This is a genomic window from Pantoea sp. ACRSB, from assembly GCF_022346905.1.
Classification (GTDB): Bacteria; Pseudomonadota; Gammaproteobacteria; order Enterobacterales; family Enterobacteriaceae; genus Pantoea; species Pantoea piersonii.
Window position 1 is genome coordinate 226,138 of record NZ_JAKRNL010000005.1, and the last position, 115,343, is coordinate 341,480.

General features: G+C 58.9%; 100 protein-coding genes, 5 tRNA genes, 1 other RNA gene and 1 pseudogene (2 of these 107 only partly in view). 83 read left to right on the forward strand and 24 right to left on the reverse strand.

The features are described 5' to 3' along the window. Positions 1-624, forward strand: partial view of an agmatinase gene (speB, locus tag MHZ89_RS16240; RefSeq protein WP_311783878.1) — the 3' portion only. It extends 300 nt beyond the left edge of the window; 624 of the gene's 924 nt are visible here — the last part of the coding sequence; its start codon lies off the left edge, out of view; its stop codon occupies positions 622-624. Between the two features lie 16 nt (positions 625-640). Next, entirely contained in the window at positions 641-1,084 is a 444-nt protein-coding gene (locus tag MHZ89_RS16245; RefSeq protein WP_409373296.1) for a YidB family protein, read from the forward strand. A gap of 38 nt (positions 1,085-1,122) precedes the next feature. On the opposite strand, the gene MHZ89_RS16250 is transcribed toward MHZ89_RS16245, so the two are convergent. After that, a complete protein-coding gene (locus MHZ89_RS16250; protein ID WP_311783880.1) occupies positions 1,123-1,881 on the reverse strand; it encodes a M48 family metallopeptidase in 759 nt (252 codons plus the stop codon). Positions 1,882-2,153: 272 nt separating this feature from the next. On the opposite strand from MHZ89_RS16250, the gene tkt reads away from it, so the two are divergent. Further along, positions 2,154-4,145: a transketolase gene (tkt, locus tag MHZ89_RS16255; protein WP_311783881.1), complete on the forward strand. Its 1,992-nt coding sequence runs from the start codon at positions 2,154-2,156 to the stop codon at positions 4,143-4,145. A 41-nt stretch (positions 4,146-4,186) separates the two neighbouring features. Here the strand turns inward: tkt and MHZ89_RS16260 are convergent, their stop codons facing one another. Continuing rightward, a complete protein-coding gene (locus MHZ89_RS16260) occupies positions 4,187-4,909 on the reverse strand; it encodes a polymer-forming cytoskeletal protein (RefSeq protein WP_311783882.1) in 723 nt (240 codons plus the stop codon). 338 nt (positions 4,910-5,247) lie between these two features. Here MHZ89_RS16260 and epd point away from each other — a divergent pair, with 338 nt between their 5' ends. The 6 genes from epd to MHZ89_RS16290 all read left to right on the forward strand — a co-directional run bounded on the left by epd (position 5,248) and on the right by MHZ89_RS16290 (position 11,356). Further along, entirely contained in the window at positions 5,248-6,267 is a 1,020-nt protein-coding gene (gene epd / locus MHZ89_RS16265) for an erythrose-4-phosphate dehydrogenase (RefSeq protein ID WP_311783883.1), read from the forward strand. A 51-nt stretch (positions 6,268-6,318) separates the two neighbouring features. Beyond that, the gene (pgk, locus tag MHZ89_RS16270) at positions 6,319-7,482 is read left to right on the forward strand and encodes a phosphoglycerate kinase (protein WP_120454542.1); all 1,164 of its coding nucleotides are present in this window, start codon (positions 6,319-6,321) and stop codon (positions 7,480-7,482) included. 104 nt (positions 7,483-7,586) lie between these two features. After that, entirely contained in the window at positions 7,587-8,666 is a 1,080-nt protein-coding gene (gene fbaA, locus MHZ89_RS16275; protein WP_120454540.1) for a class II fructose-bisphosphate aldolase, read from the forward strand. 187 nt (positions 8,667-8,853) lie between these two features. Further along, entirely contained in the window at positions 8,854-9,726 is an 873-nt protein-coding gene (mscS, locus tag MHZ89_RS16280) for a small-conductance mechanosensitive channel MscS (RefSeq protein WP_311783884.1), read from the forward strand. A 126-nt stretch (positions 9,727-9,852) separates the two neighbouring features. After that, on the forward strand, positions 9,853-10,476 hold the full coding sequence (argO, locus tag MHZ89_RS16285; protein ID WP_311783885.1) for an arginine exporter ArgO: 624 nt from the start codon (positions 9,853-9,855) through the stop codon (positions 10,474-10,476). Between the two features lie 142 nt (positions 10,477-10,618). Next, positions 10,619-11,356 carry an oxidative stress defense protein gene (locus MHZ89_RS16290; protein WP_120454534.1) on the forward strand — a complete coding sequence of 246 codons (738 nt, stop codon included), beginning with the start codon at positions 10,619-10,621 and terminating at the stop codon, positions 11,354-11,356. A gap of 40 nt (positions 11,357-11,396) precedes the next feature. On the opposite strand, the gene MHZ89_RS16295 is transcribed toward MHZ89_RS16290, so the two are convergent. After that, on the reverse strand, positions 11,397-12,302 hold the full coding sequence (locus MHZ89_RS16295) for a LysR family transcriptional regulator ArgP (RefSeq protein ID WP_033752211.1): 906 nt from the start codon (positions 12,300-12,302) through the stop codon (positions 11,397-11,399). A 207-nt stretch (positions 12,303-12,509) separates the two neighbouring features. On the opposite strand from MHZ89_RS16295, the gene rpiA reads away from it, so the two are divergent. Together rpiA and serA are read left to right on the forward strand one after the other, a co-directional pair. Further along, positions 12,510-13,169 (forward strand): ribose-5-phosphate isomerase RpiA, encoded by a 660-nt coding sequence (gene rpiA / locus MHZ89_RS16300; RefSeq protein ID WP_120454532.1) that lies wholly within the window; start codon positions 12,510-12,512, stop codon positions 13,167-13,169. A 280-nt stretch (positions 13,170-13,449) separates the two neighbouring features. Continuing rightward, positions 13,450-14,688: a phosphoglycerate dehydrogenase gene (serA, locus tag MHZ89_RS16305; RefSeq protein WP_311783886.1), complete on the forward strand. Its 1,239-nt coding sequence runs from the start codon at positions 13,450-13,452 to the stop codon at positions 14,686-14,688. A 101-nt stretch (positions 14,689-14,789) separates the two neighbouring features. Here serA and MHZ89_RS16310 read toward each other — a convergent pair whose 3' ends face one another. The 3 genes from MHZ89_RS16310 to zapA all read right to left on the reverse strand — a co-directional run bounded on the left by MHZ89_RS16310 (position 14,790) and on the right by zapA (position 16,011). Further along, a complete protein-coding gene (locus MHZ89_RS16310) occupies positions 14,790-15,383 on the reverse strand; it encodes a 5-formyltetrahydrofolate cyclo-ligase (RefSeq protein WP_311783887.1) in 594 nt (197 codons plus the stop codon). A 75-nt stretch (positions 15,384-15,458) separates the two neighbouring features. Further along, positions 15,459-15,642: non-coding RNA, 6S RNA (gene ssrS / locus MHZ89_RS16315), on the reverse strand. Positions 15,643-15,681: 39 nt separating this feature from the next. Then, on the reverse strand, positions 15,682-16,011 hold the full coding sequence (gene zapA / locus MHZ89_RS16320) for a cell division protein ZapA (RefSeq protein ID WP_120454526.1): 330 nt from the start codon (positions 16,009-16,011) through the stop codon (positions 15,682-15,684). Positions 16,012-16,181: 170 nt separating this feature from the next. Between zapA and MHZ89_RS16325 the strand changes: the two genes are divergently transcribed. The 8 genes from MHZ89_RS16325 (at position 16,182) to MHZ89_RS16360 (ending at position 26,240) form a co-directional block, all read left to right on the forward strand. Then, positions 16,182-16,760, forward strand: coding sequence for a YecA family protein (locus MHZ89_RS16325; protein ID WP_120454524.1), 579 nt, complete (start codon positions 16,182-16,184; stop codon positions 16,758-16,760). A 50-nt stretch (positions 16,761-16,810) separates the two neighbouring features. Beyond that, positions 16,811-18,133, forward strand: coding sequence for a Xaa-Pro aminopeptidase (pepP, locus tag MHZ89_RS16330; protein WP_311783888.1), 1,323 nt, complete (start codon positions 16,811-16,813; stop codon positions 18,131-18,133). Then, a complete protein-coding gene (ubiH, locus tag MHZ89_RS16335) occupies positions 18,130-19,308 on the forward strand; it encodes a 2-octaprenyl-6-methoxyphenyl hydroxylase (RefSeq protein WP_311783889.1) in 1,179 nt (392 codons plus the stop codon). The genes pepP and ubiH overlap by 4 nt, the downstream gene beginning before the upstream one ends. A 13-nt stretch (positions 19,309-19,321) precedes the next feature. Continuing rightward, on the forward strand, positions 19,322-20,524 hold the full coding sequence (ubiI, locus tag MHZ89_RS16340; protein ID WP_269949885.1) for an FAD-dependent 2-octaprenylphenol hydroxylase: 1,203 nt from the start codon (positions 19,322-19,324) through the stop codon (positions 20,522-20,524). A 442-nt stretch (positions 20,525-20,966) separates the two neighbouring features. Continuing rightward, positions 20,967-22,061 (forward strand): glycine cleavage system aminomethyltransferase GcvT, encoded by a 1,095-nt coding sequence (gene gcvT / locus MHZ89_RS16345; RefSeq protein ID WP_311783890.1) that lies wholly within the window; start codon positions 20,967-20,969, stop codon positions 22,059-22,061. Positions 22,062-22,083: 22 nt separating this feature from the next. Then, positions 22,084-22,470 (forward strand): glycine cleavage system protein GcvH, encoded by a 387-nt coding sequence (gcvH, locus tag MHZ89_RS16350; protein WP_269949887.1) that lies wholly within the window; start codon positions 22,084-22,086, stop codon positions 22,468-22,470. 83 nt (positions 22,471-22,553) lie between these two features. Beyond that, entirely contained in the window at positions 22,554-25,427 is a 2,874-nt protein-coding gene (gene gcvP, locus MHZ89_RS16355; RefSeq protein WP_311783891.1) for an aminomethyl-transferring glycine dehydrogenase, read from the forward strand. 60 nt (positions 25,428-25,487) lie between these two features. Further along, on the forward strand, positions 25,488-26,240 hold the full coding sequence (locus tag MHZ89_RS16360; RefSeq protein ID WP_311783892.1) for an SDR family oxidoreductase: 753 nt from the start codon (positions 25,488-25,490) through the stop codon (positions 26,238-26,240). 40 nt (positions 26,241-26,280) lie between these two features. Here the strand turns inward: MHZ89_RS16360 and MHZ89_RS16365 are convergent, their stop codons facing one another. Both MHZ89_RS16365 and MHZ89_RS16370 read right to left on the reverse strand, forming a co-directional pair. Then, the gene (locus MHZ89_RS16365) at positions 26,281-27,720 is read right to left on the reverse strand and encodes a 6-phospho-beta-glucosidase (protein ID WP_311783893.1); all 1,440 of its coding nucleotides are present in this window, start codon (positions 27,718-27,720) and stop codon (positions 26,281-26,283) included. 113 nt (positions 27,721-27,833) lie between these two features. Then, complete coding sequence (locus MHZ89_RS16370; protein ID WP_311783894.1) at positions 27,834-28,553, reverse strand: MurR/RpiR family transcriptional regulator; 720 nt, start codon at positions 28,551-28,553, stop codon at positions 27,834-27,836. A gap of 177 nt (positions 28,554-28,730) precedes the next feature. Here MHZ89_RS16370 and trhA point away from each other — a divergent pair, with 177 nt between their 5' ends. Beyond that, positions 28,731-29,381 carry a PAQR family membrane homeostasis protein TrhA gene (gene trhA, locus MHZ89_RS16375; protein ID WP_409373297.1) on the forward strand — a complete coding sequence of 217 codons (651 nt, stop codon included), beginning with the start codon at positions 28,731-28,733 and terminating at the stop codon, positions 29,379-29,381. A gap of 45 nt (positions 29,382-29,426) precedes the next feature. On the opposite strand, the gene ygfZ is transcribed toward trhA, so the two are convergent. Continuing rightward, on the reverse strand, positions 29,427-30,410 hold the full coding sequence (gene ygfZ, locus MHZ89_RS16380; protein ID WP_311783895.1) for a tRNA-modifying protein YgfZ: 984 nt from the start codon (positions 30,408-30,410) through the stop codon (positions 29,427-29,429). 218 nt (positions 30,411-30,628) lie between these two features. On the opposite strand from ygfZ, the gene sdhE reads away from it, so the two are divergent. Then, positions 30,629-30,895, forward strand: a complete 267-nt coding sequence (gene sdhE / locus MHZ89_RS16385; RefSeq protein ID WP_120454504.1) for an FAD assembly factor SdhE — start codon at positions 30,629-30,631, stop codon at positions 30,893-30,895. After that, complete coding sequence (locus MHZ89_RS16390; protein WP_311783896.1) at positions 30,870-31,283, forward strand: protein YgfX; 414 nt, start codon at positions 30,870-30,872, stop codon at positions 31,281-31,283. The genes sdhE and MHZ89_RS16390 overlap by 26 nt, the downstream gene beginning before the upstream one ends. An 8-nt stretch (positions 31,284-31,291) precedes the next feature. On the opposite strand, the gene fldB is transcribed toward MHZ89_RS16390, so the two are convergent. Beyond that, the gene (gene fldB / locus MHZ89_RS16395) at positions 31,292-31,810 is read right to left on the reverse strand and encodes a flavodoxin FldB (RefSeq protein WP_311783897.1); all 519 of its coding nucleotides are present in this window, start codon (positions 31,808-31,810) and stop codon (positions 31,292-31,294) included. A 102-nt stretch (positions 31,811-31,912) separates the two neighbouring features. Here fldB and xerD point away from each other — a divergent pair, with 102 nt between their 5' ends. From xerD to recJ, 3 genes are read left to right on the forward strand one after another with little or no spacing between them, the layout of a single operon-like run. Then, on the forward strand, positions 31,913-32,806 hold the full coding sequence (xerD, locus tag MHZ89_RS16400; RefSeq protein WP_311783898.1) for a site-specific tyrosine recombinase XerD: 894 nt from the start codon (positions 31,913-31,915) through the stop codon (positions 32,804-32,806). A gap of 21 nt (positions 32,807-32,827) precedes the next feature. Next, on the forward strand, positions 32,828-33,538 hold the full coding sequence (dsbC, locus tag MHZ89_RS16405; protein ID WP_311783899.1) for a bifunctional protein-disulfide isomerase/oxidoreductase DsbC: 711 nt from the start codon (positions 32,828-32,830) through the stop codon (positions 33,536-33,538). A gap of 6 nt (positions 33,539-33,544) precedes the next feature. Beyond that, positions 33,545-35,278, forward strand: coding sequence for a single-stranded-DNA-specific exonuclease RecJ (gene recJ / locus MHZ89_RS16410; protein ID WP_311783965.1), 1,734 nt, complete (start codon positions 33,545-33,547; stop codon positions 35,276-35,278). Between the two features lie 7 nt (positions 35,279-35,285). On the opposite strand, the gene MHZ89_RS16415 is transcribed toward recJ, so the two are convergent. Continuing rightward, positions 35,286-35,708 carry an Rpn family recombination-promoting nuclease/putative transposase gene (locus tag MHZ89_RS16415; protein ID WP_311783966.1) on the reverse strand — a complete coding sequence of 141 codons (423 nt, stop codon included), beginning with the start codon at positions 35,706-35,708 and terminating at the stop codon, positions 35,286-35,288. Positions 35,709-35,774: 66 nt separating this feature from the next. On the opposite strand from MHZ89_RS16415, the gene prfB reads away from it, so the two are divergent. Both prfB and lysS read left to right on the forward strand, forming a co-directional pair. Next, positions 35,775-36,873, forward strand: a protein-coding gene (gene prfB, locus MHZ89_RS16420) for a peptide chain release factor 2 (protein WP_311783900.1) whose coding sequence is annotated in 2 segments (ribosomal slippage) — positions 35,775-35,849 and positions 35,851-36,873 — 1,098 coding nt in all. Because the reading frame shifts where the segments join, the coding sequence is not laid out codon by codon here. A 9-nt stretch (positions 36,874-36,882) separates the two neighbouring features. Next, positions 36,883-38,406: a lysine--tRNA ligase gene (gene lysS / locus MHZ89_RS16425; protein WP_311783901.1), complete on the forward strand. Its 1,524-nt coding sequence runs from the start codon at positions 36,883-36,885 to the stop codon at positions 38,404-38,406. A gap of 46 nt (positions 38,407-38,452) precedes the next feature. Here the strand turns inward: lysS and MHZ89_RS16430 are convergent, their stop codons facing one another. Further along, a complete protein-coding gene (locus MHZ89_RS16430; protein WP_120454488.1) occupies positions 38,453-39,079 on the reverse strand; it encodes a serine protease in 627 nt (208 codons plus the stop codon). A 353-nt stretch (positions 39,080-39,432) separates the two neighbouring features. Between MHZ89_RS16430 and MHZ89_RS16435 the strand changes: the two genes are divergently transcribed. Next, a complete protein-coding gene (locus MHZ89_RS16435; RefSeq protein WP_120454487.1) occupies positions 39,433-40,596 on the forward strand; it encodes an MFS transporter in 1,164 nt (387 codons plus the stop codon). Here the strand turns inward: MHZ89_RS16435 and MHZ89_RS16440 are convergent. Beyond that, on the reverse strand, positions 40,593-41,513 hold the full coding sequence (locus tag MHZ89_RS16440) for a LysR family transcriptional regulator (protein WP_311783902.1): 921 nt from the start codon (positions 41,511-41,513) through the stop codon (positions 40,593-40,595). The two genes, MHZ89_RS16435 and MHZ89_RS16440, sit on opposite strands and share 4 nt — an antisense overlap. Positions 41,514-41,610: 97 nt before the next feature. On the opposite strand from MHZ89_RS16440, the gene lysA reads away from it, so the two are divergent. Then, entirely contained in the window at positions 41,611-42,867 is a 1,257-nt protein-coding gene (gene lysA, locus MHZ89_RS16445) for a diaminopimelate decarboxylase (protein ID WP_311783903.1), read from the forward strand. Between the two features lie 12 nt (positions 42,868-42,879). Continuing rightward, positions 42,880-43,332 (forward strand): GNAT family N-acetyltransferase, encoded by a 453-nt coding sequence (locus tag MHZ89_RS16450; protein ID WP_311783904.1) that lies wholly within the window; start codon positions 42,880-42,882, stop codon positions 43,330-43,332. Here MHZ89_RS16450 and galR read toward each other — a convergent pair. Then, positions 43,329-44,330 (reverse strand): HTH-type transcriptional regulator GalR, encoded by a 1,002-nt coding sequence (galR, locus tag MHZ89_RS16455; protein WP_120454479.1) that lies wholly within the window; start codon positions 44,328-44,330, stop codon positions 43,329-43,331. The genes MHZ89_RS16450 and galR overlap by 4 nt on opposite strands. A gap of 178 nt (positions 44,331-44,508) precedes the next feature. Here galR and MHZ89_RS16460 point away from each other — a divergent pair, with 178 nt between their 5' ends. The 12 genes from MHZ89_RS16460 to lplT all read left to right on the forward strand — a co-directional run bounded on the left by MHZ89_RS16460 (position 44,509) and on the right by lplT (position 67,730). Continuing rightward, entirely contained in the window at positions 44,509-46,782 is a 2,274-nt protein-coding gene (locus tag MHZ89_RS16460) for a molybdopterin guanine dinucleotide-containing S/N-oxide reductase (RefSeq protein ID WP_311783905.1), read from the forward strand. Positions 46,783-47,055: 273 nt separating this feature from the next. Next, a complete protein-coding gene (locus tag MHZ89_RS16465) occupies positions 47,056-48,783 on the forward strand; it encodes a penicillin-binding transpeptidase domain-containing protein (protein WP_311783906.1) in 1,728 nt (575 codons plus the stop codon). A gap of 411 nt (positions 48,784-49,194) precedes the next feature. After that, the gene (locus MHZ89_RS16470; RefSeq protein WP_311783907.1) at positions 49,195-49,383 is read left to right on the forward strand and encodes a toxin-antitoxin system HicB family antitoxin; all 189 of its coding nucleotides are present in this window, start codon (positions 49,195-49,197) and stop codon (positions 49,381-49,383) included. 173 nt (positions 49,384-49,556) lie between these two features. Then, complete coding sequence (locus MHZ89_RS16475; RefSeq protein WP_311783908.1) at positions 49,557-50,693, forward strand: efflux RND transporter periplasmic adaptor subunit; 1,137 nt, start codon at positions 49,557-49,559, stop codon at positions 50,691-50,693. 10 nt (positions 50,694-50,703) lie between these two features. Beyond that, positions 50,704-53,841: an efflux RND transporter permease subunit gene (locus MHZ89_RS16480; protein ID WP_311783909.1), complete on the forward strand. Its 3,138-nt coding sequence runs from the start codon at positions 50,704-50,706 to the stop codon at positions 53,839-53,841. Continuing rightward, the gene (locus MHZ89_RS16485; protein WP_311783910.1) at positions 53,831-55,228 is read left to right on the forward strand and encodes an efflux transporter outer membrane subunit; all 1,398 of its coding nucleotides are present in this window, start codon (positions 53,831-53,833) and stop codon (positions 55,226-55,228) included. Before MHZ89_RS16480 ends, MHZ89_RS16485 begins: the two co-directional genes overlap by 11 nt. Before the next feature lie 143 nt (positions 55,229-55,371). After that, a complete protein-coding gene (locus MHZ89_RS16490) occupies positions 55,372-56,601 on the forward strand; it encodes an efflux RND transporter periplasmic adaptor subunit (RefSeq protein ID WP_311783911.1) in 1,230 nt (409 codons plus the stop codon). Then, positions 56,598-59,810, forward strand: a complete 3,213-nt coding sequence (locus tag MHZ89_RS16495) for an efflux RND transporter permease subunit (protein ID WP_311783912.1) — start codon at positions 56,598-56,600, stop codon at positions 59,808-59,810. Before MHZ89_RS16490 ends, MHZ89_RS16495 begins: the two co-directional genes overlap by 4 nt. Beyond that, positions 59,807-62,908: an efflux RND transporter permease subunit gene (locus MHZ89_RS16500; RefSeq protein ID WP_311783913.1), complete on the forward strand. Its 3,102-nt coding sequence runs from the start codon at positions 59,807-59,809 to the stop codon at positions 62,906-62,908. Before MHZ89_RS16495 ends, MHZ89_RS16500 begins: the two co-directional genes overlap by 4 nt. 3 nt (positions 62,909-62,911) lie before the next feature. Beyond that, a complete protein-coding gene (locus MHZ89_RS16505) occupies positions 62,912-64,300 on the forward strand; it encodes an efflux transporter outer membrane subunit (RefSeq protein ID WP_311783914.1) in 1,389 nt (462 codons plus the stop codon). Positions 64,301-64,377: 77 nt separating this feature from the next. Beyond that, the gene (aas, locus tag MHZ89_RS16510) at positions 64,378-66,528 is read left to right on the forward strand and encodes a bifunctional acyl-ACP--phospholipid O-acyltransferase/long-chain-fatty-acid--ACP ligase (RefSeq protein WP_311783915.1); all 2,151 of its coding nucleotides are present in this window, start codon (positions 64,378-64,380) and stop codon (positions 66,526-66,528) included. Next, positions 66,525-67,730, forward strand: a complete 1,206-nt coding sequence (lplT, locus tag MHZ89_RS16515) for a lysophospholipid transporter LplT (protein WP_311783916.1) — start codon at positions 66,525-66,527, stop codon at positions 67,728-67,730. Before aas ends, lplT begins: the two co-directional genes overlap by 4 nt. A 57-nt stretch (positions 67,731-67,787) precedes the next feature. Here the strand turns inward: lplT and MHZ89_RS16520 are convergent, their stop codons facing one another. The 3 genes from MHZ89_RS16520 to barA form a co-directional block, all read right to left on the reverse strand. Then, positions 67,788-68,096: a CcdB family protein gene (locus MHZ89_RS16520; RefSeq protein WP_311783917.1), complete on the reverse strand. Its 309-nt coding sequence runs from the start codon at positions 68,094-68,096 to the stop codon at positions 67,788-67,790. 2 nt (positions 68,097-68,098) lie between these two features. After that, positions 68,099-68,338, reverse strand: coding sequence for a type II toxin-antitoxin system CcdA family antitoxin (locus tag MHZ89_RS16525; protein ID WP_311783918.1), 240 nt, complete (start codon positions 68,336-68,338; stop codon positions 68,099-68,101). A 72-nt stretch (positions 68,339-68,410) separates the two neighbouring features. Continuing rightward, positions 68,411-71,158: a two-component sensor histidine kinase BarA gene (gene barA / locus MHZ89_RS16530; RefSeq protein ID WP_311783919.1), complete on the reverse strand. Its 2,748-nt coding sequence runs from the start codon at positions 71,156-71,158 to the stop codon at positions 68,411-68,413. Positions 71,159-71,245: 87 nt separating this feature from the next. On the opposite strand from barA, the gene rlmD reads away from it, so the two are divergent. The 9 genes and pseudogenes from rlmD (at position 71,246) to queE (ending at position 81,449) form a co-directional block, all read left to right on the forward strand. Next, a complete protein-coding gene (gene rlmD / locus MHZ89_RS16535) occupies positions 71,246-72,562 on the forward strand; it encodes a 23S rRNA (uracil(1939)-C(5))-methyltransferase RlmD (RefSeq protein ID WP_311783920.1) in 1,317 nt (438 codons plus the stop codon). 33 nt (positions 72,563-72,595) lie between these two features. Continuing rightward, the gene (gene relA, locus MHZ89_RS16540; protein WP_311783921.1) at positions 72,596-74,827 is read left to right on the forward strand and encodes a GTP diphosphokinase; all 2,232 of its coding nucleotides are present in this window, start codon (positions 72,596-72,598) and stop codon (positions 74,825-74,827) included. A gap of 62 nt (positions 74,828-74,889) precedes the next feature. Further along, positions 74,890-75,678, forward strand: a complete 789-nt coding sequence (mazG, locus tag MHZ89_RS16545; protein ID WP_311783922.1) for a nucleoside triphosphate pyrophosphohydrolase — start codon at positions 74,890-74,892, stop codon at positions 75,676-75,678. Between the two features lie 229 nt (positions 75,679-75,907). Continuing rightward, complete coding sequence (pyrG, locus tag MHZ89_RS16550; RefSeq protein ID WP_311783923.1) at positions 75,908-77,545, forward strand: glutamine hydrolyzing CTP synthase; 1,638 nt, start codon at positions 75,908-75,910, stop codon at positions 77,543-77,545. 76 nt (positions 77,546-77,621) lie between these two features. Beyond that, a complete protein-coding gene (eno, locus tag MHZ89_RS16555) occupies positions 77,622-78,920 on the forward strand; it encodes a phosphopyruvate hydratase (protein ID WP_120454447.1) in 1,299 nt (432 codons plus the stop codon). Between the two features lie 369 nt (positions 78,921-79,289). After that, a pseudogene (gene tssD / locus MHZ89_RS16560) lies at positions 79,290-79,781 on the forward strand (type VI secretion system tube protein TssD). A gap of 11 nt (positions 79,782-79,792) precedes the next feature. Beyond that, positions 79,793-80,161 (forward strand): tlde1 domain-containing protein, encoded by a 369-nt coding sequence (locus tag MHZ89_RS16565; RefSeq protein WP_311783924.1) that lies wholly within the window; start codon positions 79,793-79,795, stop codon positions 80,159-80,161. After that, complete coding sequence (locus tag MHZ89_RS16570; protein WP_311783925.1) at positions 80,158-80,610, forward strand: hypothetical protein; 453 nt, start codon at positions 80,158-80,160, stop codon at positions 80,608-80,610. Before MHZ89_RS16565 ends, MHZ89_RS16570 begins: the two co-directional genes overlap by 4 nt. A 167-nt stretch (positions 80,611-80,777) precedes the next feature. Continuing rightward, positions 80,778-81,449, forward strand: coding sequence for a 7-carboxy-7-deazaguanine synthase QueE (gene queE / locus MHZ89_RS16575; protein ID WP_311783926.1), 672 nt, complete (start codon positions 80,778-80,780; stop codon positions 81,447-81,449). A 40-nt stretch (positions 81,450-81,489) separates the two neighbouring features. On the opposite strand, the gene MHZ89_RS16580 is transcribed toward queE, so the two are convergent. Together MHZ89_RS16580 and queD are read right to left on the reverse strand one after the other, a co-directional pair. Beyond that, entirely contained in the window at positions 81,490-82,086 is a 597-nt protein-coding gene (locus MHZ89_RS16580) for an inorganic diphosphatase (RefSeq protein WP_120454445.1), read from the reverse strand. A 128-nt stretch (positions 82,087-82,214) separates the two neighbouring features. Next, complete coding sequence (gene queD / locus MHZ89_RS16585; protein ID WP_120454443.1) at positions 82,215-82,574, reverse strand: 6-carboxytetrahydropterin synthase QueD; 360 nt, start codon at positions 82,572-82,574, stop codon at positions 82,215-82,217. A 296-nt stretch (positions 82,575-82,870) separates the two neighbouring features. Here queD and cysJ point away from each other — a divergent pair, with 296 nt between their 5' ends. From cysJ to MHZ89_RS16600, 3 genes are read left to right on the forward strand one after another with little or no spacing between them, the layout of a single operon-like run. Next, positions 82,871-84,676 carry an NADPH-dependent assimilatory sulfite reductase flavoprotein subunit gene (gene cysJ, locus MHZ89_RS16590; protein ID WP_311783927.1) on the forward strand — a complete coding sequence of 602 codons (1,806 nt, stop codon included), beginning with the start codon at positions 82,871-82,873 and terminating at the stop codon, positions 84,674-84,676. Further along, the gene (gene cysI / locus MHZ89_RS16595; protein ID WP_269949907.1) at positions 84,676-86,400 is read left to right on the forward strand and encodes an assimilatory sulfite reductase (NADPH) hemoprotein subunit; all 1,725 of its coding nucleotides are present in this window, start codon (positions 84,676-84,678) and stop codon (positions 86,398-86,400) included. Before cysJ ends, cysI begins: the two co-directional genes overlap by 1 nt. Beyond that, positions 86,397-87,131, forward strand: a complete 735-nt coding sequence (locus MHZ89_RS16600; protein WP_311783928.1) for a phosphoadenylyl-sulfate reductase — start codon at positions 86,397-86,399, stop codon at positions 87,129-87,131. The genes cysI and MHZ89_RS16600 overlap by 4 nt, the downstream gene beginning before the upstream one ends. Positions 87,132-87,204: 73 nt before the next feature. On the opposite strand, the gene MHZ89_RS16605 is transcribed toward MHZ89_RS16600, so the two are convergent. Continuing rightward, on the reverse strand, positions 87,205-88,224 hold the full coding sequence (locus MHZ89_RS16605) for an aminopeptidase (protein ID WP_120454437.1): 1,020 nt from the start codon (positions 88,222-88,224) through the stop codon (positions 87,205-87,207). A 253-nt stretch (positions 88,225-88,477) separates the two neighbouring features. Between MHZ89_RS16605 and cysG the strand changes: the two genes are divergently transcribed. From cysG to rpoS, 13 genes are all read left to right on the forward strand, one after another. After that, the gene (cysG, locus tag MHZ89_RS16610) at positions 88,478-89,893 is read left to right on the forward strand and encodes a siroheme synthase CysG (protein WP_311783929.1); all 1,416 of its coding nucleotides are present in this window, start codon (positions 88,478-88,480) and stop codon (positions 89,891-89,893) included. Positions 89,894-89,902: 9 nt separating this feature from the next. Next, the gene (gene cysD, locus MHZ89_RS16615; RefSeq protein WP_311783930.1) at positions 89,903-90,811 is read left to right on the forward strand and encodes a sulfate adenylyltransferase subunit CysD; all 909 of its coding nucleotides are present in this window, start codon (positions 89,903-89,905) and stop codon (positions 90,809-90,811) included. Between the two features lie 10 nt (positions 90,812-90,821). After that, on the forward strand, positions 90,822-92,249 hold the full coding sequence (gene cysN, locus MHZ89_RS16620; RefSeq protein ID WP_311783931.1) for a sulfate adenylyltransferase subunit CysN: 1,428 nt from the start codon (positions 90,822-90,824) through the stop codon (positions 92,247-92,249). Then, a complete protein-coding gene (gene cysC, locus MHZ89_RS16625; RefSeq protein WP_311783932.1) occupies positions 92,249-92,854 on the forward strand; it encodes an adenylyl-sulfate kinase in 606 nt (201 codons plus the stop codon). The genes cysN and cysC overlap by 1 nt, the downstream gene beginning before the upstream one ends. A 55-nt stretch (positions 92,855-92,909) precedes the next feature. Continuing rightward, the gene (locus tag MHZ89_RS16630) at positions 92,910-93,230 is read left to right on the forward strand and encodes a DUF3561 family protein (RefSeq protein ID WP_120454428.1); all 321 of its coding nucleotides are present in this window, start codon (positions 92,910-92,912) and stop codon (positions 93,228-93,230) included. Positions 93,231-93,401: 171 nt separating this feature from the next. Beyond that, the gene (ftsB, locus tag MHZ89_RS16635; protein WP_033752087.1) at positions 93,402-93,716 is read left to right on the forward strand and encodes a cell division protein FtsB; all 315 of its coding nucleotides are present in this window, start codon (positions 93,402-93,404) and stop codon (positions 93,714-93,716) included. A 3-nt stretch (positions 93,717-93,719) separates the two neighbouring features. Continuing rightward, entirely contained in the window at positions 93,720-94,436 is a 717-nt protein-coding gene (ispD, locus tag MHZ89_RS16640) for a 2-C-methyl-D-erythritol 4-phosphate cytidylyltransferase (RefSeq protein WP_120454426.1), read from the forward strand. Continuing rightward, complete coding sequence (gene ispF / locus MHZ89_RS16645) at positions 94,436-94,918, forward strand: 2-C-methyl-D-erythritol 2,4-cyclodiphosphate synthase (protein ID WP_120455109.1); 483 nt, start codon at positions 94,436-94,438, stop codon at positions 94,916-94,918. The genes ispD and ispF overlap by 1 nt, the downstream gene beginning before the upstream one ends. Further along, positions 94,915-95,964 carry a tRNA pseudouridine(13) synthase TruD gene (gene truD / locus MHZ89_RS16650; protein WP_311783933.1) on the forward strand — a complete coding sequence of 350 codons (1,050 nt, stop codon included), beginning with the start codon at positions 94,915-94,917 and terminating at the stop codon, positions 95,962-95,964. Before ispF ends, truD begins: the two co-directional genes overlap by 4 nt. Continuing rightward, a complete protein-coding gene (surE, locus tag MHZ89_RS16655; protein ID WP_126690099.1) occupies positions 95,945-96,706 on the forward strand; it encodes a 5'/3'-nucleotidase SurE in 762 nt (253 codons plus the stop codon). The genes truD and surE overlap by 20 nt, the downstream gene beginning before the upstream one ends. Further along, complete coding sequence (locus MHZ89_RS16660; protein WP_311783934.1) at positions 96,700-97,326, forward strand: protein-L-isoaspartate(D-aspartate) O-methyltransferase; 627 nt, start codon at positions 96,700-96,702, stop codon at positions 97,324-97,326. The genes surE and MHZ89_RS16660 overlap by 7 nt, the downstream gene beginning before the upstream one ends. Before the next feature lie 165 nt (positions 97,327-97,491). Then, positions 97,492-98,586 (forward strand): murein hydrolase activator NlpD, encoded by a 1,095-nt coding sequence (nlpD, locus tag MHZ89_RS16665; RefSeq protein ID WP_311783935.1) that lies wholly within the window; start codon positions 97,492-97,494, stop codon positions 98,584-98,586. A 50-nt stretch (positions 98,587-98,636) separates the two neighbouring features. Further along, a complete protein-coding gene (rpoS, locus tag MHZ89_RS16670; RefSeq protein ID WP_048783701.1) occupies positions 98,637-99,629 on the forward strand; it encodes an RNA polymerase sigma factor RpoS in 993 nt (330 codons plus the stop codon). A 99-nt stretch (positions 99,630-99,728) separates the two neighbouring features. Here rpoS and mutS read toward each other — a convergent pair whose 3' ends face one another. The 3 genes from mutS to MHZ89_RS16685 all read right to left on the reverse strand — a co-directional run bounded on the left by mutS (position 99,729) and on the right by MHZ89_RS16685 (position 103,705). After that, positions 99,729-102,290 (reverse strand): DNA mismatch repair protein MutS, encoded by a 2,562-nt coding sequence (gene mutS / locus MHZ89_RS16675; protein ID WP_311783936.1) that lies wholly within the window; start codon positions 102,288-102,290, stop codon positions 99,729-99,731. A 370-nt stretch (positions 102,291-102,660) separates the two neighbouring features. Then, positions 102,661-103,434 carry an A24 family peptidase gene (locus tag MHZ89_RS16680; protein WP_311783937.1) on the reverse strand — a complete coding sequence of 258 codons (774 nt, stop codon included), beginning with the start codon at positions 103,432-103,434 and terminating at the stop codon, positions 102,661-102,663. Between the two features lie 46 nt (positions 103,435-103,480). Then, positions 103,481-103,705 carry a hypothetical protein gene (locus MHZ89_RS16685; protein WP_311783938.1) on the reverse strand — a complete coding sequence of 75 codons (225 nt, stop codon included), beginning with the start codon at positions 103,703-103,705 and terminating at the stop codon, positions 103,481-103,483. A 20-nt stretch (positions 103,706-103,725) separates the two neighbouring features. On the opposite strand from MHZ89_RS16685, the gene mltB reads away from it, so the two are divergent. Both mltB and MHZ89_RS16695 read left to right on the forward strand, forming a co-directional pair. Continuing rightward, positions 103,726-104,808 (forward strand): lytic murein transglycosylase B, encoded by a 1,083-nt coding sequence (gene mltB / locus MHZ89_RS16690; protein WP_120454289.1) that lies wholly within the window; start codon positions 103,726-103,728, stop codon positions 104,806-104,808. A gap of 76 nt (positions 104,809-104,884) precedes the next feature. Next, complete coding sequence (locus MHZ89_RS16695) at positions 104,885-105,223, forward strand: zinc ribbon domain-containing protein YjdM (protein WP_271152742.1); 339 nt, start codon at positions 104,885-104,887, stop codon at positions 105,221-105,223. Between the two features lie 33 nt (positions 105,224-105,256). Here MHZ89_RS16695 and MHZ89_RS16700 read toward each other — a convergent pair whose 3' ends face one another. Beyond that, the gene (locus tag MHZ89_RS16700) at positions 105,257-106,144 is read right to left on the reverse strand and encodes a dihydrodipicolinate synthase family protein (protein ID WP_311783939.1); all 888 of its coding nucleotides are present in this window, start codon (positions 106,142-106,144) and stop codon (positions 105,257-105,259) included. A gap of 142 nt (positions 106,145-106,286) precedes the next feature. On the opposite strand from MHZ89_RS16700, the gene tam reads away from it, so the two are divergent. From tam to gshA, 14 genes are all read left to right on the forward strand, one after another. After that, on the forward strand, positions 106,287-107,060 hold the full coding sequence (gene tam, locus MHZ89_RS16705) for a trans-aconitate 2-methyltransferase (RefSeq protein WP_311783940.1): 774 nt from the start codon (positions 106,287-106,289) through the stop codon (positions 107,058-107,060). 105 nt (positions 107,061-107,165) lie between these two features. Continuing rightward, on the forward strand, positions 107,166-107,660 hold the full coding sequence (gene pncC, locus MHZ89_RS16710; RefSeq protein WP_311783941.1) for a nicotinamide-nucleotide amidase: 495 nt from the start codon (positions 107,166-107,168) through the stop codon (positions 107,658-107,660). 95 nt (positions 107,661-107,755) lie between these two features. Beyond that, complete coding sequence (gene recA, locus MHZ89_RS16715; RefSeq protein ID WP_311783942.1) at positions 107,756-108,829, forward strand: recombinase RecA; 1,074 nt, start codon at positions 107,756-107,758, stop codon at positions 108,827-108,829. A 110-nt stretch (positions 108,830-108,939) separates the two neighbouring features. After that, positions 108,940-109,452, forward strand: a complete 513-nt coding sequence (locus tag MHZ89_RS16720) for a regulatory protein RecX (RefSeq protein ID WP_271152745.1) — start codon at positions 108,940-108,942, stop codon at positions 109,450-109,452. A 136-nt stretch (positions 109,453-109,588) separates the two neighbouring features. Further along, on the forward strand, positions 109,589-112,216 hold the full coding sequence (alaS, locus tag MHZ89_RS16725) for an alanine--tRNA ligase (RefSeq protein WP_311783943.1): 2,628 nt from the start codon (positions 109,589-109,591) through the stop codon (positions 112,214-112,216). A 250-nt stretch (positions 112,217-112,466) separates the two neighbouring features. Continuing rightward, a complete protein-coding gene (gene csrA, locus MHZ89_RS16730) occupies positions 112,467-112,652 on the forward strand; it encodes a carbon storage regulator CsrA (RefSeq protein ID WP_004155916.1) in 186 nt (61 codons plus the stop codon). A 284-nt stretch (positions 112,653-112,936) separates the two neighbouring features. Then, positions 112,937-113,029 (forward strand) — tRNA-Ser (locus tag MHZ89_RS16735). 9 nt (positions 113,030-113,038) lie between these two features. After that, a tRNA-Arg gene (locus MHZ89_RS16740) sits at positions 113,039-113,115 on the forward strand. Between the two features lie 83 nt (positions 113,116-113,198). After that, positions 113,199-113,275: transfer RNA gene (locus MHZ89_RS16745), tRNA-Arg, on the forward strand. A gap of 98 nt (positions 113,276-113,373) precedes the next feature. Beyond that, positions 113,374-113,450 (forward strand) — tRNA-Arg (locus tag MHZ89_RS16750). A 131-nt stretch (positions 113,451-113,581) separates the two neighbouring features. Further along, a tRNA-Arg gene (locus MHZ89_RS16755) sits at positions 113,582-113,658 on the forward strand. 313 nt (positions 113,659-113,971) lie between these two features. After that, positions 113,972-114,538 carry a fructose-1-phosphate/6-phosphogluconate phosphatase gene (gene yqaB, locus MHZ89_RS16760; RefSeq protein WP_311783944.1) on the forward strand — a complete coding sequence of 189 codons (567 nt, stop codon included), beginning with the start codon at positions 113,972-113,974 and terminating at the stop codon, positions 114,536-114,538. Then, entirely contained in the window at positions 114,535-114,963 is a 429-nt protein-coding gene (locus tag MHZ89_RS16765; protein ID WP_120454272.1) for a YqaA family protein, read from the forward strand. Before yqaB ends, MHZ89_RS16765 begins: the two co-directional genes overlap by 4 nt. A 31-nt stretch (positions 114,964-114,994) precedes the next feature. Then, a protein-coding gene (gene gshA / locus MHZ89_RS16770) for a glutamate--cysteine ligase (RefSeq protein ID WP_311783945.1) crosses the window boundary here: on the forward strand, positions 114,995-115,343 show its beginning. 1,256 nt of this gene lie beyond the right edge of the window; the window shows 349 of its 1,605 coding nt (coding positions 1-349); its start codon is at positions 114,995-114,997; its stop codon lies beyond the right edge, outside the window.

Sequence of the window (115,343 nt, forward strand, 5' to 3'; positions counted from 1 at the left end):
GATCTTTCCGACAAGCTGCAGGCGCACGCGGAAAAACTGCTGGCGAACGGCAAGCGCATGATGACCTTTGGCGGCGACCACTACGTTACGCTGCCGCTGCTGCGCGCCCATGCGAAGCATTTCGGCAAGCTGGCGCTGGTGCATTTTGACGCCCATACCGATACTTACTCCAACGGCCCGACGTTCGATCACGGCACCATGTTCTTTACCGCGCCGAAAGAGGGGCTGATCGATCCGCAGCATTCAGTGCAGATCGGCATCCGCACCGAGTTCGACAAGAACCTGGGCTTTAACGTGCTGGATGCGGCGCAGGTCAACGATCGCAGCGTTGATGATATCCTGGCGGAAGTGAAGCGCACCGTCGGCGATCTGCCGGTCTATCTGACCTTCGATATCGACTGCCTGGACCCGGCGCACGCGCCCGGCACCGGCACGCCGGTTATCGGCGGCCTGACTACCGACAAGGCCACCAAACTGGTGCGCGGCCTGCAGGGGCTGAACATTGTTGGTATGGATCTGGTAGAGGTGGCGCCAGGTTACGATCACGCCGATCTCACCTCGCTGGCCGCGGCGACGCTGGCGCTTGATATGCTGCACGTTCAGGCGGCGAACAAAGGCGAGTAACTTTTCAAGCCGGGCGTTGCCGCGCCCGGTTTTAACCTTAACGGAGAGCAATATGGGCCTGCTTGATGAATTAGTCGGTGCTTTAGGCAACGGCAACGGACGCAACACCTTAGGCGAGCTGGAAGCGGTGTGGAACTGGGTGCAGGAGCAGGGCGGTATTGAAGTGCTGCTGCATAAGTTCCAGCAGGGCGGACTGGGCGAGATTTTAAGCTCCTGGATCGGCACCGGCAGCAACCAGTCGGTGAGCGGCGGCGAACTGCGCTCGGCCTTTGGTGAAGAGGCGCTGCAGTCGCTGGCGCAGAAGCTGGGGACCGATGTGAACGGCGCCTCCGGCAAACTGGCGGAGCTTTTGCCGCACCTGATTGACCGCATGTCGCCGCAGGGACAGATGGACGATCAATCCCTGCACGACAAGCAGCTCGATCTGGGATCGATGGTAGATCAGCTTTTCAGGCGATAACAGATTGCGTGCGCCGCCGCAGGGCGACGCACGTCCGCTTATTTTCCAGCGTCTGCCGCGATGCGATCGCGAATATGCTGCGCACGCGCCGCAGAGTCGGGATGTGAATCAAACAGGGAGCTTTGCTGGCCCTGCTGCATTTTCGCCAGCTTTTCAAAGCTGGTCGCCAGCCCCAGCGGATTAATGCCGCGTTTCTTCAGTAGCTCGTAAGAGTAGTCATCCGCCTGCGACTCCTGGGTTTGCGAGAACTGCGCGTTGACCAATTGCACGCCCAGATCGCCCAGCTGCGACTGCGACAGCGAGCCGATAACGCCGCCCACCGAAGAGGCTGCGGTGCGCGCCGCCGTGGTGCCGAAGGCGACCTGCATCGCCTTGCGCGTATGGCCCAGCGCGACGTGTCCCATCTCATGTCCCAGCACGCCTTCGACTTCGTTGTCGTCCATCATATCCATCAGCCCGCTATAGACGCGGATGCAGCCGTTCGCCATCGCCCAGGCGTTAACGTCTTTGGTGATGTAGACGCGGTAGTTGGCTGGCGTACCGTTAATGTTGTCGCCCAGCGCGGCGGCGATCTTGTTCAGGCGCTGCTGATAGGTGCTGTCGGCCGGCGCGAGCTGGTTCTCTTTATCCATCTGCGCGCAGGATTGATCGCTGAGCTGTTTTACCTGCGCGTCGTTGAGGGTGTAGGCCTGAAAAGCCTGGGCGCCCGACTGCAGCAGCGCGTTATTGTCCATGCCCTGGCAGCCGCTGAGCAGCGCCGCGAGGCTGATTGCCATGATGCCTGTCTTAATCTTCATGCGTACATCCTGTCAGTAACAAGGTAGGAAAAGCCGGTATCTGAAAAGGGTCAGATACAGTAAAGAGTGGGTTATAGCCTGTAGTCAGCCACTTCGCTAGCAGACATTGCCGTAAAAGCCAGGCGAAGCGGCGAGATTTAACACGGTGCGGCATGTACTTTTGCCCCGATTTTCATGTACATTGATGAGCGACTTTTTCCTTGTTTTGCCCGATAAATCATTAATAACAATGAGTTAAATAGGCGAATCATTAATCCGACCTGGAGTAGAAAATGCCCTCTCGTAAAGAGCTTGCCAACGCCATTCGCGCGTTAAGTATGGACGCAGTACAGAAAGCCAAATCGGGACATCCGGGGGCCCCGATGGGTATGGCAGATATTGCCGAGGTGTTGTGGCGCAGCTACCTGAACCATAACCCGACCAACCCGCAGTGGGCCGACCGCGACCGCTTTGTGCTGTCGAACGGCCACGGCTCAATGCTGATTTACAGCCTGCTGCACCTCACCGGCTACGATCTGCCGATGAGCGAGCTGCAGAACTTCCGCCAGCTGCATTCAAAAACTCCAGGTCACCCGGAATATGGCTACACTCCGGGCGTTGAAACCACCACCGGCCCGCTGGGTCAGGGCATCGCCAACGCGGTCGGCTTCGCCATTGCCGAGCGCACCCTGGCGGCGCAGTTCAACCGTCCGGGCCATGAGATCGTTGACCACAACACCTGGGTGTTTATGGGCGACGGCTGCATGATGGAGGGGATCTCCCACGAGGTCTGCTCCCTGGCCGGCACCCTGAAGCTGGGCAAGCTGGTGGCGTTCTATGACGACAACGGCATCTCTATCGACGGCCATACCGACGGCTGGTTCACCGACGACACCGCGAAGCGCTTCGAGGCCTACGGCTGGCACGTGGTGCGCGGCGTGGACGGCCACGACGCGGAGGCTATCGCGCGGGCGATTGACGAGGCGAAAGCGGTCAGCGATAAGCCTTCGCTGCTGATGTGCAAAACCGTTATCGGCTTCGGCTCGCCGAACAAGGCGGGCACCCACGACTCTCACGGCGCGCCGCTGGGCGACGACGAGGTGGCGCTGACCCGCCAGCAGCTGGGCTGGACCCACGCTCCGTTCGTTATCCCGTCAGAAATCTACGCCGAGTGGGACGCGAAAGAGGCGGGCCAGGCGAAAGAGGCGAAGTGGAACGAGAAGTTCGCCGCCTACGCGCAGGCGTTCCCGGAGCTGGCCGCCGAGTTCAGGCGTCGCGTCAGCAACGAGCTGCCGGCGAGCTGGCAGGAAGAGTCGCAGAAGTTCATTGAGCAGCTGCAGGCCAACCCGGCGAAAATCGCCAGCCGCAAGGCCTCCCAGAACGCCATCGAGGCGTTCGGTAAGCTGCTGCCGGAATATCTGGGCGGCTCTGCCGACCTGGCGCCGAGCAACCTGACCATGTGGTCCGGCTCTAAGCCCATCAACGTCGACCCGGCGGGCAACTATATCCACTACGGGGTGCGCGAGTTCGGCATGACCGCCATCGCCAACGGCCTGGCGCTGCACGGCGGCTTCCTGCCTTACACCGCCACCTTCCTGATGTTCGTGGAGTATGCGCGCAATGCGGCGCGCATGGCGGCGCTGATGAAGATCCGCCAGATCATGGTCTACACCCACGACTCTATCGGCCTGGGCGAAGACGGCCCGACCCACCAGCCGGTGGAGCAGCTGGCCAGCCTGCGCACCACGCCGAACATGAGCACCTGGCGTCCGTGCGACCAGGTGGAGTCGGCGGTGGCGTGGAAATACGCCATCGAGCGTAAGGACGGCCCGACAGCGCTGATCTTCTCCCGCCAGAACCTGGCGCAGCAGGCGCGCAGCGCAGAGCAGCTGGCGAACATCGCGCGCGGCGGCTACATCCTGAAGGAGAGCGACGGCCAGCCGGAGCTGATCCTGATTGCGACCGGCTCAGAGGTAGAGCTGGCGGTGGCGGCGTATGACAGGCTGAGCAGCGAAGGGATCAAGGTGCGCGTGGTCTCCATGCCGTCAACCGACACCTTCGACAAGCAGGACGCGGCGTGGCGCGAAGCGGTGCTGCCGAAATCGGTCGGCGCGCGCGTTGCAATTGAGGCGGGCATTGCGGACTACTGGCAGAAGTACACCGGCCTGCACGGCGCGGTGGTGGGCATGACCTCCTTCGGCGAGTCCGCTCCGGCGGAGCAGCTGTTCGAGGAGTTCGGCTTCACCGTGGACAACGTGGTGGCGCAGGCGAAAGCGGTGCTGTAAGAGGTAAGGGTTCGCCGCTTATGCTGGCGAACCCTGTCGGGCTACTGCTGTAGCAGCGTCGCCTTATGCAGTTGAAATTCCTGAGCGGAGGATACGGATGCTTCGCTCAGGCCGCTCTCTCTTTTATCCTGCTGCCAGGGATTAGAGGTGCCATAGAAGCGGCCCTGGTGATGGATAGCCAGCGATTCGCATTCGACGGTGCCATCCATAAAACCTTCTGCATTGATGGCGATTTCACGGCTGCGACACAATCCTTTTAGCTCGCCGCTGATTTCCGTACGCTGCGCATAGATCTCTCCATCGACCCGCCCCTTTTTCTGCACAAAAACCGTTTTTTCCGCAATAATCTTGCCGGTGATATTGCCGTTGATATGCACGTCGCCCTGAGCGTTAACTTCGCCCGTAATCGTGCAGGTTTCCGGGATAGTCGTGGTGTTGACCGGTGCAGCCGGCGCAGCCTTGACGACAGTGGCGGCGGACACGCTCTCTTCAAAATCATCCTCAGGCGGCGTCACTGCTGCCGCAGCGCTGGCCGTTTCGGTGAAGCTGGCGTTGAAGCTATTTTCTTTGCGTTTAAACATAATTATTCCTTTGTTGAATCTTAATCTCCTGAAAGCCGCCCGGGCGATAAGCGTTACCGCTACTGCCAGCAGCAGCCCGCGATACTGACGCACCAGCGTCAGCGTAACGCTCCAGCTCAATACGTAGATCACCAGAGCGCAAGACCAGATAAACCAGAGATACCAAAGCAGGTTGTAGTTCATAGGTTGTCTGTCGTAATGACGCGCCTGTTGCCGCTATTGGGTTAAATGGCGCTAAGCCGGGCTATTTTACTAAAGCAGGTCGCGTCTGGCGGTCGTTTTATATCCATAATGCAGGGGCGAGTGTGATCCTCGTCAGATTTTTAAAGTCTGATTTGATCTGACGCATTCCAATTATTACTGCTTCTCTTTATTGTAGCTGAACCGTTTCAGTAGGCGCTGTGACGGCGTTTTGCCGAGCGGCATAACGCTGCAAAAGCGCAAGAATTTCCTGTACAAACGAGAACGTCTGGCTCAGGCTAACGTTCCGATTTGACACTGATTTTAATTGCAGGGGTGGTATGACGGTTCGCATTGCCATAAATGGATTTGGTCGCATCGGACGCAATGTGCTGCGCGCCCTCTATGAGACCGGCCGCCGGGCAGAAATCACGGTTGTGGCGATCAATGAACTGGCGGAAGCGGCCGGTATGGCGCATCTGCTGAAATATGACACCAGCCATGGCCGCTTCGCCTTTGACGTGCGTCAGGAGCGCGATCTGCTGTGGGTCGGCGAGGATACCATTCGCATCCTGCATCATGCCGATATCGCTTCGCTGCCGTGGCGCGAGCTTAACGTCGACGTGGTGCTGGACTGCACCGGCGTCTACGGCAGCCGGGCGGATGGCGAGGCGCATCTGCAGGCGGGCGCGAAAAAGGTGCTTTTTTCCCATCCGGGCGGCAACGATCTTGACGCGACCGTTGTGTTCGGCGTGAACGAACAGGCGCTTAAACAAACCGATCGTATCGTCTCTAACGCCTCCTGCACCACCAACTGCATTATTCCGGTGATTAAACTGCTGGACGACGCCTTCGGCATTGAGTCGGGCACTGTCACCACTATCCACTCGGCGATGCACGATCAACAGGTGATTGACGCCTATCACAGCGATCTGCGCCGCACGCGCGCCGCCAGCCAGTCGATCATTCCGGTCGATACTAAACTGGCCGCCGGGATTACCCGTATTTTTCCGAAATTCAATGACCGCTTTGAAGCGATCGCGGTACGTGTGCCGACCATCAACGTTACGGCCATCGATCTCAGCGTTTCCGTACGCGAGGCGGTCAGAGCCTGCGAGGTCAACGCGCTGCTGCAAAACGCGTCAGAGGGGGCATTTCGTGGTATAGTTGACTATACGGAATTACCGTTAGTCTCAGTAGATTTTAACCATGATCCGCACAGTGCCATTGTGGACGGCACGCAAACGCGGGTCAGCGGTCAGCGCCTGATCAAGACCCTGGTCTGGTGCGACAACGAATGGGGCTTTGCTAACCGAATGCTCGACACGACGTTAGCGATGGCCGCAAGCGGTTTCAGGTAAGGCGCGGTCTGCGTCTGACAAAACTTACGAGAATCAACGAGAGGGTTCACCATGTCTGTAATTAAGATGTCCGATTTGGATCTGGCTGGTAAGCGCGTTCTGATCCGCGCCGATCTCAACGTACCAGTAAAAGAAGGGAAAGTGACGTCAGACGCACGTATTCGTGCCTCTCTGCCTACCATCGAATCGGCGTTGAAACAGGGCGCAAAAGTGATGGTCACCTCTCACCTGGGTCGCCCGACCGAAGGTGAATATAACGAAGAATTCTCCCTCCTGCCCGTTGTTAACTATCTGAAAGAAAAACTGAACGGCACTAAAGTCACCCTGGCGAAAGATTACCTCGACGGCGTTGAAGTTGACGCGGGCGAGCTGGTCGTGCTGGAAAACGTGCGCTTTAACAAAGGCGAGAAGAAAGACGACGAAGCGCTGTCGAAAAAATATGCGGCGCTGTGCGACGTCTTCGTCATGGACGCCTTCGGCACCGCGCACCGCGCGCAAGCCTCGACTCACGGCGTTGGCAAATTCGCGCCGATCGCCTGCGCAGGCCCGCTGCTGTCAGCCGAGCTGGAAGCGCTGGGTAAAGTGATGAGCAACCCGGAGCGTCCGCTGGTGGCGGTGGTCGGCGGTTCAAAAGTCTCTACTAAATTCGACGTGCTGCAGTCGCTGGTGAAAATCGCTGACACCGTTATCGTCGGCGGCGGCATCGCCAACACCTTCGTCGCTATCGACAACAACGTCGGCAAATCGCTCTATGAGCCGGACTTCGTTGAAGCGGCGAAAGGCCTGCGCGACCAGTACGGCATTCCGGTTCCGACCGATTCACGCGTTGGCACGGAATTCTCTGAAACTGCCCCGGCAACCGTGAAAAAGGTTTCCGAAGTGGCGGATAACGAAGAGATTATGGACTTCGGCGACGAAACCGCACAGGCCATGGCGAAGCTGCTGAAAGAGGCGAAAACCATTCTGTGGAACGGCCCGGTCGGCGTGTTCGAGTTCCCGAACTTCCGTAAGGGCACCGAAATCGTCGCGAATGCTATCGCTGACAGCGACGCTTTCTCTGTGGCGGGCGGCGGCGATACCCTGGCGGCTATCGACCTGTTCGGCATCGAAAACAAAATCTCTTACATCTCTACCGGCGGCGGCGCGTTCCTGGAGTTCGTCGAAGGCAAAAAACTGCCTGCGGTTGCAATGCTGGAAGAGCGTGCTAAGCAGTAATCCTTTGGGGGCGACGCGCTGGCGCGTCGCCTGAAGACTTGCCCCGTTGGGCGTTTAAATCGCTGTCCCTTAAGGGATAATCGGTCACGAAACAGGACACAATCATGTCTAAAATTTTTGATTTCGTTAAACCCGGCGTTGTCACTGGCGACGACGTTCAGAAGATCTTCCAGGTAGCGAAAGAGAACAAATTCGCGCTGCCAGCGGTAAACTGCGTCGGCACTGACTCTATCAACGCCGTACTGGAAGCCGCTGCGAAAGTGAAAGCGCCGGTTATCGTCCAGTTCTCTAACGGCGGCGCCGCGTTTATCGCCGGTAAAGGTTTCAAAACCGACAAGCCGCAGGGCGCGGCGATTTTTGGCGCTATCGCAGGCGCGCATCACGTTCACCTGATGGCTGAACAGTATGGCGTGCCGGTTATCCTGCACACCGACCACTGCGCGAAAAAACTGCTGCCGTGGATCGACGGTCTGCTGGACGCAGGCGAAGAGCACTTCAAGAAAACCGGTAAACCGCTGTTCTCTTCTCATATGATCGACCTCTCTGAAGAGTCTCTGGAAGAGAACATCGAGATTTGCAGCAAATACCTGGCGCGCATGGACAAAATGGGCATGACGCTGGAGATTGAGCTGGGCGTGACCGGCGGTGAAGAAGATGGCGTGGATAACAGCCACGTTGACGCTTCTGCGCTTTACAGCCAGCCGGAAGACGTGGATTACGCCTATACCGAACTGAGCAAAATCAGCAAGCGCTTCACTATCGCTGCCTCTTTCGGCAACGTACACGGCGTTTACAAGCCGGGCAACGTTAAGCTGACCCCGACCATTCTGCGCGACTCGCAGAAATACGTTTGTGAAAAGCATGGCCTGCCGCACAACGCGCTGGACTTCGTTTTCCACGGCGGCTCCGGTTCTTCCGCAGCGGAAATCGAAGAGTCAATCAGCTACGGCGTGATCAAAATGAACATCGATACCGACACCCAGTGGGCAACATGGGACGGTATTCTGCAGTACTACAAAAAGAACGAAGAGTATCTGCAAGGCCAGCTCGGCAACCCGCAGGGTCCGGACAGCCCGAACAAAAAATACTACGATCCGCGCGTCTGGCTGCGCGCAGCGCAATCCTCAATGGTTGTGCGCCTGGAGCAGGCTTTTAAAGAGCTGAACGCCATCGATCGTCTGTAATTCGCTACAGAGTACAAAAAAGGCCCGTAAGGGCCTTTTTTTATGCGCTTTGCCGACAAAATGTAAGGGAATTCAAGGCTGATTTGGCAGTTCCCCCTTTTTTGTTTACCCTTCAGTAAGGAATTGTCGGAACGCCTCTGACAATGTTTTGTCATTTCCCCCGGGGAATATTCAACAGGGTGCATAAATGGAACATTTGAATGTGGTCGATGACCTCAACAATGCGGGCAGCTGGATTGTCCGCAATCAGGAGCTGCTGATTAGCTACGCGGTGAATATCGTGGCGGCGGTAGTGATCCTTGTCATTGGTATGACAATCGCACGTATTATCGCCAATGCCGCCAACCGCCTGTTGCAGGCTCGCCATATTGATCCCACCGTTGCTGATTTCCTGTCGGCGCTGGTTCGCTACGGGATTATCGCCTTTACCCTTATCGCTGCGCTGGGCCGCATCGGGGTGCAGACCACCTCGGTAATCGCAATTCTCGGCGCCGCCGGTCTGGCCGTGGGCCTGGCGTTGAAAGACTCCTTGTCCAACCTTGCCGCAGGCGTGCTGCTGGTGATTTTCCGCCACTTCCGCTCAGGCGAGTTCGTTGACCTTGGCGGCATTATGGGTACGGTTATGAACGTGCAGATTTTCTCCACCACGCTGAAAAGCGCTGACGGCAAGATGGTGGTGGTGCCGAACGGTAAAATCATCACCGGCAATATCGTGAACTTTTCACGCGAGCCGGTGCGCCGCAACGAGTTTATTATCGGTGTCTCTTACGATGCGGATGTCGATCAGGTGCTGACGCTGCTGCGTGAGGTGGTTGATGCCGATTCACGCGTGCTGCAGGATATGGGCGTACAGATTGGCCTTAACGAACTGGCCGCGTCTTCCATGAACTTCGTGGTGCGCTGCTGGAGCAACAGCGGCGATCTGCAGAACGTCTACTGGGATCTGCTGAAGAACTTCAAGCGCGCGCTGGATGCGAAAGGCATCGGCATTCCTTATCCGCAAATGGACGTGCATCTGCATCGCGTCAGCCCGCCGGAAGCAGAAGCGAAAACAGAATAAACCTCTCAGGGCGGCGCTCAGGCCGCCTTTATTAACCTGCCTAATGCCAGATTAAATCTTTCAATTTCCGCTAATAATCGCGCTTCTTTATACTCCTCTGCATCTCGTCGATGTAAGGAAAATTCCGTGTTATCAATGTATTTACAAGGACTTGCTCTTGGCGCCTCGCTGATATTGCCGCTGGGGCCGCAGAACGCATTCGTGATGAATCAGGGCGTCAAGCGCCAGTATCATTTGATGACGGCGACGCTCTGCACGCTCAGCGATATCGCGCTGATATGCGGCGGGATCTTCGGCGGCAGCGCCTTGCTGCATCAGTCTCCGCTGCTGCTGATGCTGATTACCTGGGCTGGCGTCGCCTTTCTGCTGTGGTACGGCTGGAATGCGCTGCGGGCCGCCTTTAGCGGCAATGTCGATCTGGCCAGCAACGCTGAGCTTAAGCAGAGCCGCTGGCGCATCATCGCCACCATGCTGGCGGTCACCTGGCTTAATCCTCACGTCTATATCGATACCTTCGTGGTGCTAGGTAGCCTCGGCGGTCAGCTGCCGACGCAGGAAGCGCGCCACTGGTTCGCGCTGGGCACGATCAGCGCGTCGGTAATCTGGTTCTTCGGACTGGCGCTGATGGCGGCCTGGCTTTCGCCTCGCTTGCGCACCGCCGGCGCGCAGCGCGCAATCAATCTGCTGGTCGGTGCCGTGATGTGGATTATCGCCAGCCAGCTGGCGCTACAGGGAATAGCGAATTTCTGATTTGAATAGTCCGAAAGCGACAGAACATGATAAGCAAAACGCGAACTTTTGCGGTATAACACGCTCTTAGCTGTGCATACTATTCCGCTCATGCTCTGGCCTTTGATGCCGCAGCAAAACAGAGATTTCAAGGAGGACTTTCGTGAAACTGAAAGCACTGGCGCTGGTCGCCATGACAGGCGCTTTAGCGCTGCCGTTAAGCGCATTAGCCGACGAACTGCCGAACGGCCCGCATGTGGTGACCTCCGGCCAGGCGACCGTGGATGCGCGTCCGGATATCGCCACGCTCTCTATCGTGGTCAACGTCTCCTCTAAAGATGCAGCGGACGCGAAAAAGCAGGCCGACGATCGCGTTGCGCAATATTTTGATTTCCTGCAAAAAAACGGCATTGAGAAGAAAGATATCGATGCCGCTAACCTCAGCACTCAGCCGGAATATGACTATACCAAAGAGGGCAAGTCGGTGCTGAAAGGCTACCGTGCGGTGCGTCAGGTGCAGGTTACGCTGCGCCAGCTCGATAAGCTGAATGAGCTGCTGGACGGCGCGCTGAAAAGCGGCCTGAACGAGATCCGCTCAGTAGAGCTGGGCGTCACCAACCCAGACAGCTATAAGGCGCAGGCGCGCAAGGCGGCGATTGATAACGCTACCCAGCAGGCTGCGGCGCTGGCGGAGGGCTTTAACGCGAAGCTCGGCTCGGTTTACAGCATTCGTTACCATGTGGCTAACTACCAGCCGATGCCGATGGCGCGCATGTACAAAGCCGCTGCGCCTTCTGCGGATACCTCCGCGCAGCAGACCTACGAGCAGCAGAGCATTCACTTTGACGATCAGGTGGATGTGGTATTCGACATCAAGCCGAATACAGCCGGTTCTCAGTAAAGGAAAAGGGGCGCTTAGCGCCCCTTTTTTTACGGGTTTTTCAGGCCGCCAGATCGTCCTGACGCAGCACGCGATGGCCGTGTGAAATCAGCGCGTCGGTGACGCGGCGCATCAGCCGGCTCTCCGGCGCAAAGCGGTGCCAGTAGAGCATACGGCGCTGGCAGAGGCCCGGCGTCAGGTCCAGCAGTTCGCCGCCCGCCAGCTCGCGCTCAATCTGCAGATGCGGGATCATACAGCAGGTCGAACCCTGTCGCGCCAGCTGCACGAAGGCTTCTGACGAGTTAACGATATGGCAGGGCACGCTGCCGGGCGACAGATCGAAGTTCTGCTGTAAAAAGGCCTGATGCATATCGTCGAGATGGTCAAAAGCGACCGCAGGCGCCTTAAGCAGCGCCGAGCGCGTGACGCCGTTAGGAAAGTAACGGGCGGCGAACTCCGGCGAGGCGACAAAGAGATAGTCGAGCGCGCCAAGCTGATCCACCAGGCAGCTCGGCAATGGCTGCGGCTGAATACTCACCGCGCCTACCACTTCGCCACGGCGCAGACGCTCCTGCGTGCGGGTCTCATCTTCGACCTGTAAATTGAGGCGTACCGGCGAGTCCGCCAGCACATCTTTTAGCGCAGGCAGCAGCCAGGTCGCCAGGCTGTCGGCGTTTACCGCCAGCGACAGCAGCAGCGGCGTAGTACCGCCATTCTCATCGCTCAGCCACTCCTCTTCCAGCAGCTCTACCTGATGCAGCAGTGCCAGCAGCTTCTGGCCTTGTTCGGTGGGGCGCGGCGGCACAGTGCGCACCAGCAGCGGCTGGCCGAAGAGGTTCTCCAGCTGCTTAATACGCTGCGATACGGCCGACTGCGTAATGCATAATTTTTGTGCGGCGCGCTCAAAGCCGCGTTCGCGTATCACTGCGTCCAGCGCCTGAAGCGTTCGATAATCGGGGCGTTTCATTGTTGTTCTCTCTCCTTCAGGGTGGACGATACTATGCCACAAAAAATTCATCTGACGCGCCTGAAAGGATCTTTCCGCACGCCGCGCACCGCCTTTTTTGCGGGCTGGCTTCCAAAGCGAATATTCCAGCCTAAACAGCCGCGCACATTCAGCGGGCGTTGATTTATACTACGCGCACTTCGTTGTCGCACAGGTTTTAAACATACCATGACCCAGGATGAACTGAAAAAAGCCGTAGGCTGGGCCGCACTGAAATATGTGCAGCCGGGCACCGTCGTCGGCGTCGGCACCGGCTCCACCGCGGCGCACTTTATTGACGCGCTGGCCACGATGAAACATCAGATTGAAGGCGCGGTCTCCAGCTCGGAAGCCTCAACCCTGAAGCTGAAAGCGCTCGGTATTCCGGTTTTCGATCTCAATGAGATTGACGATCTGTCGATCTACGTTGACGGTGCGGATGAGATCAATCCGCAGATGCAGATGATCAAAGGCGGCGGCGCGGCCCTGACGCGCGAGAAGATCGTGGCGGCCGTCGCGCACAAGTTCATCTGCATCGCCGACGCCTCGAAAGAGGTGGACGTGCTGGGACGGTTTCCGCTGCCGGTAGAGGTGATCCCGATGGCGCGCGCCTATGTCGGCCGTGAACTGGTTAAGCTCGGCGGCCTGCCTGAATATCGCCAGCATGTGGTCACCGACAACGGCAACATCATCCTCGATGTGCATAATCTGCGTATCCTCGACCCGATTGCGCTGGAAAGAACCATTAACGCGCTGCCTGGCGTGGTTACCGTGGGTCTCTTTGCTACGCGCGGCGCCGATATCGCGCTGATCGGCACGCCGGACGGCGTAAAAACCATCGAAAAATGATCTGTCCGGCGCGGAAAACGCGCCGGTTATTTCCTTGCGCAAAACATCTTTTCTTTCATCGCTTAAATTCGGTGACTTATGTCACATAACCGTCATCGACAGCAGGTTCGTTCTTTGTTCCTGGTTCAGCTCCCGATTTTCTGTGGCAATGTGCTGAGCTCAGGCTTCCCCGTGCTGGCAGTAAGGCAATCGGTTGTATTGCCGCAGGCGTAAATTTTGATATTTTGACAGAAGGCGCGCTTATGGCGGCCATTGTTGAAATCACAATAGGGTCGGGGAAATGGCAAAGGTATCACTGGAAAAAGACAAGATTAAGTTCCTGCTGGTGGAGGGCGTCCACCAGAGCGCGCTGGAGAATCTGCGCGCGGCGGGTTACACCAATATCGAATTCCATAAAGGCGCGCTGGATGACGAAGCGCTGAAATCCTCCATTCGGGATGCGCACTTTATCGGCATCCGCTCCCGTACCCAACTGACGGAAGAGATCTTCGCCGCGGCGGAGAAACTGGTCGCCGTAGGCTGCTTCTGTATCGGCACCAATCAGGTCGATCTCAACGCGGCGGCGACGCGCGGCATTCCGGTCTTTAACGCCCCGTTCTCTAATACCCGCTCGGTCGCTGAGCTGGTCATCGGCGAAATGTTGCTGATGCTGCGCGGCATTCCTGAGGCGAACGCCAAAGCGCACCGCGGCATCTGGAATAAAAACGCCGTTGGCTCTTTCGAAGCGCGCGGCAAAAAGCTCGGCATCATCGGCTATGGCCATATCGGTATGCAGCTTGGCGTGCTGGCTGAAAGCCTGGGGATGCACGTCTTCTTTTACGACATTGAAAACAAACTGCCGCTGGGCAACGCCACCCAGGTGCGCCATCTTTCCGACCTGCTGAATATGAGCGACGTGGTGAGCCTGCATGTGCCGGAAACCCCGTCAACCCAGGATATGATCGGCGCGCAGGAGCTGGCGCAGATGAAGAAGGGCGCACTGCTGATCAACGCTTCGCGCGGCACCGTGGTCGATATTCCAGCGCTGTGCGGCGCCTTGTCGAGCAAACACCTTGCGGGCGCTGCGATCGACGTCTTCCCGCTTGAGCCTGCCACCAACAGCGAGCCGTTCAATTCGCCGCTGTGCGAGTTCGACAACGTGATCCTGACGCCGCATATCGGCGGCTCCACGCAGGAAGCGCAGGAGAATATCGGTATCGAAGTCGCGGGCAAGCTGGCCAAATATTCCGATAACGGCTCAACGCTCTCGGCGGTCAATTTCCCGGAAGTGTCGCTGCCGATGCATGGCGCCAGCGCCAGCCGCCTGCTGCACATTCATGAAAACCGTCCGGGCGTGTTAACGGCCATTAACCAGATCTTTGCCGAGCAGGGCATCAATATCGCCGCGCAGTTCCTGCAAACCTCGCCGATGATGGGTTATGTCGTAATTGATATCGATGCGCCGCAGGATCAGGCGGATAAAGCGCTGCAGCTGATGAAGGCGATTCCAGGCACCATCCGCGCCCGTCTGCTCTACTGATTCCGCTTCAATAGAAAATGCGCCGTCTGCTTCTTCCTCCAGACGGCGCATCACTGTAAAACCCCGACGCCGGTCTCTGAGAAGTTGTCAGGCAACCGCCGCTATTCCCACTGCCACAGACGCGACGGCGTCAGCACCGCGGGCAGGGGGACATCCCACTCCTCCGCTGGCAGCCGCTCTACCTGCTGGCAGTCATGCGCCACGCCAACCGGCAGAAAACCATGCTGACGCCAGTTTTGCAGGGTGCGATCGTAAAAGCCGCCGCCCATGCCGAGACGCTGCCCGCTGTCGTCAAAAGCGACCAGCGGCACCATCATGACATCCAGCCGATCCAGCGTAATCATCTGGCGGATATCGAGCGGCGGTTCGGGAATACGCAGTTTATTCGGCGTCAGCACCGTTTCAGGCGTGTAGCGGAGAAACAGCAGATGGCCAGAGGCGAAAGGGTGCAGTACCGGCAGGTAAACCTGTTTTTTTTGCTGCCAGAGCTTAGCGATGAGTGGACGGGTATTAAGCTCGCCATCCACCGATAAAAAGAGCGCGATATGGCTGGCGTTGGCGAGGGGAGCAAAGTTAACGGCATGTTCCGCCAGGCTGTCGGCAGCCTGTTCCTGCTGTTCAGGCGTCAGGGCGCGGCGCAGATGGCGCACATGCTGGCGGATATGGTGTCGATCGAGCAGAGAGGGATGAGACACAGAAACCCCGTTGATAAGTCGCTGACTAAGCAACTATATCATTCACAACGGGGAAAAACAGATGCAAAACGTAAGGAGATCTCCGAGATGCCGCCGCAGGCTGTAACCCTTGAACCCTTGGTTCAAGGTGAATGTGCCGTCGCAACCATCAGGCTTCTCGGACGAACCGAGCATGCTCACAGGTTACAGAGCGCCACACTCTGTTGGTATGAAATATCGGCTCAGGGGACTGGCCCGCTTGCAAACATCTCAGAGAAACTGGACTTCACCGTTACCGTAACACAGCAACCATAAAGTATTATTCGAACTTCGCACCCTGGCGGTCGGTGATACGACCTTGCTCAACAAGAGCCTGTTCAATCGTCTGCTGCAGGATACGGATACGTTGTTCCATATTAGCAGCATAATCGCGCGTTTTCACTTTCTCTTGCGCCAGTTCATGGCAGATGTTTAACGCGGCAATGAACACCAGTTGCTCGGTATTTGTGACTCTAGTGCGAACTTTTAAATCTTGCAACCGTTGATTGAGGTCTTCTGCAGCCGCATTCAGCGCATCTTGCTGTTCAGGCGGACAATTCACTCTCAATGAACGACCAAAAATTTGTATATCTACTGGTTGTGCAGACATGCCACCTTCCTGACTGATTACTTCGCCCGCATCTCCCTGGACGCTCAATGCTTTGGGAGGCGGGCAACTATATAGACCCGCGAAATAAGTTACAACCCCTTTTCTGGAAACCTTGAGGCAGCTAGTGGTAGCATACCACGAACTTATTCTGCCAACGACGATGAATCCTTATGTCTTTACAGAACGCAACCCCCGATTACAACGCGCTGGCTTCGGCGCTCTCTCAACAAGGCGTGGGGATGACGCCAGCGGAAATGCATGGCCTGCTCAGCGGCATTCTGTGCGGTGGCAATCAGGATAACAGCTGGAGAACGCTGGTCCACGATCTTACCAACGAAGGCATGGCGTTTTCGCAGGGGCTGGCTTTGCCTCTACAGGCGCTGCATGACAGCACCGCTAACACGCTGGAAGATGAAGGCTTCCTGTTTCAGCTGATGCTGCCGGACGACGAAGATATCACCGTCTTCGACCGCGCCGATGCGCTGGCGGGCTGGGTTAATCATTTCCTGCTCGGGCTAGGCGTCACGCAGCCGAAGCTGGATAAGGTCACCGGCGAAACCGGCGAAGCGATTGACGATCTGCGCACCATCGCCCAGCTTGGCTACGAAGAAGACGAAGACCAGGATGAGCTGGAGCAGTCGCTGGAAGAGGTGATTGAATATGTACGCGTGGCGGCGCTGCTGTGCCACGATACCTTTAATCGTCCGCAACCTACCGCCCCCGAAGTGAAAAAACCGACGCTACACTAAGCCAGATATCTCAGGGCGTGAACGCGCCCGTTTCTACAGGGAGTGCAAAGATGATTTCTCTGGATACTTTTCAGCAGCGTCGACAGGCGCTACTGGCGAAAATGGCGCCGGGCAGCGCCGCCTTGATATTTGCCGCGCCGGAGGTGACTCGCAGCAACGACAGCGAATATCCGTTTCGACAGAACAGCGACTTCTGGTATTTCACCGGCTTCAACGAGCCGCAGGCGCTGCTGGTGCTGATAAAAAGCGATGCGACCCACAACCACAGCGTGCTGTTCAACCGCGTGCGGGATCTCACGGCGGAAATCTGGTTTGGCCGTCGGCTGGGTCAGGATGCCGCGCCGGAAAAATTAGGCGTCGATCGCGCGCTGCCCTGGGATGATATTGGCCAGCAGCTGCATCTGCTGCTGAACGGGCTGGACGTGGTTTATCACGCGCAGGGCGAGTACGCTGAGGCGGATAAGCTGGTGTTCGCCGCGCTGGAGAAACTGCGCCGCGGCTTCCGACAGAACTTCAGCGCTCCGGTGACGCTGACCGACTGGCGTCCCTGGGTGCATGAAATGCGCCTGTTTAAAGGGCCAGAGGAGATCGACCTGCTGCGCCGCGCCGGTAAAATCAGCGCGCTGGCGCATACCCGCGCCATGGAAGCCTGCCGTCCCGGCCAGTTTGAATATCAGCTTGAAGGCGAAATCCACTACGTCTTTAACCGTCACGGCGCGCGTTTTCCCGCTTATAACACCATTGTCGGATCGGGCGAAAACGGCTGCATCCTGCACTACACCGAAAATGAGAGCGAGCTGCGCGACGGCGACCTGGTGCTGATTGATGCGGGGTGCGAATTCCACGGCTACGCCGGCGATATTACCCGCACCTTCCCGGTGAACGGCACCTTCTCCGCGCCGCAGCGCGCCATTTATGACATCGTGCTCGCGTCGCTTTACAAAGCGCTGGCGCTCTTCCGTCCCGGCGTCAGCATCCGCGAGGTCAACGAAGAGGTGGTGCGCATTATGGTCAGCGGGCTGGTGGATCTGGGCATTCTGCAGGGCGACGTGGAGACGCTGATCGCTGAAGAGGCGCACCGCCAGTTCTTTATGCATGGGCTGAGCCACTGGCTGGGCCTGGACGTGCATGACGTCGGCCATTACGGCACCCCGTCGCGCGATCGCGTTCTGGAGCCGGGCATGGTGCTGACCGTTGAGCCAGGGCTCTATATCGCGCCGGATGCCGACGTGCCTGTAGAGTATCGCGGCATCGGCGTTCGTATCGAAGATGACATTCTGATCACTGAAACGGGCAACGAGAATCTTACCGACAGCGTGGTTAAAGACGCGGATGCGATTGAGGCGCTGATGGCAGCGGCGCGCCAGCCATGACGGTTATTATCGCCGGAGGCGGCATGACCGGCGCGACGCTTGCGCTGGCTATTTCCCATCTGACCCAGGGGCAGCTGCCGGTCACGCTGATTGAGAGCAGCGCGCCCGACAGCCGCTCGCATCCGGGGTATGACAGCCGCGCTATCGCGCTGGCAGCCGGTACGCGTCAGCAGCTGGTGGATATCGACCTCTGGCGCAGCATCGAGAAGCACGCCACCGCCATCACGGATATTCACGTCTCCGATCGCGGACATGCCGGTTTTGTCACGCTGGACGCTGAGGCGTATCAGATCCCCGCGCTCGGGTATGTGGTCGAGCTTTTTGAAGTAGGCCAGAAGCTGTTCGACCGTCTGAAAAGCGCGCCAGGCGTTACTCTGCACTGTCCGGCTCGCGTCAGCAGCGCTCAGCGTCAGCAGGATAACGTGCAGGTGACGCTGGAGAGCGGCGAACGGCTCGACGGCACGCTGCTGGTGGCCGCGGACGGCTCTCGCTCGCCGCTGGCCGCATCGTTCGGCATCCAGTGGCAGCGCGAGGATTATCATCAGCTGGCGGTCATTGCCAACGTCTCTACCCAGTTACCGCATCAGGGACGCGCCTTTGAGCGCTTTACCGAACACGGGCCGCTGGCGCTGCTGCCGATGTCGGACAATCGTCTGTCGCTGGTGTGGTGCCATCCGCTGGCGGCGCGCGAGAAAGTCGAGGGCTGGAGCGACAGCGAATTTCTGGCGCAGCTGCAGCGCGCATTCGGCTGGCGGCTGGGGCGTTTTACCCATACCGGCCAGCGCGAAAGCTATCCGCTGGCGCTGCAGAGCGCCGGGCAGCAGGTTTCGCATCGGCTGGCGCTGGTCGGCAATGCGGCGCAGACGCTGCATCCCATCGCCGGGCAGGGCTTCAACCTCGGGCTGCGCGACGTTATGTCGCTGGCGGAAACGCTGGCGGCCGCGCATCGTCAGCAGCAGGATGTGGGCAGCTATGACGTGCTGCAACGCTATCAACAGCGTCGCCAGCCCGATCGCGACGCGACTATTGGCATCACCGACGGGCTGGTGCGGCTGTTTGCCAATCGCTACGCGCCGCTGGTGGCGGGACGAAATCTGGGGCTGATGGCAATGGATCATCTGCCGTGGCTGCGTAATCAACTGGCCGAGCGCACGCTTGGCTGGGTTAAGCGTTAACTAAGGGGCACCGATGCAAAGTTTTGATGTGGTTATCGCCGGCGGCGGCATGGTAGGACTGGCAGTCGCCTGCGGTTTGCAGGGCAGCGGGCTGCGCGTCGCCGTGCTGGAAAAAACGGCGGAGCCGCAGTTCGACGCCAGCGCTGCGCCGTCGATTCGCGTATCGGCCATCAACGCCGCCAGCGAGCGGCTGCTGCAGAAGCTGGATGTCTGGTCCGATATTCTGGCGCGGCGCGCCAGCGCTTATCACGGCATGGAAGTGTGGGATCGCGACAGCTTCGGTGCCATCAGCTTTGATGACGAGCAGCAGGGTCTGACGCATCTGGGGCATATTATCGAAAACCCGGCGATTCACAGCGCCCTCTGGCAGCGCGCCAGCCGCTGCAGCGACGTTACGCTGATGGCGCCTTCGCAGCTGCAGCAGGTAGCGTTTGGCGAAAATGAAGCCTTTATTACGCTGCAGGACGGCACGATGCTGACCGCGCGCCTGCTGATTGCCGCAGACGGTGCCAACTCCTGGCTGCGTAACAAAGCGGATATTCCCTTAACCTTCTGGGATTACGATCACCACGCGCTGGTGGCGAATATTCGCACCGATCTGCCGCATGACGCGGTGGCGCGCCAGGTGTTTCACGGCGACGGCATTCTGGCGTTTCTGCCGATGCAGGATCCACACCTCAGCTCAATCGTCTGGTCGCTGTCGCCGCAGGAGGCGAGTCGGCTGGAGAGCATGCCGCAGGCGCTGTTTAACCAGCAGCTCGCGGTGGCGTTCGATATGCGCCTCGGCCTGTGTCACCTGCAGAGCGAACGCAAATCTTTCCCGCTGATGGCGCGCTACGCCCGCAATTTTGCGGCGCACCGTCTGGCGCTGGTCGGCGACGCCGCGCACACCATTCATCCGCTGGCGGGGCAGGGCGTGAATCTCGGCTTTATGGACGCGGCGGAGCTGATTGGCGAAATTCGCCGCCTGCATCAGCAGGGCAAAGATATCGGTCAGCATCTCTATCTGCGCCGCTATGAGCGCAGCCGCAAGCACAGCGCGGCGCTGATGCTGGCGGGCATGCAGGGATTCCGCGAGCTTTTCGCCGGTACCCATCCGGCGAAAAAGCTGCTGCGCGATCTGGGGCTGAAGCTGGCGGATACGCTGCCGGGCGTCAAGCCGGTTATGCTGCGTCAGGCGATGGGGCTGCACGATATGCCCGCCTGGCTGCGTTAACGCCGGTCATTTCTGTTAAAAGCCAGCCTTGCGCTGGCTTTTTTATGCCTGTTGTTCAGGGATGCACCAAAAAAGAGCGGAGCTGCACCCGCAGCGTGCCTCGTTTGATTTATTCTAATTTCACCCTCTTGTTCGCATTAGTTTTATTTATTCCTGTGCGCGGGCTTTAAAGCGCGTTGTTAACATTCTGCGCGGCACAGCTGATTATCTTGCTATCTCAAGCGGCGTTTCGCTTCTTTCCTGCGATGAAAATCACAAATCTACAGTTAATTATGCTACTGGCTTTGCGCGCTCCTTTAAAGACATGCTTCAATTCGCCCCTGTACAGCTTATGGTTAAATCGTCTTTTCAATGATAACGTCAGGGAAAAGAGAACGTTTGCGCCGGGCGATTTGCAGGCTGACGCCCGCCCGAAACTTACCCGCTTCGCGACAGGATGGTTATGACTCAGCAAACCCCTTTGTTTGAACAGCATCAGGCCTGCGGCGCCCGCATGGTCGACTTCCACGGCTGGATGATGCCGCTGCATTACGGCTCGCAGATGGACGAGCATCATGCCGTACGTCAGGACGCTGGTATGTTCGACGTTTCGCATATGACTATCGTCGATCTGCATGGCGCGCAGACGCGCGACTTCCTGCGCCATCTGCTGGCGAACGATGTCGCCAGACTGACGCAGCCCGGCAAAGCGCTTTATACCGGCATGCTGAACGCCTCCGGTGGCGTCATTGATGATTTGATTGTTTACTTTATGACCGAAGACTTTTTCCGTCTCGTCGTTAACTCGGCGACGCGAGAGAAAGATCTGGCGTGGATCGGCAAACATGCCGAGGCCTACGGCGTCGCGCTGACGGAGCGCGATGACCTGGCGCTCATCGCTGTGCAGGGTCCGCAGGCGCAGCAGAAAGCGCAGACCCTGTTCAGCGCGGAGCAGCGCGAAGCGGTGACCGGCATGAAACCTTTTTTCGGCGTGCAGTCGGGCGAGCTTTTTATCGCCACGACCGGCTATACCGGCGAAGCGGGCTATGAGATTGCGCTGCCCGCGACCATGGCAGCGGATTTCTGGCAGCGACTGCTTGCGGCAGGCGTTAAGCCCGCAGGGCTGGGCGCGCGCGACACGCTGCGTCTGGAAGCGGGCATGAACCTCTACGGGCAGGAGATGGACGAAGGCGTTTCGCCGCTGGCGGCCAATATGGGCTGGACGATTTGCTGGGAGCCTGCCGATCGTGACTTTATCGGCCGCGAGGCGCTGGAGATGCAGCGCGAAAAAGGCACAGAGAAACTGGTTGGCCTGATCATGACGGAAAAAGGGGTGCTGCGTAGCGGTCAGCCGGTACGCTTCACTGACGCGCAGGGGCAATCGCAGCAGGGCGTTATCACCAGCGGCTCCTTCTCGCCAACGCTCGGCTACAGCATCGCGCTGGCGCGCGTGCCGGCAGGTATCGGCGAGCACGCCATCGTTGAGATCCGTCAGCGCGAGATGCCGGTAAAAGTAACCAAACCTGTTTTTGTACGCGGCGGCAAGCCGGTTCAGTAATCTATTTTCAGGAGAAAGGGCGATGAGCAATGTGCCAAATGAGTTGAAGTACCGCGACAGTCATGAGTGGGTGCGTAAGGAAGCGGACGGCACCTTTACCGTCGGCATTACCGAGCACGCTCAGGAGCTGTTAGGCGATATGGTCTTTGTCGATCTGCCAGAGGTCGGCAACACCTATTCCGCTGGCGATGAGTGCGCCGTCGCGGAGTCAGTCAAAGCCGCGTCCGATATTTATGCGCCCGTCAGCGGTGAAATCGTAGCCGTAAACGACGAGCTGGGCGATGCGCCGGAGCTGGTCAACAGCGAGCCTTATGCAGCCGGTTGGCTGTTCAAAATCAAACCCAGCGATGAATCAGAACTCGATTCGCTGCTGGATGCGGACGCCTATAAAGCCTCCATCGACGAATAAGCAACACGGCGGCCAGCGCGCTCTGGCCGCTTTTAACGACCTTGCTTTCTCTGTATTCCAGCCCGATTCAGGATTGACTGCTAATGACCCAGACTTTGAGCCAGCTCGAACACAACGGCGCCTTCATTGAACGCCATATCGGTCCCTCGCCGGAACAACAGGCTTTGATGCTGGAGGCGATCGGCGCCAGCTCGCTGGACGCGCTGATCGGCGCGATTGTGCCTGCCGACATCCAGCTGCCTGGCCCGCCCGCCGTCGGCGACGCGGCGACCGAGCAGCAGGCGCTGGCCGAGCTTAAGGCGATCGCCAGTCAGAATCAGCGCTACAAATCCTGGATCGGCATGGGTTACAGCGCGGTCGTAACGCCGCCGGTCATCCTGCGCAATATGCTGGAAAATCCGGGCTGGTACACCGCCTATACCCCTTACCAGCCGGAAGTGTCGCAGGGCCGACTTGAAGCGCTGCTTAACTTTCAACAGGTAACGCTCGATCTTACCGGTCTGGACGTCGCCTCCGCTTCGCTGCTTGATGAAGCCACGGCGGCGGCAGAAGCGATGGCGATGGCGAAGCGCGTCAGCAAACTTAAAAACGCCGGTAAATTCTTTATCGCGGAAGATATCCATCCGCAGACGCTCGACGTGGTGCGCACCCGCGCGGAGACCTTCGGCTTTGAGCTGATTATCGACCGCGCCGAGAAAGCGCTGGAGCATGACCAGCTGTTCGGCGTGCTGCTGCAACAGGTCGGCACCACCGGCGAAGCGCACGACTACAGCGCGCTGATCGCCGAGCTTAAAAGCCGCAAAATTATCGTCAGCGTCGCGTCGGACTTTATGGCGCTGGTGATGCTGGAAGCGCCCGGCAAGCAGGGCGCGGACATTGTCTTCGGATCGGCGCAGCGTTTCGGCGTGCCGATGGGCTATGGCGGCCCGCACGCCGCCTTCTTCGCCAGCCGCGACGAGCACAAGCGCTCGATGCCGGGACGCATTATCGGCGTCTCGCGTGACGCCGCAGGCAACACCGCGCTGCGCATGGCGATGCAGACGCGCGAACAGCATATCCGTCGTGAAAAAGCGAACTCGAATATCTGTACCTCTCAGGTGCTGCTCGCCAATATCGCCGGTCTGTATGCGGTTTATCACGGTCCGAAAGGGCTGAAGCGCATCGCTTCCCGCATCCATCGCCTGACGACTATTCTGGCAACCGGCCTGCAAAACGGCGGGCTGAAGCTGCGCCACAACAGCTGGTTCGATACCCTGACGGTTGAGGTGGAAGACAAAGGCGCGGTGCTGAACCGCGCGCAGAGCTTCGGCGTCAACCTGCGCAGCGATATTCATCACGCGGTCGGCATTACGCTGGACGAAACCACGCGCCGTGAAGATGTGCTGGCGCTGTTCGCTATCCTGCTGGGCGACGATCACGGCCAGGATATCGACAAGCTGGACGCCGCCGTTGCGGCCGACAGCCAGGCGATCCCCGCCGCGCAGCTGCGCCAGAGCGAAATCCTGACCCATCCGGTCTTCAACCGCTATCACAGCGAAACCGAGATGATGCGCTACATGCACAGCCTGGAGAAAAAGGATCTGGCGCTGAATCAGGCGATGATCCCGCTCGGCTCCTGCACCATGAAGCTTAACGCCGCCGCCGAGATGATCCCCATCACCTGGCCGGAGTTCGCCGAACTGCACCCGTTCTGTCCGGCGGAACAGGCCTCTGGCTATCTGCAGATGATTGGCCAGCTGTCGCAGTGGCTGGTTCAGCTTACCGGCTATGACGCGCTCTGCATGCAGCCGAACTCCGGCGCGCAGGGCGAATATGCCGGGCTGCTGGCTATTCGTCGCTATCACGAAAGCCGTAATGAAGGCGCGCGTAATCTCTGCCTGATCCCAGGTTCTGCACACGGCACCAACCCTGCCTCGGCGCAGATGGCGGGAATGGAAGTGGTAGTGGTGGCCTGTGATAAGCAGGGCAATATCGACCTCGGCGACCTGCGTGAAAAAGCGGCGCAGGCAGGCGAGCATCTCTCCTGCATTATGGTGACCTATCCTTCAACTCACGGCGTCTATGAAGAGACCATCCGTGAGGTGTGCCAGATCGTGCATCAGCACGGCGGGCAGGTTTATCTCGATGGCGCCAATATGAATGCACAGGTGGGCATTACCACGCCAGGCTTTATCGGCGCGGACGTGTCGCACCTGAACCTGCATAAAACCTTCTGTATTCCACACGGCGGTGGCGGCCCCGGCATGGGGCCGATCGGCGTGAAAGCGCATCTGGCACCGTTCGTGCCGGGCCACAGCGTGGTGCAGATCGACGGCGTACTGACGCAGCAGGGCGCGGTATCAGCGGCGCCGTTCGGCAGCGCCTCTATTCTGCCGATTAGCTGGATGTATATCCGCATGATGGGCGCGGAGGGACTGAAGCGCGCCAGCCAAGTCGCTATTCTTAACGCCAACTATATCGCCAGCCGCCTGCAGTCGGCCTACCCGATCCTGTACGCCGGACGCGACGGCCGCGTGGCGCACGAATGTATTCTCGACATTCGCCCGCTGAAAGAGCAGACCGGCATCAGCGAGCTGGATATCGCCAAGCGATTAATCGACTACGGCTTCCACGCGCCGACAATGTCGTTCCCGGTCGCCGGCACCCTGATGGTGGAGCCAACCGAGTCCGAGAGCAAAACGGAACTGGATCGCTTTATCGATGCGATGCTCTCTATCCGGATGGAGATCGATCGCGTAGCGGACGGCGAATGGCCTGCGGAGGATAATCCGCTGGTTAACGCACCGCACACGCAGGTCGAACTGGCAGGCGAGTGGAATCATCCCTACAGCCGTGAGCTGGCGGTCTTCCCGGCAGGCAGCGACAATAAATACTGGCCGACGGTGAAGCGTCTCGACGACGTGTTCGGCGATCGCAACCTGTTCTGTTCCTGCGTGCCGATGAGCGACTATCAGTAAGCGTCACGCGAAACATAGACAACAAGGGCCGCTTATCCGGCCCTTTTTTCTGGAGAAAATATGACACTGGCTCTGGTTACCGGCGCAAGCCGGGGCATTGGCCGCGCGACGGCGCTGAAGCTGGCGCAGCAGGGCTATCGCGTGGCGGTTAACTATCGTCAGCGCGCAGAAGAGGCGCAGCAGGTGGTGGCAGAGATCCGCGAGCAGGGCGGCGAAGCCTTTGCCGCTCAGGCGGATATTGCCGATGAGGCGCAGATCGTGGCGCTGTTTCAGCGGCTGGACGAAGAAGCGATACCGCTCGGCGTGCTGGTCAACAATGCGGGCATCCTCTTTACGCAGTGCCGCGTTGAGGATCTCAGCGCCGAACGGCTGCAGCGCGTTTTCGCCACCAATGTCACTGGCGCCTTTCTCTGCTGCCGTGAGGCGGTAAAGCGTATGGGCACGCATCTCGGCGGTCAGGGCGGAGCGATTATTAATGTCTCCTCTGCCGCGTCGCGTCTTGGCGCGCCGGGAGAATATGTCGATTACGCGGCGTCGAAAGGGGCGATGGATACGCTGACGCGTGGATTGTCGCTGGAAGTAGCGGCGCAGGGTATTCGCGTTAACGGCGTGCGGCCGGGTTTTATCTATACCGAGATGCATGCGGACGGCGGCGAGCCGGGACGCGTCGATCGCGTGGCGGGTATGGCAGGGGTGATCCCGATGGGGCGCGGCGGTGAGGCGGAAGAGATTGCCGAAGCGATTGCCTGGCTGGCGAGCGAGGCGGCCTCCTATATTACCGGCACCTTTATCGACGCCGCGGGCGGCCGCTAAAAAGTTGGGCCGCGCCTGTTGCGGCGCAGCCCTGTGAAACTCAGATCGTTTCGCCGTTGCTGGCGATAACCTGCTGATACCAGCCGAAGCTCTTCTTACGCGAGCGGGCAAAGTCGCCGCTGCCGTCGTCGTTTTTGTTGACGTGGATAAAGCCGTAGCGCTTGTTGTACTGGCCGGTGGTGAAAGAGACGCAGTCGATGCAGCCCCAGGGCGTATAGCCCATCAGCGCGACGCCGTCATGCACCACTGCTTTTTTCATCTCGGCGATATGCGCGCGCAGGTAGTCGATGCGGTAGTCATCTTCAATCACGCCGTTTTCATTTGGCTGGTCGATCGCGCCAAAGCCGTTCTCCACGATAAACAGCGGCTTCTGGTAACGCTCGTAAAGCACGTTCAGCGCATAGCGCAGCCCGGCCGGATCGATCTGCCAGCCCCAGTCGGAGGCGCCAACGTGTGGGTTTTTCACTACGCCGTCAAAGCCGGTAATGGGATCTTCCACGCCGCTGGCGTCATGTTTTACCGCATTGCTCATGTAGTAGCTGAAGCCAACATAGTCGGCGCAGCCGTTGCGTAGCGTCTCGGCGTCATCCGCCTCCATCTGAATCTGGTAGCCTTTGCGCGCCCACTCTTTTAGCGTATAGGCCGGATAAGCGCCGCGCATCTGCACGTCGCTGAAGACATAGCGCTGATGCATCGCTTCCTGCGCCAGCATCACGTCGTCTGGATGGCAGGAGTAAGGGTAGATCGGCACCATGGCGATCATGCAGCCGATCTGAAAATCGGGATTGATGGCGTGACCCAGGCTGACCACTTTTGCGCTGGCGACAAACTGATGATGCATTACCTGATACATCACCTCTTCCGGCTTCTCGTGCTCGGTGAAGACCACGCCGGAACAGCAGTAGCCAAACAGCGGATACTGCCAGTTGCGCTGATTGTTGATCTCGTTGAAGGTCATCCAGTACTTCACCTTGTGCTGATAGCGACGCATAACCACTTCGCTAAAGCGCACAAAGAAATCCACCACCTGACGGCTGCGCCAGCCGCCATACTGTTTCACCAGGTGATAGGGCATTTCAAAGTGGGAGAGGGTGATAACCGGCTCGATGCCATATTTCAGCAGTTCGTCGAACAGGTCGTCGTAAAACTGCAGGCCCGCTTCGTTTGGCTCCTGCTCGTCGCCGTCAGGGAAGATGCGCGTCCAGGCGATGGAGGTACGGAAACACTTAAAGCCCATCTCGGCAAACAGCGCCACATCCTCTTTATAGCGGGAGTAAAATTCCACGCCCTGATGATTGGGGTAAAAGTTGCCTGGCTGCACGCCGTCGGTAATAACGCGGCTGACGCCATGCGCGCCGCCGGTCAGCACGTCGGCGATGCTGACGCCTTTGCCACCTTGATCCCAGCCGCCTTCGACCTGATGCGCCGCCACCGCGCCGCCCCATAAGAAGTGTTGCGGAAAGCCTGATTCGTTATGCATACGTCCCTCTCAGCGAAATAAATCTTGCCGCGAGTGTAGCAAAGCAAAAAGGGAAGTCACGATATAACACCGGCGCGTCAGGGTAATATGTTACGCCCGTAAAACAGCCTGTTTTATTTAATCAGCAGGCGACCGATAGCTTCAAGAATATACATAACCGGCACCTGGGTAGTGATGTCGTAATTATCGCTCAGGCGGATAACCGGCACATGATAAGCCAGGGCGAAATCGCTCATTTTCGCCAGCGAGCTGCTTTCGGAATGGGTAATGGCAAGGGTCTGACAGCGGCGTAGACTGAACTGGCTGGCGAGGCGCAATATTTCCGGCGTTTCGCCAGAGACGGAAAGCAATATCGCCAGCGTATTTTCATCCACGCTGCCGCTGACCGGATAATAGGGATCGTCGATATAGTGGCTGAATTTCCCTACGTTAGAGAAAAAGCGCGCGCCATATTTAGCCAGGCTACCTGAGGTGCCCGCGCCAATAAAGAAAAGCTGCTCAGCCTGATTAATCATCCTGGCGGCGCGGGATATCAGCTCGCTGAATTCGTCGTTATTAATGCTTTTGAAAAAGCTCAGCATTTCGCTGACGCCGACGTTTGGCTGTACCGGTTGCGTCTGCTGCTGCGCCAGGCGAAAACGGATGCGGAATTCCGACCAGCCGTCGCACCCCATTTTGCGGCAGAAACGCAGCACCGTGGTGGTAGAGACGCCCGCCCGCTCCGCCAGCTCGCGGATGGTCATATAACTGACGCTTTCCGGGTGTTTAATGATGTCGTGATAAACCTGCATCTCCAGGTCATTCAGGCTGGCAAGATCGTGATGAGAGAACATCTGCGGGCGCGCTCATTAAAAATGGATCTGCGCGCAGTGTACCAGATTTGCGCAGCGCGCAGGCTGTAACACGCATTCACAGATTAATTTTAGCGTACAAGTGTACTCTCAAAATGTTCCCGGTTATGCTGGTGCTTATAAAATCCTCACTCACCCGACGTTCAGGATCGCTCCATTATGAAAAATCGGTTAGTCGCTCAGGGCTATTCGCTCGCTGAGGAGATCGCCAACAGCATCAGCCATGGTTTCGGCTGCCTTTTCGGCATTGTCGGACTGGTGCTGCTGCTGGTGCAGGCGGTTGAAATGGGCGCCAGCGCCACTGCTATCACCAGCTATAGCCTGTACGGCGGCAGCATGATTCTGCTGTTCCTGGCCTCTACGCTTTATCACGCTATTCCTCATCACGGCGCCAAGCGCTGGCTGAAAAAGCTCGACCACTGCGCCATCTATCTGCTGATCGCTGGCACCTATACGCCTTTCTTGCTGGTAGGGCTGAAGTCGCCGCTGGCGCATGGGATGATGGTGGTGATCTGGGGTCTGGCGCTGGCGGGGATTATTTTTAAGCTCACCATTGCGCACCGCTTCAAGGCGCTGTCGCTGGTGACCTATCTCTGTATGGGATGGCTGTCGCTGGTGGTGATTTATCAGCTGACGCTGAAGCTATCTCCAGGGGGCGTCTGGCTGCTGGCGGCGGGCGGCATTATCTATTCGCTCGGCGTTATCTTCTACGTGGCGCGACGCATACCCTATAACCATGCCATCTGGCACGCCTTTGTGCTGGGCGGCAGCGCCTGTCATTTCTGCGCTATCTACTTTTATGTTATGTAAACCGCAACCTCCCTCCCATAAGGGGAGGGAGGTTGCAGCCAGATGTTACTCTTCCAGCGAATAGGGCAGCGGCTGAATCAGCAAACGACCACCCTCATCGCCTTCCACGCGCAGTACGCTTTCCGGCTCCAGATCGTTATTCATCACCACCTGAACCCACACGTCGCCATCCTCAAGCTGAACGGCGGCAAGTACAGTGCCGGTACGACGCCAGCGCTCGCCCATCTGTAGCTCCAGCGAATCATTCGCTGCGGGAACCCGGCTCGCCTGGCCCGCCAGCCAGTAAAGCGCGCGTTTGTTGGCGCCGCGGAATTTGGCGCGCGCCACCATCTCCTGGCCGGTATAGCAGCCTTTTTTAAAGCTGATGGCGTCGAGTGCCTGCATATTGGCGGCCTGCGGGATCAGCTGCGCCGAGGTCGCAGGCTCGATCACCGGTATGCCCGCCTCGATATCAAGCGCCAGCCACTGCGTGCTGTCGTTCAGCTGCGCGTCGTCGGCTAGCTTCTGCTGCAGCGCCTGCGCCTGCTCGTCAGTGGTCACAATCAGAAAGCGCTCTGCGGGCGCGGCGAACCACAGCAGCGTGGTGTCCGCCTGCTGCACCACCGGCGTCTCGCTATCCGGCAGGGTATCGAACAGGCTGGCCAGCGCCGCGCGCGCCTGGAAGCCCGCTACGCCAAGCAGCACCGCTTCATCGTCAGGCAACAGCGTCACTTTAGAGAACACCGCATATTTTTTCAGTTCCGCTAGCTGCGTGTCGCGCAGCTCGCGGCGCACCAGGTAGGCGTAGCCTTCACCGCGATGGAACAGACGCAGATTGCTCCACATCTTGCCTTTCGCGTCGCAGTGCGCTGCCGGACGATGCTGATCCGCCCCCATCGCGGCGACATCCAGCGTAAGCTGGCCTTGCAGATAAGAGGTGCTGTCGGCACCCTGTACCGATACCAGCGCCCAGGCCTCCAGCGACATCAGGGTTAACGGCAGACGAGAGGCGGCCACGGGCTGGCGCGGCGGTAAGCTGAAAATAGGCATAGGCTGTCCTGATTAAAAAGGTTAATCCTGAACTCAATGTTAAAAGAGCGTACTGGCTTTGCAACAGGTTTACGGAATCGGGCGCACAAATCGCGAGTCGGCGCGGTAACAACAGGCATGCGCGCGCGGGGCATCGCACAGCATCGCAACCGGCGCCTGCAGGCGCAATAAAACCAGGTTACACTAGCCGCACTGTCTGAACTGCGGAAATAACTCACATGGACATTCATGACAAATCGCGCATTCACTGGGCCTGCCGTCGCGGCATGCTGGAGCTGGATGTGGCTATTATGCCTTTCTTCAAATATGAATATGACACCCTCAGCGACACCGACAAAAAGGCTTTTGTCGCGCTGCTGAAGAGCGACGATCCCGATCTCTTTAACTGGATGATGGATCATGGCGAACCGGCCGATCCTGAGCTGAAGCGCATTATCCGGCTGATCCAACAGCGCAACCGTGAACGCGGCCCCGTGGCAATGTAAGCTGCGGCCGTCGCGGCAGGCACGCCTGCTACACGGCGTGTTTGCAGCAGGCGCGCTGCTTACTGTGGCGAGCGCGCCGCTGCCCGCGCTTTTCTGGCTGATAAAAATTCCGATCTTGCTGCTGATGATGCGCGAAAGCCTGCGGCAGCAGCGACGGCTGGCGCAGCGGCAGGGGCTGTTACAGCACAAAAGCGACGACAGCTGGCGCTGGCAGGGCGCGCGCTGGCGCATCGTCGGGCCGATCCGCTGGCTGCCTGGCGCGGCGCTGCTGGTGTTGCGCAGTGAAAAAGGACGCCTGTACAGGCTGTGGCTGATGCAGGATATGATGCCGCCTGCCCGGTGGCGTCAGTTCCGCGCCCGCTTGCTCTGCGGCGCGGAAAAGAGATAGGCCGAGCGCTACAGCAGCGCGGCGGTTTCGGTGAGGATCTGCTCGCACCACTGTTCGATGCGTTCATCGGTCAGGTCGAACTGATTAACATCGTCCAGCGCCAGGCCGACGAACTGTTTTCCATCGGCGCTAAGCGGCTTCGGGCTGGTAAACTCATAGCCTTCCAGCGGCCAGTAACCAACGAACGTCACCCCCATCGGCTGCAGCAGCTCATGCAGCATGCCCAGCGCGTCCAGGAACCATTCGCCATAGCCAATCTGATCGCCCATGCCGTAGAGCGCGACGATTTTACCCCGCAGGTTGAGCGTCGGCAGCTGCGGCCAGATCGCTTCCCAGTCCTCCTGCAGCTCGCCGAAATCCCAGGTCGGGATGCCTAAAATCAGCAAATCGTACTGCTCCATCAGCAGCGGATCGTCATCTTTCACGTTGTGCAGCGTGACCAGCTCAGCGCCGATAAAGTCGCGGATTTTCTCTGCGGCCATTTCGGTATAGCAGGTACTTGAGCCGTAAAAAAGACCAATTTTCATGCAGATAATGCTCTGAGTAAGTCTGACTTTGGCGCAATTGTATCAGAAGCAGGGCGGATTCAGGCATAATGAGCATGATTTTACCTCAAGGGCGGGGATACCGTGCAAGACAGCGACCTGACAGAACAGTTTCTGGATGCGCTCTGGATTGAACGCAATCTGGCGCAAAATACCTTGTCCTCTTACCGCCAGGACTTAAAGACGCTGACCGACTGGCTGACGCATCACGGCCTGACGCTGTTGACGCTGCAGACGGCGGATTTACAGCAGTTTCTTGCTGAGCGGCTGGAAGGCGGTTATAAAGCCAGCAGTTCGGCGCGCCTGCTCAGTGCCATGCGCCGCATCTTTCAGTATCTCTACCGCGAAAAGCTACGCAGTGACGATCCCAGCACGCTGCTCTCTGCGCCGAAGCTGCCGCAGCGGCTGCCGAAAGATCTCAGCGAAGCGCAGGTCGAGCGACTGCTGCAGGCGCCCAGCACCGAGATTCCGCTGGAGCTGCGCGACAAGGCGATGCTGGAGCTGCTCTACGCGACGGGACTGCGCGTCTCTGAACTGGTCGGGTTGACCCTGAGCGACGTCAGTCTGCGCCAGGGCGTAGTGCGCGTGATCGGTAAAGGCAATAAAGAGCGTCTTGTGCCGCTGGGTGAAGAGGCCGTTTACTGGCTGGAGCACTATCTTGAACATGGCCGCCCCTGGCTGCTTAACGGGCAGACGCTGGACGTCATGTTTCCCAGCAGCCGCGCGCAGCAGATGACGCGACAGACGTTCTGGCACCGCATCAAGCACTACGCTGTGCTGGCGGGCATCGACGGCGAAAAGCTCTCGCCGCACGTGCTGCGCCACGCCTTCGCTACCCATTTGTTGAACCACGGCGCCGACCTGCGTGTCGTACAGATGTTGCTGGGACACAGCGACCTCTCTACCACGCAAATTTATACGCATGTCGCTACCGAGCGGCTGCGTCAGTTGCATCAACAGCATCATCCGCGCGCCTGACGCGGACATTAAGGAAAGAAGATGAAGAAATTTCTCCTGCTGGCTCTGTTGGCTGGTGCCTTCAGCAGCGTAGCTCAGGCCGATGACGGCGCGATCCTGCAGTCCCTGAAAAAGCTGGGCCTGAAGCAGACGGAAATTACGCCGTCGCCGCTGCCGGGATTTAAAACCGTGTTGACGGAAAGCGGCGTGATTTACGTTACCGAAGATGGCAAACATATGATTCAGGGCCCGCTCTACGACGTCAGCGGCGCGCAGCCGGTCAACGTCACCAATCAGCTGCTCGACAAAAAGGTCGAGGCGCTGGCGCCGCAGATGATCGTCTATAAAGCGGCGAAAGAGCAGCACGTCATTACCGTTTTTACCGATATCACCTGCGGCTACTGCCGCAAGCTGCATGAGCAAATGGCCGACTACAATGCGCTGGGCATCACGGTGCGCTATCTCGCCTTCCCGCGCGAAGGTCTGCACGGCCAGATAGAAAACGCCATGAAGGCGATCTGGTGCGCGGCCGATCGCAACAAAGCCTTTGATGAAGCGATGAAGGGCAACGCGCCGCAGATGAGCGCGCCGGACAGCTGTAAGATCGATCTCGATCAGCACTACAAGCTGGGCATTCTTTACGGCATCCAGGGCACGCCGGCGATCCTGACCGACTCCGGCATGATGATCCCGGGTTATCAGGGGCCGCAGGAGCTGAAGCAGGTGTTGGATCAGCAGAAGCGCGGTGGCTAATTGGCAGTGATTAAATCAGTAGAACTGCGGCGGCGTGAAGTGAGCGTTGAGGATCAACTCCCGACAGATCTTCCGCCGCTGCTTAAACGGCTTTATCTGCAGCGCGGCGTGCGCAGCCCGGCTGAGCTGGAGCGCGGTGCGAAGCATCTGCTGCCTTTCACCACCCTGAACGGGCTGGATGAGGCGGTTGAGCTGCTGCACCAGGCGCTGCTCGACGGGCGGCGCATTATGGTCGTGGGCGATTTCGACGCCGACGGCGCGACCAGCACTGCGCTGACGGTGCTGGCGCTGCGCAGCATGGGCGGCCATAACGTGCAGTATCTGGTGCCTAACCGCTTCGACGACGGCTACGGCCTGAGCCCGGAAGTGGTGGAGCAGGCACGCGCGCGCGGCGCGCAGCTGATCCTGACGGTGGATAACGGCATCTCTTCCCACAGCGGCGTCGCCTGCGCGCATCAGTACGGTATTCCGGTGCTGATCACCGATCACCATCTGCCGGGCGAAACCCTGCCTGAGGCGGAGGCGATTGTTAACCCCAACCTGCACGACTGCGCCTTTCCGTCGCGCGCGCTGGCGGGGGTCGGCGTTGCGTTTTACCTGATGATGGCGCTGCGCGCGCATCTGCGTAAGCTGGGCTGGTTTGGCGCAACGCGCGCCGAGCCGAACCTGGCGGAGCTGCTGGATCTGGTCGCGCTCGGCACCGTGGCCGACGTGGTGCCGCTCGACGTTAATAACCGTATTCTGGTATGGCAGGGGCTGAGCCGCATTCGCGCCGGAAAGTGCCGTCCGGGCATTCGCGCGCTGCTGGAGATCGCCAATCGCGACGCGCGCCAGCTGGTGGCAAGCGACCTCGGCTTCGCCCTCGGCCCACGCCTGAATGCAGCGGGACGGCTCGATGATATGTCGGTCGGCGTGGCGCTGCTGCTTACCGACGACATTACCCAGGCGCGCATGCTGGCCAGCGAGCTGGACGCGCTGAACCAGACGCGCAAAGAGATAGAGCAGGGGATGCAGAGCGAGGCGCTGGCGCTGTGTCAGGCGCTGGAGCGTCAGCAGACCGATCTGCCGCTGGGACTGGCTTTTTACCATCCCGAATGGCATCAGGGCGTGGTCGGCATTCTTGCCTCGCGGCTGAAAGAGCGTTTTTATCGTCCGGTTATCGCTTTTGCCCCGGCGGGCGACGGCACGCTAAAAGGCTCTGGACGGTCGATTCCCGGCCTGCACCTGCGCGACGCGCTGGAGCGGCTCGATACGCTCTATCCCGGCATGATGCTGAAGTTTGGCGGTCACGCCATGGCGGCGGGGCTGTCGCTGGAGGAGACGCAGTTCGAGGCGTTCCGTCAGCGTTTCGCCGAGCTGCTGGGGGAATGGCTGAGCGAAGAGACGCTACAGAGCGTTATCTGGTCAGATGGCGCGCTGCAGCCGGGCGAGTTCAGCATACAGACCGCCGAGCTGCTGCGTGAAGCGGGGCCATGGGGACAGGCGTTTCCTGAACCCGCCTTCGACGGCAAATTCAAACTGCTGCAGCAGCGACTGGTAGGCGAACGCCATCTTAAAGTGATGCTGGAGCCGCTCGGCGGCGGCCCGTTGATTGACGGCATCGCTTTTAACGTCGACACCACGCTGTGGCCCGACAGCAGCGTGCGTCAGGTGGAGCTGGCCTTTAAGCTCGATATCAATGAATACCGCGGCAATCGCTCGGTACAGCTGATTATCGATCATCTCTGGCCGCTGAATTAATCCGGCCTCAGTGGCGGATCTGCTGAAGATCCGCCGCCGACAGCCCGGTCACTTCTTGCACTAGCGTAAAATCGAGTCCTCTGGCCAGCATATTGCGCGCAATCGCCAGCGTCGCCTCGCGCTGGCCTTCATTGCGCCCTTTGTAACGGCCTTCGCTAAGGCCTTCTTCGCGTCCCATTTGCTTAAGCTGTTCCGCAATCGTCATCAGTTCCTCCTTTTGCTGCGGTACACGACGCGCAAGCGCCTCGATAAAACTTTTCGCCTGCGGTACGTCGCCCGCCTGAATCATATAGTTAATCAGCGCCAGTCGTTGTTTGTGGGTCACTGAATTTTGCAGCATAAACGTGACGAGCGGCTCAAACAACCTGGTGAGATCACGCTGACGAAGAGGTTTACAGCCAGCGGCGGCGCGCCACTGAAACCCTACAATCTCACGGCTATTTCAGTTAGACTGCGGGGTTTCCATCCCGACATTCAGCGAAAAGACCCGAAAGCCATGTTTGAAATCAATCCGGTTAAAAACCGCATCCAGGACCTCACCGAGCGCAGCGACGTTCTTAGGGGGTATCTTTGACTACGATGCCAAGAAAGAACGCCTCGAAGAAGTAAACGCCGAGCTGGAGCAGCCAGACGTCTGGAACGAACCTGAACGCGCGCAGGCGCTGGGTAAAGAACGCTCTTCGCTGGAAGCCATCGTCGACACTCTCGATCAAATGCAGCAGGGCCTGGAAGATGTTGAAGGGCTGCTGGAGCTGGCGGTAGAAGCGGACGACGAAGAGACTTTCAACGAAGCCGTTGCCGAACTCGACACGCTGGAAACCAAACTGGGCGAGCTGGAATTCCGCCGTATGTTCTCCGGGGAATATGACAGCGCCGACTGCTATATCGATCTGCAGGCCGGTTCCGGCGGCACCGAAGCGCAGGACTGGGCCAGCATGCTGCTGCGTATGTATTTGCGCTGGGCCGAAGCCAAAGGCTTTAAAACCGAAATTATCGAAGAATCAGAAGGCGAAGTGGCCGGTCTGAAATCCGCTACCGTACGCATTTCCGGCGACTACGCGTTTGGCTGGCTGCGTACCGAAACCGGCGTGCATCGCCTGGTGCGTAAGAGTCCTTTTGACTCCGGCGGCCGTCGTCACACCTCATTCAGCTCTGCGTTTGTTTATCCGGAAGTGGATGACGATATCGATATCGACATCAACCCGGCGGATCTGCGCATTGACGTCTACCGCGCGTCGGGCGCGGGCGGTCAGCACGTTAACCGTACCGAATCAGCGGTGCGTATTACCCATATTCCAACCGGCACGGTTACGCAGTGTCAGAACGACCGCTCTCAGCACAAAAACAAAGATCAGGCAATGAAGCAGATGAAGGCGAAGCTGTACGAGCTTGAGATGCAAAAGAAAAATGCTGAGAAGCAGGCGCTGGAAGACAACAAGTCTGACATCGGCTGGGGTAGCCAGATTCGCTCCTATGTGCTGGATGATTCCCGCATCAAAGATTTGCGCACCGGCGTTGAAACCCGCAATACTCAGGCGGTGCTGGATGGCGATCTCGATCGTTTTATTGAAGCAAGTTTAAAAGCAGGGCTATAAGGAACCGACATGTCAGAACAACAACCGCAGAGCGCTGATGCCGCCCTTGAGTTAAATAACGAACTGAAAACGCGTCGCGAAAAACTCAGCGCGCTGCGTGAAAACGGCGTGGCGTTTCCTAACGATTTCCGCCGTGATACCACCTCGGACGTGCTGCACGCGCAGTATGACGAGAAGAGCAACGAAGAGCTGGAAGATTTAGGCGTTGAGGTCAGCGTCGCCGGACGTATGATGACCCGCCGCATTATGGGCAAGGCCTCTTTTGTGACGCTGCAGGACGTGGGCGGCCGCATTCAGCTCTACGTATCGCGCGACGATCTGGCGGAAGGCATCTATAACGAACAGTTCAAGAAATGGGATCTGGGCGATATCCTCGGTGCGCGCGGTAAGCTGTTCAAAACCAAAACCGGTGAGCTGTCGATTCACTGCCACGAGCTGCGTCTGCTGACCAAAGCGCTGCGCCCGCTGCCGGACAAATTCCACGGCCTCGCCGATCAGGAAACCCGCTATCGCCAGCGCTATCTCGATCTGATCGCCAACGACGATTCGCGCCACACCTTTAAAGTGCGTTCAAAAATCATGGCCGGCATCCGCCAGTTCATGGTAAGCCGCGACTTTATGGAAGTGGAAACCCCGATGATGCAGGTGATCCCGGGCGGCGCCTCGGCGCGTCCGTTTATCACCCATCACAATGCGCTCGATATCGACATGTATCTGCGTATCGCGCCGGAGCTCTACCTGAAGCGTCTGGTGGTGGGCGGTTTCGATCGCGTATTCGAGATCAACCGTAACTTCCGTAACGAAGGCATCTCGCCGCGCCATAACCCTGAGTTCACCATGATGGAACTCTATATGGCCTACGCGGATTACAAAGATCTGATCGAGCTGACTGAAAGCCTGTTCCGCACCCTGGCGCAGGATGTTCTCGGCACCACTAAAGTGCCTTACGGCGATCAGGAGTTCGATTTCGGCAAGCCGTTTGAGCAGCTGACCATGCGCGAAGCGATCAAAAAGTACCGCCCGGAAACCGATCTGGCGGATCTGGATGATTTCGACAAGGCCGTGGCGATTGCACAGGCTATTGGCATTAAAGTCGAGAAGAGCTGGGGCCTGGGCCGCGTAGTGACGGAGATTTTCGAAGAGACGGCGGAAGCGCATTTGATCCAGCCGACCTTTATCACCGAATACCCGGCGGAAGTGTCGCCGCTGGCACGCCGCAACGACGAGAACCCGGAAATTACCGATCGCTTTGAATTCTTTATCGGCGGCCGCGAAATCGGCAACGGCTTCTCGGAGCTGAACGATGCGGAAGATCAGGCGGAGCGTTTCCAGCAGCAGGTGAACGCGAAAGACGCGGGCGACGACGAAGCGATGTTCTACGACGAAGACTACGTTACGGCGCTTGAACATGGTCTGCCGCCGACGGCGGGTCTGGGCATCGGTATCGACCGCATGGTTATGCTGTTCACCAACAGCCATACCATTCGCGACGTGATCCTGTTCCCGGCGCTGCGTCCGGGCGGCGCGAAGTAAATAAACAAATAAGGCCAGCGATGCTGGCCTTATTTTTTTCTGGCCGTCAGGATTTCACTACGCCGTTCAGCCAGGCCTCGAAGCGCGCATAGGGCACATAGAGCGCAACGTCGCGATAGAGGGTTTTCCCGCTCTGGTTATCATCAATGCGGCTGCTGTAGCCGACAATCACGCCCGCCAGGGTGTCGTCCGAGGCGTTATAGACCGCGCCACCCGACATGCCTTTCACCACGCCGGCATTGGCCGCGACCACCACGCACTGCGCCTTGTTCCAGCTGTTCGCTAATGACGTATTAATCAGGTTCTCGCCGCTGGAGCTGACCGGCATTGCGCTGATAAAGCTGTAGCCGTAGAGATTCACTTTGTCGCCGATATGGCTGTTGCGAAAGCGCGGCGGCAGATTAGCTTCGCTATTTTTATGGTAAACCACGGCGAGATCGCACTCAGGATGCCAGGCCTTAACGCGATAGAGCGAGAATTTAGCAACGTGCGCGGCGGTCAGGCTGTACTCCGCCGTCAGCGGAATAGTGGTGCCCAGGGTTCCCAGTCCGAGCGCGGTGGGAATGCCGGTATAGGTCATATCAACGCGCTTTTGCGCTTCGCTGCTGTACTCGTAGTGGCCGACGGAGCAGCCGCTGAGACAGAGCGCCATCAGAGCAATTAGCCGTTGCATTTTCTCTCCCCGCTTAAGAATGGCTTCACATTATCGGACAGTGCATCTGGGGTATCGGCAACGCGCTCTATTCCTTTATCTGATAAATCAACACGCAAAGCGCCCCTTTTAATAACGCGGCTCTCCCTCAACATCAAGCGTAGCGCGTAAAAGAGAAGGCTATTGTTAAGATTCTGGCAAGCATCTGACGCGCATTATTGCCTCTGCGGCAAAAGATCCTTGCCGGACGCGGGGTGTATGCCGAAAGACGGCTATGATTTAATACCCACCGTGACGAAGTTCAAATTTTTATAACCGTCCACGCCCGGCGTCCGCTGCGGCGTTCACCTGCTTATTAATTGGGAGAGTGTGTTATGCCTGTTGCTTTACTGGCGCTGGCGCTAAGTGCGTTTGCGATTGGAACCACCGAGTTCGTCATTATGGGCCTGCTGCCCGAGGTGGCGGGCGATCTGCGGGTCTCGATTCCGTCGGCAGGCTGGCTCATCAGCGGCTATGCGCTGGGCGTCGCCATCGGCGCGCCGATTATGGCGCTGTTAACCGCCAGGCTGCCGCGTAAAAAAACACTTATCCTGCTGATGATCATCTTTATTATCGGCAACGTGCTCTGTGCGCTGGCCTACACCTATAACCTGCTGATGATGGCCCGCGTCATTACCGCGCTCTGTCACGGCGCCTTCTTCGGCATCGGCGCGGTCGTGGCGGCAAGCCTGGTGGCGCCGGGCCGTCAGGCATCGGCCGTGGCGCTGATGTTTACCGGCCTGACGCTGGCGAACGTGCTCGGCGTGCCGCTCGGCACCTGGTTTGGTCAGCTGTTCGGCTGGCGCGCCACCTTCTGGGGCGTCGCCATTATCGGCGTGCTGGCCTTTATCGCGCTGATCGTCAGCCTGCCGGTCAATAAAGAAGAGAAGCCGGTGCATCTGGCGAGCGAAATCAGCGCGCTGGCTAACGGCAAGCTGTGGCTTTCGCTGCTGATGACGGTGTTCTTCGCCGCGGCGATGTTCGCGCTGTTCAGCTATATCGCGCCGCTGCTGCTGCAGGTTACCGGCATCAGCGCGCGCGGCGTCAGCTGGACGCTGTTCCTGATTGGCGCAGGCCTGACCGTTGGCAATATCCTCGGCGGCAAGCTGGCGGACTGGAAGGTCTCCTTCAGCCTGATTTTAAGCTTCTCGCTGATCGCCATCTTCTCGCTGCTGTTTAGCTGGACCAGCCATGCGCTGTGGCTGGCGGAAGTCACCCTGTTCCTGTGGGCGATGGCGACTTTCGCCACCGTACCGGGTTTGCAGATCAACGTGGTGCGCCACGGCAAGGAGGCGCCGAACCTGGTCTCGACGCTGAATATTTCTGCCTTTAACGTCGGCAATGCGCTGGGCGCATGGGTCGGCGGCGCGGTAATCGGCCGAGGCTACGGCCTGACCGCGGTGCCGGTCGCCGCCGCCGCGCTGGCCGCTGTAGGCCTGCTTATCTGTCTGATCACCTTCCGTAAAGCGGGCGGCAGCGCCGCGACAGTGCGCGCCTAAGCCAGCCGCTCGGCGATACGTCGGGGAAAGTCGGCCACCTGCGTCTGCAGGTGGTCGATAAAGGCGGCGACCAGCGCCGAGGCGGGGCGGTGCAGCGGGCGCACCAGACTGACGGTAAAAGGCACCGCGACGCTGAATTTACGCATAACCACACCGCTGTCGGCATAATCGAGCGCCGTCAGCGGATTTACCACCGAAATCCCCACGCCCGCACGCACCATCGCACAAACCGACGCCGCGCTGTGCGTCTCCAGCACCAGCCTGCGCTCCACGCCATTTTCATGAAACAGCGTATCCAGCAGCTGGCGATAGCTGTCGGCGCGCGACAGGCTGACATAGTTCTCTCCGGCGAAGTCCTGCGGCGTCAGCACCGCGCGCGCGCAGAGCGGATGCTGCTGCGGCAGAACGCACACCTCGTCGCAGGTCAGCAGCGCCAGGCGTTCCGTACCGGCGGGGGCGTGCTGGGTTTCGGTCAGGCCGAGATCGTAGCGCTGCGCCGACAGCCACTCCTCCAGCAGCGGCGACTCCTGCGGGATAATATTCAGGCTGACGTCGGGATAACGCTGCATAAAGGGCTGCACCAGCGGCGGCAGCAGCGACTGCGAAAAGACCGGCAGGCAGGCGATCGACAGCTCCCCCTGACGAAACTGACGCAGCCCGTCCGCCGCCTCCATAATGCGATCCAGCCCGTACCACGAGCGCTGCACCTCTTCGAACAGGCGCAACCCCTGCACCGTGGGCTGCAGCCGACCGCGCACGCGCGAGAAGAGCCGTAGCCCAAGCTGCGTTTCCAGTCGCGCCAGCTCGCGGCTGACGGTGGGCTGCGAGGTGTTGAGCAGCGTAGCGGCCTGCGTCAGATTGCCGCTGGTCATCACCGCGTGAAAGATCTCAATGTGTCGCCAGTTAATTTTCGCCATGGGCCACCATATCCATTTTGCATAGAAGCTATTAAAACAGATATTTTTCAGCATGGCACTGTTCTGGCTTAATAGGCGTAACCACAGGAGAATCCTTATGCCACGCGCCTTAACCGACCATACCACCGCGCTCAACGCCCAACAGCTACTGCCGCTGGCGCAGCAGTACAATGGCCCGTTCTGGGCCTATGACGCACAGATTATTCAGCAGCGTATCGAACAGCTGCGCGCCTTCGACGTAGTGCGCTTCGCGCAGAAAGCCTGTTCCAACATTCATATTCTGCGCCTGATGCGCGCGGCGGGCGTTAAGGTCGATTCGGTATCGCTCGGCGAAATCGAACGCGCGCTGGCGGCGGGTTTTCAGCCTGGCGGCGAAGAGATCGTATTTACCGCCGACGTTTTCGATCGGCCGACGCTGGCGCGCATCGCGGAGCTGAAGGTGCCGGTTAACGCCGGTTCGGTGGATATGCTGCATCAGCTGGGCGACGTTTCCCCTGGCCACGCGGTGTGGCTGCGCATTAATCCCGGCTTCGGCCACGGCCACAGCCAGAAAACCAATACCGGCGGCGAGAACAGCAAACACGGCATCTGGCACAGCGAGCTGCCGCAGGCGCTGAAGGCGATTGAACAGCATGGCCTGCGGCTGGTCGGCTTGCATATGCATATCGGCTCCGGCGTCGATTACGGCCATCTCCAGCAGGTATGCGACGCGATGGTGGAGCAGGTGATCGCGCTCGGCCACGATCTTGAGGCGATTTCAGCGGGCGGCGGCCTCTCCATTCCTTACCGCTTCGGCGAAGAGGCGATCGACACCGCGCACTATTTCGGGCTGTGGGATGCGGCGCGCCAGCGTATCGCCGCCCATCTCGGCCATCCGGTCAAGCTGGAGATCGAGCCGGGCCGTTTTCTGGTTGCTGAATCAGGCGTGCTGGTGTCGCAGGTGCGCGCGGTGAAAGTGATGGGCAGCCGCCACTTCGTGCTGGTGGATGCGGGCTTCAGCGATCTGATGCGCCCCTCTATGTACGGCAGCTATCACCATATTTCGCTGCTGGCGGGCGACGGACGCGCTGTCGATGAGCAGACGCTGGTTGACAGCGTGGTCGCCGGGCCGCTGTGCGAGTCGGGCGACGTCTTTACCCAGCTGGAAGGCGGCAAGGTCGAAACGCGCGCGCTGCCTGCGGCGCGTGTAGGCGACTATCTGGTGTTTCACGACACCGGCGCCTACGGCGCGTCGATGTCCTCTAACTACAACAGCCGTCCGCTGATCCCGGAAGTGCTGTTCGAACAGGGCAGACCGCGTGAAATCCGCCGGGCGCAGACCATTCAAGAACTGCTGGCGCTTGAGCTGAGCTAAGGCGCGCGTCAGGTGAAGATCCTCTCTTTGCGCGACGCGCCGCAGTTTGCCGGACAGGTCTCTGACTGGCTGTGGCGCGCTTTTGATGCGGACAACAGCCGCGACTTTATGGCCAGCGTGGTAGAGAGTTCGCTACAGGAGGCGGAGTTCCCCGTCACCTTCGTCGCCGTTGACGACGCGGGCAGGGCGGTGGGTACGGTGGGCTTCTGGCGCTGCGACCTGATCAGCCGTCAGGATCTCTTTCCCTGGCTCGCTGCGCTCTACGTCGAAGAAAGCGCGCGCGGCAGCGGCCTGAGCGCGGCGCTACAGCAGCATGTGATCGACTACGCGCGGCAGCGCGGCTATGGCCGCCTGTGGCTCTGGTCCACCTTTGGCGACTACTACGAACGTCACGGCTGGACGCCAGCGGGCGAGGCGCTGGACTACCCGCATAAAAGGGTCAGGCTTTACCGGCGCGAGATTTAACCCGGCCCGCTCACTGAATGCCGCCGCACCAGCGTCGGGCTGAACATATTAGTCACCTCCGGCAGCGGCTGCCCGTGGGCCAGCGCCAGCGCCAGCTCTGCCGCCTGCTGCGCCATAGTGACGATGGGATAGCGCACCGTTGTCAGGCGTGGGCGCACGTAGCGCGACACCAGCACGTCATCGAAGCCGATCAGCGACATCTCCTCCGGCACGCGCACGCCGTTATCGCTCAGTACCGCCAGCGCCCCGGCGGCCATCGAGTCGTTATAGCAGGCCACGGCGGAAAAGCTGCGGCCCCGCCCCAGTAGCTCGGTCATCGCCTGTTCGCCGCCGACTTCATCCGGTTCGCCCAGCGTTACCAGCCGATCGTTGCAGGGCAGGCCGTGTTCTTTCAGCGCGTCGTAATAGCCCTGCAGGCGGTCTTCGGAGTCAGAAATCGGATGGGTGGAGCAGATAAAGGCGATGTTCTGATGCCCCTGCTGAATCAGATGGCGCGTCGCCAGCCAGGCGCCGTAGCGGTCGTCGAGCGCGATACAGCGCTGTTCAAACCCTTTCAGCAGCCGGTTTAACAGCACCATGCCCGGCACCTGCTTCATCAGCAGTTCCAGCTCGGCGTCGGGGATTTTCTTGGCATGCACCACCAGCGCGGCGCAGCGATGGCGCATCAGCTGCTCAATTGCCTGACGCTCTTTTTCCTCGTTATGGTAACCGTTACCAATCAGCAAAAAGTTGCCGGTCTGTCCGGCTATTTCATCAACTGCCTTAACCATTGCGCCGAAAAAAGGGTCGGACACATCGCCCACCACCAGCCCTAAGGTCTCTGTCGACTGCTGCGCCAGGGCGCGCGCGTTGGCGTTAGGATGGTACTGCAGCTCCTCCATCGCCTGGCTGACGGCCTGACGCGAACTCTCGCTGGCTTTAGGCGAATTATTAATCACACGGGAAACCGTCGCGACGGAAACACCCGCCAGTCTGGCAACATCCTTAATCGTAGCCATGCCTCGACCTGCTTTAGGGAAAACGTTTACACATGGCAGCAGTGTTACGGAAAAGGCGGCCTACATCAAGCCGGTAGAATGTCTGCGCCGTCGCAAAAAGGGGCAAAATTCCAGGCTTAACCCGGCGCAGGGTCGCGTGGTATCCTGCGTTTTTCCCTTACCTGCCGTAAAAGAAACCATGAAAAAGCGAGTGCCGCATCTGGCGCACTGGGGCGCATTCTCCGCCGTAACTGAAAACGATCGTCTGATCGGCTGCGAGCCGTTCTTCGCCGACGCCGATCCGTCGCCGATGCTGAACACCATTCCCGAGCTGGTCTACTCCGACAAACGTATTCGCCAGCCGATGGTGCGCCGCTCCTGGCTGAAAGCGCGCGAAAAAAGCGACCGCACGCTGCGCGGACGGGAAGACTTCGTCGCCGTTGACTGGGAGACCGCGCTGGATCTGGTGGCGGAGGAAAATCGCCGCATCCGCGAACGCTACGGCGCCTCAGGCATTTTCAACGGCTCTTACGGCTGGTCGTCGGCGGGCCGCGTCAACCATGCGCGCTCCCTGATCCGTCGCTTCTATTTTCAGGGCGGCGGCGGCGTCGATCAGCAGGGCAATTACAGCTGGGGAGCGGCGCAGTTTTTCCTGCCCTATGTGATTGGCACCTATATGCCGCTGACCGGGCGCGTTACTGACTGGCCACAGGTGGTAGAGCACGCGGAAATCTTCGTCGCCTTCGGCGGGCTGGCGCTGAAAAACGCCCAGGTGGCGTCGGGCGGCGCGGGCCAGCACAGCCTGAAACCGGCGCTGGAGCAGCTGGCGGCCAAAGGCACGCCGGTTATTAATATCAGCCCGATGCGCGACGACTGCCCGGCGTTTGTCAACGCCGACTGGATCCCGATTCGCCCCAATACCGACGTGGCGCTGATGCTGGCGCTGGGTTATGAGATCGCCCAGCGCAACGCGGTGGATGAGGCGTTTCTCGCCAGCCACTGCACCGGCTGGCCGCAGCTGCGCGCCTATCTGCTGGGCGAAAGCGACGGCGTCGCCAAAACCGCCGGCTGGGCGAGCCGCATCACCGGCATTCCGCCGGAGCGCATTGTCCGACTGGCCGAACAGCTGATCGGCAAGCGCAGCTTTATTACCTGCTCTTACTCGGTTCAGCGCGCCCATCGCGGCGAGCAGCCTTACTGGATGATGATTGCGCTGTCGTCCATGCTCGGCCAGCCTGGCCTGCCGGGCGCCGGTTTCTCCTTCGGCCACGGTTCGATGAACAGCGTCGGCAATCCGCGTCAGGACGGCCCCGCGCCGCTGATGGCCACCGGCCCCAATCCTTCGGGCCTGTCGATTCCCGTGGCGCGCATCAGCGATATGCTGCTCAATCCCGGTCAGCCCTATACCTTTCAGGGGGAAACGCTGACCTATCCCGACATTCATCTGGTGCACTGGGCGGGCGGCAATCCCTTCCATCATCATCAGCAGCTTAACCGGCTGGTCGAGGGCTGGCAGAAGCCCGATACCGTGGTGGTGCAGGATATCGTCTGGACGCCAGCGGCGCAGATGGCGGATATCGTGCTGCCCGCCACTACCACGCTGGAGCGCAACGATATCGGCGGCTCGTCGCGCGACCGCTTTGTGCTGGCGATGCACCAGGCGATCAGGCCGCAGCATCAGGCGCGTAACGACTTTGATATTTTCGCCGATCTGGCCGAGCGTCTCGGCTACCGCGAGGCGTTTACCGAGGGGCGCGATGAACGCCAGTGGATTGAGTATCTCTACCAGCAGTGCGCGGTGGCGCATGCGCGCAAAGGGATCGATTTCCCGGAGTTTGCGGAGTTCTGGTCGCGCGGTTTCGTCGAGATCCCGGAAGGGGGCAAGCCCTATATCTTTATGGAGGATTTCCGCGCCGATCCTGAGCGTCATCCGATCAAGACCGCCAGCGGCAAGATTGAGCTGTTCAGCCAGACCATCGCCGACTATAAGCTGGCGGATTTCGCTGGTCATCCCGAATGGCGCGAGCCGCAGGAGTGGCTGGGCGCGGCGCTGAGCGAACAGTTCCCGCTGCATATGATCTCTATCCAGCCGTCGGATCGGCTGCACAGCCAGCTTGACGCCACGCCGACGGTGCAGGGCAATAAAACCGCGGGACATGAAACCCTTTATATGCATCCGCAGGACGCGGCGGCGCGCGACATTGCGGACGGCGAGGTGATTGAAGTGCGCAACGCGCGCGGCGCGATGCTGGCGGGCGTGCGCCTGACCGACGGGCTGACGGCGGGCGTGGTCATCGTCGCCACCGGCGCCTGGTTCGATCCCGGTTTCGGCGCGGAGTGGCAGCCGTTCGACCGCGCGGGCAACCCCAATGTGCTGACGCTCGATATCGGCACCTCGTCGCTGACGCAGGGGCCGAACGCCATGAGTTGCCTGGTGGACATCAAAAAACATGCAGTTTGCAAAATTGCTTAACAAACACATGGCTGGTTACATTTTGCCGGACACTGTTGCGTTTGAGTGATGGCAGCCCGTCTCGCGGCCTTGCTACAGTCAGGGTCCCAGAGGTATTGATGGGTGAACATCAATAGATTTTCTTGATTACACCGACCTGCGCAGATGCGCAGGTTTTTTTTTGCCTGGCGCGCCGATTACGAACTGATACACAGTTTTCCTGTTAACAACGTAACGCTTTCTTTATAACTGCTCGCGTAGATATTTTTTACTTTTTCTTTGCAGCGGATTGCCATGCCCCGGATAAAAAAACTACTGGGAAAAGACCAGATCAAAGCCCCTTTTAACCCGTTTCGCTTTCGCCTGATCTGCCTTGGCGTGCTGACCTGCATGGTGGTACTGCTGGCGCGCATCGCCGATCTGCAGTTTCTTAACCAGCCGATGCTGGAGCACGAGGCGGACCAGCGCTCCTTGCGCACCGTCACGCTGCCGACCAACCGCGGCACTCTGCTGGATCGCAACGGCGAAGCGCTGGCGCTTTCGGTGCCGTCGCGCGACGTTATCGCCGATCCAATGCGCGTGCTGGAGGCGAACCCCGACTTCCTTAGCGCCAAATGGGCCTATCTGGCCTCGGCGCTGAATATGCGGCCAGAGCAGATCGCCGCGCAGATCACCGCCAACCCGAAACGCCGCTTTCTCTATCTGGGCCGTAAAATCGAGCTTGGCATCGCTAAAGACATTGCCGAACTGCATCTGAAGGGCATCAGCGAAGTCTATGACGACAGCCGCTTCTACCCGATGAGCGAGGCGGCCGCGCCGCTTATCGGCATCGTTGGCGCAGACAACTCTGGCCTGAACGGGCTGGAAAAAGGCTATGACAAATTGCTGCAGGGCGTGCCGGGCAAAGAGGTTTACCGTCAGGACGCCGCTGGCAACATTATCTCAATGCTGAGCTATACGCCGCCGACGCAGCCGCCGACGGTGCAGCTCAGCATCGATAAGTTCGATCAGTACACCCTCTACAGTAAGCTGCGTGATGGCGTGCTGCTGAATAAAGCGGATTCCGGCGCGGCGGTGCTGATAAAGATCGATACCGGCGAAATCCTTGGCATGGCCTCTTACCCGTCGTTCAACCCGAACAACTACGACGGCGCCACCCCGGCGCAGATGCGCAACGCGGCGATCAACGACAGCTATGAGCCCGGCTCAACGGTGAAGCCGTTGGTTGTGATGGAAGGGCTGGAGCGTCATCTGGTGCGCCCCGATTCGGTAATCGACACCACGCCGTATCGGGTAAACGGCCACCTGATCCGCGACGTCGGCCACTGGCCGCGCCTGACCATGACCGGCATTTTGCAGAAATCGAGCGATATCGGCGTGTCCCATATCGCGCTGGCGATGCCCGCCGAGGCGCTGGTCAATACCTATCAGGCGTTTGGCCTGGGCAAACCGACCGGCCTGGGGCTGACCGGCGAGAGCGTCGGCTACTTTCCGGCGCACCGTCAGCGCTGGGCGGATATCGAGCGCGCGACCTTCTCCTTCGGCTATGGCCTGCGCGTAACGCCGCTGCAGATCGCGCGGGAATACGCCACGCTGGGTTCTTTCGGCGTTTACCGTCCGCTGTCGATTACCCGCGTGACGCCGCCGGTGCTTGGCAGGCAGGTAGCGAATCCGGAAACGGTAAAAGAGGTAGTGCATATGCTGGAGAGCGACGTGCTGCCAGGCGGTACGGGGATCAAAGCGGCGGTGCCTGGCTACCGGCTGGCGACGAAAACCGGTACGGCGGAGAAGATGGGCGACAGCGGCAAATATGATGGCGGCTATATCAACTATACCGCCGGCATTGCGCCCGCCAGTCATCCGGAAGTGGCGCTGGTGGTAATGATTAACCATCCCACCGCGGGGGATCACTTCGGCGGCTCGGTCGCCGCGCCTATCTTCGGCAATATCATGGGCCCAGTGCTGAAGCATATGAATATCGCGCCGGATGCAATTTACAATAAGCCTTCAGATAAATCTTAATAAAATCAGGGTGTAACCGGGAGTGGAACTTATTCATACCTGGTTTCATTTCCCCGAATATCGTTGCGTTTTCGCGCTGTTTTGTCCCGCCGCAGAGTGCGAGGATAGCAGTCCCAGAGGTATTGATAGGTGCGAAGACGCGCTGCCCAGGCAGCGATATCCGCAAGGATAATCCACCCTGTTTATTGCACCAACCCACGCGGATGCGTGGGTTTTTTTTGTCTTTTGTTAACCCGCCGCAATCTGCTCACATCTCTTAACCCGCCCTTAACGCTTTGACGCGAACAAAAAAAAAGCCGGTGCGATAGGGTAACTGCAACGAACCGTTATCCTGCATTCCATAACGGGGCGTTAGCCTTTTGCGGCGTGGGTAGCGCCGCAAAAGGCGCTCTGTCGCTCAGGGAAAAACCTATGCCGAAAACCAAAGATCGAACGCCGCGCGGCGAAGGAAGATCCGCTGCGTTTCAACTACGTATTCCTTATCAGCTGCATCAGCAGCTGCGTGAACTGACCGATGCTGAAAATGTGACGCTCGGCTGCTGGCTTAAAGAGCTGGCGCGCCGCGAGCTGCGCCGTCGCGGCATTGAACCTCGGGGTTAAGCCGCTTCTGTCTTGAACGAAACGTGCGGGATCGCGGCACAAAAGCGCGGAATTTTCGTCCAGAAAATATATTTTACGCAACCTTAACAGATTCCTGCATCAGCGCTTCTCTACAATAGGCTTCCCTACGAGAGTAATCACTCTCGTTACTTTTTCCTGTAATGAGAAGAACTATGCGTCTGAAATTCCTTTCTGCCAGCGTGGTGTTTTTACTGGTGGCCTGCGATCAGGGAGGAGGCCAGCCTGCTGCCTCCAGCATCCCGCAAGTAGGCGTAACAACGGTTAAAAGCCAGCCCGTCACCTTAATGAAACAGCTGCCCGGCCGCACCAATGCGGTCAAAACCGCCGAGGTGCGCCCTCAGGTAAGCGGCGTGATACAGAAGCTGCTGTTTACCGAAGGCGGCGAAGTAAAAGCCGGGCAGCCGCTCTACCAGATCGATCCGGCAACCTATAAAGCAGCCTATGACAAAGCGCTGGCGACCTGGCAGAACGACGCAATGGTAGCGAAGCGCTATCAGCCGCTGGCAGCGGCGCACGCCATCAGCCAGCAGACCTATGACGATGCGGTCGCCGCTGAGCGCTCCGCCAAAGCGGATCTCGAGACCGCCAGAGTCAATCTGGACTACACGCTGGTGAAAGCGCCGATCTCCGGTCATATCAGCCGCTCGCTGGTCACCGCCGGCGCGCTGGTTACCAACGGGCAGACCGACTATCTCGCCACTATTCAGCAGCTGGATCCGATCTACGTGGACGTCAGCGAATCGGTCGCCGATCTGCTGAGCCTGCGTCGCGCCATGGCGCAGGGCAAGCTGGAAAAGGTAGATGACAACACCGCCACCGTGAAGCTGCAGCTGGAAGATGGCAGCACCTATCCGCTGGAAGGTAAGCTCGCTTTCTCCGAGGTGAACGTCAGCGAGACGACCGGCACTGTCGTGCTGCGCGCCGTTTTCCCGAACCCGCATAACGAGCTGCTGCCGGGCATGTATGTTCACGCCGTCTTCCCGCAGGGGGTGCAGCAGCAGGGCATCCTGGTGCCGCAGGAGGCGATCATGCATGACACCAAAGGGCAGCCCTATGTCTACGTCGTTAAACCGGACAGCAGCGTTGAACAGCGCAACATTACGACCGGCGAGATGGTGAAAGGCAGCTGGCTGGTTAACAGCGGCCTGAAGAGCGGCGAGCAGGTCATCATTAACAACCTTCTGAGCGTGCGCAGCGGCATCAAGGTCAAAGCCCAGGCCGCGACCAGCCAGGATACGCCGGCTGCCGGCGGCGTCAGTCTGTCGATGACCGATCCGTCAGCGCAGTAAAGGAGAGGTCATGTCTAAATTTTTTATTGAGCGTCCGATCTTCGCCTGGGTTGTGGCCATTATCGTGATGCTGGTCGGCGCTATCGCCACGCTGAGCCTGCCGGTTAATCAGTATCCCAATATCTCGCCGCCGGCGGTATCGATCTCTGTTACCTATCCGGGCGCCAGTGCGGAAACCACGCAAAACACCGTGGTGCAGGTTATTGAACAGCAGCTTAACGGGCTGGATGGCCTGCGCTATATCGAGTCGAGCAGCGCCAGCGACGGCAGCGCGCAGATTATCGCCACCTTTAATCAGGGCGTTGACCCCGATATCGCCCAGGTCCAGGTGCAGAACCGCGTCTCGCTCTCTGAGTCGCAGCTTCCCACTGACGTCACCCAGCAGGGCATCCGTATCCGTAAGTACCAGTTAAATTTCATGATGGTCGTTGGCCTGATCTCGAAAGACGGCAAGCTGAGCAATGGCGATCTGGCGGATGTACTGGTATCGAAGCTGGAGGATCCGATTTCCCGTACCAAAGGGGTTGGCGACTTTATGGTGATGGGGGCGGAATATGCGATGCGCATCTGGCTCGATCCAGAGAAGCTCTACAAATATAACCTGATGCCGAGCGACGTCACCACCGCCATCAATAATCAGAACGTGCAGGTCTCTTCCGGCTCGCTCGGCGGGCTGCCGACCGTTCCGGGCGCGAAAACCAGCGCCACCATTCTGGGCAAATCGCGCTTTACGACGGTCAGCCAGTTTGAAAACGTGCTGCTCAAGGTCAACAGCGACGGTTCGCAAATCCGCCTGAAAGATGTCGCCAGCGTGGCGCTGGGGCCGCAGAGCTATACCATCGACTCCATCATGAACGGCAAGCCTTCCGCCGGGATCGCGCTGCGTCTGGCTACCGGCGCCAACGAGCTGGAGACCGCCAAAGCGGTGCGCGCCACTATTGCCTCGCTGAAAGATTCGCTGCCGGACAACGTGGAGGTGGTCTATCCCTATGACACCTCGCCGGTGGTCAGCGCCTCGATCGAAGAGGTGGTGAAAACGCTGATCGAAGCGATCGTGCTGGTGTTCTTCGTGATGCTGATCTTCCTGCAGAACCTGCGCGCAACGCTGATCACTACTATGGTGGTGCCGGTGGTGCTGCTAGGCACCTTCGGCATTCTCGCCGCCTGCGGCTACAGCATTAACACCCTGACGATGTTCGGCATGGTGCTGGCGATAGGGCTGCTGGTGGATGACGCCATCGTGGTGGTGGAGAACGTTGAACGTGTGATGCATGAAGAGCAGGTCGATCCGAAAACTGCCACCATCAAGTCGATGGAGCAGATTCAGGGCGCGCTGTTCGGCATCGCGCTGGTGCTCTCGGCGGTGCTGCTGCCGATGGCTTTTTTCGCCGGCTCGACCGGCGTAATTTACCGTCAGTTCTCTATCACTATCGTCTCGGCGATGGCGCTCTCAGTGCTGATGGCGCTGATTTTTACCCCGGCGCTCTGCGCTACTATCCTTAAACGCGCCTCGGCGGAGCATAAAACCACCGGGCTTGCGGGCTGGTTCAACCGTCACTTCGACAGCGGCACGCTGTACTACACGCGCGGCGTGAGCACAGTGATCTCGCGGCGCGGTCTGTTTATCGTTGTCTATCTGGCGATCGTTGGCGTCACCGGCTTCCTCTTTACCCGCGTGCCGACCACTTTTCTGCCTGAAGAAGATCAGGGTGTGCTGATGTTGCAGGTCACGCTGCCGGTAAACGCCTCAGCGCAGCGCACCCAGCTGGTGCTTAACGACATCAACGACTATCTGCAAAAGAACGAAGCCTCTGTATTTAGCAGCATGTTCGGCGTTAACGGCTTTAGCTTCGCCGGCCGCGGACAGAACAGCGGGATGGTCTTTGTGCGCACCAAAGACTGGAGCGAACGCAAGCAAAGCAGCCAGAGCGTCCAGGCGCTGGCGGCGCGCATCAGCGCGCATTTCGCCAGCTACCCGAACGCGAAGGTCTTTGCCATGGTGCCGCCTGCGGTGATGGAGCTGGGCAACGCCACCGGCTTCGACTTCTACCTGCAGGATACCGCCGGGCACAGCCACCAGCAGATGATGGACGCCACTCACCAGTTCCTGCAGCTGGCGAACCAGGATCCGCGTCTGACGCAGGTGCGTATGAACAGCCTGGAAGATGAGCCGATGTACCAGCTGGAGATCAACGACGAACGCGCCAGCGCGCTCGGCCTCAGCATGTCTGACGTCAACAACACGCTGTCGGTGGCCTGGGGCTCCAGCTATATCGACCAGTTTATGTATAACGGCCGCGTCAAGCAGGTCTACCTGATGGGCAAGGCGGCGTCGCGCGTCACCCCGGAGGATCTCAATAAGTGGTACTTCCGTAACAGCAGCGGAACCATGGTGCCGTTCTCCGCCTTCGGCAGCGGCAGATGGGTCAGCGGCTCGCCGCACTACGAGCGCTTTAACGGCATGACGGCGGAGGAGATTCAGGGATCGCCCGCGCCGGGCTACAGCAGCGGCGAGGCGATGCAGGCGGTTGAGGAGATCGCGGCGAAACTGCCGAAAGGCTTCCGTGTGCAGTGGTACGGCATCTCCTATGAGGAGCAGACGTCCGGCTCGCAGACTACCCAGCTCTACGTTCTCTCGCTCCTGGTGGTCTTCCTCTGCCTGGCGGCGCTCTATGAGAGCTGGTCGATACCCTTCTCGGTGATCCTGTCCGTACCGCTCGGCATTCTTGGCACGATCTGCGCAGTGCTGCTGCGCGGCCTGCAGAATGACGTTTTCTTTCAGGTCGGCCTGCTGACTACCGTCGGACTGGCGGCAAAAAACGCGATATTGATCGTCGAGTTCGCCAAAGAGCTGCATGAGCGCGACGGCAAGAGTCTGGTCGAGGCGGCGGTAGAGGCGGCGCGGCTGCGTATCCGCCCCATTATCATGACCTCGATGGCCTTTATCCTTGGCGTGCTGCCGCTGACCATTTCGAACGGCGCAGGCGCAGGCAGCCAGCACTCTATCGGTACGGCGGTAGTGGGCGGAATGATCACCGCAACCTTCCTCGCCATCTTCTTTGTTCCCATGTTCTACGTAGTCGTGGCGCAGTTCTTCTCACGTAAGAAAGAGAACGCGGCCGCTGAGGAAGTTAATCATGATCGTTAATGTTCGCTGTAAGTTGCTGCCGCTCGCTCTGCTGCTGGCGGGCTGTAGTCTACAGCCGGAGTATCATCGCCCGGCCATGCCTGTCGAGACGCGCTACGACCAGCAGACGCCCGCTGGCAACGTGGCCGATCTACCGTGGCAAAATTTCTTTACCGACGCAAAAATGCGTCAGCTGATTGCGCTGTCGCTGCAAAATAACCGCGACCTGCGCGTCGCGGCGCTTAACGTTGAGCAGGCGCGCGCGACGGTGCAGGTCAACCGCGCCGCGCTGCTGCCGTCGATCAGCGCCACCGCCAGCCAGACTTCGGCGCACGAGCCTGCCAATCTCTACAGCACCAAAAGCTCCGGTGCGGTGACCTATCACGAGCTTAACGCCGGGCTGGGCGTCACCTCCTGGGAGCTTGATTTCTTCGGCCGTCTGCGCAGCCTGCGCGACGAGGCGCAGGAGCAGTATCTCTCTACCGAGGCGACCGAGCGCGCCACGCGCATTGCGCTGATTGCCCAGGTGGCGTCAGCCTGGCTGACGCTCTGCTCCGATAACGATCTGCTGCATCTGGCGCAGCAGACCGCCCAGAGCCAGCAGAAATCCTATGAATTAACCCAGCTCAGCTATCGCGGCGGCGTAAGCAGCGATGTAGATGTGGCGCAGGCGGAGAGTACGGTTCGCAGCGCTGAGGCGGACGTGGCGAGCTACACGCGCCAGGTGCGCCAGGATGTCGACGCGCTGCGGTTGCTGGCGGGCACCGAGCTGCCCGCCGATCTGCTGAAAAACGCCACGCTGAATAATCGCTGGGACTTCCCGGCGACCCCGGCGGGACTGCCGTCGGATCTGCTGACCCGTCGTCCCGATATTATCGCCGCCGAGCATACGCTGAAGGCGGCCAACGCCAATATCGGCGCGGCGCGCGCCGCCTTTTTCCCCAGCATCTCGCTCACGGCGTCAGGCGGTTCGGCCAGCAGTTCGCTGGGGCACCTGCTGGAGGGCGGAACCGCTTCCTGGTCCTTTGTGCCCTCGATCAACCTGCCGATCTTCGACGGCGGCGTGAATCAGGCCAATCTTGATATCGCCAAAATTGAGAAGCGTATCGAAATCGCCAACTATGAGAAGGCGATCCAGACCGCATTTAAAGAGGTGAACGACGCGCTGGCCGGTCAGGACACCTGGCAGGATCAGCTAACGGCCCTGGAAAAAGAGGTCGCAGCGAACCAGCGCGATTACGACTATTCTGAATTGCGCTATAAGCAAGGCATTGACAACTATCTGAATGTGCTGGTGGCGCAGCGCTCGCTTTACAGCGCGCAGCAGGCGTTGATAACGGCGCGTCTGGGCCAGCTAAACCAGAAAATCACGCTGTATGAAGCGCTGGGCGGCGGCTGGAAAGCCTGACCTTTCTTAACGGAACCATTACAGTTTCCCGATGGAAAAACGTACGGGCTTTCGCGGATAATACGCGGCGCTATGCTTTAGACTTTAAATAATCCCCTGAAATAAGGGGATTTTTCCTTTTTACTCTTTGTAAGACTTTGATAATGACTAATGCGTCCCGCTCTTCTCGCTCCCGCTGGTTTAAGTGGCTGCTGTTGTTAATCCTGATTGCGATTATTGCCGGCGTCGTCTGGCGGGTGCTGCCGTCTGGCAAAGGGCAAGGCGCAATGCCGCCTGGCGGCCCTCACGGCGGACGCGGCGGCCCGCCGGGAATGGCGATGATGGGTGGCGGCGCGACGCTGGTGCATAGCGGCGTGGCGACCACTGCCGACGTGCCGGTTTACCTTAACGCGCTGGGTACGGTGATCCCTAACGCCAGCGTCACGGTGACCAGCCGCGTCGACGGTCAGCTGGAGAAGGTTTACTTCACCGAAGGACAAAAAGTAGAGGCGGGACAGCTGCTGGCGCAGATCGATCCGCGCAGCTTCCAGGCGACGCTCAATCAGTATCAGGCGGAGCTGAGCCAGAACCAGGCGCTGCTGAAAAGCGCCGAGCTGACGCTGGCGCGCTACCGCAAGCTCTACGCGCAGGATTCGCTGGCGCGTCAGGATCTCGATACCCAAATCGCTACGGTCGGCCAGTATCGCGGCGCGGTGGCGGCCGATCAGGCGCAGATCGCCAGCGCGAAGCTGAGCATCGAATATGCGCGCATCACCGCGCCGGTCAGTGGCCGCGTCGGGCTGCGGCTGGTCGATCCGGGCAATATGGTGCAAAGCTCCAGCAGCACTGGCCTGGTCACTATCACGCAGATGCAGCCTGCCGCCGTGACCTTCAGCGTGCCGCAGAGCCATATCCCCGGTCTGATTAAGGCGCTGCACCAGGGGCAGGCACTGCCGGCCACCGCCTTTGATCAGGACAACAGCCGCGCGCTGGCGCAGGGCGAAGTGAAATTTATCAGCAACGAGATCGACACCGATACCGGCACCGTGGCGCTGAAGGCCACCTTCGCCAATGAGGATGAGGCGCTCTACGCCAACCAGTTTGTCAACCTGCGCGTGCAGACGCGTATCCTGAAAGGGGCGACGGTGATCCCGTCGCAGGCGCTGCAGCTGAGCAGCGACGGCAGCTTCGTCTTCGTTATCAATAAAGACAACACCGTGACGCGCAAGGCGGTCTCTGCCGGTCCGGCATTCGGCGACGACAAACAGGCGATCCTCAAGGGCGTCGAGCCTGGCGATCGCCTGGTGACCGAAGGCATCGATCGCCTGACTAACGGCAGCAAGGTCACGCTGGCGGATGAGACGCAACCGACCGCACCCGCCGAGGCAAAATGAATCCGTCACGCCTGTTTATCCTGCGCCCGGTGGCGACCATTCTGCTGATGGTCGGCGTGCTGGTCGCCGGTATTTTCGCCTATAAGTTTCTCTCTACCTCGGCGCTGCCGCAGGTGGACTACCCGACGATTCAGGTCACCACGCTCTATCCTGGCGCCAGCCCGGATGTGATGGCGTCGTCAGTCACCTCGCCGCTGGAGCGCCAGCTGGGGCAGATGGCGGGGCTGAGCCAGATGACCTCCACCAGCTCCGGCGGATCGTCCATCATTACCCTGAAGTTCGGCCTCGATCTCTCGCTCGACGTCGCAGAGCAGGAAGTGCAGGCGGCGATTAACGCCGCTGATAATCTGCTGCCGAGCGACCTGCCCAACCCGCCGACCTATAAAAAGGTCAATCCGGCGGACAGCGCGGTGATCACCCTGGCGGCCAGCTCCGATACCCTGCCGCTGACGCAGGTGCAGGATCTGGTTAATACCCGCGTGGCGCTGAAGCTGTCGCAAATCTCCGGCGTCGGCATGGTTACGCTGGCGGGCGGCCATCAGCCAGCGATCCGCGTCCAGATGAATCCAACGGCGCTCGCCGCACACGGGCTAACGCTGGAGGACGTTAATACGTTGATTAGCAACAGCAACGTCAACGGCTCGAAGGGTGGATTCGACGGCAAATATCACTCGGTTACCATCGACGCCAACGACCAGCTACGCACCGCCGACGAGTATGGCAATCTGATCCTCACTTATCAGAACGGCGCGGCGCTGCGCCTGAAGGATATCGCCCATATCGAACAGGGGGCGGAAAACAGCTATCAGTCAGCCTGGGCCAACAGCAGTCCGGCAATTGTTATCAGCGTGCAGCGCCAGCCGGGCGCCAACGTAATTCAGGTAGTGGACAACATCAAAGCGGCGCTGCCGACCCTGCAGGCCGCGCTGCCGGACGGCGTAAAGATGACCATTCTTTCCGACCGTACCCAGACTATTCGCGCCTCGATCAGCGACGTGCAGTTCGAACTGATGCTGTCGATTGCGCTGGTGGTGATGGTGACCTTTCTGTTCCTGCGCAACGTGGCGGCGACGCTAATCCCCAGCGTCGCGGTACCGCTGTCGCTGGTGGGCACTTTCGGCGTAATGTATCTGGCGGGCTTTAGCCTGAATAACCTCTCGCTGATGGCGCTGACCATCGCCACCGGCTTTGTTATCGACGACGCCATCGTGGTGGTGGAGAATATCTCGCGGCGGCTGGAGGAGGGCGAACCCCCGATGCAGGCGGCGCTGAAAGGGTCGCAGCAGATCGGCTTCACGATTATCTCGCTGACCTTCTCGCTGATCGCGGTGCTGATCCCGCTGCTGTTTATGGGCGACGTGGTCGGGCGGCTGTTTCGCGAGTTCGCCATTACCCTGGCGGTCTCCATTCTGGTGTCGATGCTGGTGTCGCTGACGCTCACCCCGATGCTGTGCGCTTATCTGCTGCGCCATATTCCGCCGGAGAAGCAGTCACGCTTCGCACGCAAGGGCGGCGAACTCTTCGACAGGCTGATCCGCGGCTACGACCGGCTGCTGACCATCGTGCTCAACCACCAGAAGCTGACGCTGCTGGTGGCGCTGGCGACCTTCGCGCTTACCGCGCTGCTCTATCTGGCGGTGCCGAAAGGCTTCTTCCCGACGCAGGATACCGGACTGATTCAGGGCATTACGCTGGCGTCACAGGACGTTTCCTTTAGCGAAATGGCGAAGCGTCAACAGGCGCTGGCGAAAGCGGTGCTGACGAATCCAGCCGTGGAGAGCGTCTCATCCACTATCGGCATCGACGGCAGCAATACCAGCCTTAACAGCGGGCGGCTGCAGATTAACCTGAAGCCGTTCAGCGAGCGCGACGTCAAAGCCGACGTGGTGATTAAGCAGCTTCAGCAGGCGGCGGCGCAGGTGGCGGGCATTCAGCTCTATATGCAGCCCGCGCAGGATCTGACGGTCAACGATCAGGTCACGCCAAGCCAGTATCAGTTCACCCTTGACGACCCCGACAGCGAAAACCTGGTCACCTGGTCGCCGCGGCTGGTGGCGGCGCTGCAAAAATGCCCGGAATTTAACGGCGTGGTCAGTAATTTGCAGAATCAGGGGCGCGTCGCCTGGGTGGAGCTGAACCGCGACAAAGCGGCGCGCTACGGCATTACCGCGTCGGACGTTGATACCGCGCTCTATAACGCCTTCGGCCAGCGTCTGGTGTCGACCATCTTTACGCAGTCAAACCAGTATCGCGTGGTGCTGGAAGTCGCGCCTGCCTGGCAGCAGTCGCCAGCCTCCCTTGAGGAGGTTTATCTCCAGCCGTCGACCAGCACCAGCTCAGCGACGACTTCGACCTCTGCTTCGACTTCGACCTCGACCTCGACATCAACCTCCTCGACGACGACATCCGGCTCGGCCAGCAGCAACGCCAGCAAGGGCATGGTAAAGCTGACCTCTGTCGCCACCATTCACCAGCGCGCCGGTTCGCTGATGCATATGCGGCTCAACCAGTTCCCGGCGGTGATGATCTCTTTTAACCTCAACAGCGGCTATTCGCTGGAGGATGGGCAAAAGGCGATCGCCGAGGTAGAGCAGCAGCTGCAGCTGCCGTCGAGCATAACGCTGCGCTATCAGGGTGAAACCTCCGCTTTCCAGAGCGCGACCGGCAATACGCTGTGGCTGATCCTCGCCGCGCTGCTCACCATGTACGTGGTGCTGGGCATTCTCTATGAGAGCTTTATCCATCCGGTCACTATTCTCTCGACGCTGCCGTCGGCGGCGGTCGGCGCGCTGCTGACGCTGCTGCTGGCGGGCAGCGAATTCAGCCTGATCGCCCTGATCGGCGTGATTTTGCTGATCGGCATCGTGAAAAAGAACGCCATTATGATGATCGACTTTGCGCTGGAGGCAGAGAACAAGCAGCACCTCAGCCCGCGCGAGGCGATCCATCAGGCCTGCCTGCTGCGCTTCCGTCCGATTCTGATGACCACCATGGCGGCGCTGCTTGGCGCGCTGCCGCTGATGCTGGCGTCGGGTTCGGGGGCGGAGCTGCGCCAGCCGCTGGGGCTGGTGATCGTCGGCGGGCTGATCGTCAGCCAGGTGCTGACGCTCTTCTCTACGCCGGTCATCTACCTCTGGTTTGACGCCATCGCGCAGCGCGGTAACGCCTGGGTGAAACGCCGCCAGCAGCAGTCGCGAGGCGAGTCATGAACCTGACGCGGCTGTTTATCTTCCGCCCGGTTGCGACGCTGCTGCTGACGCTGGCGATCCTGCTGCTCGGCGCGCTCGGTTATCGGCTGCTGCCGGTCGCGCCGCTGCCGCAGGTCGATTTCCCCACCATTATGGTGAGCGCCAGCCTCGCCGGGGCCAGCCCGGAAACCATGGCGGCGACGGTCGCGACGCCGCTGGAGCGCGCGCTGGGGCAAATCGCGGGCATTACCGAAATGACCTCCAGCAGCTCGCAGGGATCCTCCAGCATTATTTTGCAGTTTGAGCTGGACCGCGATATCAACGGCGCGGCGCGCGACGTGCAGGCCGCTATCAACGCCTCGCGCAGTCTGCTGCCGAGCAGCATGGAGTCGCTGCCGACCTACCGCAAAGCCAATCCCTCCGACGCTCCTATCGTGATGCTGGCGCTTACGTCCAAAACGCGCACGCCCGGCGAGCTGTACGATCTGGCCGAAAGCAAGATTGAGCAGGCGATGGGGCAGGTGAAGGGCGTCGGCGAGGTGTCGCTGATGGGCAGCGCGCTGCCTGCGGTGCGGATCGATTTACAGCCGCAGAAGCTGACGCACTACGGCATCTCGCTCGATAGCGTGCGCAGCGCCATCGCCAGCAGCACCACTAACCTGCCGAAAGGGATGCTGCAGGGCAGCAGCCAGTCGTGGGTGGTGGACAGCAACGGCCAGCTCGACAAGGCGGCCCAGTATCGCGATCTGATTGTCGCCTATCAGGACGGCAAGGCGGTGCGTCTGCACGACGTCGCCACCGTATATGACTCGGTGGAGGATCAGTATCAGGCCGGATATCTCAACGCTGCGCCTTCGGTGATGATCGGCATTACGCGCCAGGCGGGCGCCAACATGCTCGAAACCATCGACGCGATTAAGGCGCAGCTGCCGGCGCTGGAGAAGAATCTGCCCGCCGATACGCAGCTAAAAGTGGTTGTTGACCGGTCGCCGGGCGTGCGCGCCTCGCTCTACGATACCGAAGAGACGCTGCTGATTGCAGTGCTGCTGGTGATCGCCGTGGTATTTATCTTTCTGCGCAACCTGCAGGCGGTGATCATCCCGGCGCTGGCGCTGCCGGTATCGCTGATCGGCACCTGTGCGGTGATGTATCTGCTCGGCTATAGCCTCGACAACCTGTCGCTGATGGCGCTGATCATCTCCACCGGCTTTGTGGTGGATGACGCTATTGTGGTGCTGGAAAATATTACGCGTCACATTGAAGAGGGGCTGGGGCCGGTACGCGCGGCGGTGCGCGGCGCGCGCGAAGTGAGCTTTACGGTGCTGTCGATGACGGTGTCGCTGGTGGCGGTGTTTATACCCATTCTGCTGATGGGCAGCATCGTGGGCCGCCTGTTTCGCGAGTTCGCCGTTACGCTCACGGTATCGCTGCTGATTTCGATGTTCGTCTCTCTCAGCCTGACGCCGATGCTCTGCTCGCGGCTGCTGAAGCGCAAACCGCGCGTCACCCGGCGGCCGCATCCGGTTTATCAGTTTATTGAAAATCAGCTTAATGCGCTGCTGGCGGCCTATGCGCGCGGGCTTAACTGGGTGATGCGCCACCAGAAGCTGACGATATTCAGCCTGCTGCTTACCGTTCTCTTTAATCTGTTTCTCTACAGCGTGGTGCAGAAGGGCTTCTTTCCCAATCAGGATACCGGCCTGCTGATGGGGGCGCTGCGCGCCGACCAGAATATCTCGTTTCAGGCGATGAAGCCGAAAATGCTGATGTTCACCCGCATTATCCAGTCCGACCCGGCGGTAGAGAGCGTGATGTCCTCGATGGGCAGCGGCATGTTCGGCTCGCGCAACAGCGCCAACTTCTTTGTGCGGCTTAAAGACTTAGACCAGCGCGACGCCACCGCCACCGAAGTGGCCAACCGGCTGAGCATGAAAACCAGCCATATCGCTGGCGCGCAGATGTTTCTGATGGCGGCGCAGGATCTGCATATCGGCGGCCGCAGCGCCAATGCCAGCTATCAGTACAGCCTGCAGGCGGACGACCTCGATCTGCTGCGTACCTGGACGCCGAAAGTGCAGGCGGCGCTGGCGGCGATCCCGCAGCTCAACAGCGTCGATTCCGACTCGCAAACCGGCGGTCAGGAGATCGTAATTAATATCGACCGCGATCGCGCCACCCGCCTCGGCGTGAACGTGAAGATGCTCGATACCATGCTGAATAACGCCTTCAGCCAGCGCCAGGTGGCCACGCTTTACCACACGCTTAACCAGTATCACGTCGTGATGTCGCTCAACAGCAGCTACACGCGCGATCCGGCGATTCTGCAGGAACTTTACGTCATTAACGACAGCGGCGATCGGGTGCCGCTCTCCGCCTTCGCCAGCCTGACCACCGGCAACGCGCCGCTGTCGGTGGCGCATCAGGGACAGTCGGCCACCAGCACCATCGCCTTTAACCTCAACGACGGCGTCTCGCTGGAGCAGGCGCAGGTGCTGATTAAGCAGGCGATGGCGAGGCTCGGTCTGCCTTCAACCATTCAGGCTGGTTTTGCCGGCACCGCCGCCGCCTTTGCCCAGCTGACGGCGACCATGCCCTGGCTGATCCTGGCGGCGCTGGCGGCGGTCTATATCGTGCTGGGCGTGCTCTACGAGAGCTATGTGCATCCGCTGACTATTCTCTCCACGCTGCCGTCGGCGGGCGTCGGCGCGCTGCTGCTGTTGCTGCTCACCAACACCCAGCTGACGGTGATCGCGTTGATCGGCATTATTCTGCTGATCGGCATAGTGAAGAAAAACGCCATTATGATGATCGACTTTGCGCTCGACGCCGAACGCCGCCTCGGCCTCTCGCCGCAGCAGGCGATTGTTCAGGCGTGCCTGATGCGCTTCCGTCCCATCATGATGACAACGCTGGCGGCCTTCTTCGGCGCGCTGCCGCTGGCGCTCGGCAGCGGCGGTGACGCCGATCTGCGCAGTCCGCTCGGTATAGCGATCGCCGGTGGCCTGGCGCTGAGCCAGCTGCTGACTCTGTTTACCACGCCGGTAGTCTATCTCTGGTTCGACCGTCTGAGTCGCGCCACCCAACGTCAGTGGCGCCGTCTGCGCCATGCGGAATCGTGATCCATGAAAAAAGTTTCTCTCGCTTTACTGCTGCTGCTTGGCGGCTGCGCCGTCGGCCCCGACTATCAGCGTCCCGCCGCCAGCGTGCCGCTGCACTATAAAGAGGCCAAAGGCTGGCAGCGCGCCACGCCGCAGGACGACCAGAGCAAAGGCGAATGGTGGGCGGTCTATCATGACGCCACCCTGAGCAGCCTGCTGCAGCAGGTCAGCATCTCTAACCAGAATGTCGCCAGCTACGCCGCTCAGTACCGCGAAGCCCAGGCGCTGGCCGCCCAGTCGCGCGCCGCGCTCTTTCCGACGCTCGGCTATGACGTCAGCGGCACGCGCAGCGGCACCCGCTCCGCGAACAGCGGCGCGCGCAGCACCACCAACAGCAATTCGGCGCAGCTGAGCGCCAGCTGGGAGCTGGATCTGTGGGGCAAACTGCGCCGCACCCGTGAAGAGAACGCCGCCAGCGCCGAGGCGAGCGCCGCCGAGCTGGCGAACGTAACGCTCAGCGCCCAGTCGGAGCTGGCGCAGGACTACTTTCAGCTGCGCATTATGGATGAGAAGATCGCGCTCTATCAGCAGAGCATTGCGGCCTATGAGCGCTATCTGAAGGTGATCGAGAATAAATACCAGGCCGGCAGCGAGTCGCGCGCCACGCTGGCGCAGGCGCAGATGCAGCTGGAGAGCGCCCGCGCCTCGGCGCTTGACTACCAGTGGCAGCGCGCCCAGCTGGAGCACGCCATCGCGCTGCTGGTAGGGAAAACGCCCGCCGAATTCAGCCTGCCGGTCGCGAAGCTGAACGCGACGCTGCCGCCGCTGCCGCAGGCGCTGCCGTCGCAGCTGCTGCAGCGCCGTCCCGATATCGCCTATGCCGAGCGTAACGTCGCGGCGGCCAACGCCGCCGTCGGCGTGGCCATTGCCGGTTACTATCCCGACCTGACGCTGAGCGCCAGCGGCGGCACCAGCGCCTCGGCGCTGCATAATCTGTTTTCGCTGCCTTGGCGCGTCTGGTCGCTCGGCCCCGATCTGAGCGGCACGCTGCTCGATTTCGGCGCCACTTCGGCGAAGGTGGAGCAGGCGCGCGCCGCGTATGACGCCAGCGTCGCCAGCTATCGTCTCGCGGTGCTGACGGCGATGCAGGAAGTAGAGGACTATCTGGTGGAGCTGGCTACGCTAAACAACGAGCTGGCGGCGCAGCAGCGCGCCAGCGACGCCGCGCGCGAGTCGGCGCGCGTGACGCGCAACCAGTATGAGGCGGGAATGATCGACTATCTCGACGTCGCCACCACTGAGACCAGCAGCCTCAGCGAGCAGCAGAGCCTGCTGACGCTGCAAAGTACGCAGTGGGTCACCAGCGTGGCGCTGATCGCTGCGCTCGGCGGCGGCTGGCAGGCGACGCCTTAAATCGCGCCTTTACGCTTGTCGAACGACGTCAGATCCTGCATCGTTAGGAACCTTTTTAGCGATGCTATGGAGCTGGCATGTTATTTACATTTTTACGTCTGGTCTGCCGCCTGCTGTGGCGGGTGGAACTGCGCGGCGACACCGCTGCGCTGCATCAGGAAAAAGTGCTGATCGCGCCGAATCATATGTCTTTTCTTGACGGCGTGCTGCTGGCGCTGTTTCTGCCGATCAGGCCGGTTTTCGCGGTCTACTCCTCCGTCAGCGAGCAGTGGTATATGCGCCTGGTGAAGCCGCTGATCGACTTCGTTCCGCTCGATCCGACCCGTCCGATGTCGATCAAGCAGCTGGTGCGGCTGATCGACAGCGGCCGTCCGGTGGTGATCTTCCCGGAAGGGCGCATCACCGTTACCGGCTCGCTGATGAAGATCTACAGCGGCGCCGGTTTTGTCGCCGCCCGATCGCAGGCCAGCGTGGTGCCGATGCGCATCGAGGGCGCGGAGTACACCCCCTTTGGCCGCCTGGCCGGCATCTTTAAGCGCCGCCTTTTCCCCCGCATCACGCTGACGCTGCTGCCCGCCACCCGCATTCCGATGCCGGAAGCGAAGCGCGCGCGCGAACGCCGTCAGCTGGCGGGCGAACACCTCCACCATATTATGATGGAGGCGCGCATGGCGGTGCGCCCGCGTGAAACGCTGTTTGAAGCCTTCCTCAGCGCCCGTACCCGCTACGGGGCGTTCAAGCGCTGCATCGAAGACGTTAACCTGAAGCCCGACAGCTATACCGGACTGCTGAAAAAGGCGCTCGGCGTCGGGCGCATTCTTGAGCGCTACAGCCAGCCGGGCGAGATTGTCGGCCTGCTGCTGCCCAACACCACGGTAACGGCGGCGGCGATCCTCGGCGCCTCGCTGCGCGGCCGCGTTCCGGCCATGCTCAACTACACCGCCGGGGTAAACGGCATGCGCGCGGCGCTGACCGCGTCGCAGGTCAAAACCATTTTTACCTCGCGTCAGTTCCTTGAGAAGGGCAACCTCTGGCATCTGCCGCAGGGGCTGAGCGATATCGAATGGATCTACCTGGAGGATCTGCGCGGCAGCGTGACGACGCAGGATAAACTCTGGATCCTGGCGCATCTGCTGTTCCCGCGCCGCGCGCAGGTGGCGCAGCAGCCGGAAGAGGCGGCGATGGTGCTGTTTACCTCCGGCTCGGAGGGCAATCCGAAAGGGGTGGTGCATTCCCATAAAAGCCTGCTGGCGAATGTGGAGCAGATCCGCACCGTGGCGGATTTTACCCCGCGCGATAAATTTATGTCGGCGCTGCCGCTGTTCCACGCCTTTGGCCTGACGGTCGGTCTGTTTACGCCGCTAATGACCGGCGCGCAGGTGTTTCTCTATCCCAGCCCGCTGCACTACCGCATCGTGCCGGAGCTGGTTTATGACCGCAACTGTACTGTGCTGTTCGGAACCTCGACCTTCCTCGGCAACTACGCGCGCTTTGCCGCGCCTTACGATTTCGCGCGTCTGCGCTACGTCGTGGCGGGGGCGGAGAAGCTGCAGGAAGCGACGCGTCAGATCTATATGGAGAAATATGGCATCCGCATTCTTGAAGGCTACGGCGTGACCGAATGCGCGCCGGTAGTGGCGATCAACGTACCGATGGCGGCGAAAGCGCACACCGTCGGCCGCATTCTGCCGGGCATGGATTCGCGCCTGATGTCGGTTGAAGGCATTGAGCAGGGCGGGCGACTGCAGCTGCGCGGACCGAACATCATGAAAGGTTATCTGCGCGTCGAAAACCCCGGCGTGCTGGAAGCGCCCGCCGCCGACAACGGCGAGGGTCAGATGGAGGCGGGCTGGTACGATACCGGCGATATCGTCAGCTTTGACGAGGGCGGCTTCTGCCAGATTCAGGGACGCGCCAAACGCTTCGCCAAAATCGCGGGCGAGATGGTGTCGCTGGAGAGCGTCGAGCAGATCGCTCTGAAAGCGTCGCCGGAAAAACAGCATGCGGCGTCGCTGCGCGCCGACGGCAACCGCGGTGAAGCGCTGGTGCTCTTTACCACCGACGGCGACCTGAAACGCGACGGGCTGCAAAAGGCGGCACGCGAGCTGGGCGCGCCGGAGCTTGCCGTCCCGCGTGATATCCGCGTATTGAAACAGCTGCCGATGCTGGGCAGCGGCAAGCCGGACTATGTCAGCCTGAAAAAAATGGCGGAAGAGGAGCAGGCATGAGCACGCTGAATACGCAGGAGATGTCGCTGACGTCGCGCGGGATGCTGGCGGTTATGGGCGCGCAGTTCTTTTCCGCCTTTGGCGACAATGCGCTGCTCTTCGCCACCCTGGCGCTGCTGAAAAGCGAGCTTTATCCCGACTGGAGCCAGCCGGTGATGCAGATGCTGTTCGTCGCGGCCTATATTTTGCTGGCGCCCTTTGTCGGCCAACTGGCGGACAGCTTCGCCAAAGGCCGGGTGATGATGTTCGCCAACAGCCTGAAGCTGCTGGGCGCGCTGCTGATCTGCTTCGGCTTTAATCCTTTCGTGGGCTATACGCTGGTAGGCATCGGCGCGGCGGCCTACTCACCCGCCAAGTACGGCATCCTTACCGAGCTGACCTCCGGCGAGAAGCTGGTGAAAGCCAACGGCATGATGGAGAGCTCCACCATCGCCGCGATCCTGCTGGGGTCGGTATCGGGCGGCGCGCTCGCCGACTGGAGCCTGCTGGCGGCCCTGGTGGCGTGCGCGGTTACCTACGCGGCGGCGGTGGCGGCGAACCTCTTTATTCCGAAGCTTGCGGCGGCGCGGGCGGGGCAGAGCTGGAACCCCGGCGCGATGCTGCGCCGTTTTTTCCAGGCGTGCAGTCTGCTGTGGCATAACGCGGAGACGCGCTTTTCTATCCTCGGCACCAGCCTGTTCTGGGGCGCGGGCGTGACGCTGCGCTTCCTGCTGGTACTGTGGGTGCCGGTGGCGCTCGGCATCAACGACAACACCACGCCGACCACGCTCAACGCCATGGTGGCGATTGGCATCGTGGTTGGCGCGGGCGCGGCGGCGAAGCTGGTGACGCTGGAGACGGTGCGCCGCTGTATGCCCGCTGGCGTGCTGATTGGCGTGATGGTGGTGATCTTCTCTCTGCAACATTCGCTGGTGAACGCTTACCTGCTGCTGATGGTGATTGGCGCGCTGGGCGGCTTTTTCGTGGTGCCGCTCAACGCCGTATTGCAGGCGCGCGGCAAGGCGAGCGTCGGCGCAGGCAATGCGATTGCGGTGCAGAACTTCGGCGAGAATATCGCCATGCTGGTGATGCTGGGGCTGTATACGCTGGCGGTGAAGGCGGGCGCGCCCGCGGTCGCGACCGGCATCGGCTTCGGCGCGCTGTTTGCGCTGGCGATTGCGGTGCTGTGGATATGGCGGCCGAAAAAACAAGCGTCACGTTAGCAGGCAGCAATTCATCTCAGTATTAAAAAAGAGATGAATTGCTGCGCTTGTACTTTTTTAAAACCCATCCAGTAGAAAATCGATAGCTGATTTAATTTGATAGCGATATTGCTCAGCGCTACAAACTTCTGCGCCAAGCTGTGCTTTGCGAACGCTCGCCATTGCATGTGTTAATAACAAATAAGGCTCACCGTTAATTTCCAGAAGAGGGGTTAAGCGAAGTGGAGTCTGGCTGCGCAAGCTGGTTAGAGGATAAAGGGGAATAGCCAGGCGGGTGTTCAAATCATCAATTATATCGCTCTGGATATCGAGCAAAAAAGGATAGTCCCGGCTATTTCCATTATTTTGGTAAACAGTAAATTGCATACTTAAAACGTCCTGTAATCATCCGACAACAAGCCATGTTCGTCTGTAATGCGATTTAACTCTTCAATGGCGCGTTTGTTTTCCTGCTTCCACTTTTCGGCTTCCGCTTTTTTGATTTCACGTTTTAACGCCTCCGTTAAAGTAGCAGAAAGATTAATTCCTTCGCTGCGAGCCTGCTCAAGAAGAGCGGGCTCAAGCGTAACGCTTACCGTTTTTTTAAGGCGACCTGCTGAAATGCTCATGCTTATCTCTCCGTACACGTGTAGTGGCACGTGTACGGAATATAGCGTTTTCCGCCTAAAAAATATACACATTTAAACAGGTGGCTGTTCCAGTGAGTGCCCCAGCAGCCTGCGCGCCTCGCGCGCCACGTTTTCCATCTCATCCTGCAACTCCAGCAGCTCCGGTTCCAGCGCGTCGATATCGTCGCTCTGACGCAGGTTCTGCTCCAGCTGGCGGCAGAGCTGCTTCATGCGCGGCACGCCGCTGTAGCTGGCGCTGCCGTGGAGCTTATGGATAATCTCGCGTAATCCCTGCACGTCGTGTGCCGCCATAAAAGCATCAAGCTTTTCGTGCACTTCGGGCAGGAAGTCGAGCAGCATCTTCAGCATATCGCGCGCCAGGTCGGGCTTGTTCGCCGCCTGACGCAGCGCCAGCTCCCAGTCGAGCGACGGCGAAACAGCAGGCACCGGCGGCAGCAGCGCAGGCAGCGGCGGGCTGTAGCGCGCCAGCAGCTGGCTGAGCCGGCTTTCGTCGATCGGCTTCGCCAGATAGTCGTTCATACCGGCTTTGATCAGATGTTCGCGCTCGCCGTCGATGGCGTGTGCCGTGACCGCCACTATCGGCGTGCTGGCGTGCAGCGGCAGGCCGCGAATGATTTCGCTGGCGCGAATGCCGTCAATCTCCGGCATCTGAATATCCATCAGGATAATATCCAGCGGCTGCTCGCGTGCGGCGGCGATCGCCTGCTCGGCGTTGTTGCACAACAGGATGTGCTGCACCTGCTCCTCCAGCAGCGCGCCGATCAGCTTGAGGTTAGCGGGGTTATCGTCCACCGCCATAACCCGCAGCGGCAGGCGCACGCTGTCAGGCAGTTCGCTGCGCTGGCGCGTATGCAGATCGGCCAGCAGCGGCAGCAGACGCGTGGTGGAAACCGGCTTAGTGATGCAGCCGTGAATGCCGCGCACCTTGAGTCGGTCCGCCAGCAGCATCATGGCGCTCGGCAACGCCAGCAGCACGCAGTCGGCACGATTGAGCAGGGCGTCGATAAAGGCATCATCCAGCAGCTCCTGCTGCGTGATATCGATTGGCAGCCCCACCAGCAGCAGCGGATAGTGCGGTTCGCGCAGGCCCGCCAGCGTTTCGCTGTATTCAACCTGCAGCGGTGTGACGCGCAGCATCTTCAGCGCCGCCTCGGCGGAAGCGGCGTGCGCCTCTACGTAGGCCATGCGCGAACGCGACAGGGCGTCGAGCGCGCGCGGCAGCGTCGGAGCGTTGGGATTAAGGTCGAGCTGTATCCGCACCCAGAAGGTTGACCCTTCATTGACGCGGCTGTGAAAGGCGATTTCGCCGCCCATTTCGCTGACCAGTTTTTGCGTGATCACCAGCCCCAGCCCGGTGCCGCCGTGACGGCGAGAGATGCTGGCGTCAGCCTGGCGAAACGCCTGAAACAGCTGCGTCTGCTGATGTTCGGAAATGCCGATGCCAGAGTCGTGCACCTGAATCTCCAGCTCGACGCGCGTGGCGCTGACGTTGCGCTGTTCGACGCGCAGATCGATGGTGCCGCGCTCGGTAAATTTAATGGCGTTGCCCAGCAGGTTAATCAGGATTTGCTGCAGGCGCAGCGGATCGCCGATGACGTTATCCGGCACGCTGCAGTCGCACAGCACCGTCATTTCCAGCCCTTTCTCATGCGCCGAGGGCGCCAGCAGCACAATGGTTTCGTCCAGCGTGGCGCGCAGCGGGAAGGGGATCGACTCCAGCACCAGCTTGCCCGCCTCCAGTTTAGAGAAGTCGAGCACATCGTTGATAATGCTGAGTAAATTATTGGCCGAACGCTCTATGGTATGCATATAGTCGCGCTGCGTGGTGCCGAGGGGCGTTTTCAGCATCTGGCGGGTAAAGCCAATCACGCCGTTAAGCGGGGTGCGCAGCTCATGGGACATATTGGCGAGGAACTCCGACTTGATGCGCGCCGCTTCCTGGGCGCGTTTTTTCGCCAGATCCAGCTCGACGTTTTGAATTTCCAGCTGCTCCAGGGTTTCCCGCAGATCCCAGGTCGCCTGGTCGATATTGTGCTGCATCTCTTCATGGTAGGCGGTGAGCGACATCGCCATCGCGTTGATGCCGTTTTTCAGGATGCTCAGCTCGCCCAGCATATAGCCCTCGACGCGGCTGTCGAGCTGGCCGCGGCGAATGCGGTCGACGGTGGTGACCATATTGCGGATTGGGCCGGTAACGTCGCGCATCAGGCGGTAGGCGAACAGCATGGCGATGCAAAGGCAAAACAGCAGCATCAGGGTCGCGACGAACACCTCTTTATACTGCTGCAGGCGTACCGACTGGAGATCAAGCTCTATCGCCACGTAGCCCAGCGGGTTGCCCGCCGGTTTGGCTTCTTCGCTGGATAGCTCATCCACCGCATGGTGTTCAGGCGTAATCGGCGTGCGTAAAATCAGCAGCGTGCCGTGGCGCTCCATCGAAACCTCATCAGGCAGCGCGCGGATATCCTCTTTTTGCAGCAAACTCAGGTTCTGGTTGTTATTCGACGTGACGTAGAGACGGTTATTATTGTCGAACACCGAAATGGCGCGGACAATATCGGAGTGGCGGCGGTGCAGCAGGCTGACCAGCGCGCGCATGGCGTCGCGATCGTGCCAGGTCATACTGTATTCGCTGGAGACCGCCAGCGGCTCGATAATGCTGGCGCCTGCTTCCACCACCTGAGACTGCAGTTCGTTGTAGCGATGCACCACGAAAAAGGAGCTGAGCAGCAGCCCAATCATTAAGGTCGGCGCCAGTATTAAAATCATCATTCGCGCCCGCAGGCTGTATTTCGTCATAATAGTCGTCGGCTTTTGCCAGCCCGTTATCCCTGTGCCGCGTTGAAGCGCGCGCACGCTGAATTTTTATTGAGAATGTAAAACACTATGGCGCAATTTTACTCCGCAAAACAGCGCGTGACGACTAAGCAACGCATCACCGTCACCGTGGACGAGCTCGATCCCTTTGGTCAGGGCGTGGCGCGGCATCAGGGCAAAACCCTGTTTATCAGCGGCGCGCTGCCCGGCGAGCAGGCGGAAGTGACGCTGGTGGAGGAGAAACGTCAGTACGCGCGCGGCAAAGCGACGCGGCTGTTAAGCACCAGCCCGGAGCGCGTCAAGCCGCGCTGTCCGCACTTTACCCGCTGCGGCGGCTGTCAGCAGCAGCACGCCGCCGAGCCGCTACAGCAGCGCAGCAAAGCGGCGGCGCTGTCGCGCATGCTGAGCCAGGCGGCGCAGCGCACCGTCGCGGTGGATGAGATCCTCGCCGGGCCTGCCTGGGGCTACCGTCGTCGCGCGCGGCTTGGTTTGCAGTGGCAGCCTAAAACGCGCGAGCTGCAGATGGGGTTTCGCCAGGAGGCGAGCAACGATCTGGTAGCGATTCGCGAATGCCCCATTCTGGCGCCCGAACTTGAGGCGTTGCTGCTGCCGCTGCGCGACTCTCTCAGCGCGCTGAAGGGAGCCAGCCGGCTGGGGCACGTCGAGCTGGTGCTAGCGGACAACGGCCCGCTGATGGTGCTGCGCCATCTGGATGCGCTGCACGCCACCGACCGGGAAAAACTGGAACGCTTTTCGCATGAGCACAACCTGATGCTGTTTCTGGACAGCGGCGGCGATGAGCTGGAGCAGGTGCGCGGCGACGAACCCTTTTACCACTCCGGGGATGTGCGGCTCACTTTTAGTCCACAGGACTTTATTCAGGTTAACGACGCCGTTAATCAGCAGATGGTGGCGCAGGCGCTAGACTGGCTCGATCTTCAGCCAGAAGACCGCGTGCTGGATCTTTTTTGCGGCATGGGAAACTTTACGATCCCTGTAGGAAAATTCGTACAAAATGTTGTGGGTGTGGAGGGCGTTGCAGCATTAGTGCGACAGGCAGCGTATAATGCGCAGCTGAATAATCTTAAAAATGTCCGCTTTTTCCAGCACAACCTGGAGGAAGACGTTGCGCGTCAGCCGTGGGCGGCGCAAGGATTTAACAAGGTATTGCTCGATCCGGCGCGCGCCGGGGCCGCGGGCGTAATGGGGCATGTGGTTAAACTTGCGCCTGAGCGCGTGGTCTATGTTTCGTGTAATCCCACAACGCTTGCTCGCGACAGCCAGACATTGCTGTCGGCGGGCTACCATCTGGAAAGGGTCGCGATGCTGGATATGTTCCCTCATACCCGTCATCTCGAATCCATGGTGCTGTTCAGTAAAACATAAGCGGCAATTGATGCTGCTGTGGCAGGAGAGGATATGGTTGCGGTCAGAAGTGCGCATTTAAATACGGCAGGAGAGTTCGCTCTCGATCAGTGGATCGCCACTCTTGGCATTGCCAACCCGCAATCATGTGAACGCATCGCTGAGACCTGGCGCTATTGCGAAGCGCAGACGAAAGATCACCCCGATCAGTCGTTGCTGCTCTGGCGCGGCATCGAAATGGTGGAGATCCTGTCGATGCTCAGCATGGATATCGAAAGCTCCTGCGCCGCGCTGATCTTCCCGCTGGCGAATGCGGAAGTGGTGAGCGAAGAGGAGCTGAGCGAAACCTTCGGCAGCGGCATCGTCACGCTGGTACACGGCGTGCGCGATATGGACGCCATTCGTCAGCTCAAAGCGATCCACAACGACTCGATGGCCTCCGAGCAGGTGGACAACGTGCGCCGCATGCTGCTGGCGATGGTGGAAGATTTCCGCTGCGTGGTGATTAAGCTGGCAGAACGCATCATGAACCTGCGCGAAATGAAAGACGCGCCGGAAGATGAGCGCGTGCTGGCGGCGAAAGAGAGCACCAATATCTATGCGCCGCTCGCTAACCGGCTCGGCATCGGCCAGCTGAAATGGGAGCTGGAGGATTACTGCTTCCGCTATCTGCACCCTGACGAATACAAACGCATCGCCAAACTGCTGCACGAGCGCCGCATCGATCGCGAACAGTACATCGAAAACTTTGTCGATTCGCTGCGCAAAGAGATGGTGAAAGAGGGCGTGCGCGCCGAGGTTTACGGCCGACCGAAACATATCTACAGCATCTGGCGCAAGATGCAGAAGAAGTCGCTGGCGTTTGATGAGCTGTTTGACGTGCGCGCGGTGCGCATCGTCGCCGAGCGCCTGCAGGACTGCTACGGCGCGCTCGGCATCGTGCATACGCTCTATCGCCATCTGCCGGCGGAGTTTGACGACTATGTCGCCAATCCCAAGCCGAACGGCTATCAGTCGATCCATACCGTGGTTCTCGGGCCGAAAGGCAAAACCGTGGAAATCCAGATCCGTACCCGTCAGATGCATGAAGACGCGGAGCTGGGCGTGGCCGCGCACTGGAAATATAAAGAGGGGCCGACCACCGGCAGCGCGCGCGGCGCCTCCGGACACGAAGAGCGCATCGCCTGGCTGCGTAAGCTGATCGCCTGGCAGGAAGAGATGTCCGACTCTGGCGAGATGCTGGAAGAGGTGCGCAGCCAGGTGTTCGACGATCGCGTTTATGTCTTTACCCCAAAAGGCGACGTGGTGGATCTGCCTGCAGGTTCTACGCCTCTCGACTTCGCCTACCATATTCACAGCGATATCGGCCACCGCTGCATCGGCGCCAAGATCGGCGGCCGCATCGTGCCCTTTACCTATCAGCTGCAGATGGGCGATCAGGTCGAAGTCATTACCCAGAAGCAGCCGAACCCGAGCCGCGACTGGCTGAATCCGAACCTCGGCTATATCACCACCAGCCGCGGGCGCGCCAAGATCCATAACTGGTTCCGCAAACAGGATCGCGACAAAAATATCGCCGCGGGGCGTCATATCCTCGACAGCGAACTCAACCAGCTCGATATCAGCCTGCGCGAAGCGGAAAAACTGCTGCTGCCGCGCTATAACGTCACCTCGCTGGATGAACTGCTGGCGGCAATTGGCGGCGGCGATATTCGCCTTAACCAGATGGTGAACTTCCTGCAGGCGAAGCTCAACAAGCCGAGCGCGGAAGAGGAAGATCGCGAGGCGCTGCGCCAGCTGACGCAGAAAAGCTACTCGCCGCCGTCGCGTAAAGAAAGCGGCCGCGTGGTGGTCGAAGGCGTCGGCAACCTGATGCACCATATTGCGCGCTGCTGTCAGCCCATTCCAGGGGACGATATCGTCGGCTTTATCACTCAGGGGCGCGGCATCTCTATTCACCGCGCCGACTGCGACCAGCTGGCGGAGCTGACCGCTCATGCGCCGGAACGCATCGTTGACGCGGTGTGGGGCGAAAGCTACTCCAGCGGCTACTCGCTGGTGGTGCGCGTTACCGCCAACGATCGCAGCGGGCTGCTGCGCGATATCACCACCATCCTCGCCAACGAGAAGGTCAATGTACTGGGCGTCTCCAGCCGTAGCGACACCAGAAAGCAGCTGGCCACGATCGATATGGATATTGAAATCTACAATCAGCAGGTGCTGGGCCGCGTGCTGTCGCGGCTGAATCAGGTGCCTGATATCATCGACGCCCGACGTCTTCACTGATTTTGCGGGATGAGCGCGCGCTCATCCCCGCACTTTCGCCCCGTGTTTTAAAAGGATTAACTATGAGCTCACTCGATCGCCTGCTGGGCATTATGCAAACCCTGCGCGATCCGCAACGCGGCTGCCCGTGGGATCGCGAGCAGACTTTCGCCTCTATCGCCCCCTATACGCTGGAAGAGACTTATGAAGTGCTGGATGCCATCCAGCGCGAAGACTTCGACGATCTGCGCGGCGAGCTGGGCGATCTGCTGTTTCAGGTGGTGTTCTACGCGCAGATGGCGAGCGAGCAGGATCGCTTTACCTTTGACGATATCTGCGACGCCATCAGCGACAAGCTGGAGCGCCGCCATCCTCATATTTTCGGCGACGTCAGCGTGGAGAACAGCGCCGAGGTGCTGAAGAACTGGGAGGCGATCAAAGGCGCGGAGCGGGCAGAAAAGGCGCAGCACTCGGCGCTCGACGATATTCCTAAAGCGCTGCCGGCACTGATGCGCGCCCATAAAATCCAGAAGCGCTGCCATAACGTCGGCTTTGACTGGACTTCCATCGGGCCGGTGCTCGATAAGGTGCACGAAGAGATCGACGAGGTGATGCACGAGGCGCAGCAGGCGACCATCGATCCGATCAAGCTGGAAGAGGAGATAGGCGATCTGCTGTTCGCCACGGTCAATCTGTCGCGCCATCTGGGCAGCAAGGCGGAAACCGCGCTGCAAAAAGCGAACGACAAATTTGAGCGCCGCTTCCGCGCCGTAGAGGCGATTATCGCCGCGCAGGGTCTGAGCATGCCGGAGGCGACGCTGGAGCAAATGGAGGCGGCCTGGCAGCAGGTTAAAGCCGCAGAAAAACGCTGATTATTCCAGCGGTGCATACTATTTAGCCGTTCACGCTTACTCGATTCAGCGCAAGAAAAAAGTTGTGACCTGCGTCAACATTTCCTTGTCAGCTATCCGCTATGTTACCCGCTGCAATGCGTTGGAGGATGGCGGTGATTCATCAATTGTGGCTGACAGGGGTTTCAGGTATACTGTTTTCCCGTCCTGGTTATTCCACCGTCTTTAAACCTAAACTCTCAGGTTCAGCATGACAACGAATTATATTTTTGTGACCGGCGGGGTCGTTTCCTCTCTGGGTAAAGGCATTGCCGCAGCCTCCCTCGCAGCCATTCTCGAAGCACGTGGTCTTAACGTGACCATCATGAAGCTGGATCCCTATATCAACGTCGATCCGGGCACCATGAGCCCTACCCAACACGGTGAAGTATTCGTCACCGACGACGGGGCCGAAACCGATTTGGATTTAGGTCACTACGAGCGCTTCATTCGCACTAAAATGACGCGCCGCAACAACTTCACCACTGGCCGTATCTACTCTGAAGTGCTGCGCAAAGAGCGCCGCGGCGACTATCTCGGCGCGACCATTCAGGTTATTCCGCATATCACCAACGCCATCAAAGAACGTATTATTGAAGGCGGCGAAGGTCACGACGTCGTTCTGGTGGAGATCGGCGGTACCGTTGGCGATATCGAGTCGCTGCCGTTCCTGGAAGCGATTCGTCAGATGGCGGTCGACGTCGGCCGCGAGCACACCATGTATATGCACCTGACGCTGGTGCCTTATATGGCGGCGGCGGGCGAGGTGAAAACCAAGCCGACCCAGCACTCCGTTAAAGAACTGCTCTCTATCGGCATCCAGCCGGACGTGCTGATCTGCCGCTCCGACCGCGCCGTACCGGCGAACGAACGCGCCAAAATCGCGCTGTTCTGTAACGTGCCGGAAAAAGCGGTTATCTCGCTGAAAGATGTCGATTCCATCTATAAAATCCCGGGCCTGCTGAAATCGCAGGGTCTGGATGACTATATCTGTAAACGCTTTAATCTGAACGCGCCGGAAGCCAACCTGTCCGAATGGGAACAGGTGATCTACGAAGAGGCTAACCCGGGCGGCGAAGTAACCATCGGTATGGTCGGCAAATATGTCGAACTGCCGGATGCGTACAAATCGGTGATTGAAGCGCTGAAGCATGGCGGCCTGAAAAACCGCGTGACGGTAAACATCAAGCTGATCGACTCGCAGGACGTCGAGACGCGCGGCGTCGAAATTCTGAAAGATCTGGATGCGATTCTGATCCCGGGCGGCTTCGGCTACCGCGGGGTGGAAGGCAAGCTGATGACCGCGCAGTACGCGCGTGAAAATAACGTGCCTTATCTCGGCATCTGTCTCGGCATGCAGGTTGCGCTGATGGAGTTCGCACGCAACGTCGCCGGGATGGAAGGCGCCAACTCCACTGAATTTGTGCCAGACTGTAAATACCCGGTGGTAGCGTTAATCACCGAATGGCGCGATGAAAACGGCAATGTGGAACAGCGCACTGAAACCAGCGACCTGGGCGGCACCATGCGCCTCGGCAGCCAGCAGTGCCAGCTGACGCCGGACAGCAAAGTCCGTCAGCTCTACGGTTCCGATACCATCGTCGAGCGCCATCGCCACCGCTACGAAGTCAACAATCTGCTGCTGAAGCAGATTGAAGCCGCAGGACTGCGCATTGCCGGACGTTCTGGCGACGACCAGCTGGTTGAGATCATCGAGATCCCGAACCACCCCTGGTTTGTTGCTTGCCAGTTCCACCCGGAGTTCACGTCAACACCGCGTGACGGTCATCCGCTGTTCGCCGGCTTTGTTAAGGCCGCGCAGGATCACCAGAAGCGTTTAGCGAAGTAAGTTTCACGAGCAACGCGCGAACTTCTCGCGCGTTGTTTGTCTTAGGATTGACTAACTTGTACTGAGGAAAATCGTAATGGCCAAAATCGTTAAAGTCATCGGTCGCGAAATCATCGACTCCCGCGGCAACCCAACTGTAGAAGCGGAAGTTCATCTGGAAGGTGGTTTTGTTGGTCTGGCAGCGGCACCGTCAGGCGCTTCTACCGGTTCACGCGAAGCGCTGGAGCTGCGCGACGGCGACAAATCTCGTTTCCTGGGCAAAGGCGTGACTAAAGCAGTTGCTGCGGTTAACGGTCCGATTGCGGATGCGGTAAAAGGCAAAGACGCGAAAGATCAGGCGAACATCGACAAGATCATGATCGACCTGGACGGTACTGAGAACAAATCCAACTTCGGCGCAAACGCCATCCTGGCGGTCTCCCTGGCAGCAGCGAAAGCAGCAGCAGCCTCTAAAGGTCAGCCGCTGTATGAGCACATCGCTGAGCTGAACGGCACCCCGGGCAAATTCTCTATGCCGCTGCCGATGATGAACATCATCAACGGTGGTGAGCACGCCGACAACAACGTCGACATTCAGGAATTCATGATCCAGCCGGTCGGCGCTTCCAGCGTTAAAGAAGCGATCCGCATGGGTTCTGAAGTGTTCCATCACCTGGCGAAAGTGCTGAAGGCGAAAGGCATGAACACCGCAGTCGGCGACGAAGGCGGCTACGCGCCGAACCTGGGTTCTAACGCCGAAGCGCTGGCTGTTATCGCGGAAGCGGTAAAAGCGGCAGGCTACGAGCTGGGCAAAGACATCACCCTGGCGATGGACTGCGCAGCGTCTGAATTCTACAAAGACGGCAAATATGTGCTGGCTGGCGAAGGCAACAAAGCCTTTACCTCTGAAGAGTTCACTCACTTCCTGGAAGATCTGACCAAACAGTACCCGATCGTCTCTATCGAAGATGGCCTGGACGAGTCAGACTGGACCGGCTTCGCTTACCAGACCAAAGTGCTGGGCGACAAAATCCAGCTGGTAGGTGACGACCTGTTCGTTACCAACACCAAAATCCTGAAAGAAGGCATCGAGAAAGGCATCGCTAACTCTATCCTGATCAAATTCAACCAGATCGGTTCTCTGACCGAAACGCTGGCGGCGATCAAGATGGCGAAAGACGCAGGCTACACCGCGGTGATTTCACACCGTTCAGGTGAAACCGAAGACGCCACCATCGCTGACCTGGCGGTCGGTACCGCAGCAGGCCAGATCAAAACCGGTTCTATGAGCCGTTCTGACCGCGTTGCCAAGTACAACCAGCTGATCCGTATCGAAGAAGCGCTGGGTTCAAAAGCGCCGTTCAACGGTCTGAAAGAAGTGAAAGGCCAGGCGTAATCGCCTGACGATGCCGTCTGCGGACGGCATTGCCTGAGAGAAAGCCCCGCCCTGGCGGGGCTTTTGCTTTTATTCTCTTTTTTAACGCATTAATACAGTTTTAATAAAATAGTGTCAGGAACCGTATCATTAAACCAGAGGGTGAAATGGCAGGTTAATAAAGTCTTTTTTATAACATGCATTCTCTTAATGGTTTTCTGGTTAAATCATTGCTGCGAAATTTTCATTTATATGCCTGGCTTGCTATTTTATTAAGTATGAGTTTCTTTTCCCACAGGTGATATTTCATTCCATAATGATCTAAATCATTATTTTCTATCTTAATTGACGTAGATTCGATTCTTTGATGAATAAAAAGGATCGTCAGATATGGCCATACCCATTTATCTTTGGCTCTATGAGGAAGATGGCAAATTATTAAAATGAAGCGTAGAGGTTAACGGCCGAGAAGGAGGCATTGAGCTGGTGGGGATGCAACATAATATTTTCATACCTGATGATGATATGACCGGAGCCATAACTGGAACACGTCAGCATGAGGCCTATACTTTCGAAAAAGAAACTGACGCCTCATCACCGCTTCTCTACCGCGCATTAACCACCGGCCGTACTCTGGCACAAGCGATATTCAGATATTACCGCATTAATCATAACGGTATGGAAGAAGAATATTTTAAGGTTGTACTGGATAACGTAAAGCTATGCCATATCGTGCCCGTTATGTTTGATACTAAAGACGCGAATTTTGAGCATCATGGGCATATTGAACATGTTGGTTTACGTTATGAGAAGATTTCCTGGTGCTATATTGATGGAAATATACAACATGCCGATAGCTGGAAAATGCGTAAAACCGTATAAGGAGATTGCCCATGGCTAAATGGATATACAAGCAAAGCACCGGAGAACTATTTCGCAATGGTAAGTTAATTGAAAAAGGCTATTCTGGCGTGCTTACTAACAAAAATAACCCAGACCGCGAGCAGGTTCGAGGCATGGGCCCGATTCCACGCGGAACCTGGAAAATAGGCAGCACCGGAACCAGTAAAGGCCCGCTTACTATCACCCTAATTCATATTCGCGGTAACGCTTACAAGCGAGATATGCGTACTTTCCGTATCCATGGCGAGAAAGTCTACGGCGTTCCCGGCTTCGCCTCTTCAGGCTGTATCATCATGTATGCGCATACGCGCTTGCTGGTCAGCAAAGATCGTGGCGCTTATCTGGAGGTGATACGATGAAGTGGATAGCCATACTCTTTATGCTCCCTGGCTTTGCACTGGCGAAACCCACGCCTGATACTGTTGTAAAGCACCGATTAACGCCTTCAAACTGGCAATATGTCATACAAAAGATAGCGGCAGGCGATCGTTCCTGGCTTGACGCTGTTCCTGGCCTCGCACTAAAAGCCGATCGCAAACAAGCCGATCAACTTGAAGAAGCATTGGCTACCGCTCTGCCGGTGAATCCTGAGGGCGTTTTAGCTACTCTGCACAGGCTGGACGCAGGCTCTTATCCTGAAATGAGCGGTACGAATATTGTCTGCGTGCGGAAGGTCGTACAGCCGGGCAGAGAAGCCGCAGACTATTACATTGCCGCACGGCGCGCTTTGCTTAGCGAGCCGAGCGGGGCCGAGTGCCTCTGGAATCTGGAAGCCGTATGGGAAGAGGTGAACCAACAGGAAAAGTAAGGCTGGAGAGGGCGTTTTGGAAAACTGACTTCCTCGTACGCTGCGGGGCTCATGCAGTCTGGGAAAAGCAGAGGCTGCTTTCCTGCATAGAAAAGGCACGACGCGTGGTTGAGCTGCGCGACAAATCTGCCATAATCAGCGCCCTGTTTTTTTCTAGCGAGTCCGTAATGCAATACCCGATTAACGAAATGTTCCAGACGCTGCAGGGAGAAGGATTTTATACCGGCGTCCCGGCCATCTTTATCCGCTTACAGGGATGTCCGGTAGGTTGTAGCTGGTGTGATACCAAACATACCTGGGAAAAACTGGCCGATCGGGAAACGGCGCTGGGCGATATTCTGGTGAAAACGGTTGAGAGCGATGCCTGGGGCAACGCGGATGCGACGCTGCTGCTGGAGACTATTCAGCGCCAGGGCTGGACGGCGCGCCATGTAGTGATCACCGGTGGCGAGCCGTCGATTTACGATCTGCGCCCGCTGACCGCGGCGCTGGAAGCGCAGGGCTTTCAGTGCCAGATTGAAACCAGCGGCACGCATGAAGTGCGCTGCTCTGAGCGAACCTGGGTGACGGTATCGCCGAAGGTGAATATGCGCGGCGGCTATGATGTGCTGGCGCAGGCGCTACAGCGTGCGGATGAGATCAAACACCCGGTAGCGCGCGAGCGTGACGTAGAGGCGCTGGACGAACTGCTGGCGACGCTGAGCGACAGCAAACAGCGCATTATCGCGCTGCAGCCCATCAGCCGCAAAGATGCGGCGACAAAACTCTGTATTGAAACCTGCATCGCGCGCAACTGGCGCTTATCTATGCAGACCCACAAGTATCTGAATATCGCCTGACGGCAAAGAGCAGGGCGGCGCTGCGCGTCGCCCGCCCCTATTACTGCTTCGCTTTATAGGCGTCAAACGCCTGTTTAATCTCGTTCTTCGCCACATCGGCGCTTTCAAAACCCTTTAGCTCGACCTTCTTGCGGCCGTCCGGCAGTTGCTTATAGACGCGGAAAAAGGCTTCCAGACGCTCCTGCTCGATCTTCGGCAGATCGCTCATGCTTTTCACGTCGTCCCAGGTGGGATCGATCTTGCTGGTCGGCACCGCGACGATCTTATCGTCTACTTCGCCACCGTCGATCATCTTCAGCACGCCGATGGCGCGCAGTTTGATCAGCGTGCCCGGCTGCAGCGGCGCGCGGGTGTAGAAGATCACGTCGAGCGGATCGTTGTCGCCGCCCAGCGACTGGGTCAGGGAGCCGTAGTTAGCCGGGTAGGCTACCGGCATCGACTGAAAGCGATCCGCCACGATAAAGCCGGTTTTGGCGTCGGTCTCATATTTGATGATGCCGCCCGCCGGGATTTCGGTGACGGCATAGAACTCATCCGGCACGTTTTCCGGCTGGGGAAAATCGAGCACGTTTTGCGCCTGAACGGCGGCAGAGGCAGTAAAAAGCAGCGCGATGGCGGCAAGGGATTTCAGTTTCATCGTTGATTCTCTTGATCTTTAATGAAGGAGAGGACAACGTAGAGGGGGCAGATGACAGAGAGATGACGCGGACGTAAAGAAGCGTAGAGCAGAATTAGCGGGCTGTGCAACCACAGCCCTGGCGGGGATTAACCTTTATAGACGCAGCCTGCCGTACAGGTCTCTTTGATCATTACCGCGCTCAGCTCAGGCAGCAGCGGCTTCATCTCATCCCAGATCCATTTCGCCAGCACTTCGCTGGTGGGATTTTCCAGGCCGGGGATCTCGTTCAGATAGTGGTGATCGAGGCGGTCATAAAGGGGCTTAAACGCCGCTTTGAGTTCGGCGAAATCCATCACCCAGCCGGTATGCGCATCCACTTCGCCGGTAATTTCCAGTCGCACCAGAAACGAATGGCCATGCAGGCGTCCGCATTTGTGTCCTTCCGGGACGTTAGGCAAATGATGAGCGGCTTCGAACTGGAACTCTTTAAACAGTGTGGTAGACATAATGGCTCTCAGGCTTAAAAACCGGGGAATTCTACCTGAAATACGGAATTTTCGCATCCATCGCGCCAGAATGGCTGGTTTTTGCCGATCGCCATAAGATACCCTCGTGTAAATTATTGATAACGAAGATCTTTGATTACCAGTTTTACTGATTATAACTACCTGAAAAACCGCTTAGTCATTTTGGTTATTAATTATGTCGAAGCCGTATTTAATCGTTAATATGCGGGCCGGTAACCTACCATTCTTCCCGCTACTTTATTGTCCGGACTTCAGATACTGGAATTTTTAACGCGATGACGACTCAGGCACCCCCAGGCTCACTGCTCCCGCTTAATCCGGAGCAACTTGCGCGCTTACAGGCGGCAACGACTGATTTTTCTCCCACCCAGCTGGCGTGGCTCTCTGGCTATTTCTGGGGAATGATTAATCAGACGCCCGGCAGCGTCGCGGCCAGCGCACCAGCGGCGGCGGAGATCCCGGCGATTACGCTGATCTCGGCGTCGCAAACCGGCAACGCGCGCCGCGTCGCGGAGCAGCTGCGCGACGATCTGCAGGCGGCGAAGCTGAACGTGAAGCTGGTCAACGCCGGCGATTACAAATTCAAGCAGATCGCCCAGGAGAAGCTGCTGGTGGTGGTGACCTCCACCCAGGGTGAAGGCGATCCGCCGGAAGAGGCGGTGGCGCTGCATAAATTCCTGATGTCGAAAAAAGCGCCGAAGCTGGATGGTACCGCCTTTGCGGTGCTGGGCCTCGGCGACACCTCGTATGAATTCTTTAGCAAAGCGGGCAAAGATTTTGACAGCCGTCTGGCGGAGCTGGGCGCAGAGCGCCTGCTGGCCCGCGTCGACGCTGACGTTGATTTCGCTGAAGCTGCGGCAGAGTGGCGTCGCGCGCTGGTAGAGGTGCTGAAACAGCGCGTGCCGAGCGAGACGCCGGCGCAGGCGATCGCCAATGCAACGGGCAGCTTCAATGAAGTACACAGCAGCCCCTACACTAAAGAGGCGCCGCTGACCGCCAGCTTTGCGCTGAACCAGAAAATCACCGGCCGTCACTCCGATAAAGATGTACGTCATATCGAAATCGACCTGGGCGATTCGGGCCTGCGCTACCAGCCGGGCGACGCGCTGGGCGTCTGGTATGAAAACGACCCTGAACTGGTGGCCGAACTGCTGAGCCTGCTGTGGCTGAAAGGCGACGAGCCGGTGCAGATCGAAAACGAAACCCTGCCGCTCAGCGAGGCGCTGCAAAAGCATTTCGAACTGACGGTTAATACCGCGCAGATTGTCGAGCAGTACGCCGCGCTGTCGCGCAACGAAACCCTGCTGGCGCTGGCGGGTGACAAGGCGAAGCTGCAGCACTACGCGCAGACGTTCCCCATCGTCGATATGGTGCGAAACGCGCCGACCGAACTCAACGCCGAGCAGCTGACCACGCTGCTGCGTCCGCTGACGCCGCGTCTCTACTCTATCGCCTCGTCGCAGGCGGAGAATGAAACCGAAGTCCATATTACCGTTGGCGCGGTGCGCTTTGATATCGACGGCCGCGCCCGCGCAGGCGGCGCTTCCAGCTATCTGGCCGACCGTCTGGAAGAGGATGCGGCGATCCGCGTCTTTATCGAGCACAACGATAACTTCCGTCTGCCCGCCAACCCTGACGCGCCGGTCATTATGATCGGGCCGGGCACCGGCATCGCGCCGTTCCGCGCCTTTATGCAGCAGCGCGACCATGACGGCGCCACCGGTAAAAACTGGCTTTTCTTCGGCAATCCGCACTTCACCGAAGATTTCCTTTATCAGGTTGAATGGCAGCAGTACGTAAAAGAGGGCCTGCTGACCCGTATCGATCTCGCCTGGTCGCGCGACCAGGAGCAGAAGGTGTACGTGCAGGACAAAATCCGCGCCAGAGGGGCGGAGGTATGGCGCTGGATTGAAGAGGGCGCGCATATTTATGTCTGCGGCGACGCCAACCGTATGGCGAAAGATGTCGAGCAGGCACTGCTGGATGTGGTGGTCGAACACGGCGCAATGGATCGTGAGACGGCCGACGAATTTTTAAGTGAGCTGCGCATTGAGCGCCGTTATCAACGAGACGTTTACTGATGAGCGAAAAACACCCCGGACCGCTGGTTGTAGAAGGCAAGCTGGTTGACGCCGAGCGTCTTAAAAAAGAGAGCAACTATTTACGCGGCACCATTCTGGAAGATCTCGACGAAGGTCTGACCGGCGGCTTTAGCGGCGATAACTTTCTGCTGATCCGTTTCCACGGCATGTACCAGCAGGATGACCGCGATATCCGCGCCGAGCGCGCCGAACAGAAGCTGGAGCCGCGTCACGCTATGATGCTGCGCTGCCGCTTGCCGGGCGGCATTATTACGCCGACGCAGTGGCTGGCGATCGACAAGTTCGCCACCGAGAAAACCCTGTACGGCAGTATCCGTCTGACCAATCGCCAGACCTTCCAGTTTCACGGCATTCTGAAAAAGAACGTCAAGCCGTCGCACCAGATGCTGCACGAAGTCGGGCTCGACGCGCTGGCGACCGCCAACGACGTAAACCGCAACGTGCTCTGCACGTCAAACCCGGTAGAGTCGGAGCTGCATCAGGAAGCCTACGAGTGGGCGAAGAAAATCTCGGAGCATCTGCTGCCGCGCACCCGCGCCTATGCCGAAATCTGGTGGGATAAAGAGAAGGTCGCGACCACGGATGAGGAGCCGATCCTCGGCGAAACCTATCTGCCGCGTAAATTCAAAACCACCGTGGTGATCCCGCCGCACAACGATGTGGATCTGCACGCCAACGATCTTAACTTCATCGCCGTGGCGGAGAAGGGCAAGCTGATCGGCTTTAACCTGCTGGTCGGTGGCGGCCTGTCGATTGAGCATGGCAATAAAGCGACCTATGCGCGCACCGCCAGCGAGATCGGCTATCTGCCGCTGGAGAAAACGCTTGAAGTGGCGGCTGCGGTAGTGACCACGCAGCGCGACTGGGGCAACCGTACCGATCGCAAAAACGCCAAAACCAAATATACCCTTGAGCGCGTCGGCGTTGAGACGTTCAAAGCGGAAGTGGAGAAGCGCGCCGGCCTGACTTTTGGACCGATTCGCCCTTATGAATTTACGACGCGCGGTGACCGCTTCGGCTGGATCAAGGGCATCGACAATAAGTGGCACCTGACGCTGTTTATCGAAAACGGCCGCCTGCTCGACTATCCGGATCGTCCGCTGAAAAGCGGTATCGCGGCTATCGCGCGCGTCCATCAGGGCGATTTCCGCCTGACCGCGAACCAGAACCTGATCGTGGCCGGCGTGCCGGAGAACGAAAAGGCGAGAATCGAGGCGATTGCGCGTGAACACGGCCTGATGGAGAACGTGACCGCGCAGCGCGAAAACTCAATGGCGTGCGTGGCGTTTCCTACCTGTCCGCTGGCGATGGCGGAAGCGGAGCGTTTCCTGCCCGCCTTCGTGACAAAAGTGGAAGAGATTATGCACCGTCACGGCGTGGGCGAAGAGCACATCGTGTTACGCGTGACCGGTTGTCCCAACGGCTGCGGCCGCGCCATGCTGGCGGAAATCGGCCTGGTTGGCAAAGCGCCGGGCCGCTACAACCTGCACATTGGCGGCAACCGCATCGGCACGCGTATTCCTCGTATGTACCGCGAGAACATCACCGAAAGCGAAATCCTCGCCAGCATTGATGAGCTGGTGGGACGCTGGGCGCGGGAGCGTCACGGCGCAGAGGGCTTCGGTGACTTCGCGATCCGCGCGGGCATCGTCAAGCCGGTGGTCGATCCGGCACGAGACTTCTGGGATTCGGAGGCAGTATGAGTCAGTTTGACCTCGCAGCACTGAGTGAAATGAACAAAGTCGAGCGCACCCTGGCGCTGGCGGCCACCAATGCGCAGCTGGAGAAAAGTTCGGCGGAGGAGCGCGTCAGCTGGACGCTGGAGAACCTGCCGGGCGCCTTTGTGCTCTCATCGAGTTTTGGCATTCAGGCGGCGGTGTCGCTGCATCTGGTGACGCGCCAGCAGCCGGATATTCCGGTGATCCTCACCGATACCGGCTATCTGTTCCCGGAAACCTATCGCTTTATCGATCAGTTGACGGAACAGCTCGGCCTGAACCTGAAGGTTTTTCGCGCCGAAACGTCGGCGGCCTGGCAGGAAGCGCGCTACGGCAAGCTGTGGGAGCAGGGCGTGGAAGGCATTGAGCAGTACAACCAGATCAACAAGGTCGAGCCGATGAACCGCGCGCTGCAGACGCTGGGTGCGCAGACCTGGTTCGCCGGGCTGCGTCGCGATCAGTCCGGCAGCCGCGCGAATCTGCCGGTGCTCGGCGTGCAGCGCGGCGTTTTCAAGGTGCTGCCGATTATCGACTGGGACAATCGCCAGATTCATCACTATCTGCAGCAGCATAACCTTAAATACCATCCGCTATGGGATGAAGGTTATTTGTCAGTGGGCGATACCCACACCACGCGCAAATGGGAACCCGGCATGGCGGAAGAGGAGACGCGTTTCTTCGGTCTGAAGCGTGAGTGCGGCCTGCACGAAGGCTGAGTCTTACCGCGCGCTGTCTGACTCACCTCAGGCGGCGCGCGTCCCGCTTAACCCCCTCGCTGGCGTTAAACCCTTATACCTTTGGATTGGTCAGCTCGCCCAGCAGCGGCAGCAGCACCTTCACGCTGTCGCGCGTGCGCAGTGAAATACGTCCCGGCAGCCAGCGATCCAGATAGCTGAGATTATCGCGGTCGGTCTGATGACGCGTCGTGCCGTCCGGGAAACGCTTCGAGCGGCTGCGCTGCTGCGCGCCGTCTTTGCCGCCCAGCGCCCAGTTGGCTGCCGTCACGTCCAGCAGCGGAAAGCCCGCCTTATCGAACGCGTTGATGCCGCTATAGTCGCGCGCCGACATCTGATGGCTGGCGGCGGAGATGCCAAGCTGCTGCGCCAGGCGCAGCGCGCGCTCGCTGGTCTGCTTGCGCACCGCGCGCGGCGTATTGCTGCCGCTGTTGAAGTAGAGATGGTCGCCGGTGATCAGGCTGTTGAGATCCACCACCAGCAGCGTGTTCTTTTTCTCTTTTTCGCTCATGCGCGCCACATAATCCTGCATGCCGCCCAGCGCGTTTTCGCCTGCGCTCAACGCCACGAACCGCACGCCGTAGTGCAGCGGCCGCTGACTCAGCTGCTGCGCCAGCTCCAGCATCACCCCCAGCCCTGAGGCATTATCATCGACCCCCTGCAGGCGCAGACCGCCAAGATTACGCTCCGCCTCGCTGCTGCTGAGCGGCGTCCAGGTATCAAGATGCGCCACAATCAGGATCTCCTGCGGCGCGCTGCCGGCGCGCGCGGCGATTACCGAGGTTGCCGTCACTTTATGCAGGCGCAGATCGCCATTGGCTTCGCGCCAGCGATAGCCGGTATTGAACTGGCGGGTATTACTCTGAAAACCGAGCGCGGTGAACTGCTGTTGCAGGTAGTCGGCCGCCATCATTTCGGCCGGGCTGCCGCTCATACGGCCAGGGAAGTAAGTGGCAATGTGGCGAAGCTGCTGCTCGGCAAACTCTCCCGGCGCAACGCTGGCGGCCTGGGCGTGCAGAGCGAAACCGCAATTTAACAGCGCAGCCAGCGCGGTCAGGCGGAGAAAGGCAAACATGCTGTGTTCCTTGTGGGTCATCCTGTGGCGAAAAGCCAAAATTTTTTGCCGTTCAGTATGAAACTGTGATCGACATTAAACAATTTGATTTGCTCTTAAAGCCTTGTCAGATCATCTGTTAAGCACATTTTGTTATGAGCTTCCCTGGGGCGTTATTCCATTCGGTAACTACTCATTCCAATTCGTAATTTCATCTGCCAGAAGGGCGCAACGTATAGTCGCGTTAAATTACGGTTACAACACCAGGGTTATCGTGGACTATTTGCCTCTTTTCGCCGATCTCAAAGGTCGTCCGGTGCTGGTGGTGGGCGGCGGCGACGTCGCGGCACGCAAAATCGAACTGCTGCGCCGCGCCTCTGCGCAGGTACGCGTGGTATCGCGCGAGCTTTGCCCTGAGCTTCAGGCGTTACATCAGGAACAACAGCTTGAGTGGCTGGCGACGGAGTTCGATCCGGCGCAGCTGGACGCGGTTTTTCTCGCCATCGCCGCTACCGACGATAACCTGCTCAACCGTCAGGTTTATGACGAGGCCAACGCCCGTCACCGGCTGGTCAACGTGGTGGATGACCAGCCGAAGTGCAGCTTTATCTTCCCCTCTATTGTGGATCGCTCTCCGCTGGTGGTGGCTATCTCTTCCAGCGGCACCGCGCCGGTGCTGGCGCGTATGCTGCGCGAAAAGCTGGAGGCGCTGCTGCCCGCCAGCCTGGGGCAGATGGCGGAGGTGGCAGGCGGGTTTCGCGACAGCGTGAAACAGCGCTTTCGCCGCATGTCCGACCGTCGTCGCTTCTGGGAGCGCGCCTTTAACGGCCTGTTCGCCAGCCAGATGTCTGCGGGCAACGTAGATGAGGCGACGCGTACGCTACAGCGCGAACTGCAGGAAGAGCCGAACCGCGAGGGCGAAATCATTCTGGTCGGCGCCGGTCCCGGCGACAGCGGCTTGCTGACGCTGCGCGGTCTGCAGGTGATGCAGCTGGCCGACGTGGTGCTCTATGACCATCTGGTCAGCGATGAGGTGCTGGATCTGGTGCGCCGCGACGCCGACCGAATCTGCGTCGGCAAACGCGCCGGAGCGCACTCGGTACCGCAGGAGGAGACCAATCGTCTGCTGGTGGAGCTGGCGCGCAAAGGCAAACGCGTGGTGCGCCTGAAAGGGGGCGATCCCTTTATCTTTGGCCGCGGCGGCGAAGAGCTGCAGGCGGCCCAGGCGGCGGGCATTCCATTCCAGGTGGTGCCTGGAGTAACGGCGGCGGCGGGCGCAACCGCCTACGCCGGTATTCCGCTGACGCACCGCGACTACGCCCAGAGCGTGCTGTTTATTACCGGACACTGCCGCGCCGACGGCGACGATATCGACTGGCCTTCGCTGGCGCGTGCGCGTCAGACGCTGGCTATCTATATGGGCACAGTAAAAGCGGCGGAGATCAGCGAAGGCCTGATACGTCACGGCCGTGACGCCGCGACGCCGGTTGCGGTGATTGGCCGCGGCACGCGGCAGGATCAACAGGTGCTGACCGGCACGCTGGCTAACCTTGAGACGCTGGCTGCCGCCGCGCCGACGCCAGCGCTGCTGGTTATCGGGGAAGTGGTGAATTTGCACGGGCAGCTGGCCTGGTTTCAACATTCTGCACAGCAGGCGACCCGCGAGTCCGCCGTTGTCAATCTGGCTTGAGGAAAAATCATGGACCAAAAAAGACTCACTCATCTGCGTCAGTTAGAGGCGGAAAGCATTCATATCATCCGCGAGGTCGCGGCAGAGTTCAGCAATCCGGTAATGATGTACTCCATCGGCAAAGATTCGTCGGTGATGCTGCATCTGGCGCGTAAAGCTTTCTACCCTGGCACGCTGCCGTTTCCGCTGCTGCACGTCGATACCGGCTGGAAATTCCGCGAGATGTATGCGTTTCGCGATCGCACCGTGAAAGAGATGGGCGCCGAGCTGCTGGTTCACCGTAATCCGGAAGGCGTGGCGATGGGCATCAACCCGTTCGTACACGGTAGCGCCAAGCACACCGATATTATGAAAACCGAAGGGCTGAAGCAGGCGCTGAACAAATATGGCTTTGACGCCGCGTTTGGCGGCGCGCGTCGTGACGAAGAGAAGTCGCGCGCCAAAGAGCGCATCTACTCATTCCGCGACCGTTTCCACCGCTGGGATCCGAAAAACCAGCGTCCGGAGCTGTGGCATAACTACAACGGCCAGATCAACAAGGGCGAAAGCATCCGCGTCTTCCCGCTGTCGAACTGGACCGAACTCGATATCTGGCAGTACATCTTCCTGGAAAATATTGAAATCGTGCCGCTCTATCTTGCTGCGCCGCGTCCGGTGCTGGAGCGCGACGGCATGCTGATGATGGTGGATGACGACCGTATCAATTTGCAGCCTGGCGAAGTGATCAAACAGCGCATGGTGCGCTTTCGCACGCTTGGCTGCTGGCCGCTTACCGGCGCGGTGGAATCCGAAGCGCAGACGCTGCCGGAGATTATTGAAGAGATGCTGGTCTCCACCACCAGCGAACGTCAGGGCCGCGTGATTGACCGCGATCAGTCCGGTTCGATGGAACTGAAAAAACGTCAGGGTTATTTCTAAGGAGACGCAGATGAATACCGTTATTGCACAACAGATTGCCGATCAGGGCGGCGTGGAAGCCTGGCTGACCGCGCAACAGCATAAAAGTCTGCTGCGTTTTCTTACCTGTGGCAGCGTCGACGACGGCAAAAGCACGCTGATCGGTCGCCTGCTGCACGATACGCGCCAGATTTATGAGGATCAGCTCTCCTCGCTGCACAACGACAGCAAGCGTCACGGCACCCAGGGCGAGAAGCTCGATCTGGCGCTGCTGGTGGATGGCCTGCAGGCAGAGCGCGAGCAGGGCATCACCATCGACGTAGCCTACCGCTATTTCTCTACCGAGAAACGTAAATTTATTATCGCCGACACGCCGGGGCATGAGCAGTACACCCGCAATATGGCGACCGGCGCCTCGACCTGCGATCTGGCGATCCTGCTGATCGACGCGCGCAAGGGCGTGCTGGATCAGACGCGTCGTCACAGCTTTATCTCGACGCTGCTGGGCATTAAGCATCTGGTGGTGGCGATCAACAAGATGGATCTGGTGGAGTACAGCCAGCAGACCTACGAGCAGATCAAACAGGACTATCTCGACTTTGCGGCGCAGCTGCCAGAAGACCTGGATATTCGCTTTGTGCCGATGTCGGCGCTGGAGGGCGATAACGTCGCGACGCCGAGCCAGACCATGCCCTGGTACAGCGGCCCGACGCTGCTCGACGTGCTGGAGACCGTCGAGGTGAAACGCGTGGTGGATCAGCAGCCGATGCGCTTCCCGGTACAGTATGTTAACCGTCCGAACCTGGATTTCCGCGGCTATGCGGGCACGCTGGCCTCCGGCGCGGTGAAGGTCGGCCAGCGCGTGAAGGTGCTGCCGTCGGGCGTAGAGTCTACCGTCGCGCGCATCGTTACCTTTGACGGTGACCTTCAGGAAGCGGGCGCGGGCGAAGCTATCACCCTGGTGCTGAAAGACGAGATCGATATCAGCCGCGGCGACCTGCTGGTCGACAGCGACGCCACGCTGGAAGCGGTGCAGTCCGCTACCGTCGATGTGGTGTGGATGGCGGAGCAGCCGTTACAGCCGGGCCAGAGCTACGATATTAAAATCGCCGGTAAGAAAGCGCGCGGCCGCATAGAAAAAATCATTCATCAGGTTGAGATCAATACGCTGGAGAAGCGCGCCGCCGAGACGCTGCCGCTGAACGGCATTGGCCTGGTGGAAATGACCTTCGACGAGCCTATGGTGCTGGATAAATACCAGCAGAACCCGGTGACCGGCGGAATGATTTTTATCGATCGCCTGAGCAACGTCACCGTCGGGGCGGGGATGATCCATCAGCCGCTGAGCGGCGCGGCGCGGCAGGCGGGGGAGTTCAGCGAGTTTGAGTTGGAGCTGAACGCCTTGATCCGACGTCACTTCCCGCACTGGAACGCGCGCGATCTGCTGGGCGGTAAGTAATGGCGCAGCACGACGAAAACGTGGTGTGGCACGACCATCCGGTTACGCGCGACGCGCGTGAACAGCAGCATGGCCATCAGGGCGCGGTGCTCTGGTTTACCGGCCTGTCCGGCTCCGGCAAATCGACGGTCGCCGGCGCGCTGGAGCAGGCGCTGCATCGCCTCGGCGTCAGCACCTATCTGCTCGACGGCGACAACGTGCGTCACGGCCTGTGCCGCGACCTGGGCTTTAGCGACGCGGATCGGAAAGAGAATATCCGTCGCGTCGGCGAAGTTGCGAAGCTGATGGTGGATGCGGGGCTGGTGGTGCTGACCGCCTTTATCTCGCCGCACCGCGCTGAGCGCCAGATGGTGCGCGATATGCTGCCGGAAGCGCGTTTTATCGAGGTCTTCGTCGATACGCCGCTGGCGGTGTGCGAAGCGCGCGATCCCAAGGGTTTGTACAAAAAAGCGCGCGCGGGCGAACTGCGTAATTTTACCGGCATCGACAGCGTCTATGAGGCGCCGGAGCAACCAGAAATTCGCTTAGCGGGCGAACAATTAGTTACAAAACTGACCGCCCAATTGTTAGATCTGCTGCGCCGCCGCGATATCATCAAATCCTGAACAGACAAGCGGCAAATCGAGGCTGATTTGCCGCCTTCGCGTCAACAGGATCTCTATGCAGAATGTTACTCCCATGCTGGCCCGCAAAGATGAAAGCACCCCGGAAGAGCCGCGCTCGACGCTGCCGGGCGGCATCATCGGCTTCCTCTCCTACTGGTGCGCGCTGGCGATCCCCTTTCTGTTGTACGGCTCCAACACGCTTTTCTTCTTCCTTTATACCTGGCCCTTCTTCCTGGCGCTGCTGCCGGTATCGGTGTTGATCGGTATGATCCTCAGCATGGCGCTGCGCGGTAATCTTCTCTGGACGACGCCTGCCACGGCGGTAGCGGTGGTCTGTCTCTTCTGGCTGCTCTTCTCTTTTTTATCCGGCTGGTAACGCTTCCCGATGTATAAACACGTCGGCAGGTTACAAAACTTTACCTGCCTGCCTTCTCGCCATCCTAATCAGAATTTGCGCAGACAGCCGCGAAAGCGCGCCATTTTCACCGCTGGAGTGGAGTCCTGCATAAAGTTATGGGATGATTGAGCCGTTTTTCAGGGGGCGGGGATGGGAAAACTGACGTTACTGCTACTGGTGCTGCTTGGCTGGCTGCAATATTCGCTATGGCTGGGCAAAAACGGTATTCACGACTATACGCGCGTCAATGACGACGTTGCGGTGCAACAGGCAAACAACGCCAAACTTAAAGCGCGTAACGATCAGCTGTTTGCCGAAATTGACGATCTCAATGGCGGTTCTGAAGCGATCGAAGAACGCGCGCGCAATGAGCTGGGCATGATTAAGCCCGGTGAAACCTTCTATCGTCTGGTGCCGGATCAGAACAAACGCAACGCGCAGGCTGCGCAAAACCAACAACGATAACTCATGAACATGTTCTCTTCCCCTGCGGAGGTGATTGCCGTCGTGCCTGCTGCCGGTATCGGCAGCCGCATGCAGGCGACCTGTCCTAAGCAGTATCTGACTATTGGTCAGCAGACGCTTCTGGAACACAGCATTGCACGTCTGTTTTCCCATCCCGCTATCAAACAGGTTATTGTCGCGCTAAGCCCGGACGACGCGCAGTTCGCGTCGCTGCCGCTGGCGCGCGATCCGCGCGTGTTAAGCGTGACGGGCGGCGACACGCGCGCAGAGTCGGTGCTGGCAGGTCTGCGCGCCGCTCAGGGCGCAAGCTGGGTGCTGGTGCACGACGCGGCGCGTCCTTGCCTGCACGCCGACGACCTTGCGCGTCTGCTGCAGGTTCGCGAAACCAGCCATGTCGGCGGTATTCTGGCGGCACCGGTGCGCGATACCATGAAGCGCGGCGAGCCGGGCATCGCCGCCGTCGCTCACACCGTGGAGCGCGAGGATCTCTGGCATGCGCTGACGCCGCAGTTTTTCCCACATCAGTTGCTGACTGCCTGTCTGACACGCGCGCTGGCAGAGGGCGCGACCATTACCGACGAAGCCTCTGCGCTCGAATATTGCGGCTATCATCCGCTGCTGGTCAGTGGACGTAGTGATAACATCAAGGTCACCCGGCCGGAAGATCTGGCGCTGGCGGCATTTTATTTAACCCAGATTCAGTTAAAGGAGAGCGCATGATGCGTATCGGTCACGGTTTTGACGTTCACGCTTTTGGCGGCGAAGGTCCGCTGGTGATTGGCGGCGTGCGAATCCCGTTTGAGCAGGGGTTTATCGCCCATTCCGACGGCGACGTGGCGCTGCATGCGCTGACCGACGCGCTGCTTGGGGCGGTGGCAATGGGCGATATCGGCAAGCTGTTTCCCGATACCGATCCCGCCTATAAAGGCGCAGACAGCCGCGGCCTGCTGCGCGAAGCCTGGCGGCGTATCGCAGAGAAGGGCTACCGCATCGGCAACGTCGACGTCACGCTGATCGCTCAGGCGCCGAAAATGCTGCCTCATGTCCCGCAGATGCGCATCAATATCGCCGAAGACCTGGGCTGCCATATGGATCAGGTTAACGTGAAAGCGACCACCACTGAAAAGCTGGGCTTTACCGGACGCGGCGAAGGCATCGCCTGCGAAGCGGTTGCGCTGCTGTTGAAGGCGGATGCGGCATGACGCTGGCGGATCAGGCTTTTTTACACGGCAAGCCGACCGCGCGCGGCGTAATCAAAGCTAACCCGGAAGATTTCGTGGTGGTGGAAGATCTCGGCTACGGCGCCGATGGCGAAGGCGAACATCTGCTGGTGCGTATCCGCAAAACCGGCGCGAATACCCGCTTCGTGGCGGAAGCGCTGGCGAAGTTCCTCGGCGTGCATCAGCGCGATATGAGCTACGCCGGGATGAAAGATCGTCATGCGGTGACCGAGCAGACGCTCTGTTTCCGTATGCCAGGCAATGCGATGCCCGACCTGAGCGGCTTCACGCTGGAAGGCGTCGAGATCCTTGAGGCGGTGCGCCATAAGCGCAAGCTGCGCATCGGCGCGCTAGCGGGTAACGCCTTCCGCCTTGTGGTGCGCCACATCAGCGACCGTGACGCGGTGGAGTCGCGTCTGGCGCTGATCCGCGACGGCGGCGCGCCAAACTACTTCGGCACGCAGCGCTTTGGACGCGGCGGCAACAACCTGACTATGGCGCAGCAGTGGGCGCAAGGCGAAATCAGCCTGCGCGATCGCAACAAGCGCAGCCTTATCCTCTCTGCGGCGCGCAGCGCGCTGTTTAATCAGGTCACCAGCGCGCGACTGCTGCAACAGGGTTCACTGACGCAGGTGATAGAGGGTGACGCGCTGCAGCTGACCGGGCGCGGCAGTTGGTTCGTCGCTCAGGCCGACGAACTTAGCGAGCTGCAGACGCGCGTCGATAATCATGAACTTCGTATTACCGCGCCGCTGCCGGGACGCGGCGAGCCAGGCCCACACGGCGAAGCGCTCGCCTTTGAGCAGCAATCTCTGGCGGGCGCAGCAGAATTGGTTACACTGCTTGAGCGAGAGCGTGTTGATGCGGCGCGGCGCGCGATGCTGGTGGTGCCGCGCGATCTACGCTGGAGTTGGTGGGACGATGTGACGCTGGAGATGCAGTTCTGGCTGCCGGCAGGCAGTTTCGCCACCAGCGTGATTCGGGAGCTTCTGCAACAGGAAGGTGACGATGCGGATATTGCTGAGTAATGATGATGGGATCCATGCGCCAGGCATACAGACGCTGGCAAAGGCGCTGCGACGTATCGCCGAGGTGCAGGTCGTCGCGCCTGATCGCAATCGCAGCGGCGCATCCAACTCCCTGACGCTGGAGACGCCGCTACGCACCTTTACCCATGAGAACGGCGATATCGCGGTGCAGATGGGTACCCCGACCGACTGCGTTTATCTCGGCGTCAACGCGCTGATGCAGCCGCGCCCGGATATTGTGGTTTCAGGCATTAACGCCGGTCCCAATCTGGGCGACGACGTGATCTACTCCGGCACCGTGGCGGCAGCGATGGAAGGGCGTCATCTCGGCCTGCCCGCGCTGGCGGTATCGCTCAATGGCCTGCAGCATTACGACACGGCGGCGGCGGTGACCTGTGCGATTCTGCAGGCGCTGACGCGCGAGCCGCTGCGCACCGGACGTATTCTTAATATCAACGTGCCGGATCTGCCGCTGGATGAGATCAAAGGCATTCGCGTTACGCGCTGCGGCAGCCGCCATCCCGCCGATCAGGTGATCGCGCAGCAGGATCCGCGCGGCAACACGCTTTACTGGATAGGCCCGCCAGGCGAAAAATTCGATGCTGGCCCGGACACCGATTTCGCTGCGGTGGATCAGGGCTACGTCTCTCTGACCGCGCTGCATGTCGACCTGACCGCTCACAGCGCGCAGAATGTACTTATCGACTGGCTGGAGAAGTCGGAGGTCAGTCTCGTATGGTGAACCGGCGTATCGAAGCGCTGCTGGAGCAGCTGCGCCAGCAGGGCATCCACGATGAGGTCCTGCTAAAGGCGATTGCGGACGTGCCGCGCGAACGTTTTATCGACGAAGCCTTCGAGCATAAAGCCTGGGACAACGTGGCGCTGCCTATCGGTTCCGGCCAGACTATTTCGCAGCCCTATATGGTGGCGCGTATGACCGCGCTGCTGGAGCTGCAGCCCCATTCGCGCGTGCTGGAGATCGGCACCGGTTCGGGCTACCAGACGGCCATTCTGGCGCATCTGGTGGACCATGTTTACTCCGTCGAGCGCATCAAGGGCCTGCAGTGGCAGGCGAAACGCCGTCTTAAACAGCTCGACCTGCATAATGTTTCGACGCGTCACGGCGACGGCTGGCAGGGCTGGCCCGCGCGCGGCCCCTTCGACGCCATTATCGTTACCGCCGCGCCGCCGGAAATTCCGACTGCGCTGATTGCGCAGCTGGATGAAGGCGGCATTATGGTGCTGCCGGTGGGGGACGATCAGCAGGTGCTGAAGCGTCTGCGCCGCCAGGGTGGCGATATTGTTGAAGAGTGCATTGAGCCGGTGCGGTTCGTTCCCCTTGTTCAGGGCGATCTCGCCTGAGATTTTCCCTACGTATTTCTTCACAACTGTTTCATAGCACCATCCTTTTGATCTTGTTACTATCCATTTTCATGCGTAATACGCAGGCTTTAATGCGCCTCACAGAGCTTTGTGCTGGTGTGTTAGCAAGACAGCGTTATTCAGGTTTGCCATCACGGGGGAACAATGAGCACGGGAAGCCCAATATTTCAGTTACGCCGCCTTGCGGCGCTTTCTCTGGTTGGATTTTGGCTGGCAGGCTGTAGTTCAGGCGATAACACACAAGCACCCATTAGCCAGGTTGGAGATAACGGCGGCAGCGGCGGCATGCTTAGCCCGTCAGGCGGCGTTCCATCGACTCCGCGCCAGGGCGGAATGATTAATAATTCCGTACCTTCCGCGCCGCGCAGCGGCGCAATGGTTAGCGGAAGTGATGATAATGTTCAGACGCAAAATGGCCGTATCGTATACAACCGCAGTTATCAGAACATTCCGAAAGGTAGTTACGCGGGCGATACCTATACCGTAAAACGCGGCGATACGCTGTTCTACATCGCCTGGATTACCGGCAACGATTTCCGCGATCTGGCGCAGCGCAACAACGTCCCGGCCCCGTACGGCCTGAATGTCGGCCAGACTTTGCAGGTTGGTAACGGTGCTGGCCAGCCGATTACAGGCGGCAATGCGATTACCGCAGCGGACGCAACTCAGGGTGGCGTCCCGACCGCGCCGCAAATTAAACCAGCGCCTGTTGCACAGCAACCAGTTATTACGTATTCTGATGATTCGGGTAACTCGACTGGTAGCAAATTGTTGCCGTCGAAAGGGACAAATGTTGCAACGACAACAGTTCCCCCCGTGGTTGCCGCACCGCCCACGGTTAGCAGTACAACGAACAGTTCGACGCCGGTTGGAAGCTGGCGTTGGCCGACCGATGGGAAGATTATCGATAACTTCTCTGCCTCTGAAGGGGGGAATAAAGGAATCGATATCGCTGGTTCGCGTGGACAGCCTGTCGTCGCTACCGCATCAGGAAGAGTAGTGTACGCAGGCAACGCGCTCCGGGGTTACGGCAACCTGATCATCATTAAGCACAATGATGATTATCTGAGTGCCTACGCCCACAACGATACAATGCTGGTCCGGGAACAACAGGAAGTTAAGGCGGGGCAAAAAATCGCTACCATGGGTAGCACCGGAACCAGTTCAGTTAGATTACATTTTGAAATTCGTTACAAGGGGAAATCCGTAAACCCGTTGCGTTATTTGCCGCAGCGATAAACCGGCAGAACCCTGCTGTTCTGCCCTGGGATCACGGGTAGGAGCCGCTTATGAGCCAGAATACGCTGAAAGTAAACGAGTTACATGAAGATGCGGAATTCGAGGAGAACGGAGCTGAGGTTTTTGATGAGAAGGCTCTTGTTGAAAACGAACCCAGTGATAACGACGTAGCGGAAGAAGAGTTGTTGTCACAGGGTGCGACGCAGCGCGTTTTGGATGCGACGCAGCTCTATCTCGGGGAGATTGGCTATTCCCCGCTGTTGACGGCAGAGGAAGAGGTTTTCTTCGCTCGCCGCGCATTACGAGGCGATATTCCTTCTCGTCGCCGCATGATTGAAAGTAACTTACGACTGGTGGTAAAGATTGCCCGCCGCTACAGCAATCGTGGTCTTGCGCTGCTTGACCTGATTGAAGAGGGTAATCTCGGTTTAATCCGTGCGGTTGAGAAGTTTGACCCAGAGCGTGGGTTCCGTTTCTCAACTTATGCCACCTGGTGGATTCGTCAGACGATTGAACGGGCGATCATGAATCAAACCCGTACCATCCGTCTGCCGATTCACATTGTTAAAGAGCTGAACGTTTATCTGCGCACCGCGCGTGAACTCTCCCACAAGCTCGACCATGAGCCGAGTGCGGAAGAGATTGCGGAGCAGCTGGATAAGCCAGTTGATGACGTCAGCCGTATGCTGCGTCTCAATGAACGCATCACCTCGGTTGATACGCCGCTGGGCGGTGATTCCGAAAAAGCGCTGCTGGACATTCTGGCCGATGAGAAAGACAACGGTCCGGAAGACACCACGCAGGATGACGATATGAAGCAGAGTATCGTTAAGTGGTTGTTCGAACTGAACGCCAAGCAGCGTGAAGTGCTGGCGCGTCGTTTCGGCCTGCTGGGCTATGAAGCGGCAACGCTTGAGGATGTGGGCCGCGAAATCGGTCTGACCCGCGAGCGTGTACGCCAGATTCAGGTTGAAGGCCTGCGTCGTCTGCGTGAAATTCTGCAGGCGCAGGGTCTGAACATTGAAGCACTGTTTCGTGAGTAACTGACAAAGTTGTAAGTACAAAAAGCGGTGGCGAAAGCCACCGCTTTTTTTTGGCCGCGAGGCGGGCGGCAGAACCAGAAAGGCCTGCCGCCGGCGCGGTTACACCAGCGATTTGAGGCGGTAGATCCACTCCAGCGCCTGACGCGGCGTCAGCGTATCGGGATCCAGCGCCTCAAGCGCTTCGACGGCAGGTGAGGTTTCTTCCACCAGCAGCGGCAGCTGCGAGCCGTCAATGGTCGAAGAGGCCGAGTTGTTTGACAGGGTTTCCAGCTCCTTCAGCTTATTGCGCGCGCGCTTGATGACCTCTTTTGGCACGCCCGCCAGCGCCGCTACCGCCAGTCCATAGCTTTTACTGGCTGCGCCTTCCTGCACGCTGTGCATAAAGGCGATGGTGTCGCCATGCTCCACGGCGTCGAGGTGGACATTAAATACGCCTTCCATTTTCTCCGGGAGCGTGGTCAGTTCAAAGTAGTGCGTAGCGAACAGCGTCATCGCCTTGATGCGGTTCGCCAGGCTCTCCGCGCAGGCCCAGGCCAGCGACAGACCGTCATAGGTTGAGGTGCCGCGTCCAATTTCATCCATCAGCACCAGGCTATGTTCGGTGGCGTTGTGCAGAATGTTGGCGGTTTCTGTCATCTCCACCATAAAGGTTGAGCGGCCCGAAGCGAGATCGTCCGCCGCGCCGATACGGGTAAAGATGCGATCCAGCGGGCCGGCCATCACCTCTTCCGCCGGCACAAAGCTGCCAATCCAGGTCATCAGCGCGATGAGTGCCGCCTGACGCATATAGGTGCTCTTACCACCCATATTGGGGCCGGTAATGATCAGCATGCGGCGCTGCGGCGCCAGCGACAGCGGGTTGGCGATAAAGGGCTCTTTCAATACCTGTTCAACAACCGGATGACGACCGCCGGTAATTTTGAGGCCGGGCTTCTCCTGCAGAGCAGGGCGACAGTAGTTTAGCGTCCAGGCGCGCTCCGCCAGATTGCTCAATACGTCCAGTTCGGCGAGCGCGGCGGCGCTGAGCTGCAGCGCTTCCAGGTGGGACAGTAACTGATCGAACAGCGACTCGTAGAGGCTTTTCTCCAGCGCCAGCGCCTTCCCTTTCGAAGTGAGCACCTTATCTTCGTACTCTTTAAGCTCAGGAATGATATAGCGCTCTGCGTTTTTCAGCGTCTGGCGGCGCACGTAGTGAATAGGCACATGGTCGCTCTGGCCGCGGCTGACCTGAATGTAGTAGCCATGAACGGCGTTAAAGCCGACCTTCAGCGTATCGAGGCCGAGCTTTTCGCGTTCGCGGATCTCCAGCCTGTCCAGATAGTCGCTGGCACCGTCTGCCAGCGCGCGCCACTCATCCAGCTCCGCGTTGTAACCGGGCGCGATGACGCCGCCATCGCGAATAAGCACCGGCGGCGCCTCAATAATCGTCGCCTCAAGCAGCTCACGCAGCTCGGTGAATTCGCCCATTCGCTCGCGCAGACGAATCAGCGCCGTAGATTCTACGTCAGCCAGTAAGGCGTTTAGCTCTGGCAACTGCTGAAAAGCGTGGCGCATACGGGCCAAATCGCGCGGTCGCGCCGTACGCAGCGCCAGACGCGCCAGAATACGTTCCAGATCGCCAACCTGGCGCAGCACCGGCTGTAGCGAATCGCACAGCGGCTGGAGTTCAGCGATGGCGTCCTGACGCTGGTTAATTACCTGCGCATCGCGCAGCGGCATATGCAGCCAGCGCTTGAGCATGCGGCTGCCCATCGGCGTTACGGTTCGGTCCAGCACCGCCGCCAGCGTGTTCTCCGTACCGCCCGCCAGGTTCTGCGTGATCTCCAGATTGCGACGCGTGGCGGCGTCCATAATGATGCTGTCCTGCTGCCTCTCCATGCTGAGCGAGCGGATATGCGGCAGGCTGGTGCGCTGCGTATCCTTGACATACTGCAGCAGGCAACCTGCGGCGCGCAGCGCCTGATGCGCCTGCTCAACGCCAAATCCGTTCAGATCGCGCGTGCCGAACTGCATGTTCAGCTGCTGGCGCGCGGTATCGATCTCAAACTCCCACAGCGGACGACGGCGCAGACCGCGACGTTGCTCAATCAGCGACATTGCCTGGAGGTCTTCCGGATAGAGCAGTTCGGCTGGATTGGTGCGCTGTAGCTCAGCGGCCATGGTTTCGGCGTCCGCCGGTTCGCTCAGGCGAAAACGGCCGGAGCTGATATCGAGCGTGGCGTAACCAAACCCTTGTGGGCTCTGCACAATGGCGGCGAGCAAATTATCGTGACGCTCCTGCAGCAGCGCTTCGTCGCTGATGGTGCCCGGCGTGACGATTCGCACGACTTTGCGTTCAACCGGCCCTTTGCTCAGCGCCGGATCGCCGATCTGCTCGCAGATCGCGACGGATTCGCCCAGCTGCACCAGCTTCGCCAGATAACTCTCTACCGCATGGTAGGGCACGCCAGCCATCGGGATGGGTTCTCCCGCCGACGCGCCGCGTTTAGTGAGCGAAATCTCCAGCAGCTGCGATGCGCGTTTAGCGTCGTCGTAGAAAAGCTCGTAGAAATCGCCCATGCGGTAAAACAGCAGGATGTCAGGGTGTTCCGCCTTCAGGCGCAGATATTGCTGCATCATCGGGGTATGAGCGGTGATGTCCTTATCGACTGATTTGTTCATAAATAATTAGCTCTTAAATCATTCGGTTATTGGGCAAGCCTTGCATCGGACTGCGTGTTCTGGCGTATGTAAAGGGATAAACCCTTTCTAAAACAGAGAGGATGCGCGGGATATTGCGGCCCTGGCTGTGAGATAAGCTGCGTCTGAAAGCCATTATGAAAAGTTGCATCCTGAACATCAAGGCTGCCGCTTTTCCACCGCCTGTCCGGGCGATGCCCGACCAGCCCGAATCCGGGCGCCCGTTACCAGCGACGGGCGAAAACAGGTTATCGCGCGTGACGTTATCAGGCCGCGGCGCAAAAGCCTAACGGAATCCTGCCTGACGAGCAGCCTGTGCGAGGCGCTACGCAAAAAGCAGCAAGCCACAGCATCACTTCAGGCTGTAGAGCAGTAGCGCTTCACCCGCCAGCGCCAGACAGGGGCCAAAAGGCAACGGCAGATGCAATGGACGGCGCATAAACAGGCGCGCCAGCGCAACAGTGATTAAGCCGGTACTGGAGGCGATCAGCAGCAACAGGGGAAGCGGCCGCCAGCCCAGCCAGGCGCCGAGCGCCGCCAGCAGTTTAACATCGCCGCCGCCCAGCGCCTCCTGATGGCGCACTACGCGCCAGAGCCAGGCCAGCAGCCGGAACAGCAGATATCCGCCAGCCGCACCGAAGATAGCCTCTGTCGGGCCGACCTGCGGCAGAATGCCCGATGCCTGAAACAGCAGCCCGAGCCAGAGCAGCGGCAGAGTCAGCGCATCCGGCAGCAGTTGATAACGCAGGTCGATCAGCGACAGCGCCAGCATAAAACCGCTCATAACCAGCGCCGCCAGCAGCGCGCCGTTCCACGGCAGCCACAGAGCAAGCAGCAGGCTTATCGCCATAGCGGCAAACTCGGTCGCAGGATAACGCCAGGAGATCGGCAGGCGACAGTGACGACAGTGACCGCGCAGCCGCAACCAGCCAAGCAGAGGGAGGCAGTCGCCTGCGCGGATGCGCGCTTTACAGCGCGGGCAGTGAGAGCGGGGCAGCAGTAGCGAAAAGCCCGGCTGGGGGCGCAGCACCATCAGCGGCAGGCGGTAAATCACGACGTTGAGAAAGCTGCCGACGCAGAGCGCCAGGACGCCCAGCAGCAGCCAGTAAAAGAGATTATCGCTCATCGGTAGTTATTCCTCTTCCTTGATGCGCCGCTCTTGAGTCAGCTGCTCAAAGGGCACATCCCGATCGCACTTTATCCTTGTCTTTCATCATTGTGTTGAACAGATCGCTGTTTTCAGGCGACTTTGCGAGAGGCTCCTCAGCCAGCAGTGCGCCATTACTGCTTTTTGCCGATGCTTCCTGCGCCGGTTCGCAATTTTTCTCTGGCGCTATTTTTACGTTTCGCCCTGTCCATTCGGTGAGTGAATGTTTACCATAATTCGTTACCTTCACTGCATGCTTATGGATATCAAATGCGTTTTAAGATCAGCTTATTTCCGCTTATTGCCCTACTTGCCGCCTGCAGCAGTAAACCTGAATCCGCGACGCAGGCCGCAACGCTGGCCGCGCCGAAAGGGGGCTTTCTGCTTGAACAGTCCCACGCCGTACAGCCTGTGCTGGGCGACTTTGCCGGGAATCCGGCCGCCGAACAGTTTATCGACCAGATGGTGAAGAAGCATGGCTTCGACCGCCAGCAGCTGCACGCCGTTATCGGGCAGGCCAAAAGGCTGGATTACGTGTTGCGTCTGATGGATCGCCAGGCGCCCGCCTATACGCCACCAGCCGGGCCTAACGGCGCGTGGATCCGCTATCGCAAGCAGTTCATTACGCCGGACAACGTACAAAACGGCGTCGCCTTCTGGAACCAGTATCAGGATGCCTTAACGCGCGCTCAGCAGGTGTATGGCGTGCCGCCGGAGATTATCGTCGGCATTATCGGCGTAGAGACGCGCTGGGGGCGCGTAATGGGTAAAACGCGTATTCTGGATGCGCTCGCCACGCTCTCGTTTAACTACCCGCGCCGCGCCAGCTACTTCAGCAGCGAACTGGAAACCTTCCTGCTGATGGCACGCAACGAAGAGGACGATCCGCTCGATCTGAAAGGATCGTTCGCCGGCGCGATGGGCTACGGCCAGTTTATGCCTTCTTCCTATCAGCAGTATGCCGTGGATTTTAACGGCGACGGCCACGTCAATCTGTGGGATCCGGTAGACGCCATCGGCAGCGTCGCGCACTACTTTAAAGAGCATGGCTGGCGCAGCGGGGAGGGCGTAGCTGTTCCGGCCAGCGGTCAGGCGCCGCTGCTGGAGAACGGTTTCAAAACCAGCTACACGCCGCAAATGCTGGCGGCATCTGGCCTCTCTCCGCAGGGTTCTCTGGACGGTAATAACCAGGTCAGCCTGCTGCGCCTGGATATGGGCACCAGCTACCAGTACTGGTACGGCTTGCCTAACTTCTACGTTATTACCCGCTACAACCACAGCACCCACTATGCGATGGCGGTATGGCAACTGGGCGAGGCGGTCAGCAAAGCGCGCAGCGGCGCCATGTTCTGACAGTTGTCCTTAGCAACAGTAAGGGGATATGATGGCGCCCCTCAGCGTCATCATATCTGTTGTTTCAGGAGCCGTTATGCAATCACTTCCCGCGTGTCCCCTTTGTCAGGCTGATTACAGCTGGCAGGATGGCGACAATCTTAACTGTCCCGCCTGCGGTCATATCTGGTCGCTGAACGAAGGTGAAAGCAACGTGGATCGCCTGGTGGTGCGCGACGCCAACGGCAATCTGCTTGAGGATGGCGACACGGTGACCGTCGTTAAAGATCTCAAAGTGAAGGGTAGCTCCTCCACGCTGAAAATCGGCACGCGCGTTAAGGGGATCCGTCTGGTGGAAGGCGATCATAATATCGACTGCAAGATCGAAGGCTTCGGCCCGATGAAGCTAAAGTCGGAGTTTGTCAAACGCGGATAAAACAAGCGGGCGCGCTGCACCCGCATCCATCTCTTATTCAAACAGCCGGTCGAGCGCCTCGCACTGTTCAGCGCTAAGCGCGCCGCCATAATTGCGCGACTGGCTGGTCATAGAATCAAAACGGCGCGACACCGCGGTTTTGATAGTCGTGACAAAATCCTCTCCGATGGCGTAAATCGCCATCATCCTGCCGATACGCTGCTGAATAGTCGCCAGCGCCGCCAGATCCTGCTCGCGCCACGCCGCCATTGCCGCTGCGAACAACTCCGGCACGATATTGTTCAGGCCTGAAATTACGCCCGCCCCGCCAGCCAGCAGGTTTGGTACCAGATATTCGTCATAGCCCGAAAGAACGGCGAAATCGTCGCGTACCTTTTTGGTCTCCTCAATCAGCGCGCGGTTGTGCGACAGGGAGTCAACCGTATCTTTTATGCCGATAAAGCCAGGCAGCTCTGCCGCCAGCTCGCTGACAAGCGCCGGGCTGAGATCGCAGCCGGTGCGCGCCGGAAAATTGTAGGCGAACCATTTACCGCCGATGCGCTTATCCAGCTCGCGGAAATAGCTCAGTAGCTGACGTGAGGTTTGCCCATAGTAATAGGGCGGCAGCACCATCACCGCGTCAAAATTGTTTTTCCATGCCGCCTCGGCCAGCTCCAGCATATCCGGTACGCAGGTGCTGGAGATATTGGCGACCATGCTGAGCGGCGAGAGCTGGCGCGCTTCACGAATAAGCAGCAAACGTTCCTGCTGCGTCAGGGAGGCAAATTCGCCAATGCTGCCCATCAGCAGTAAGGTATTAATGCCTGACGTGTTCAGTCGGGCGAAGTGGCAACCCAGCGCATCAATATCTGGCTGCCCTTGTTGCGTAAAAGGCGTAACGGAGGGGCACCATACGCCGGAAAATGCGGGTTGCGAGATCATAAACGCTCCTGAATGTGAAAAATGAAACGTTGTTTTAACTTAATGCGCAGCGTGACTGCTTGCCACCGCGGCGCGCAAAATTGGGCAACGCATCGCATTTTTCCGCTTCGGACACGCTTTTGAGCTAACGCAGAGGTCAAATATGCAGGACTGGAATCCTCAACTCTATCGGCAATTCGAATCTGAAAGAACGCGACCTGCGCAGGAACTGCTGGCGCGCATACCCGTTACCGATGTGCGCTTCGCCACGGATCTCGGATGCGGTCCGGGCAACAGCACTGAGCTGCTGGCGCGCGCCTGGCCTGACGCGCAGATTTACGGGCTGGACAGTTCAGAGGCGATGCTGGCGCAGGCGCGTGAAAGGCTGCCTGGCTGCACGTTTTTCAAAGAGGATATCCGGCGCTGGCGGGCGACAGAGCCGCAGCAGGTGATTTATGCCAATGCCTCGCTGCAGTGGCTTGACGAGCACGACAGGCTATTGCCGCATCTGGCGAGTCAGCTGGATAGCGGCGGCGCGCTGGCGATACAGATGCCGGATAACCTGCAGGAGCCTACGCATCGCCTGATGCGTGAAATCGCCGCGTGCGATCCCTGGCGTCAGCGTATCGGCGAGGTGGAGCGTAAAAAGTTGCTTAGCGGCGAGCGCTATTACGATCTTCTGGCACAGGCGGGCTGCGTGGTGGATCTCTGGCGCACCACCTACTACCACATCATGGCGGATGCGCAGGCGATCGTCGACTGGCTGAAAGCGACCGGGCTGCGGCCGTTTCTCAATGCGCTTGAGCCTGACGAGCAGCCGCGCTTTCTGGAACAGTATCGTCAGGCGCTGCAGCAGGCTTATATGCCACGCGCCGACGGTCGCATTTTGCTGGCTTTCCCACGTCTTTTTATCGTAGCGGTGAAAAAGGCGTCGTAACGCTGAGAGATGATGCGCAAAGGCGGCAGGCTTTATGCCGGATGGGTTGAAAATGCTCTGCTTCTGCACCATGTTCTCTTTACTGAGCAGAAAGGATGAGATGCTATGAATGACCTGGAATTACAGCGTCTGAGCGCGGCAGTCGGCGAGCGTCTCAAGGCGAAAAGCGCGACGGTTACCTGCGCTGAATCCTGTACGGGCGGCTGGATCGCTAAGGTGTTTACCGATATCAGCGGCAGCTCCGCCTGGTTTGAACGCGGTTTCGTTACTTACAGCAACGGCGCCAAGCAGGAGCTGGTGGGCGTCTCAGCGGCTTCGCTTGCGCAGTATGGCGCGGTGAGCGAGGCTGTAGTGCGCGAGATGGCGCAGGGCGCGCAGCATGCCGCGCAGGCGGACTATGCGGTGTCGGTCAGCGGCATTGCCGGGCCGGACGGCGGCAGCGCGGGAAAACCGGTCGGCACCGTGTGGTTCGGCTTCGCTGCGCCGGATGGTGTAGTGACCGCTAAACGCCAGCAATTTCAAGGGGATCGCGAGGCGGTTCGTCGTCAGTCCGTGGCGTTCGCGCTGCAGACATTACAGGACGATTTTTTGGCAAATTAAGCTTGATACTGTATGACTATACAGTATAATTAGCAGCAACAGAAAGCGAGCAGGCATTTGTAGCGTGCTTACCCCCGTATGAGTCAGGAGTAGAAATGGCAATTGACGAAAACAAACAGAAGGCTTTAGCTGCTGCGCTGGGCCAGATTGAAAAGCAATTCGGTAAAGGCTCCATCATGCGTCTGGGTGAAGACCGCTCAATGGACGTAGAAACTATTTCTACCGGTTCGCTTTCACTGGATATCGCGCTGGGCGCCGGCGGTTTGCCGATGGGCCGTATCGTCGAGATTTATGGACCGGAATCTTCCGGTAAAACCACCCTGACGCTGCAGGTTATTGCCGCAGCGCAGCGCAAAGGCAAAACCTGTGCCTTTATCGATGCTGAACATGCGCTGGATCCGGTTTACGCGAAAAAGCTCGGCGTTGACATCGACAATCTGCTCTGTTCACAGCCCGATACCGGCGAGCAGGCGCTGGAGATTTGTGACGCGCTGGCGCGTTCAGGCGCAGTAGACGTTATCATCGTCGACTCCGTAGCGGCGCTGACGCCGAAAGCGGAAATCGAAGGTGAAATCGGCGACTCTCATATGGGCCTTGCGGCGCGTATGATGAGCCAGGCGATGCGTAAGCTGGCGGGTAACCTGAAGCAGTCCAACACGCTGCTGATCTTTATCAACCAGATCCGTATGAAAATTGGCGTGATGTTTGGTAACCCGGAAACCACTACCGGTGGTAACGCGCTGAAGTTCTACGCTTCCGTTCGTCTTGATATCCGCCGTATCGGCGCGATTAAAGAGGGCGACGAAGTGGTTGGTAGCGAAACCCGCGTTAAAGTGGTGAAGAACAAAATCGCCGCGCCGTTTAAGCAGGCTGAGTTCCAGATCATGTACGGCGAAGGCATCAACACCTTCGGTGAGCTGGTAGACCTGGGCGTGAAGTACAAGCTGGTCGAAAAAGCCGGTGCCTGGTACAGCTATAACGGCGACAAGATTGGTCAGGGTAAAGCGAACGCCACCAATTTCCTTAAGGAAAATCCGGCAATCGCTAACGAACTGGATGTGAAACTGCGCGATATGCTGCTGAACAGCGCAGCAGCAGAAGCGGGTGCTGCTGAAGCGCCAGCAGACGCGCTGGAAGATGCAGCCAGCGAGACGAACGAAGACTTCTAACCCTGTGCGGGAGTGGGCAACCACTCCCGTTTTTCGTTTTAGCAACCCTCTCTTTCTTTCCTCTCCGTTCTGCCGCCATAATTCCCTTCTGATTGAGCAAGGTGAGTCCTATGTCTGAACAACCGCAACCCAGGGAAATCCCTTTTCCACGTCTGCTCGATCGCGCTATGCGCATTCTGGCGCAGCGCGATCACAGTGAAGCGGAGCTGCGCAGAAAACTACAGCAGTCAGTGCAGCGCGCGGCCTTTATCCAGCAGAGTGAACCGGAAATCATCACCGACGCGCAGCTGGATAAGGTAATCGGCTGGTGTCAGGAAAATGGCTGGCTCAATGAGGCACGCTTTACCGAACGTTTTATCCAGAGCCGCAGCCGTAAAGGATATGGCCCGCAGCGCATCCGGCTGGAGCTGGGACAGAAAGGCGTGGCACGCCCTGAAATTGATATCGCCATGGAAGCCTGTGAAATTGACTGGAGCGCCTGCGCCGCACAGCTGGCGGAGCGCAAATTTGGCCTCCCTTTGCCAACGGAGTGGAAGGCCAAAGCGAAAGTTCAGCGTTATTTGCAGTCAAAAGGCTTTTTCATGGAGGATATTCAGGCCGTTTTCAGAAATTTTGACGACTGAAAGCCGCGCGGGGTTTTACTTCCCTGTGAAGAAAATTTATCTTATTCCCACTTTTTTGTTCCACTGAACGGAAAGCTGCGCGGATGCGGCTTGTCTGACAGAACGGAACTTTCGTTAGCGTGATTCCAGGATATATATGAGCAAGAGCACTGCTGAGATCCGTCAAGCGTTTCTCGACTTTTTCCATAGCAAGGGACATCAGGTTGTAGCCAGCAGCTCCCTCGTACCGAATAACGACCCGACGCTGCTGTTCACCAACGCCGGTATGGTCCAGTTTAAGGATGTCTTCCTCGGCCAGGACAAGCGCGACTATTCGCGTGCGACCACGTCGCAGCGCTGTGTGCGCGCCGGTGGCAAGCACAACGATCTGGAAAACGTCGGCTATACCGCACGTCACCACACTTTCTTTGAAATGCTGGGCAACTTCAGCTTCGGCGACTATTTCAAGAAAGAGGCGATTGCTTATGCCTGGGAACTGCTGACGGGAGAAACCTGGTTCGCTCTGCCGAAAGAGCGTCTGTGGGTTACCGTCTATGAAACTGATGACGAAGCCTACGACATCTGGGCCAACGATATCGGCGTTCCGCGCGAGCGCATTATTCGTATTGGCGACAACAAAGGCAGCGCTTACGCCTCTGACAACTTCTGGCAGATGGGCGATACCGGCCCTTGTGGCCCCTGCAGCGAAATTTTCTACGATCATGGCGATCATATCTGGGGCGGCCCGCCGGGAAGCCCGGAAGAAGATGGCGATCGCTATATAGAGATCTGGAATATCGTCTTTATGCAGTTCAACCGTCAGCCGGACGGCACTATGCTGCCGCTGCCGAAGCCGTCGGTTGATACCGGCATGGGACTGGAGCGTATCTCCGCTGTGCTGCAGCACGTCAATTCCAACTATGAAATTGATCTGTTCGCAAAACTGATCAAAGCGGTAGCGGAAGTGACCGGCGCGACCGATCTCAGCAATAAATCGCTGCGCGTTATTGCCGACCATATCCGCTCTTGCGCCTTCCTGATCGCCGACGGCGTTATTCCGTCTAACGAAAACCGTGGTTACGTGCTGCGCCGCATCATTCGTCGCGCGGTTCGTCACGGCAATATGCTGGGTGCGAAAGAGGCATTCTTCTACAAGCTGGTTGCGCCACTGGTTGAGGTGATGGGCGCCGCGGGCGAAGATCTGAAGCGTCAGCAGAGCCAGGTAGAAAACGTACTCAAGACCGAAGAAGAGCAGTTCGCTAAAACGCTGGAGCGCGGTTTGACGCTGCTGGACGACGAACTGGCGAAACTGCAGGGCGATACGCTGGATGGCGAGACCGTTTTCCGTCTTTACGATACCTTTGGCTTCCCGGTTGACCTGACGGCCGACGTCTGCCGTGAGCGTAACCTGAAAATTGACGAAGCGGGCTTTGAAAAAGCCATGGAACAGCAGCGCCAGCGCGCACGCGAGGCGAGCGGTTTCGGCGCTGACTACAGCAACGTCATCAGTATCGACGCGGCTTCAGCGTTTAAAGGCTATGACCAGCTTGACCTGACGGCTACCGTTAAGGCGATCTACGTTGACGGCGTCGCGGTAGAAGAGGTTGCTGCGGGACAGGAAGCGGTCGTGGTGCTGGACGAAACGCCATTTTACGGTGAATCTGGCGGGCAGGTAGGCGATACGGGCCTGCTGAAAGGGAAGAATGCTGAATTTAACGTTCAGGATACACAAAAATATGGTCAGGCTATTGGCCATATCGGTAAGCTGACGGCTGGTCATCTGCGTATCAGCGATCGCGTTGAGGCGCAGGTTGATGAAGCGCGCCGCGCGCGCATTCGTCTGAACCACTCCGCAACGCATCTGCTGCACGCGGCGCTGCGTCAGGTTCTTGGCGAACATGTGGCGCAGAAAGGCTCTCTGGTCAACGATAAATACCTGCGTTTCGACTTCTCACATTTCGAAGCGATGAAACCGCAGGAAATTCATCAGGTCGAAGAGATCGTCAACGCGCAGATTCGTCGCAACCTGCTGGTTGAAACCGACGTGATGGATATTGACGCGGCCAAAGGCAAGGGTGCGATGGCGCTGTTCGGCGAGAAATACGATCAGCGCGTGCGCGTGCTGACCATGGGTGATTTCTCTATCGAGCTGTGCGGCGGCACGCACGCAGCGCGTACTGGCGATATCGGCCTGTTCCGCATTCTGAGCGAGTCCGGTACTGCCGCAGGCGTACGTCGTATTGAAGCTGTAACCGGTGAGGGTGCGCTGGCGCAGGTTTATGCGCAAAGCAGCCAGCTAAATGAGATCGCTCAGCTGGTGAAAGCCAATAGCAGCAATCTGAATGACAAAGTGCGCGGTCTGGTCGATCACGTACGTGCGCTGGAGAAAGAGCTGCAGCAGCTGCGCGATCAGCAGGCTGCGCTTGAAAGCGCTTCGCTGAGCAGCAAGGCGATCGACATCAAGGGCGCGAAGCTGCTGGTAAGCGAGCTGAGCAACGTTGAGCCGAAAATGTTGCGCACCATGGTTGACGATCTGAAGAACCAGCTGGGTTCGGCGGTGATTGTGCTGGCGACCGTAGCGGAAGGAAAAGTGTCGTTAATCGCGGGCGTGACTAAAGATTTGACTGACCGTGTAAAAGCGGGCGAGCTGGTGGGCGAGCTGGCGCAGCAGGTCGGCGGTAAAGGCGGCGGGCGTCCAGATATGGCGCAGGCTGGCGGTACCGATGCGCAGGCGCTGAAAGGCGCGCTGGCGGGCGTTGAAAGCTGGGTCAACAGTCGCCTGTAGCAAACTAGAACAATGCATCGTGAAAAGCGCCAGGAACTGAAGTTCCGGCGCTTTTTAATACGATGTGCATCAGGTAATGACAAAGTCAGGTCGATGTAGTGTATTTCGGCTAAACTAACTATCAGCGGAATGTATTGGCGTAGCGACGTACATTGGTGTATTTGTCATAGTCAATGTTCAGCGTTAAATGATGGATAATGCCGGGAGCCCGAACAGAGCCCGACTCTTTTAATCTTTCAAGGAGCAAAGAATGCTTATTCTAACTCGTCGAGTTGGTGAAACCCTCATGATTGGCGATGAGGTGACTGTAACGGTGCTGGGAGTGAAAGGTAACCAGGTTCGTATCGGTGTGAACGCGCCAAAAGAGGTCTCAGTGCATCGCGAAGAGATTTATCAGCGCATTCAGGCCGAAAAAACTCAGCAAACGAGTTACTAACGGATTCAGCGCCTCGCAGTTTTTTGCGAGGCGCGACCGCTTTCCCACACTTCTTCTCTTTTTTCCCGCTTCGTTTCTTCTGATTATTTTCCCGCTTGCCTGCTTTTACTGTTGATAAATCACTCTTTTTGTCGGCAAATTGCCCCAATTGAGCGTCATTTGTGCAAACGATCAGGCGGTGGGAAAAATTGTTTGACTTATAAATGCGGGAAAGTAATATGTGCGCCACGCAGTGCCGATGAGCGGAAACAAAGTTCAGAAGCACAGTTCGCAAGAACGCGTAAGGTGAGGTGGCCGAGAGGCTGAAGGCGCTCCCCTGCTAAGGGAGTATGCGGTCAAAAGCTGCATCCGGGGTTCGAATCCCCGCCTCACCGCCATTTTCTGATGCATCCGTAGCTCAGCTGGATAGAGTACTCGGCTACGAACCGAGCGGTCGGAGGTTCGAATCCTCCCGGATGCACCATCTGGAAAATGCGAAAGTAAGTGAAAGAGTCGTTCCTTTCTCGGTGAGTTGTTAGCACCCTGCGTTGTACAAGAATTATTTATGCATCCGTAGCTCAGCTGGATAGAGTACTCGGCTACGAACCGAGCGGTCGGAGGTTCGAATCCTCCCGGATGCACCATATCTCAGGATATGGGCAAGGCACCTCAAAGCGAGATGCGTTAATTCCTGGCACTTCCTGGTTGTCTGATTTATCCCCCTGCAAAACGATTTCTCAATGCATCCGTAGCTCAGCTGGATAGAGTACTCGGCTACGAACCGAGCGGTCGGAGGTTCGAATCCTCCCGGATGCACCATCTCTTCAGATACGAAAGAGTGCCTCGAACGGTTATGGCATGACACATTGCCTGACAGTACGATTATCCTTCTGGATGCACCCTGTCTCTGGATATGAAAAAGTTTTACCCCTGCAAGACGATTTCTCAATGCATCCGTAGCTCAGCTGGATAGAGTACTCGGCTACGAACCGAGCGGTCGGAGGTTCGAATCCTCCCGGATGCACCATCTCTTCAGTTACGCAAAAAGAGCGCGAACTGATATGGCGAGGCGAAAGCCGAGCATTTCTCCCCGATAAACCTTCTTCGCGAAATCCTTTTTACAACACGCTTATTCTCCTTGCGCGCTTACCATTCGCCGCTCTGACAAAACCCAAACCTACTGAAATTTCCGGCAATTACGCCCGGCACCGCCCGATCACCTTTTTCTGAAAAGAAAAAATGCTAATGCTTTCAAAGCATTTGCTGTTCATGCCACCTGGCGACAACCTGTCCGCATTACGCTAAAGTAAGGGCACATTTGTTGAGTGTCCGGAGTGGGGATGTACGATCAATATGACGCACTGATTTTCGATATGGACGGCACGATCCTGGATACCGAGCCGACACATCGAAAAGCGTGGCATCAGGTACTGGGACGATATGAGCTGACGTTAGACGAATCGCAAATGGTTGGTTTCAACGGCGCGCCCACCTGGCGGCTCGCGCAATTTATTATCGAAAAAAACCACTCCTCTCTCGATCCGTATCAGCTCGCCGCTGAAAAAACCGCGGCGGTTAAAGCCATGCTGCTGGATAACGTTCGACCGCTTCCACTGATGGAGGTGGTGAAGGCCTGGCATGGCCGGCGTCCAATGGCGGTCGGCACCGGAAGCGAACACAGCATGGCGGATGCGCTGCTCAAGCAGCTGGGCGTCCGTGACCTCTTCACAGCCGTAGTAGGCGCCGATGATGTCGAGCGTCATAAACCTGAACCCGATACGTTTTTACGCTGTGCAGCGCTGATGGGTGTCGCTCCAACGCGCTGTGTGGTGTTCGAAGACGCCGATTTTGGCGTGCAGGCGGCGAAAGCGGCCGGTATGGATGTGGTTGATGTGCGCTTGCTGTGAGTGACGTTCTGGCGCTTGCTTCTCTGTTTGGCAGCAGTTTTCTCAGCGCAACCCTGCTACCAGGAAGTTCTGAGGCGCTGCTGATTGCATTACTGGTCGCCAAAAAGGCGTCCGTTTATGGATTGATTGTCGCTGCATCAGTGGGTAATACGCTGGGCGGCATCACTAATATTTTTCTTGGTCGCTTACTGCCGTTGAAACGGCAGGGGCGATGGCATGACACAGCAATAACGTGGTTGCACCGAATGGGACCTGCAGCGCTGCTGCTGAGCTGGCTACCGGTTATCGGCGACCTGCTCTGCGTGCTCGCAGGCTGGTTGCGCTTTGCCTGGCTTCCGGTCCTGGTGTTTCTCGCCGTCGGGAAAACGCTGCGTTATATCGTTATCGCGACCGCCACCTTACAGGGTTTGCAATGGTGGCATTGATTCGCACAGATTCGAGGCTAGGGTTAACATTATGCTGAACAAAAATAAATTACTGTCCCAGCGGGAGGTTAATGTGATCCCGGACGTATCTAAAGCGCTCTCCTGGCTGGAGGCGCATCCCAATGCCTTGAAAGGTATTGGTCGCGGCATTGAACGCGAAACGCTGCGCGTGAAGCCTGATGGTCATCTGGCTGAAAGCCGTCATCCCGATTCTCTGGGATCGGCGCTGAAGCATGACTGGATTACCACCGATTTCGCAGAGACGCTGCTGGAATTTATCACGCCGGTAGATCAAAACATCGACCATATGCTGGCATTCCTGCGCGATATTCATCGCCATGTGGCGCGAGAGCTGGCTGATGAGCGCATGTGGCCTTTTA

Coding starts and splice junctions, on each gene's coding strand:
- MHZ89_RS16525 (WP_311783918.1), bottom strand. CDS start 68,338: ATGAGCATTTCAGCAGGTCGCCTTAAAAAAACGGTAAGCGTTACGCTT.
- sdhE (WP_120454504.1), top strand. CDS start 30,629: ATGGACATTCATGACAAATCGCGCATTCACTGGGCCTGCCGTCGCGGC.
- MHZ89_RS16600 (WP_311783928.1), top strand. CDS start 86,397: ATGAGTCAGTTTGACCTCGCAGCACTGAGTGAAATGAACAAAGTCGAG.
- MHZ89_RS16495 (WP_311783912.1), top strand. CDS start 56,598: ATGAATCCGTCACGCCTGTTTATCCTGCGCCCGGTGGCGACCATTCTG.
- MHZ89_RS16485 (WP_311783910.1), top strand. CDS start 53,831: ATGATCGTTAATGTTCGCTGTAAGTTGCTGCCGCTCGCTCTGCTGCTG.
- ispF (WP_120455109.1), top strand. CDS start 94,436: ATGCGTATCGGTCACGGTTTTGACGTTCACGCTTTTGGCGGCGAAGGT.
- ftsB (WP_033752087.1), top strand. CDS start 93,402: ATGGGAAAACTGACGTTACTGCTACTGGTGCTGCTTGGCTGGCTGCAA.
- MHZ89_RS16470 (WP_311783907.1), top strand. CDS start 49,195: ATGCCGAAAACCAAAGATCGAACGCCGCGCGGCGAAGGAAGATCCGCT.
- MHZ89_RS16465 (WP_311783906.1), top strand. CDS start 47,056: ATGCCCCGGATAAAAAAACTACTGGGAAAAGACCAGATCAAAGCCCCT.
- dsbC (WP_311783899.1), top strand. CDS start 32,828: ATGAAGAAATTTCTCCTGCTGGCTCTGTTGGCTGGTGCCTTCAGCAGC.
- MHZ89_RS16500 (WP_311783913.1), top strand. CDS start 59,807: ATGAACCTGACGCGGCTGTTTATCTTCCGCCCGGTTGCGACGCTGCTG.
- fbaA (WP_120454540.1), top strand. CDS start 7,587: ATGTCTAAAATTTTTGATTTCGTTAAACCCGGCGTTGTCACTGGCGAC.
- lplT (WP_311783916.1), top strand. CDS start 66,525: ATGAGCACGCTGAATACGCAGGAGATGTCGCTGACGTCGCGCGGGATG.
- MHZ89_RS16360 (WP_311783892.1), top strand. CDS start 25,488: ATGACACTGGCTCTGGTTACCGGCGCAAGCCGGGGCATTGGCCGCGCG.
- gcvT (WP_311783890.1), top strand. CDS start 20,967: ATGACTCAGCAAACCCCTTTGTTTGAACAGCATCAGGCCTGCGGCGCC.
- MHZ89_RS16700 (WP_311783939.1), bottom strand. CDS start 106,144: ATGATCTCGCAACCCGCATTTTCCGGCGTATGGTGCCCCTCCGTTACG.
- mscS (WP_311783884.1), top strand. CDS start 8,854: ATGGAACATTTGAATGTGGTCGATGACCTCAACAATGCGGGCAGCTGG.
- gcvH (WP_269949887.1), top strand. CDS start 22,084: ATGAGCAATGTGCCAAATGAGTTGAAGTACCGCGACAGTCATGAGTGG.
- MHZ89_RS16570 (WP_311783925.1), top strand. CDS start 80,158: ATGAAGTGGATAGCCATACTCTTTATGCTCCCTGGCTTTGCACTGGCG.
- pgk (WP_120454542.1), top strand. CDS start 6,319: ATGTCTGTAATTAAGATGTCCGATTTGGATCTGGCTGGTAAGCGCGTT.
- serA (WP_311783886.1), top strand. CDS start 13,450: ATGGCAAAGGTATCACTGGAAAAAGACAAGATTAAGTTCCTGCTGGTG.
- truD (WP_311783933.1), top strand. CDS start 94,915: ATGACGCTGGCGGATCAGGCTTTTTTACACGGCAAGCCGACCGCGCGC.
- pncC (WP_311783941.1), top strand. CDS start 107,166: ATGAATGACCTGGAATTACAGCGTCTGAGCGCGGCAGTCGGCGAGCGT.
- MHZ89_RS16695 (WP_271152742.1), top strand. CDS start 104,885: ATGCAATCACTTCCCGCGTGTCCCCTTTGTCAGGCTGATTACAGCTGG.
- eno (WP_120454447.1), top strand. CDS start 77,622: ATGGCCAAAATCGTTAAAGTCATCGGTCGCGAAATCATCGACTCCCGC.
- rpoS (WP_048783701.1), top strand. CDS start 98,637: ATGAGCCAGAATACGCTGAAAGTAAACGAGTTACATGAAGATGCGGAA.
- galR (WP_120454479.1), bottom strand. CDS start 44,330: ATGGCTACGATTAAGGATGTTGCCAGACTGGCGGGTGTTTCCGTCGCG.
- aas (WP_311783915.1), top strand. CDS start 64,378: ATGTTATTTACATTTTTACGTCTGGTCTGCCGCCTGCTGTGGCGGGTG.
- MHZ89_RS16490 (WP_311783911.1), top strand. CDS start 55,372: ATGACTAATGCGTCCCGCTCTTCTCGCTCCCGCTGGTTTAAGTGGCTG.
- yqaB (WP_311783944.1), top strand. CDS start 113,972: ATGTACGATCAATATGACGCACTGATTTTCGATATGGACGGCACGATC.
- nlpD (WP_311783935.1), top strand. CDS start 97,492: ATGAGCACGGGAAGCCCAATATTTCAGTTACGCCGCCTTGCGGCGCTT.
- MHZ89_RS16680 (WP_311783937.1), bottom strand. CDS start 103,434: ATGAGCGATAATCTCTTTTACTGGCTGCTGCTGGGCGTCCTGGCGCTC.
- MHZ89_RS16475 (WP_311783908.1), top strand. CDS start 49,557: ATGCGTCTGAAATTCCTTTCTGCCAGCGTGGTGTTTTTACTGGTGGCC.
- MHZ89_RS16370 (WP_311783894.1), bottom strand. CDS start 28,553: ATGTTCTCTCATCACGATCTTGCCAGCCTGAATGACCTGGAGATGCAG.
- rpiA (WP_120454532.1), top strand. CDS start 12,510: ATGACCCAGGATGAACTGAAAAAAGCCGTAGGCTGGGCCGCACTGAAA.
- zapA (WP_120454526.1), bottom strand. CDS start 16,011: ATGTCTGCACAACCAGTAGATATACAAATTTTTGGTCGTTCATTGAGA.
- tam (WP_311783940.1), top strand. CDS start 106,287: ATGCAGGACTGGAATCCTCAACTCTATCGGCAATTCGAATCTGAAAGA.
- epd (WP_311783883.1), top strand. CDS start 5,248: ATGACGGTTCGCATTGCCATAAATGGATTTGGTCGCATCGGACGCAAT.
- pyrG (WP_311783923.1), top strand. CDS start 75,908: ATGACAACGAATTATATTTTTGTGACCGGCGGGGTCGTTTCCTCTCTG.
- tkt (WP_311783881.1), top strand. CDS start 2,154: ATGCCCTCTCGTAAAGAGCTTGCCAACGCCATTCGCGCGTTAAGTATG.
- alaS (WP_311783943.1), top strand. CDS start 109,589: ATGAGCAAGAGCACTGCTGAGATCCGTCAAGCGTTTCTCGACTTTTTC.
- MHZ89_RS16505 (WP_311783914.1), top strand. CDS start 62,912: ATGAAAAAAGTTTCTCTCGCTTTACTGCTGCTGCTTGGCGGCTGCGCC.
- queE (WP_311783926.1), top strand. CDS start 80,778: ATGCAATACCCGATTAACGAAATGTTCCAGACGCTGCAGGGAGAAGGA.
- MHZ89_RS16630 (WP_120454428.1), top strand. CDS start 92,910: ATGCAGAATGTTACTCCCATGCTGGCCCGCAAAGATGAAAGCACCCCG.
- cysN (WP_311783931.1), top strand. CDS start 90,822: ATGAATACCGTTATTGCACAACAGATTGCCGATCAGGGCGGCGTGGAA.
- MHZ89_RS16565 (WP_311783924.1), top strand. CDS start 79,793: ATGGCTAAATGGATATACAAGCAAAGCACCGGAGAACTATTTCGCAAT.
- ubiI (WP_269949885.1), top strand. CDS start 19,322: ATGCAAAGTTTTGATGTGGTTATCGCCGGCGGCGGCATGGTAGGACTG.
- MHZ89_RS16480 (WP_311783909.1), top strand. CDS start 50,704: ATGTCTAAATTTTTTATTGAGCGTCCGATCTTCGCCTGGGTTGTGGCC.
- surE (WP_126690099.1), top strand. CDS start 95,945: ATGCGGATATTGCTGAGTAATGATGATGGGATCCATGCGCCAGGCATA.
- cysC (WP_311783932.1), top strand. CDS start 92,249: ATGGCGCAGCACGACGAAAACGTGGTGTGGCACGACCATCCGGTTACG.
- mutS (WP_311783936.1), bottom strand. CDS start 102,290: ATGAACAAATCAGTCGATAAGGACATCACCGCTCATACCCCGATGATG.
- MHZ89_RS16260 (WP_311783882.1), bottom strand. CDS start 4,909: ATGAACTACAACCTGCTTTGGTATCTCTGGTTTATCTGGTCTTGCGCT.
- pepP (WP_311783888.1), top strand. CDS start 16,811: ATGATTTCTCTGGATACTTTTCAGCAGCGTCGACAGGCGCTACTGGCG.
- lysS (WP_311783901.1), top strand. CDS start 36,883: ATGTCAGAACAACAACCGCAGAGCGCTGATGCCGCCCTTGAGTTAAAT.
- recA (WP_311783942.1), top strand. CDS start 107,756: ATGGCAATTGACGAAAACAAACAGAAGGCTTTAGCTGCTGCGCTGGGC.
- MHZ89_RS16660 (WP_311783934.1), top strand. CDS start 96,700: ATGGTGAACCGGCGTATCGAAGCGCTGCTGGAGCAGCTGCGCCAGCAG.
- rlmD (WP_311783920.1), top strand. CDS start 71,246: ATGGCGCAATTTTACTCCGCAAAACAGCGCGTGACGACTAAGCAACGC.
- MHZ89_RS16720 (WP_271152745.1), top strand. CDS start 108,940: ATGTCTGAACAACCGCAACCCAGGGAAATCCCTTTTCCACGTCTGCTC.
- MHZ89_RS16250 (WP_311783880.1), bottom strand. CDS start 1,881: ATGAAGATTAAGACAGGCATCATGGCAATCAGCCTCGCGGCGCTGCTC.
- cysD (WP_311783930.1), top strand. CDS start 89,903: ATGGACCAAAAAAGACTCACTCATCTGCGTCAGTTAGAGGCGGAAAGC.
- MHZ89_RS16365 (WP_311783893.1), bottom strand. CDS start 27,720: ATGCATAACGAATCAGGCTTTCCGCAACACTTCTTATGGGGCGGCGCG.
- cysI (WP_269949907.1), top strand. CDS start 84,676: ATGAGCGAAAAACACCCCGGACCGCTGGTTGTAGAAGGCAAGCTGGTT.
- MHZ89_RS16460 (WP_311783905.1), top strand. CDS start 44,509: ATGAAAAAGCGAGTGCCGCATCTGGCGCACTGGGGCGCATTCTCCGCC.
- ubiH (WP_311783889.1), top strand. CDS start 18,130: ATGACGGTTATTATCGCCGGAGGCGGCATGACCGGCGCGACGCTTGCG.
- queD (WP_120454443.1), bottom strand. CDS start 82,574: ATGTCTACCACACTGTTTAAAGAGTTCCAGTTCGAAGCCGCTCATCAT.
- csrA (WP_004155916.1), top strand. CDS start 112,467: ATGCTTATTCTAACTCGTCGAGTTGGTGAAACCCTCATGATTGGCGAT.
- MHZ89_RS16325 (WP_120454524.1), top strand. CDS start 16,182: ATGTCTTTACAGAACGCAACCCCCGATTACAACGCGCTGGCTTCGGCG.
- MHZ89_RS16580 (WP_120454445.1), bottom strand. CDS start 82,086: ATGAAACTGAAATCCCTTGCCGCCATCGCGCTGCTTTTTACTGCCTCT.
- ygfZ (WP_311783895.1), bottom strand. CDS start 30,410: ATGCCTATTTTCAGCTTACCGCCGCGCCAGCCCGTGGCCGCCTCTCGT.
- MHZ89_RS16435 (WP_120454487.1), top strand. CDS start 39,433: ATGCCTGTTGCTTTACTGGCGCTGGCGCTAAGTGCGTTTGCGATTGGA.
- barA (WP_311783919.1), bottom strand. CDS start 71,158: ATGACGAAATACAGCCTGCGGGCGCGAATGATGATTTTAATACTGGCG.
- mltB (WP_120454289.1), top strand. CDS start 103,726: ATGCGTTTTAAGATCAGCTTATTTCCGCTTATTGCCCTACTTGCCGCC.
- MHZ89_RS16520 (WP_311783917.1), bottom strand. CDS start 68,096: ATGCAATTTACTGTTTACCAAAATAATGGAAATAGCCGGGACTATCCT.
- lysA (WP_311783903.1), top strand. CDS start 41,611: ATGCCACGCGCCTTAACCGACCATACCACCGCGCTCAACGCCCAACAG.
- ispD (WP_120454426.1), top strand. CDS start 93,720: ATGAACATGTTCTCTTCCCCTGCGGAGGTGATTGCCGTCGTGCCTGCT.
- MHZ89_RS16605 (WP_120454437.1), bottom strand. CDS start 88,224: ATGTTTGCCTTTCTCCGCCTGACCGCGCTGGCTGCGCTGTTAAATTGC.
- cysJ (WP_311783927.1), top strand. CDS start 82,871: ATGACGACTCAGGCACCCCCAGGCTCACTGCTCCCGCTTAATCCGGAG.
- relA (WP_311783921.1), top strand. CDS start 72,596: ATGGTTGCGGTCAGAAGTGCGCATTTAAATACGGCAGGAGAGTTCGCT.
- fldB (WP_311783897.1), bottom strand. CDS start 31,810: ATGAAAATTGGTCTTTTTTACGGCTCAAGTACCTGCTATACCGAAATG.
- gcvP (WP_311783891.1), top strand. CDS start 22,554: ATGACCCAGACTTTGAGCCAGCTCGAACACAACGGCGCCTTCATTGAA.
- mazG (WP_311783922.1), top strand. CDS start 74,890: ATGAGCTCACTCGATCGCCTGCTGGGCATTATGCAAACCCTGCGCGAT.
- trhA (WP_409373297.1), top strand. CDS start 28,731: ATGAAAAATCGGTTAGTCGCTCAGGGCTATTCGCTCGCTGAGGAGATC.
- MHZ89_RS16430 (WP_120454488.1), bottom strand. CDS start 39,079: ATGCAACGGCTAATTGCTCTGATGGCGCTCTGTCTCAGCGGCTGCTCC.
- MHZ89_RS16295 (WP_033752211.1), bottom strand. CDS start 12,302: ATGAAACGCCCCGATTATCGAACGCTTCAGGCGCTGGACGCAGTGATA.
- MHZ89_RS16440 (WP_311783902.1), bottom strand. CDS start 41,513: ATGGCGAAAATTAACTGGCGACACATTGAGATCTTTCACGCGGTGATG.